Source organism: Bacillus sp. FSL W8-0183 (assembly GCF_038006825.1).
In the GTDB taxonomy this organism is placed as follows: Bacteria; Bacillota; Bacilli; order Bacillales; family Bacillaceae; genus Bacillus; species Bacillus altitudinis.
Genome location: NZ_JBBOVY010000001.1, coordinates 2,528,203 through 2,643,014, shown reverse-complemented (window position 1 = coordinate 2,643,014; position 114,812 = coordinate 2,528,203). Strand labels below are relative to the sequence as shown.

General features: G+C 40.4%; 129 protein-coding genes, 2 pseudogenes and 1 other annotated feature (2 of these 132 only partly in view). Of the genes and pseudogenes, 101 read left to right on the top strand and 30 right to left on the bottom strand.

What is annotated here, in order from left to right; genetic code table 11:
* From recD2 to NSQ64_RS14100, 4 genes are all read left to right on the top strand, one after another.
* Positions 1-1,518: the 3' portion of an SF1B family DNA helicase RecD2 gene (gene recD2, locus NSQ64_RS14115; protein WP_061419791.1), read on the top strand. The gene continues 867 nt to the left of window position 1, outside the view; only the last 1,518 of its 2,385 coding nucleotides appear in the window; its start codon lies off the left edge, out of view; the stop codon is at positions 1,516-1,518.
* 90 nt (positions 1,519-1,608) lie between these two features.
* Complete coding sequence (locus tag NSQ64_RS14110; RefSeq protein WP_341017031.1) at positions 1,609-2,067, top strand: PRC-barrel domain-containing protein; 459 nt, start codon at positions 1,609-1,611, stop codon at positions 2,065-2,067.
* Between the two features lie 13 nt (positions 2,068-2,080).
* Positions 2,081-2,272 carry a hypothetical protein gene (locus NSQ64_RS14105; protein WP_003216308.1) on the top strand — a complete coding sequence of 64 codons (192 nt, stop codon included), beginning with the start codon at positions 2,081-2,083 and terminating at the stop codon, positions 2,270-2,272.
* 20 nt (positions 2,273-2,292) lie between these two features.
* Positions 2,293-2,424, top strand: a complete 132-nt coding sequence (locus NSQ64_RS14100; RefSeq protein WP_008342695.1) for a YrzQ family protein — start codon at positions 2,293-2,295, stop codon at positions 2,422-2,424.
* Positions 2,425-2,462: 38 nt separating this feature from the next.
* Here NSQ64_RS14100 and NSQ64_RS14095 read toward each other — a convergent pair whose 3' ends face one another.
* The 4 genes from NSQ64_RS14095 to NSQ64_RS14080 form a co-directional block, all read right to left on the bottom strand.
* Positions 2,463-3,113, bottom strand: a complete 651-nt coding sequence (locus tag NSQ64_RS14095) for an amino acid ABC transporter permease (RefSeq protein WP_008342693.1) — start codon at positions 3,111-3,113, stop codon at positions 2,463-2,465.
* Positions 3,114-3,129: 16 nt separating this feature from the next.
* Entirely contained in the window at positions 3,130-3,783 is a 654-nt protein-coding gene (locus tag NSQ64_RS14090) for an amino acid ABC transporter permease (protein ID WP_007501460.1), read from the bottom strand.
* A gap of 80 nt (positions 3,784-3,863) precedes the next feature.
* A complete protein-coding gene (locus NSQ64_RS14085; protein WP_008342689.1) occupies positions 3,864-4,673 on the bottom strand; it encodes a transporter substrate-binding domain-containing protein in 810 nt (269 codons plus the stop codon).
* A gap of 14 nt (positions 4,674-4,687) precedes the next feature.
* Positions 4,688-5,416: an amino acid ABC transporter ATP-binding protein gene (locus NSQ64_RS14080; RefSeq protein WP_301231238.1), complete on the bottom strand. Its 729-nt coding sequence runs from the start codon at positions 5,414-5,416 to the stop codon at positions 4,688-4,690.
* Between the two features lie 251 nt (positions 5,417-5,667).
* Here NSQ64_RS14080 and NSQ64_RS14075 point away from each other — a divergent pair, with 251 nt between their 5' ends.
* The 5 genes from NSQ64_RS14075 to NSQ64_RS14055 all read left to right on the top strand — a co-directional run bounded on the left by NSQ64_RS14075 (position 5,668) and on the right by NSQ64_RS14055 (position 10,748).
* On the top strand, positions 5,668-6,705 hold the full coding sequence (locus NSQ64_RS14075) for an AI-2E family transporter (protein ID WP_375805735.1): 1,038 nt from the start codon (positions 5,668-5,670) through the stop codon (positions 6,703-6,705).
* A 43-nt stretch (positions 6,706-6,748) separates the two neighbouring features.
* Positions 6,749-6,956: a binding site (T-box leader), on the top strand.
* 79 nt (positions 6,957-7,035) lie between these two features.
* Complete coding sequence (gene alaS / locus NSQ64_RS14070; protein WP_039167093.1) at positions 7,036-9,672, top strand: alanine--tRNA ligase; 2,637 nt, start codon at positions 7,036-7,038, stop codon at positions 9,670-9,672.
* Between the two features lie 89 nt (positions 9,673-9,761).
* Positions 9,762-10,028, top strand: a complete 267-nt coding sequence (locus NSQ64_RS14065) for an IreB family regulatory phosphoprotein (RefSeq protein WP_024718370.1) — start codon at positions 9,762-9,764, stop codon at positions 10,026-10,028.
* Between the two features lie 3 nt (positions 10,029-10,031).
* On the top strand, positions 10,032-10,448 hold the full coding sequence (gene ruvX, locus NSQ64_RS14060; RefSeq protein WP_178897006.1) for a Holliday junction resolvase RuvX: 417 nt from the start codon (positions 10,032-10,034) through the stop codon (positions 10,446-10,448).
* 15 nt (positions 10,449-10,463) lie between these two features.
* The gene (locus NSQ64_RS14055) at positions 10,464-10,748 is read left to right on the top strand and encodes a DUF1292 domain-containing protein (RefSeq protein WP_017358102.1); all 285 of its coding nucleotides are present in this window, start codon (positions 10,464-10,466) and stop codon (positions 10,746-10,748) included.
* A 62-nt stretch (positions 10,749-10,810) separates the two neighbouring features.
* Here the strand turns inward: NSQ64_RS14055 and NSQ64_RS14050 are convergent, their stop codons facing one another.
* On the bottom strand, positions 10,811-11,899 hold the full coding sequence (locus NSQ64_RS14050) for a hypothetical protein (RefSeq protein WP_341017022.1): 1,089 nt from the start codon (positions 11,897-11,899) through the stop codon (positions 10,811-10,813).
* 276 nt (positions 11,900-12,175) lie between these two features.
* Between NSQ64_RS14050 and NSQ64_RS14045 the strand changes: the two genes are divergently transcribed.
* The 11 genes from NSQ64_RS14045 (at position 12,176) to NSQ64_RS13995 (ending at position 23,811) form a co-directional block, all read left to right on the top strand.
* Positions 12,176-12,742: a biotin transporter BioY gene (locus NSQ64_RS14045; protein WP_007501449.1), complete on the top strand. Its 567-nt coding sequence runs from the start codon at positions 12,176-12,178 to the stop codon at positions 12,740-12,742.
* On the top strand, positions 12,742-14,199 hold the full coding sequence (locus NSQ64_RS14040; protein WP_341017020.1) for an acyl-CoA synthetase: 1,458 nt from the start codon (positions 12,742-12,744) through the stop codon (positions 14,197-14,199). Before NSQ64_RS14045 ends, NSQ64_RS14040 begins: the two co-directional genes overlap by 1 nt.
* Positions 14,187-15,275: an acetyl-CoA C-acyltransferase gene (locus tag NSQ64_RS14035; protein ID WP_341017018.1), complete on the top strand. Its 1,089-nt coding sequence runs from the start codon at positions 14,187-14,189 to the stop codon at positions 15,273-15,275. Before NSQ64_RS14040 ends, NSQ64_RS14035 begins: the two co-directional genes overlap by 13 nt.
* A 73-nt stretch (positions 15,276-15,348) precedes the next feature.
* Positions 15,349-16,431: an endolytic transglycosylase MltG gene (gene mltG, locus NSQ64_RS14030; RefSeq protein ID WP_058336595.1), complete on the top strand. Its 1,083-nt coding sequence runs from the start codon at positions 15,349-15,351 to the stop codon at positions 16,429-16,431.
* 212 nt (positions 16,432-16,643) lie between these two features.
* Positions 16,644-17,309, top strand: coding sequence for an O-methyltransferase (locus NSQ64_RS14025; protein ID WP_008342672.1), 666 nt, complete (start codon positions 16,644-16,646; stop codon positions 17,307-17,309).
* A complete protein-coding gene (locus NSQ64_RS14020) occupies positions 17,306-18,235 on the top strand; it encodes a peptidase U32 family protein (protein ID WP_008342670.1) in 930 nt (309 codons plus the stop codon). The genes NSQ64_RS14025 and NSQ64_RS14020 overlap by 4 nt, the downstream gene beginning before the upstream one ends.
* A gap of 20 nt (positions 18,236-18,255) precedes the next feature.
* Positions 18,256-19,524, top strand: a complete 1,269-nt coding sequence (locus NSQ64_RS14015; RefSeq protein ID WP_341017015.1) for a peptidase U32 family protein — start codon at positions 18,256-18,258, stop codon at positions 19,522-19,524.
* Between the two features lie 7 nt (positions 19,525-19,531).
* Positions 19,532-20,164, top strand: coding sequence for a uridine kinase (gene udk / locus NSQ64_RS14010; RefSeq protein ID WP_007501435.1), 633 nt, complete (start codon positions 19,532-19,534; stop codon positions 20,162-20,164).
* A gap of 647 nt (positions 20,165-20,811) precedes the next feature.
* Positions 20,812-21,285, top strand: a complete 474-nt coding sequence (gene greA, locus NSQ64_RS14005) for a transcription elongation factor GreA (RefSeq protein WP_007501433.1) — start codon at positions 20,812-20,814, stop codon at positions 21,283-21,285.
* A gap of 50 nt (positions 21,286-21,335) precedes the next feature.
* Complete coding sequence (locus tag NSQ64_RS14000; RefSeq protein WP_341017013.1) at positions 21,336-23,078, top strand: peptidoglycan D,D-transpeptidase FtsI family protein; 1,743 nt, start codon at positions 21,336-21,338, stop codon at positions 23,076-23,078.
* A gap of 67 nt (positions 23,079-23,145) precedes the next feature.
* Positions 23,146-23,811 (top strand): YrrS family protein, encoded by a 666-nt coding sequence (locus NSQ64_RS13995; protein WP_017367687.1) that lies wholly within the window; start codon positions 23,146-23,148, stop codon positions 23,809-23,811.
* Positions 23,812-23,948: 137 nt separating this feature from the next.
* Here NSQ64_RS13995 and NSQ64_RS13990 read toward each other — a convergent pair whose 3' ends face one another.
* Positions 23,949-24,155, bottom strand: coding sequence for a DUF2536 family protein (locus NSQ64_RS13990; protein ID WP_341018329.1), 207 nt, complete (start codon positions 24,153-24,155; stop codon positions 23,949-23,951).
* A 187-nt stretch (positions 24,156-24,342) separates the two neighbouring features.
* On the opposite strand from NSQ64_RS13990, the gene NSQ64_RS13985 reads away from it, so the two are divergent.
* From NSQ64_RS13985 to NSQ64_RS13955, 7 genes are all read left to right on the top strand, one after another.
* Positions 24,343-24,984 (top strand): class I SAM-dependent DNA methyltransferase, encoded by a 642-nt coding sequence (locus NSQ64_RS13985; RefSeq protein WP_041506826.1) that lies wholly within the window; start codon positions 24,343-24,345, stop codon positions 24,982-24,984.
* 15 nt (positions 24,985-24,999) lie between these two features.
* Positions 25,000-25,695: a 5'-methylthioadenosine/S-adenosylhomocysteine nucleosidase gene (gene mtnN / locus NSQ64_RS13980; RefSeq protein WP_019743016.1), complete on the top strand. Its 696-nt coding sequence runs from the start codon at positions 25,000-25,002 to the stop codon at positions 25,693-25,695.
* A 45-nt stretch (positions 25,696-25,740) separates the two neighbouring features.
* On the top strand, positions 25,741-26,664 hold the full coding sequence (locus tag NSQ64_RS13975) for a PLP-dependent cysteine synthase family protein (RefSeq protein WP_024718360.1): 924 nt from the start codon (positions 25,741-25,743) through the stop codon (positions 26,662-26,664).
* Position 26,665: 1 nt separating this feature from the next.
* Positions 26,666-27,814 carry a bifunctional cystathionine gamma-lyase/homocysteine desulfhydrase gene (locus NSQ64_RS13970; protein WP_144679903.1) on the top strand — a complete coding sequence of 383 codons (1,149 nt, stop codon included), beginning with the start codon at positions 26,666-26,668 and terminating at the stop codon, positions 27,812-27,814.
* A gap of 72 nt (positions 27,815-27,886) precedes the next feature.
* The gene (locus tag NSQ64_RS13965; protein ID WP_148943687.1) at positions 27,887-28,117 is read left to right on the top strand and encodes a YrhC family protein; all 231 of its coding nucleotides are present in this window, start codon (positions 27,887-27,889) and stop codon (positions 28,115-28,117) included.
* 648 nt (positions 28,118-28,765) lie between these two features.
* Positions 28,766-28,900, top strand: a complete 135-nt coding sequence (locus NSQ64_RS13960; RefSeq protein WP_008342648.1) for a YrzI family small protein — start codon at positions 28,766-28,768, stop codon at positions 28,898-28,900.
* A 159-nt stretch (positions 28,901-29,059) separates the two neighbouring features.
* Positions 29,060-29,221 (top strand): hypothetical protein, encoded by a 162-nt coding sequence (locus NSQ64_RS13955; RefSeq protein WP_154666048.1) that lies wholly within the window; start codon positions 29,060-29,062, stop codon positions 29,219-29,221.
* 43 nt (positions 29,222-29,264) lie between these two features.
* On the opposite strand, the gene NSQ64_RS20990 is transcribed toward NSQ64_RS13955, so the two are convergent.
* Positions 29,265-29,390, bottom strand: coding sequence for a YjcZ family sporulation protein (locus tag NSQ64_RS20990; RefSeq protein ID WP_008342643.1), 126 nt, complete (start codon positions 29,388-29,390; stop codon positions 29,265-29,267).
* A gap of 267 nt (positions 29,391-29,657) precedes the next feature.
* On the opposite strand from NSQ64_RS20990, the gene NSQ64_RS13945 reads away from it, so the two are divergent.
* From NSQ64_RS13945 to NSQ64_RS13925, 5 genes are all read left to right on the top strand, one after another.
* Positions 29,658-30,260 (top strand): class I SAM-dependent methyltransferase, encoded by a 603-nt coding sequence (locus NSQ64_RS13945; RefSeq protein ID WP_017367683.1) that lies wholly within the window; start codon positions 29,658-29,660, stop codon positions 30,258-30,260.
* A 425-nt stretch (positions 30,261-30,685) separates the two neighbouring features.
* Positions 30,686-31,900 carry a formaldehyde dehydrogenase, glutathione-independent gene (gene fdhA / locus NSQ64_RS13940; protein WP_017367682.1) on the top strand — a complete coding sequence of 405 codons (1,215 nt, stop codon included), beginning with the start codon at positions 30,686-30,688 and terminating at the stop codon, positions 31,898-31,900.
* 205 nt (positions 31,901-32,105) lie between these two features.
* Positions 32,106-33,050: an ABC transporter ATP-binding protein gene (locus NSQ64_RS13935; protein WP_268381873.1), complete on the top strand. Its 945-nt coding sequence runs from the start codon at positions 32,106-32,108 to the stop codon at positions 33,048-33,050.
* 19 nt (positions 33,051-33,069) lie between these two features.
* Positions 33,070-34,236 carry an ABC transporter permease gene (locus tag NSQ64_RS13930; protein ID WP_335350379.1) on the top strand — a complete coding sequence of 389 codons (1,167 nt, stop codon included), beginning with the start codon at positions 33,070-33,072 and terminating at the stop codon, positions 34,234-34,236.
* Positions 34,229-35,350, top strand: coding sequence for an ABC transporter permease (locus NSQ64_RS13925; protein WP_286070138.1), 1,122 nt, complete (start codon positions 34,229-34,231; stop codon positions 35,348-35,350). The genes NSQ64_RS13930 and NSQ64_RS13925 overlap by 8 nt, the downstream gene beginning before the upstream one ends.
* A gap of 137 nt (positions 35,351-35,487) precedes the next feature.
* Here NSQ64_RS13925 and NSQ64_RS13920 read toward each other — a convergent pair whose 3' ends face one another.
* Both NSQ64_RS13920 and NSQ64_RS13915 read right to left on the bottom strand, forming a co-directional pair.
* Entirely contained in the window at positions 35,488-36,018 is a 531-nt protein-coding gene (locus NSQ64_RS13920; protein ID WP_286070180.1) for a LysR family transcriptional regulator substrate-binding protein, read from the bottom strand.
* Positions 36,019-36,028: 10 nt separating this feature from the next.
* Complete coding sequence (locus NSQ64_RS13915) at positions 36,029-36,355, bottom strand: LysR family transcriptional regulator (RefSeq protein WP_286070139.1); 327 nt, start codon at positions 36,353-36,355, stop codon at positions 36,029-36,031.
* 130 nt (positions 36,356-36,485) lie between these two features.
* Here NSQ64_RS13915 and NSQ64_RS13910 point away from each other — a divergent pair, with 130 nt between their 5' ends.
* The 5 genes from NSQ64_RS13910 (at position 36,486) to NSQ64_RS13890 (ending at position 42,767) form a co-directional block, all read left to right on the top strand.
* Positions 36,486-37,928 carry an alanine/glycine:cation symporter family protein gene (locus tag NSQ64_RS13910; RefSeq protein WP_341017003.1) on the top strand — a complete coding sequence of 481 codons (1,443 nt, stop codon included), beginning with the start codon at positions 36,486-36,488 and terminating at the stop codon, positions 37,926-37,928.
* A complete protein-coding gene (locus NSQ64_RS13905; RefSeq protein WP_341017001.1) occupies positions 37,925-39,082 on the top strand; it encodes an iron-containing alcohol dehydrogenase in 1,158 nt (385 codons plus the stop codon). The genes NSQ64_RS13910 and NSQ64_RS13905 overlap by 4 nt, the downstream gene beginning before the upstream one ends.
* 232 nt (positions 39,083-39,314) lie before the next feature.
* Positions 39,315-40,064 (top strand): glucose 1-dehydrogenase, encoded by a 750-nt coding sequence (locus tag NSQ64_RS13900; RefSeq protein ID WP_025207689.1) that lies wholly within the window; start codon positions 39,315-39,317, stop codon positions 40,062-40,064.
* A gap of 371 nt (positions 40,065-40,435) precedes the next feature.
* Positions 40,436-41,656, top strand: coding sequence for an MFS transporter (locus NSQ64_RS13895; RefSeq protein WP_286070142.1), 1,221 nt, complete (start codon positions 40,436-40,438; stop codon positions 41,654-41,656).
* 70 nt (positions 41,657-41,726) lie between these two features.
* Positions 41,727-42,767: a 2,3-butanediol dehydrogenase gene (locus NSQ64_RS13890; RefSeq protein WP_008342621.1), complete on the top strand. Its 1,041-nt coding sequence runs from the start codon at positions 41,727-41,729 to the stop codon at positions 42,765-42,767.
* Positions 42,768-42,807: 40 nt separating this feature from the next.
* Here the strand turns inward: NSQ64_RS13890 and NSQ64_RS13885 are convergent, their stop codons facing one another.
* The 4 genes from NSQ64_RS13885 to NSQ64_RS13870 are packed head-to-tail and all read right to left on the bottom strand — an operon-like array spanning position 42,808 to position 45,850.
* Complete coding sequence (locus tag NSQ64_RS13885; RefSeq protein WP_341016996.1) at positions 42,808-43,521, bottom strand: amino acid ABC transporter permease; 714 nt, start codon at positions 43,519-43,521, stop codon at positions 42,808-42,810.
* 12 nt (positions 43,522-43,533) lie between these two features.
* Positions 43,534-44,232 carry an amino acid ABC transporter permease gene (locus tag NSQ64_RS13880; protein WP_341016994.1) on the bottom strand — a complete coding sequence of 233 codons (699 nt, stop codon included), beginning with the start codon at positions 44,230-44,232 and terminating at the stop codon, positions 43,534-43,536.
* Positions 44,229-45,089, bottom strand: coding sequence for an amino acid ABC transporter substrate-binding protein (locus NSQ64_RS13875; RefSeq protein WP_056408529.1), 861 nt, complete (start codon positions 45,087-45,089; stop codon positions 44,229-44,231). The genes NSQ64_RS13880 and NSQ64_RS13875 overlap by 4 nt, the downstream gene beginning before the upstream one ends.
* Positions 45,086-45,850 carry an amino acid ABC transporter ATP-binding protein gene (locus NSQ64_RS13870; RefSeq protein ID WP_445684646.1) on the bottom strand — a complete coding sequence of 255 codons (765 nt, stop codon included), beginning with the start codon at positions 45,848-45,850 and terminating at the stop codon, positions 45,086-45,088. Before NSQ64_RS13870 ends, NSQ64_RS13875 begins: the two co-directional genes overlap by 4 nt.
* A 144-nt stretch (positions 45,851-45,994) precedes the next feature.
* Between NSQ64_RS13870 and NSQ64_RS13865 the strand changes: the two genes are divergently transcribed.
* Together NSQ64_RS13865 and blaBPU are read left to right on the top strand one after the other, a co-directional pair.
* The gene (locus tag NSQ64_RS13865) at positions 45,995-47,164 is read left to right on the top strand and encodes an acyl-CoA dehydrogenase family protein (protein WP_341016989.1); all 1,170 of its coding nucleotides are present in this window, start codon (positions 45,995-45,997) and stop codon (positions 47,162-47,164) included.
* A gap of 115 nt (positions 47,165-47,279) precedes the next feature.
* Positions 47,280-48,068 carry a BPU family class D beta-lactamase gene (gene blaBPU, locus NSQ64_RS13860; protein WP_268373617.1) on the top strand — a complete coding sequence of 263 codons (789 nt, stop codon included), beginning with the start codon at positions 47,280-47,282 and terminating at the stop codon, positions 48,066-48,068.
* A 43-nt stretch (positions 48,069-48,111) separates the two neighbouring features.
* Here blaBPU and cyoE read toward each other — a convergent pair whose 3' ends face one another.
* Positions 48,112-49,017 carry a heme o synthase gene (cyoE, locus tag NSQ64_RS13855; RefSeq protein WP_136944782.1) on the bottom strand — a complete coding sequence of 302 codons (906 nt, stop codon included), beginning with the start codon at positions 49,015-49,017 and terminating at the stop codon, positions 48,112-48,114.
* Positions 49,018-49,146: 129 nt separating this feature from the next.
* Here cyoE and NSQ64_RS13850 point away from each other — a divergent pair, with 129 nt between their 5' ends.
* The 18 genes from NSQ64_RS13850 to NSQ64_RS13765 all read left to right on the top strand — a co-directional run bounded on the left by NSQ64_RS13850 (position 49,147) and on the right by NSQ64_RS13765 (position 61,209).
* Complete coding sequence (locus NSQ64_RS13850; protein ID WP_056705362.1) at positions 49,147-49,755, top strand: TetR/AcrR family transcriptional regulator; 609 nt, start codon at positions 49,147-49,149, stop codon at positions 49,753-49,755.
* 56 nt (positions 49,756-49,811) lie between these two features.
* Positions 49,812-50,468 (top strand): hypothetical protein, encoded by a 657-nt coding sequence (locus tag NSQ64_RS13845; protein WP_341016980.1) that lies wholly within the window; start codon positions 49,812-49,814, stop codon positions 50,466-50,468.
* A 54-nt stretch (positions 50,469-50,522) separates the two neighbouring features.
* On the top strand, positions 50,523-51,281 hold the full coding sequence (locus tag NSQ64_RS13840; protein ID WP_326377806.1) for a hypothetical protein: 759 nt from the start codon (positions 50,523-50,525) through the stop codon (positions 51,279-51,281).
* Positions 51,282-51,363: 82 nt separating this feature from the next.
* A complete protein-coding gene (locus NSQ64_RS13835) occupies positions 51,364-51,570 on the top strand; it encodes a DNA-binding protein (RefSeq protein WP_326377822.1) in 207 nt (68 codons plus the stop codon).
* Positions 51,571-51,635: 65 nt separating this feature from the next.
* Positions 51,636-52,040: a DUF2750 domain-containing protein gene (locus NSQ64_RS13830; RefSeq protein ID WP_326377808.1), complete on the top strand. Its 405-nt coding sequence runs from the start codon at positions 51,636-51,638 to the stop codon at positions 52,038-52,040.
* A gap of 4 nt (positions 52,041-52,044) precedes the next feature.
* Positions 52,045-52,659, top strand: a complete 615-nt coding sequence (locus tag NSQ64_RS13825) for a hypothetical protein (protein WP_326377809.1) — start codon at positions 52,045-52,047, stop codon at positions 52,657-52,659.
* Positions 52,660-52,730: 71 nt separating this feature from the next.
* The gene (locus tag NSQ64_RS13820) at positions 52,731-53,351 is read left to right on the top strand and encodes a hypothetical protein (protein ID WP_341016975.1); all 621 of its coding nucleotides are present in this window, start codon (positions 52,731-52,733) and stop codon (positions 53,349-53,351) included.
* 10 nt (positions 53,352-53,361) lie between these two features.
* On the top strand, positions 53,362-54,045 hold the full coding sequence (locus NSQ64_RS13815; RefSeq protein WP_138278760.1) for a DUF7003 family protein: 684 nt from the start codon (positions 53,362-53,364) through the stop codon (positions 54,043-54,045).
* Positions 54,046-54,084: 39 nt separating this feature from the next.
* Positions 54,085-54,561, top strand: a complete 477-nt coding sequence (locus tag NSQ64_RS13810) for a hypothetical protein (RefSeq protein ID WP_341016973.1) — start codon at positions 54,085-54,087, stop codon at positions 54,559-54,561.
* Positions 54,562-54,621: 60 nt separating this feature from the next.
* A complete protein-coding gene (locus tag NSQ64_RS13805; protein WP_341016971.1) occupies positions 54,622-55,020 on the top strand; it encodes a YxiG family protein in 399 nt (132 codons plus the stop codon).
* A gap of 58 nt (positions 55,021-55,078) precedes the next feature.
* A complete protein-coding gene (locus NSQ64_RS13800) occupies positions 55,079-55,423 on the top strand; it encodes a YxiJ family protein (RefSeq protein ID WP_341016969.1) in 345 nt (114 codons plus the stop codon).
* A 452-nt stretch (positions 55,424-55,875) separates the two neighbouring features.
* Positions 55,876-56,745: an alpha/beta hydrolase gene (locus tag NSQ64_RS13795; RefSeq protein ID WP_035390910.1), complete on the top strand. Its 870-nt coding sequence runs from the start codon at positions 55,876-55,878 to the stop codon at positions 56,743-56,745.
* A 71-nt stretch (positions 56,746-56,816) separates the two neighbouring features.
* Complete coding sequence (locus NSQ64_RS13790; protein ID WP_029708013.1) at positions 56,817-57,173, top strand: winged helix-turn-helix transcriptional regulator; 357 nt, start codon at positions 56,817-56,819, stop codon at positions 57,171-57,173.
* 398 nt (positions 57,174-57,571) lie between these two features.
* Positions 57,572-58,204 carry a 3-hexulose-6-phosphate synthase gene (gene hxlA / locus NSQ64_RS13785; protein ID WP_341016965.1) on the top strand — a complete coding sequence of 211 codons (633 nt, stop codon included), beginning with the start codon at positions 57,572-57,574 and terminating at the stop codon, positions 58,202-58,204.
* Complete coding sequence (hxlB, locus tag NSQ64_RS13780) at positions 58,201-58,758, top strand: 6-phospho-3-hexuloisomerase (RefSeq protein WP_045034094.1); 558 nt, start codon at positions 58,201-58,203, stop codon at positions 58,756-58,758. Before hxlA ends, hxlB begins: the two co-directional genes overlap by 4 nt.
* A gap of 148 nt (positions 58,759-58,906) precedes the next feature.
* Entirely contained in the window at positions 58,907-59,632 is a 726-nt protein-coding gene (locus tag NSQ64_RS13775) for a DsbA family oxidoreductase (protein ID WP_019743620.1), read from the top strand.
* 94 nt (positions 59,633-59,726) lie between these two features.
* Complete coding sequence (locus NSQ64_RS13770) at positions 59,727-60,182, top strand: MarR family winged helix-turn-helix transcriptional regulator (protein WP_341016957.1); 456 nt, start codon at positions 59,727-59,729, stop codon at positions 60,180-60,182.
* 10 nt (positions 60,183-60,192) lie between these two features.
* Positions 60,193-61,209 (top strand): serine hydrolase domain-containing protein, encoded by a 1,017-nt coding sequence (locus NSQ64_RS13765; protein WP_341018323.1) that lies wholly within the window; start codon positions 60,193-60,195, stop codon positions 61,207-61,209.
* Between the two features lie 5 nt (positions 61,210-61,214).
* On the opposite strand, the gene NSQ64_RS13760 is transcribed toward NSQ64_RS13765, so the two are convergent.
* Positions 61,215-62,327, bottom strand: a complete 1,113-nt coding sequence (locus NSQ64_RS13760; RefSeq protein WP_341016955.1) for a GntR family transcriptional regulator — start codon at positions 62,325-62,327, stop codon at positions 61,215-61,217.
* 272 nt (positions 62,328-62,599) lie between these two features.
* Between NSQ64_RS13760 and NSQ64_RS13755 the strand changes: the two genes are divergently transcribed.
* The 4 genes from NSQ64_RS13755 (at position 62,600) to NSQ64_RS13740 (ending at position 67,787) form a co-directional block, all read left to right on the top strand.
* Positions 62,600-64,225 (top strand): xylulokinase, encoded by a 1,626-nt coding sequence (locus tag NSQ64_RS13755; protein ID WP_341016952.1) that lies wholly within the window; start codon positions 62,600-62,602, stop codon positions 64,223-64,225.
* Positions 64,219-64,923, top strand: a complete 705-nt coding sequence (locus NSQ64_RS13750; RefSeq protein ID WP_007501382.1) for an L-ribulose-5-phosphate 4-epimerase — start codon at positions 64,219-64,221, stop codon at positions 64,921-64,923. Before NSQ64_RS13755 ends, NSQ64_RS13750 begins: the two co-directional genes overlap by 7 nt.
* Positions 64,924-64,940: 17 nt before the next feature.
* Positions 64,941-66,362, top strand: coding sequence for an L-arabinose isomerase (gene araA / locus NSQ64_RS13745; RefSeq protein WP_311754253.1), 1,422 nt, complete (start codon positions 64,941-64,943; stop codon positions 66,360-66,362).
* An 84-nt stretch (positions 66,363-66,446) separates the two neighbouring features.
* Positions 66,447-67,787, top strand: coding sequence for a sugar porter family MFS transporter (locus NSQ64_RS13740; RefSeq protein WP_007501378.1), 1,341 nt, complete (start codon positions 66,447-66,449; stop codon positions 67,785-67,787).
* Between the two features lie 241 nt (positions 67,788-68,028).
* On the opposite strand, the gene NSQ64_RS13735 is transcribed toward NSQ64_RS13740, so the two are convergent.
* Positions 68,029-68,250 carry a hypothetical protein gene (locus NSQ64_RS13735; RefSeq protein WP_224558471.1) on the bottom strand — a complete coding sequence of 74 codons (222 nt, stop codon included), beginning with the start codon at positions 68,248-68,250 and terminating at the stop codon, positions 68,029-68,031.
* A 27-nt stretch (positions 68,251-68,277) separates the two neighbouring features.
* Entirely contained in the window at positions 68,278-68,595 is a 318-nt protein-coding gene (locus NSQ64_RS13730; RefSeq protein WP_125589819.1) for a hypothetical protein, read from the bottom strand.
* Positions 68,596-68,779: 184 nt separating this feature from the next.
* On the opposite strand from NSQ64_RS13730, the gene NSQ64_RS13725 reads away from it, so the two are divergent.
* Entirely contained in the window at positions 68,780-69,073 is a 294-nt protein-coding gene (locus NSQ64_RS13725) for a CotD family spore coat protein (protein ID WP_008342559.1), read from the top strand.
* A gap of 52 nt (positions 69,074-69,125) precedes the next feature.
* On the opposite strand, the gene NSQ64_RS13720 is transcribed toward NSQ64_RS13725, so the two are convergent.
* The 5 genes from NSQ64_RS13720 to NSQ64_RS13700 all read right to left on the bottom strand — a co-directional run bounded on the left by NSQ64_RS13720 (position 69,126) and on the right by NSQ64_RS13700 (position 73,020).
* Complete coding sequence (locus NSQ64_RS13720; RefSeq protein WP_144668578.1) at positions 69,126-69,794, bottom strand: ABC transporter ATP-binding protein; 669 nt, start codon at positions 69,792-69,794, stop codon at positions 69,126-69,128.
* On the bottom strand, positions 69,787-70,332 hold the full coding sequence (locus NSQ64_RS13715; RefSeq protein WP_045034088.1) for a hypothetical protein: 546 nt from the start codon (positions 70,330-70,332) through the stop codon (positions 69,787-69,789). Before NSQ64_RS13715 ends, NSQ64_RS13720 begins: the two co-directional genes overlap by 8 nt.
* Positions 70,333-70,353: 21 nt before the next feature.
* Positions 70,354-70,854 carry a stage II sporulation protein M gene (locus NSQ64_RS13710; protein WP_039167181.1) on the bottom strand — a complete coding sequence of 167 codons (501 nt, stop codon included), beginning with the start codon at positions 70,852-70,854 and terminating at the stop codon, positions 70,354-70,356.
* Position 70,855: 1 nt separating this feature from the next.
* Positions 70,856-72,394 carry a hypothetical protein gene (locus NSQ64_RS13705; protein WP_341016944.1) on the bottom strand — a complete coding sequence of 513 codons (1,539 nt, stop codon included), beginning with the start codon at positions 72,392-72,394 and terminating at the stop codon, positions 70,856-70,858.
* Between the two features lie 299 nt (positions 72,395-72,693).
* Positions 72,694-73,020, bottom strand: a complete 327-nt coding sequence (locus NSQ64_RS13700) for an uberolysin/carnocyclin family circular bacteriocin (RefSeq protein ID WP_017358050.1) — start codon at positions 73,018-73,020, stop codon at positions 72,694-72,696.
* Between the two features lie 287 nt (positions 73,021-73,307).
* Here NSQ64_RS13700 and NSQ64_RS13695 point away from each other — a divergent pair, with 287 nt between their 5' ends.
* The 11 genes and pseudogenes from NSQ64_RS13695 to NSQ64_RS13645 all read left to right on the top strand — a co-directional run bounded on the left by NSQ64_RS13695 (position 73,308) and on the right by NSQ64_RS13645 (position 82,318).
* Complete coding sequence (locus NSQ64_RS13695) at positions 73,308-73,910, top strand: GNAT family N-acetyltransferase (RefSeq protein ID WP_205407411.1); 603 nt, start codon at positions 73,308-73,310, stop codon at positions 73,908-73,910.
* Positions 73,864-74,418, top strand: coding sequence for a hypothetical protein (locus NSQ64_RS13690; protein ID WP_047946460.1), 555 nt, complete (start codon positions 73,864-73,866; stop codon positions 74,416-74,418). The genes NSQ64_RS13695 and NSQ64_RS13690 overlap by 47 nt, the downstream gene beginning before the upstream one ends.
* 154 nt (positions 74,419-74,572) lie before the next feature.
* Positions 74,573-75,985 (top strand): annotated as a pseudogene (locus NSQ64_RS13685) (polysaccharide deacetylase family protein).
* A 558-nt stretch (positions 75,986-76,543) separates the two neighbouring features.
* Positions 76,544-76,972, top strand: coding sequence for an NUDIX hydrolase (locus NSQ64_RS13680; RefSeq protein ID WP_259253315.1), 429 nt, complete (start codon positions 76,544-76,546; stop codon positions 76,970-76,972).
* 20 nt (positions 76,973-76,992) lie between these two features.
* On the top strand, positions 76,993-77,403 hold the full coding sequence (locus NSQ64_RS13675) for an Imm1 family immunity protein (protein WP_341016940.1): 411 nt from the start codon (positions 76,993-76,995) through the stop codon (positions 77,401-77,403).
* A 30-nt stretch (positions 77,404-77,433) separates the two neighbouring features.
* Positions 77,434-77,706, top strand: coding sequence for a DUF3986 family protein (locus NSQ64_RS13670; protein ID WP_024718793.1), 273 nt, complete (start codon positions 77,434-77,436; stop codon positions 77,704-77,706).
* Positions 77,707-77,964: 258 nt separating this feature from the next.
* Positions 77,965-78,801: a transketolase gene (locus NSQ64_RS13665; RefSeq protein ID WP_017358041.1), complete on the top strand. Its 837-nt coding sequence runs from the start codon at positions 77,965-77,967 to the stop codon at positions 78,799-78,801.
* Entirely contained in the window at positions 78,798-79,757 is a 960-nt protein-coding gene (locus tag NSQ64_RS13660) for a transketolase family protein (protein ID WP_341016937.1), read from the top strand. Before NSQ64_RS13665 ends, NSQ64_RS13660 begins: the two co-directional genes overlap by 4 nt.
* Before the next feature lie 16 nt (positions 79,758-79,773).
* The gene (locus NSQ64_RS13655; RefSeq protein ID WP_008342528.1) at positions 79,774-80,532 is read left to right on the top strand and encodes an SDR family NAD(P)-dependent oxidoreductase; all 759 of its coding nucleotides are present in this window, start codon (positions 79,774-79,776) and stop codon (positions 80,530-80,532) included.
* Between the two features lie 177 nt (positions 80,533-80,709).
* Positions 80,710-82,050, top strand: coding sequence for an MFS transporter (locus NSQ64_RS13650; protein WP_017358038.1), 1,341 nt, complete (start codon positions 80,710-80,712; stop codon positions 82,048-82,050).
* Positions 82,051-82,177: 127 nt separating this feature from the next.
* Positions 82,178-82,318, top strand: coding sequence for a GapA-binding peptide SR1P (locus NSQ64_RS13645; RefSeq protein ID WP_017358037.1), 141 nt, complete (start codon positions 82,178-82,180; stop codon positions 82,316-82,318).
* Positions 82,319-82,428: 110 nt separating this feature from the next.
* Here NSQ64_RS13645 and NSQ64_RS13640 read toward each other — a convergent pair whose 3' ends face one another.
* From NSQ64_RS13640 to sigK, 3 genes and pseudogenes are all read right to left on the bottom strand, one after another.
* Positions 82,429-83,130 carry a FadR/GntR family transcriptional regulator gene (locus tag NSQ64_RS13640; RefSeq protein WP_008342522.1) on the bottom strand — a complete coding sequence of 234 codons (702 nt, stop codon included), beginning with the start codon at positions 83,128-83,130 and terminating at the stop codon, positions 82,429-82,431.
* Between the two features lie 224 nt (positions 83,131-83,354).
* Positions 83,355-83,456: pseudogene (locus NSQ64_RS13635) on the bottom strand (RNA polymerase subunit sigma-70); the annotation flags it as partial.
* Positions 83,457-83,663: 207 nt separating this feature from the next.
* On the bottom strand, positions 83,664-84,392 hold the full coding sequence (gene sigK / locus NSQ64_RS13630; RefSeq protein ID WP_034738387.1) for an RNA polymerase sporulation sigma factor SigK: 729 nt from the start codon (positions 84,390-84,392) through the stop codon (positions 83,664-83,666).
* Between the two features lie 231 nt (positions 84,393-84,623).
* Between sigK and NSQ64_RS13625 the strand changes: the two genes are divergently transcribed.
* The 4 genes from NSQ64_RS13625 (at position 84,624) to NSQ64_RS13610 (ending at position 87,680) form a co-directional block, all read left to right on the top strand.
* Positions 84,624-85,745 carry a response regulator aspartate phosphatase gene (locus NSQ64_RS13625; RefSeq protein WP_007501361.1) on the top strand — a complete coding sequence of 374 codons (1,122 nt, stop codon included), beginning with the start codon at positions 84,624-84,626 and terminating at the stop codon, positions 85,743-85,745.
* A 166-nt stretch (positions 85,746-85,911) separates the two neighbouring features.
* Positions 85,912-86,652: a polysaccharide deacetylase family protein gene (locus NSQ64_RS13620; RefSeq protein WP_017358034.1), complete on the top strand. Its 741-nt coding sequence runs from the start codon at positions 85,912-85,914 to the stop codon at positions 86,650-86,652.
* 71 nt (positions 86,653-86,723) lie between these two features.
* Complete coding sequence (locus NSQ64_RS13615) at positions 86,724-87,452, top strand: SGNH/GDSL hydrolase family protein (protein WP_225310445.1); 729 nt, start codon at positions 86,724-86,726, stop codon at positions 87,450-87,452.
* A 78-nt stretch (positions 87,453-87,530) separates the two neighbouring features.
* Complete coding sequence (locus NSQ64_RS13610; protein WP_003217499.1) at positions 87,531-87,680, top strand: hypothetical protein; 150 nt, start codon at positions 87,531-87,533, stop codon at positions 87,678-87,680.
* Between the two features lie 136 nt (positions 87,681-87,816).
* Here the strand turns inward: NSQ64_RS13610 and NSQ64_RS13605 are convergent, their stop codons facing one another.
* Complete coding sequence (locus tag NSQ64_RS13605) at positions 87,817-87,957, bottom strand: sporulation histidine kinase inhibitor Sda (RefSeq protein ID WP_003217327.1); 141 nt, start codon at positions 87,955-87,957, stop codon at positions 87,817-87,819.
* Positions 87,958-88,319: 362 nt separating this feature from the next.
* Here NSQ64_RS13605 and NSQ64_RS13600 point away from each other — a divergent pair, with 362 nt between their 5' ends.
* From NSQ64_RS13600 to NSQ64_RS13565, 8 genes are read left to right on the top strand one after another with little or no spacing between them, the layout of a single operon-like run.
* Positions 88,320-88,841, top strand: a complete 522-nt coding sequence (locus tag NSQ64_RS13600; RefSeq protein ID WP_008356191.1) for a YqeG family HAD IIIA-type phosphatase — start codon at positions 88,320-88,322, stop codon at positions 88,839-88,841.
* A gap of 2 nt (positions 88,842-88,843) precedes the next feature.
* Positions 88,844-89,944, top strand: coding sequence for a ribosome biogenesis GTPase YqeH (yqeH, locus tag NSQ64_RS13595; RefSeq protein ID WP_041091339.1), 1,101 nt, complete (start codon positions 88,844-88,846; stop codon positions 89,942-89,944).
* A gap of 21 nt (positions 89,945-89,965) precedes the next feature.
* Positions 89,966-90,808: a shikimate dehydrogenase gene (gene aroE, locus NSQ64_RS13590; protein WP_061419622.1), complete on the top strand. Its 843-nt coding sequence runs from the start codon at positions 89,966-89,968 to the stop codon at positions 90,806-90,808.
* Positions 90,802-91,092 (top strand): ribosome assembly RNA-binding protein YhbY, encoded by a 291-nt coding sequence (gene yhbY, locus NSQ64_RS13585; protein WP_008342507.1) that lies wholly within the window; start codon positions 90,802-90,804, stop codon positions 91,090-91,092. The genes aroE and yhbY overlap by 7 nt, the downstream gene beginning before the upstream one ends.
* Positions 91,093-91,105: 13 nt before the next feature.
* On the top strand, positions 91,106-91,675 hold the full coding sequence (locus tag NSQ64_RS13580) for a nicotinate-nucleotide adenylyltransferase (protein ID WP_058336621.1): 570 nt from the start codon (positions 91,106-91,108) through the stop codon (positions 91,673-91,675).
* A complete protein-coding gene (gene yqeK / locus NSQ64_RS13575) occupies positions 91,665-92,228 on the top strand; it encodes a bis(5'-nucleosyl)-tetraphosphatase (symmetrical) YqeK (protein WP_341016925.1) in 564 nt (187 codons plus the stop codon). Before NSQ64_RS13580 ends, yqeK begins: the two co-directional genes overlap by 11 nt.
* A gap of 12 nt (positions 92,229-92,240) precedes the next feature.
* On the top strand, positions 92,241-92,597 hold the full coding sequence (gene rsfS / locus NSQ64_RS13570; protein WP_008342502.1) for a ribosome silencing factor: 357 nt from the start codon (positions 92,241-92,243) through the stop codon (positions 92,595-92,597).
* Positions 92,594-93,337: a class I SAM-dependent DNA methyltransferase gene (locus NSQ64_RS13565; protein ID WP_341016922.1), complete on the top strand. Its 744-nt coding sequence runs from the start codon at positions 92,594-92,596 to the stop codon at positions 93,335-93,337. Before rsfS ends, NSQ64_RS13565 begins: the two co-directional genes overlap by 4 nt.
* A gap of 48 nt (positions 93,338-93,385) precedes the next feature.
* Here NSQ64_RS13565 and comER read toward each other — a convergent pair whose 3' ends face one another.
* Positions 93,386-94,234: a late competence protein ComER gene (gene comER, locus NSQ64_RS13560; protein ID WP_008342498.1), complete on the bottom strand. Its 849-nt coding sequence runs from the start codon at positions 94,232-94,234 to the stop codon at positions 93,386-93,388.
* Positions 94,235-94,324: 90 nt separating this feature from the next.
* Here comER and NSQ64_RS13555 point away from each other — a divergent pair, with 90 nt between their 5' ends.
* The 3 genes from NSQ64_RS13555 to NSQ64_RS13545 all read left to right on the top strand — a co-directional run bounded on the left by NSQ64_RS13555 (position 94,325) and on the right by NSQ64_RS13545 (position 97,905).
* Positions 94,325-94,951, top strand: coding sequence for a helix-hairpin-helix domain-containing protein (locus tag NSQ64_RS13555; RefSeq protein ID WP_341016920.1), 627 nt, complete (start codon positions 94,325-94,327; stop codon positions 94,949-94,951).
* A 64-nt stretch (positions 94,952-95,015) separates the two neighbouring features.
* Complete coding sequence (locus NSQ64_RS13550; RefSeq protein WP_008342495.1) at positions 95,016-95,585, top strand: ComE operon protein 2; 570 nt, start codon at positions 95,016-95,018, stop codon at positions 95,583-95,585.
* A complete protein-coding gene (locus NSQ64_RS13545; protein ID WP_341018320.1) occupies positions 95,578-97,905 on the top strand; it encodes a DNA internalization-related competence protein ComEC/Rec2 in 2,328 nt (775 codons plus the stop codon). The genes NSQ64_RS13550 and NSQ64_RS13545 overlap by 8 nt, the downstream gene beginning before the upstream one ends.
* A gap of 39 nt (positions 97,906-97,944) precedes the next feature.
* Here the strand turns inward: NSQ64_RS13545 and NSQ64_RS13540 are convergent, their stop codons facing one another.
* A complete protein-coding gene (locus tag NSQ64_RS13540; RefSeq protein WP_008342491.1) occupies positions 97,945-98,079 on the bottom strand; it encodes a YqzM family protein in 135 nt (44 codons plus the stop codon).
* Positions 98,080-98,317: 238 nt separating this feature from the next.
* Here NSQ64_RS13540 and holA point away from each other — a divergent pair, with 238 nt between their 5' ends.
* On the top strand, positions 98,318-99,337 hold the full coding sequence (gene holA / locus NSQ64_RS13535; RefSeq protein WP_341016917.1) for a DNA polymerase III subunit delta: 1,020 nt from the start codon (positions 98,318-98,320) through the stop codon (positions 99,335-99,337).
* A gap of 134 nt (positions 99,338-99,471) precedes the next feature.
* Here holA and rpsT read toward each other — a convergent pair whose 3' ends face one another.
* Positions 99,472-99,738 carry a 30S ribosomal protein S20 gene (gene rpsT, locus NSQ64_RS13530; RefSeq protein ID WP_008342485.1) on the bottom strand — a complete coding sequence of 89 codons (267 nt, stop codon included), beginning with the start codon at positions 99,736-99,738 and terminating at the stop codon, positions 99,472-99,474.
* A 198-nt stretch (positions 99,739-99,936) separates the two neighbouring features.
* Between rpsT and gpr the strand changes: the two genes are divergently transcribed.
* From gpr to mtaB, 12 genes are all read left to right on the top strand, one after another.
* Entirely contained in the window at positions 99,937-101,052 is a 1,116-nt protein-coding gene (gene gpr / locus NSQ64_RS13525; RefSeq protein ID WP_341016915.1) for a GPR endopeptidase, read from the top strand.
* 66 nt (positions 101,053-101,118) lie between these two features.
* The gene (locus NSQ64_RS13520) at positions 101,119-102,327 is read left to right on the top strand and encodes a stage II sporulation protein P (RefSeq protein ID WP_007501337.1); all 1,209 of its coding nucleotides are present in this window, start codon (positions 101,119-101,121) and stop codon (positions 102,325-102,327) included.
* A gap of 13 nt (positions 102,328-102,340) precedes the next feature.
* Positions 102,341-102,673 carry a YqxA family protein gene (locus tag NSQ64_RS13515; RefSeq protein WP_017358024.1) on the top strand — a complete coding sequence of 111 codons (333 nt, stop codon included), beginning with the start codon at positions 102,341-102,343 and terminating at the stop codon, positions 102,671-102,673.
* A gap of 165 nt (positions 102,674-102,838) precedes the next feature.
* Entirely contained in the window at positions 102,839-104,677 is a 1,839-nt protein-coding gene (lepA, locus tag NSQ64_RS13510) for a translation elongation factor 4 (RefSeq protein WP_008342476.1), read from the top strand.
* A 114-nt stretch (positions 104,678-104,791) separates the two neighbouring features.
* The gene (gene hemW / locus NSQ64_RS13505) at positions 104,792-105,931 is read left to right on the top strand and encodes a radical SAM family heme chaperone HemW (protein WP_341016913.1); all 1,140 of its coding nucleotides are present in this window, start codon (positions 104,792-104,794) and stop codon (positions 105,929-105,931) included.
* 81 nt (positions 105,932-106,012) lie between these two features.
* Positions 106,013-107,044 carry a heat-inducible transcriptional repressor HrcA gene (gene hrcA / locus NSQ64_RS13500; RefSeq protein WP_008342473.1) on the top strand — a complete coding sequence of 344 codons (1,032 nt, stop codon included), beginning with the start codon at positions 106,013-106,015 and terminating at the stop codon, positions 107,042-107,044.
* Between the two features lie 64 nt (positions 107,045-107,108).
* The gene (gene grpE, locus NSQ64_RS13495; protein WP_008342471.1) at positions 107,109-107,666 is read left to right on the top strand and encodes a nucleotide exchange factor GrpE; all 558 of its coding nucleotides are present in this window, start codon (positions 107,109-107,111) and stop codon (positions 107,664-107,666) included.
* Between the two features lie 24 nt (positions 107,667-107,690).
* Positions 107,691-109,532 carry a molecular chaperone DnaK gene (dnaK, locus tag NSQ64_RS13490; RefSeq protein ID WP_007501326.1) on the top strand — a complete coding sequence of 614 codons (1,842 nt, stop codon included), beginning with the start codon at positions 107,691-107,693 and terminating at the stop codon, positions 109,530-109,532.
* Positions 109,533-109,697: 165 nt separating this feature from the next.
* Positions 109,698-110,831 (top strand): molecular chaperone DnaJ, encoded by a 1,134-nt coding sequence (gene dnaJ / locus NSQ64_RS13485; RefSeq protein WP_017367628.1) that lies wholly within the window; start codon positions 109,698-109,700, stop codon positions 110,829-110,831.
* A gap of 22 nt (positions 110,832-110,853) precedes the next feature.
* Complete coding sequence (gene prmA, locus NSQ64_RS13480; protein WP_017358022.1) at positions 110,854-111,789, top strand: 50S ribosomal protein L11 methyltransferase; 936 nt, start codon at positions 110,854-110,856, stop codon at positions 111,787-111,789.
* Between the two features lie 23 nt (positions 111,790-111,812).
* A complete protein-coding gene (locus tag NSQ64_RS13475) occupies positions 111,813-112,583 on the top strand; it encodes a 16S rRNA (uracil(1498)-N(3))-methyltransferase (protein ID WP_035390848.1) in 771 nt (256 codons plus the stop codon).
* Positions 112,583-113,941, top strand: a complete 1,359-nt coding sequence (gene mtaB / locus NSQ64_RS13470) for a tRNA (N(6)-L-threonylcarbamoyladenosine(37)-C(2))-methylthiotransferase MtaB (protein WP_017367626.1) — start codon at positions 112,583-112,585, stop codon at positions 113,939-113,941. The genes NSQ64_RS13475 and mtaB overlap by 1 nt, the downstream gene beginning before the upstream one ends.
* Positions 113,942-113,981: 40 nt before the next feature.
* Here the strand turns inward: mtaB and NSQ64_RS13465 are convergent, their stop codons facing one another.
* On the bottom strand, positions 113,982-114,812 hold the 3' portion of the coding sequence (locus NSQ64_RS13465) for a Na/Pi symporter (protein ID WP_326241880.1). It continues 99 nt past the right edge of the window; only the last 831 of its 930 coding nucleotides appear in the window; its start codon lies off the right edge, out of view — the gene reads right to left on this strand; its stop codon occupies positions 113,982-113,984.

Genomic DNA, 114,812 nt, shown 5'->3' with positions numbered 1-114,812 from the left:
ATTATTGAAGATGAGCGCTGTTATCATCCGTCGCTCTTTTATGCGGAGCAAAGTGTGGCAAAACGCATTCAAAAAATTGTCGCTCAAACGGAATATGCAGATCAATTTCCTGAATCAGAATTTCTGCTTGCACTCGGTGAACTGGAGGAACGGCTTGGTGTCCAGTATGCACCAACCCAAAAAGAAGCCATTCAAAAGGCACTCATGTCTCCAATGCTGCTTTTAACAGGCGGACCGGGGACAGGGAAAACGACGGTCATTAAAGGGATTGTCGAGCTTTACAGCGATCTTCACGGCGTATCTCTTGACCCGGGTGATTATAAAAAAGATGAAGCATTTCCGTTCGTGCTTGCCGCACCAACTGGACGTGCTGCGAAACGAATGACAGAATCCACTGGACTTCCTGCTGTGACCATTCACCGGTTGCTAGGCTGGAATGGATCAGAAGGCTTCTCACATGATGAAGACCAGCCGATTGAAGGGAAGCTTGTCATCATTGATGAATCGAGTATGCTGGATATTTGGCTGGCGAACCATTTGTTTAAGGCGATCCCAGATCATATTCAAGTCATTATGGTTGGAGACGAACATCAACTTCCATCTGTCGGACCTGGTCAAGTGTTAAGAGACCTGCTTGCGTCACAAGCTATACCGGCAGTTACACTAACTGATATTTACCGGCAGGCAGACGGTTCAACAATTGTTGAGCTTGCGCATGATATGAAAAATGGTGTATTGCCAAAGGATATTACTGCACGCTCGAAGGATCGATCCTTTATTCAATGCTCTAGTGACCAAATGAAAGAAGTCATCGAGAAAGTGGTCAGCAATGCTGCGCAAAAGGGTTATTCAGCAAAGGACATTCAAGTGCTTGCCCCGATGTATAAAGGAAAAGCAGGCATTAATGAACTGAATAAAATGCTCCAGCAAATTTTGAATCCTAAAAAGCCAAAAGGAAGAGAGATTCCATTTGGTGATGTCGTCTACCGGACAGGTGATAAGGTACTTCAGCTTGTCAATCAGCCGGAGAATAACATTTTTAATGGAGATATTGGCGAAATTGTCTCGATCTTTTATGCGAAAGAAAACACGGAAAAAGAAGATATGGCGGTCATCTCCTTTGATGGAAACGAAATCACGTTTACGAAAAAAGATTTTCATCAATTTACACACGCTTATTGTTGCTCGATTCATAAATCTCAGGGCAGTGAATTCCCAATCGTGGTGCTGCCAGTCGTGAGAAGTTATTATCGAATGCTTCGAAGAAATTTGCTTTACACGGCCATTACACGAAGTAAAAAGTTTTTAATTTTGTGCGGCGAGGAATCAGCATTAGAGTGGGGCGTGAAAAATAATGAAGACTCCCTCAGACAAACGTCTTTAACCATGCGTCTTACTGAAACGGAAGAAATCATGGACGCTGAGCTAGCAGCCCTCCAAAAAGAACTTCCTTTCAGCGTACACGATGCCAATATTGGCATGGAGGGAATCACCCCGTTTGATTTTATGCAAGAGTAAATGGCTTCCTTCATGGAAGCCATTTCTTCGTATGAGTCATAGAGGAAACGCACACGATAAGACTGTTCCGAAAAGGTGGTTGATCACATTTTGAGAACATGTCGAGAGCTTGAAGGACAGACGATCTATACAGACGAGCTGTCTCATTCACTTGGGGCGATCAAAGATATTTGCTTTTTAGCCGGCGGCAGCTGCGGGGGATATGTTTTAGATGGGAAAAAGAAAGACTGTGCTTTCATTCCATTCTCAGCTGGCGACAAACTGACAGACAAAGGTCTATATGTGAGCTGCCAGAAGGGCATCGAGATAGATACCTCCGCCCCACCCTTCTTCTTTTCGAAATTAAAAAAGAAAATGATCCGTACGCCAGATGGTGAAACATTAGGTGTTTTGGAAGATGTATACTTTTGTACAAATTCGGGCACAATCGTAGCATATGAACTCTCGGACGGCTTCTTTACAGAGCTATCAGGGATTCGAAAGCAGCTGCATGCTGCCGGAACCTTGATGGATGTTCAAAAGGAAGCACTTGTTCTAAACCGAACGTAAAGAGGTGCTGAGTATGCTCATTTGCCCAAATTGCAAATGTAAAGACATCGGAAAAATTGGGGTCAATCAATATTATTGCTGGGGCTGTTTTATTGAATTGACACTGTCAAAAGGCAAAATATCTACTCACCAAGTGGAGGAAGACGGTACACTAAGCAGTTTAGACGACCTGTTTAGTGATGATGAACGTTCAATTCAACTATAAGTGTTAAGGGGGAATTTCGAATGGGCAAAATGACTTCTTCACTATTAACGCTTGGTGCAGGTGCACTCGCATATCACTTTGCAAGTCGATATGATATGCCATCTAAGCGGGATATGAAAAAGATGAGAAAACGAGTTATGCGAATGCTTTAAACAAAAAGGGACATCCACCATGAGTGGATGTCCTTTTTTTATGCCTGCCTGTACTCTAATCTCCGTGCAAGTATAGACAAGCTGAAGTTCACAACAAAATACATCATGGCGGCCAAGAGGAAAATAGGAAGTAAATAAGATTGGCTTTGACCATTTAAAATCTGCGCGTGATGCAATAGTTCTGGAAGGGCAATCACAACGGCAAGCGATGTATCTTTTAAAAGAGAAATAAATTGACTGACAATCGGCGGGACCATTCGGCGTAATGCCTGTGGCATGATAATCATTTTTAACGTTTGAATATAGGTTAAACCAGAGGATCTGGCCGCTTCGATTTGTCCTTTATCAATTGATTTTAATCCGCTGCGAATAATTTCTGACAGCATGGCAGATTCAAACACGGTTAAAGCCGCAATGGCAGAGGCTGTAATGCTCAGCTTAATGCCGATTTCAGGCAGGGCGAAATACGTAAAAAAGATGATCAGCAAAAGCGGCAGGTTCCGAACGGTTTCCACAATGACCGCAAGCACCTTTGATAAAATAGGGATTTGTGCGAACCTCAATGTGCCAACGACTAATCCGATGATAAAGCTTAAAATGATGGAGATAAAAGCCACTTTTAAGGTGACAGCAAATCCTTCAAGTAAAAAGGCGAGATGATCGGGCTGGTAGGCACCTATAAAATCCATTGTGTTTTCCTCCTTTCTAGTGGCTTCGGGCTAATCTTTTTTCTAAATAACCAACGCCTAGACTAAGCGGAATGGTCAATAGAAGATAGAACATGGCAACAAAGATGTATACATCAAATGTCACAAACGTTCTCGAAGCGATAAGGTCTCCTTGGTACATCAGATCAAACCCTGCAATGACACCTAAAATAGACGAGTTTTTCACAAGGTTGATAAATTGATTCCCAAGTGGTGGAATGACAATTTTGATTGCCTGCGGCAGAATAATATATCGCATCGTTCCGCCATATGACAGACCAGAAGCTCTAGCTGCTTCCATTTGTCCAAGCGGTACAGCTTGTATACCTGCACGAATGGCTTCAGCGATAAAAGCAGACGTATAAATGGAGAGGGCAATGGTTCCTGCTGTAAAGCCATCTGCCACAATGCCAAGTACCGGTAAACCAAAAAAGAACACAAAGGTGATCAATAATAACGGAATATTCCGAATAAATTCCACGTAAGCCGTCCCTAACCAGTTGAGCGGCCTTAGTGGCGCAATTCTCATAATGGCAATGAGTGTACCGATGAAAAAGCTTCCAATCAACGCAATGACACTTGCACCAATCGTATATTTAAACCCTTCTAAATAAAGATGGAAGTTCTCAGTTAAAATGGAAAACCGCAGCAATCAGTTCACTTCCTTCCTAATCAACAGAGGAGCCGGCAAGCGGCTCTCCTGAGGGTGTTGAGGTTGATCGAGTCAATTAATTATTCTTTGATCCATTTTTTATGAATCTTGTCATACTCTCCATTATCTTTTAATGCCTTTAACGCTTTATTAATGGCTTCTGTCAATTCTTCATCGCCTTTTTTCACAGCGATGCCATAAGGCTCATCGGTAAATGTTCCGCCAACGACTTCATAATTTGAATCTTCGTCTGCCATGCCAAATAAAATTGCATTATCAGTTGTCAGAACTTGCCCTTGATTTGATTTTAAGGCTGTAAAGGCTTCTTGGTAATTTTCAAATTCTAAAACGGATGCTTCTGGTGCTTTTTCGCGAATGTTTTGAGAAGAAGTCGACCCTTTCACTGCAAGCACCTTCGTACCTTTTTTAAGATCATCAATCGATTGAATGTCGCTGCCTTTTTTCACAAGCAGTGATTGTCCTGCTTCAAAGTAAACATCTGAGAAATTGACCTCTTTTTTACGCTCTTCTGTGATCGTCATTGTGGCAACAATGGCATGAATATCTCCTTTTTGCAGTAAAGGAATTCTTGTTTTAGATGTCACTTCTTTGAATTCTGCTTTTCCTTCATCACCGAGCATTTCTTTAGTGATCGCTTTTGCGATATCAATATCAAACCCTTCAATATCCCCGCTACTAGGATTTTTTAGACCGAATAAACGAGTATCGTTTTTCACACCGAAAACGATTTTTTTGTCTTTCTTAATGGCTTCTAATGAGCTGCCTTGTTTTGCATCGGTTGAGCCTTTCTCGGCAGAGCCGCAAGCAGCGAGAGCGATCATACAGCAAGTCATCAACAGTAATAGGCCAAAGCGTTTCATTTTTTTCATCAAATTCATTCCCCCTAGTGATTTAAAATACGGCTTAAAAAGAGCTGAGCGCGTTTCTCGCGCGGTTTTTCATAAAAGGCAGCTGGTGTAGATTCTTCAAGAATTCTTCCTTCATCAATAAACACAATACGGTCTGCGACTTCACGGGCAAACCCCATCTCGTGCGTGACAACGACCATTGTCATTCCTTCCCTTGCCAGCTGTTTCATCACATCTAGCACCTCACCGATCATCTCTGGATCAAGAGCTGATGTTGGTTCATCGAAAAGCATGACCTCAGGTTTCATTGCAAGTCCCCTTGCGATTGCCACACGCTGCTGCTGTCCTCCTGAGAGTCTAGAAGGGTAGGTGTCTGCTTTTTCAGGAATGCCAACTTTATTTAAATAAAATTCAGCTGTTTCCTTTGCTTCTTCTTTGCTCACTTTTTTAACCTTCATCGGCGCAAGCATAATGTTTTCAAGCACCGTCTTATGCGGATAAAGATGGAAGTGCTGAAACACCATCCCGATATTTTGCCTGATGAGATTGATGTTGGTTTTCGGATGCTGAACAGACACTTGATTGACAAGGACTTTTCCTTCATCAATGCTTTCAAGACGATTGATACATCTGAGCATCGTGCTTTTTCCAGACCCTGAAGGACCGATGATCACAACAACCTCACCTTTTTGAATATGTAGGTTAATGTTCTTAAGTACATGGAACTGGCCGTAATGCTTGTTGACTTCTTCGAATGTGATCATGAAGAACCTCCTCTTCTAATGATTGAGTTAAAGCGGATTCTAGCATAAACGAGGTAAAAATAAGAAAATAATGGAATATTTTCTAACGAGATTTTACAGCAAACAGTGACTTTGGATGGAGCCGTATGTTTCATGTGTATTCATTTTTAACAAAGTTAGGACAAATTTTATTTACATGGATAATTGCAGAAGTTGGTTAAACAATAAGAAGAGAGGTGAAAAAGGTGAAGAAACGTCCGATCGAGTTTCTAATGTATGCTGCAGGTGTACTGCTTGTCCTTGCGTCTTTACTCATTTTGGTTCAGCTCGACGAGTTATGGATGCCTATTTTTTTATTGCTCAAAGCGGTTTTGATCCCGCTTCTTATCGCTATTTTTATTTCTTATCTTCTTTATCCCATTGTTGAAAGACTACATAAGCGAGGTTTGCCAAGGACGGTCAGTCTCTTATTGATATATGTGCTGTTTTTTGGAGGCATTGGTTTGGCTGTGTATAAAGGGGCACCGGTTTTAATCGCTCAGTTAAATGAATTGTCGGAGCAAATTCCCATGCTTGCCGAAACGTATAATGGTGCTTTATCGCATGTTCATCGTCATACAAGCCACTGGCCTGATGGACTACATGAACGACTGGATCGTTTTATTGTCCAATCTGAGACGTATGCCGCAAATGGGGCAGAGCGGATGATTCTTAGCTGTAAAGTACTGCTTGATTACGCCTTAGTTGCTGCACTTATTCCTTTTCTTGTCTTTTATATGGTGAAAGATATGAACACGATGAAGCGGGCAGCATGGTATTTAACCCCGCCAAGCTTCCGAAAAAGGGGACATGCCTTTGTGAAAGCAGTGGATGACTCACTTGGGGATTATATTAGAGGGCAATTGCTTGTCTGTTCTTTAATTGGGGGAGCTGCTGCCATTGTTCTTTGGCTGTTTCATATTCCATATCCGCTTGTACTAGGTATGTTAATCGGCGCAACGAATGTCATTCCGTATTTTGGCCCGATTATTGGAGCGATTCCAGCTGTTTTTATCGCTTTTACCATCTCAGTGAAGTCAGTGATCATTGTGCTAATTACAGTAGCCGTGCTTCAATTTTTAGAAAGCAATGTACTGAGTCCGATCATTGTCGGGAGAAGCCTGCATATGCATCCTGTCGTAATCATGCTGGTGTTACTCGCTGGAGGTGAGCTGTTTGGCTTGATTGGAATGATTTTAGCCGTGCCGTCCGCAGCCATTATGAGGGTCATCATTGTGCAATATATTCACATGAGACGAAGCGTTCATTGACAAGACGAGCCGAGTTGTCTATAATAATTTCGATTCATACATATTGAATTCAATGACGGACCCGAGTACGTTAAAAAGCTGTTGCAGAGAGAGGCTTTGTTTGCTGAGAAAAGCCTTATCAGACCTTTAACGGAAGCTAGTCCCGAGTGCAGATAAACACTGCCGCTCTCTTCCGGCGTTATCGGATGTGAAGGTGATAGACGCATATGTCTATAATCAGGGTGGTACCGCGAGAGCATCTCGTCCCTGTGTAAGTAGTTTTTTGCTTGCATAGGGCGGGATGTTTTTTCGTTTGTGTGAAGATTGAGAATAAAAAAGGGAGGATTTATGATGAAAACTTTAACTTCAGCTCAAGTACGTCAAATGTTTTTAGATTTTTTTAAAGAAAAAGGACATGCTGTCGAACCGAGTGCGTCTCTCGTACCGCATGACGATCCAACACTTTTATGGATTAACAGCGGGGTGGCAACATTAAAAAAATACTTCGATGGCCGCGTCGTGCCTGAGAATCCGCGTATTTGCAACGCACAAAAATCAATTCGTACAAATGACATTGAAAATGTAGGGAAAACAGCACGCCATCATACGTTTTTTGAAATGCTGGGCAACTTCTCTATTGGAGACTATTTCAAAGAAGAGGCAATCGAATGGGCTTGGGAATTCCTCACAAGTGACGAGTGGATTGGTTTTGATCCGAATCTGTTATCTGTAACGGTACATCCAGAGGATGAAGAAGCGTATGTTCTTTGGAGAGATAAAATTGGTGTCCCTGAAGAACGAATTATTCGTCTAGAGGGCAATTTCTGGGATATTGGCGAGGGGCCAAGTGGTCCGAATACAGAAATTTTCTATGATCGCGGAGAAGCATATGGCAACGACATGAACGACCCTGAATTATATCCAGGCGGAGAAAATGAACGTTATCTAGAAGTATGGAATCTTGTTTTTTCTGAATTTAACCATAATCCAGATGGTACATACACACCGCTTCCGAAGAAAAACATTGATACAGGAATGGGTCTTGAGCGTATGGTCTCTGTGATTCAAAACGTACCGACGAACTTTGATACAGACCTGTTCATGCCGATTATTCGTGCAGTAGAAACGATTTCTGGAGAAAGCTATGGGGAGTCAAAAGAAAAAGACACAGCATTTAAAGTCATTGCTGACCATATTCGTACTGTTGCCTTTGCCGTCAGTGACGGAGCACTTCCTTCTAATGAAGGCCGAGGTTATGTGTTAAGACGTTTGCTGCGCCGTGCTGTGCGTTATGCAAAAACGATCCATATCCACCGTCCATTTATGTATGACCTAGTTCCAGTTGTTGCGGAGATCATGAAGGATTTCTATCCAGATGTTCAAGCAAAAGAAGAATTTATTGCAAAAGTGATCAAAAATGAAGAAGAGCGTTTCCATGAGACACTGAATGAAGGGTTAGCCATTTTATCAGAAGTGATCAAAAAAGAACGAGACAATGGCAGCTCACAAATTTCCGGTAAAGATGTGTTTAAGCTTTATGACACATATGGATTCCCGGTCGAACTTACAGAAGAATATGCAGAAGATGAGAACATGACAGTCGATCGTGAAGGCTTCCAGCTAGAAATGGAGAAGCAGCGTGAACGTGCAAGAAATGCCAGACAAGATGTAGGTAGTATGCAGGTTCAAGGCGGGGCTTTAGGCGATATTAAAGCAGAAAGTACGTTTGTTGGCTACGAAAATTTAACTGCAGATGCTCGTATTATCGAATTGCTTCAAAACGGTGAAATTGTCACAGAAGCTCACGAAGGGGAAACGGTGCAAATTTTATTAGATGAAACACCTTTCTATGCAGAAAGCGGCGGACAAGTGGCGGATAAAGGAACGTTAAAAAGTGCCGAAGCGATCATTGATATCAAAGATGTGAAAAAGGCACCAAACGGCCAGCATGTCCACGAAGGAGTCGTCGTAAGTGGTACGGTTCAAAAAGGCATTGAAGTCACTGCAGAAGTCGAATCAGCGCTTCGAAAAGGCATTGTGAAAAATCACACAGCGACACATCTTTTGCACCAAGCGCTAAAAGATGTATTGGGTAGCCACGTTAACCAAGCGGGTTCACTTGTGAATGAAAACAGACTTCGCTTTGACTTTTCTCACTTTGGACAAGTAACAAAAGAAGAATTGTCACAAATTGAAAAAATCGTCAACGAAAAGATTTGGGAAGGCATTTCGGTTGCCATTGACCTGAAACCAATTGCAGAAGCAAAAGAAATGGGAGCAATGGCGCTGTTTGGCGAGAAGTATGGCGATATTGTCCGTGTGGTGCAAGTGGGTGATTACAGCATCGAGTTATGCGGAGGCTGTCACGTTCAAAACACTGCGGAGATCGGATTGTTTAAAATTGCATCTGAATCGGGTATTGGTGCTGGAACACGCCGTATTGAGGCTGTAACAGGTAAAGGTGCTTATGAAGAATTAAATGATCAGCTTGCGATTTTAGAAAAGGCAGCTAATGAACTGAAATCAAATACAAAAGATGTACCAAAACGCATCGCTTCCTTGCAGGCTGATTTAAAAGAAGTTCAAAGAGAAAACGAATCACTTCTTGCGAAATTAAGTCAAGCAGAAGCTGGCTCTATTTTAGAAAAAGTCATCGAAGTTGGCGGAGTGAACGTGTTAACTGAAAAAGTAAACGCCAAAGACATGAACCATTTAAGAACGATGGTTGATGACTTAAAAGCGAAATTAGGTTCAGCTGTCATCGTACTTGGTGCCGTTCAAAATGGAAAAGTCAACATTTCAGCCGGTGTGACGAAAGACGTCATTGAAAAAGGTCTTCATGCAGGAAAACTTGTGAAGCAGGCAGCTGAAATCTGCGGCGGAGGCGGAGGCGGACGCCCAGATATGGCACAAGCAGGCGGGAAACAGCCAGAAAAGCTTGAAGAAGCACTGGCAACTGTCGAAGAATCTGTCAAATCCGTTTTATAATCAGTCAATGTAGTGTAGAATAATGGTATTAGATGAGCGGTTAGAAAAAAGCTTGCTAGTAGAATGTTGGAAGAGAGGTGCAAGAAGCAGTGAGTTCATTTGATAAGACAATGAAGTTTAACTTCTCTGATGATTCAGCTGAAACCAATGTGAATGAAGTGCTCATAACAGTTTATGACGCACTCCAAGAAAAAGGATACAACCCGATCAATCAAATTGTCGGATACTTGCTGTCAGGCGACCCTGCTTATATTCCAAGACATCAGGATGCACGCAACCTAATTCGTAAACTAGAACGAGACGAATTAATTGAGGAATTGGTTAAATCGTACTTAGAGACACATAAAGAGGCGTAAAACATGAGAATTTTAGGCTTAGATTTAGGCACGAAAACCCTTGGTGTGGCAATCAGTGATGAAATGGGATGGACAGCTCAAGGGATTGAAACCATTAAAATTGATGAATCAGGCGGAGACTTTGGTCTCAGCCGCCTGTCTGAGATCGTCTCGCAATATGGAACGGATAAAATTGTACTTGGTTTTCCAAAAAATATGAACGGTACGGTCGGTCCAAGAGGCGAGGCCAGCCAATCATTTGCGAAAGTGTTAGAAAACACGTACAATGTTCCTGTTGTGCTTTGGGACGAGCGTCTGTCAACGATGGCAGCAGAAAAAATGCTCATCTCTGCAGATGTGAGCAGACAAAAGCGTAAAAAAGTCATTGATAAAATGGCGGCTGTTATGATCCTTCAAGGGTACTTAGACAGCTTAAATTAAAATGAGGTGAATCAAATGGAACACGGAGAAAAGCAAATTACAATCGTTGATGATAATGGAAATGAGCAGCTTTGCGAAGTACTATTTACTTTTGAAAGCGACCATTTTAACAAATCATATGTTCTTTACTACCCAATTTCTGAACAAGATAACGAGGAAATTGAAATTCATGCATCAAGCTTCACACCAAACGAAGACGGTGAAGATGGCGAATTAGAGCCAATTGAAACGGATGAAGAGTGGGACATGATTGAAGAAACGTTAAATACGTTCTTAGATCAAGAAGACGAAGAAGAATAGAATGAATAAAAGGCCTGTGAAGCAGATGAGAGTTATCTGCATGATCACAGGCCTTTTATTATTTATGGAAGCTTTGAAGTGATGGTTAACTTTTGATTATTTCGTTGTGCATTTTGAAAGTTAAGTAAATAAAGACCATGATCAAATGTTAAATGAAAATAATTTTCTTTCTTTAGGGAACCAATTTTTTTGATGGAATCGTTCTTCTCTTTAAGTATCGTGTAACCACTCTTTTTAGGTTCATCTGTTTCGACGAAAAATCGATTATGATCATCAATCACGATTGATCCGATACCCGAGTCAGTGTTCTTAATTAGTTTAGATTGTTTTGTGTTTATGTCATAAAAGATTAATTGGCTTTTATTGATTGTTCCTTCCGAGTCAGTAAAAGCCTTCTCGTAAACAAATTGATGGTCGTTAATAAGTTGACCGTTATTGATTAAACTTTGATTCAATGGAATTTTTTTAAGTGACTCAGTAGTAAGATTGTAAATGTATGCTTGCTGCTTTCCATTGTCTTTATTAAAAAAGAGAAGCTTATCATTGTGAACAGAGAGATGGGCGTTATTCATTGAGTCTAGTTTAAAGAGCTTTTTTGTCTGCTTTTTTTTGAGATCTTTCATATAAATATGAGTAGCATCCTTTTCTTCATCGTGAGATATCCACACTGCACGATGACCTGTTAATTCAAGAGTGTCACTTAATGTCTCCGAAGTGTTATTCTTTTTAATCGACTCTATCTCTTGTGTGCTCAAATTCATGACGTAATAATTCATCTGTCCGCCTAATTCATCACTGTCAATCCAAACGACCCAGTCTTTATTAGCTTTTAAACCTTGAATGGAAGAACGCTCGAAAGTTGTTGTAAATAGTATGTTGCTTTTCAGTGTCTTTCTATTAAATTCAACTACTTTATTTGCCATCTTTGAAGGACTATGGTCATCTACACTTAAAAATAAATGATCTCCAACGGCTGAAACAGAGTTTGTCACAAGATAGTTGAGCATAGTTGTATGACCAAATTCTTTGTCCTCAATTTTAAACTCTATTTTATGATCTTCTGAAACGGTCTTTTTTTGACTACATCCGCCTAGATATAAAAGAGTTACTGAACCAATTAGTATCATTAAAATATAAAAGATTTTACGCAAAATGTGTTTCCTCCAGTATGTACTTTCACTAAGATATAGGTATTAATGAAATATATCCTTATCAAGAAAATAATAGCATTTAGTTAATCAGGAAATAAATAGATCTACAGTTAATTTAAGTTTAATTTAAAGACATGATCTAGAGGAATTAAAATTTTATATTAAGTTAATTCTTTTTTACATCCATTATGTCAACTTTAAATTATTTTAAGTTGACATAATGAACTGTACCTTTTACTCTATTTTTAACAATGAATCGAGTGAGGGGTATGAAAATTGAAAATTCACGATATGATGCAAATGGCGTTAATGACAGCAGTTATTGGGATGTTAGGATTGATTCCGCCTATTTTTCTTGCGTTTACACCTGTACCAATCACCTTACAAACCGCAGGTCTTTTGCTTGCTGGAGGGCTGTTAAAACCAAAGCAAGCGCTGATTAGTTTACTTCTGTTTCTTCTAATAGTGGCAGCAGGCGCACCTCTTTTATCTGGAGGGAGAGGCGGAATAGGGGTCTTTTTTGGGCCAAGCGGTGGTTTTTTACTTGCTTATCCAGTGGCTGCCTTTATGATCAGCCTGTGGCTGAACCGGCTGAAGAAAGTGACGGCCTTACGCCTATTTTTAATCTATGCGGTATGCAGTATCGGGATATTATATATAGGCGGAATTCCCTTTCAAGCCATGATGATGCATATAAAGATCACCCAAGCAGCTCTGTTCAGCGTCATTTATTTACCGGGTGATCTGATCAAAGCAGGGATATGTGCCGTCTTCACGGTGAAAATCATTCAAGCGATGTCATATCGAAAAAGGGACTTACATAGAGGGAGGCGAGCAGTTTGATGAGAATAACGGAAAACTATGCAGCTCATGCAAAAGTGAAGCCAGATCAGATGGCGATCAGAGATGAAAAAGAGAAGATCACTTATGAAGAATGGCATGAGCGTGTGCAGTCATCTGCACAATGGTTAAAAGAAACGCCTCATCAGCAAAAAAGAGTCGCTTTTTTAGTATCAAATGGTGTTCCGTTTCTCCAACTATTTGCTGGTGCAGCTTCTGCAGGATGGACAGCGGTGCCTCTTGATCCGCGGTGGAGTGATAAGGAATGCGCGGAAAAGCTCTTATTAAGCGAGGCAGACCTTGTCATTGTGGAAGATCGATATATCAAAAGAATTGAAAAGTACAAGCTGGATATGCCAGTGCTCTCTTTATCTGAATGGAAAGAAAGAATCAGCCTCAGCATAAACGTTCAATCGAACAAAAGTGATACGGAGGAAGATCCTGCTTTTTATATGGGATTTACTTCAGGATCAACGGGATCGCCCAAAGCCTTTATAAGACGCCAGCAGTCATGGATCGAGAGCTTTCAAATGACAACATCCGTCTTTGGGATCACACATAAAGATCATGTACTGATTCTGGGCACACTTTTATCCTCTCATTTTTTATACGGTGCCATCAGCACACTTTATTTCGGGGGCACCGTGACATTGTTAGAAAAATTTGTGCCAGAGAAAGCAAAGAAAACCTTAGAGAAAGGAGACATCACGGCTATTTATACGGTTCCGACCATGACAGAAGCGTTACTGCAAATGGATGCTTTCGAAAAAAATCCGTTCCTTGTCCTGTCGTCTGGTGCAGATTGGGGAAACTCTTCAAAAAAACAGCTCGTCAACCGCAATCCCCACATCACATTTTTTGATTTTTATGGAACATCAGAATTGAGTTTTGTCTCCTATTTATCTTCAGATGACTTTTTGCAAAAACCTACTTCTGTCGGAAAGCCTTTTCCTTCTATTCAGGTTGAAGTCAGGAGGGCAGATCAAACCGTTTGCAAGCCAAATGAAATAGGGAGAATTTATGTGAAAAGCCCAATGTCTTTTTCAGGCTATTTACAAGATGAAAAGCCGCCCGAAGAGTGGCTGACCGTATATGACATGGGGTGGCTCGACGAAGATGGTTACTTGTATATGAGCGGCCGCGAGAATGGCATGATTGTCTATGGGGGACTGAATATTTTTCCAGAGGAAATTGAGCGTGTGCTGAATGAACAGCCAGAGGTGAATCGGTCAATCGTGATTGGACTTCCTGATCCATATTGGGGCGAAATCCCTGTTGCCATTATTGAGAATGTACAGCAAACAAAAACCATTCGGCAAGCTGTAAAAGAAACATTAGCGGCATACAAAGTACCAAAAAAATGGCTCGTCACGGACAAAATGATCGAAACATCAGGAGGGAAAATCGCTCGTGCCAGTATGAAAAAGTGGGCGGAGGAACAATTATCATGCAAGCCGTGATCGTACAAGCGAAGCGGACGCCCTTCGGTGAGAAAAATGGAATGTTGAAGGATTACCGCCCAGAGCATCTAGCTGCGCCCTTGATCCAGCATTTTTCAAACGTGACCAAGCCAGATGACATCATTTTAGGCAATGTCGTCGGGGGTGGTGGCAACATTGCCCGTCTGTCCTCGTTAGAAGCAGGGCTTTCATTACATATTCCGGGTATGACCATTGATAGGCAATGTGCTTCCGGTCTTGAAGCCATTAGAACGGCGTGCATCATGATTCAGTCGGGGGAGGGATCAATGTATATCGCTGGTGGAACGGAAAGCATTTCTCGGTCACCAATGAAAGAAAGGGCCCGCTTTTCTTCAGAGTGGATAGGGGACCCTCATATGGGGGAAGCGGCAGAGCTGACGGCGTCGAGATTTTCAGTTGCGAGACAAGAGCAAGATGACTATGCACTTTTAAGCTGGGAACGAAGTATAACCGCATTCAAGCAAGGAACGTATTCAGAAGAAATTGTTCCGATTAGCGGGATGAGCACAGATGAAGCGGCAGCTAAAATAAGACCGATTGCAAGCTTGATAAAGCGAGCAAAACCTGTCTTTTTACCAGGCAAAGGTACTGTGACTGTGACCAATAGTTGTAAAGAAGCAGATGGTGCAGCTGCCGTCGTTGTGATGGAAAGAGCGGAAGCGGAGGCAAAAGGCTTCAGCCCTATGCTGCGGTATATCGGGAGTGCCGTGACCGCTATGGACCCGCATTATCCTGCTGCTTCACCAATTGATGCAATCAAGAAACTTTTACATAAAGAACAGGTGAAGATAGAAGATGTTGCACTTTTTGAAATCAATGAAGCGTTTGCGCTCAAAGTAGTACTCATTGCCCGGACACTAGGTATTCCTTATGACCGTATCAATAAAAGAGGCGGTGCGCTTTGTCTTGGTCATCCATATAGCGCCTCGGGAGCTGCTATGATGGTGAGACTGTTTTACGAAGCCCGCGCCTTACCGAATGGAAGTTATGTCATGGCTGCAATTGGCAGTGGAGGCGGTGTCGGTTTAGCCACACTATGGCAAGTTCTGTCATGACATGCATGAGCAAGTAATTGCCGAACTCCGTCGAATCATGTACTATAAAAGCTAGATGTGAGGAGGGCCATGCATGTTTTCAGAACAAAAGAAACGACCATTTTTTAAACGAAAAATGGGGATCGTCCTGTTATCTGTACTTGCTGTGATCATCATTGCAGCATTATCAGGTTTTTTATATGTAAAATCAGCACTCGGGCCGGTCGATCAAAAAAGCAAACAAACCATTAATATTCATATTCCAAATGGGACATCTGTCAGTGGAATTGCGAGCATTTTAAAAGAAAATGAGCTGATTTCAAATGACACGATTTTCACTTACTATGCAAAGTACAAAAAAGCGTCAGGCTTTAAAGCGGGCTATTTTCATCTCAAACAAACAATGGATGCGGATCAGCTAATTCAAAAGCTGACATCTGGCGGGACAGATTACGCATTTCAGCTTGTGATACCTGAAGGGAAACAGTTGTCTGATATTGCAACTATTATCGCAAACCAGACGAATTTTTCAGCGAAGGAAGTTGAAGCGAAGCTGGATGATCCAGCCTTTATTAAAAAATTGATGAAAAAATACCCGAAAACGGTGACATCACAAGTGAACGGGAAACAGGTCAAGCATCCGTTAGAGGGATATTTATTCCCGGCGACGTATCCGTTTTATCGTGAGGATGAATCACTTGAAACCATCATTGACACGATGATTAAACAAACAGATCAATATGTGAAAACGTATGAAAAGGACATGAAAAAGAGAAAGATGTCCATCCATGATGTCCTAACGATGGCATCCCTGATAGAAATGGAAGCAACCGAAAAAACAGACCGGGCAAAAATCTCAAGTGTGTTTTATAACCGGTTGAAAAAGGACATGCCGCTTCAAACAGATCCAACCGTTCTTTATGCGCTTGGCGAGCATAAGTCCCGTGTTTATTACAAAGATTTAAAAGTGAAATCACCTTATAATACGTATACCAACAAAGGACTGCCGCCTGGACCTATTGCCAATGCTGGAGAATCTTCTTGGAAAGCAGCACTCCATCCAGAGAAAACAGATTTTGTTTACTTCCTAGCAAAGAAAAATGGGGAAGTCGTCTTTACGAAAACGTTAAATGAGCACAACAAAGCGAAAGCGAAATACATCACAGGCAGCAACTAGCGCTCATGTGAGAGGAAAAAGACTGTAGACAATGGTGAAATTGCCTGCAGTTTTTTTCGTTGTTATATCCATTTTATAGGTTCGCAATTACCACATCTTTGTGGTAAAATATATCGGGTTGTTTTTACTTAGATGAACGAAAGATTGACGAGAAAGAGAGCTGCAGCAGGCAGGACTCTTCTTTTTCAGGTCATGAAGGAGCTAGACATATAATGACAATCGAAGATGATCAAATAAATGATTATATTGAAGATTTAATTGAGCCGAGTCCTGATGCCATCGCTCAATTAGAGGAGTATGCCAAAGAGCATCATGTGCCAATCATGGAAAAGGTGAGCATTGAACTGTTATTGCAGCTGCTTTCTTTGAAAAAACCGAAGAAGATTCTTGAGGTTGGGACAGCGATTGGCTATTCAGCGATTCGAATGGCAGAAGCTCTGCCAGATGCTGAAATCTATACGATTGAGCGAAATGCGAAACGTTATGAGGAAGCGACACGAAATATTGAAGAATTGCATTTCAAAGATAGAATTCACGTGTTTTTTGGCGATGCGATCGAATCAGCTAAAACGGTTCAGACGATGGCGCCCTATGATGTGATCTTCATTGATGCGGCAAAAGGTCAGTATCAACGCTTTTTTGAGCTGTTTGAACCGATGCTGTCCGATGACGGAATGATTATTACAGACAACGTATTATTTAAAGGCTTAGTTGCGACAAATTATGAAGAAGAAATTGAAGATAAACGAAAAAAACAATTAATAGGCAAAATTGATCGATACAATCAATGGCTGATGTCAAATCCTGACTACCAAACGTGTATCATTCCGGTTGGAGATGGGATCGCTATTAGTACAAAAAGAGGTGACCAATCATGAAAAAACCAGAATTGCTTGTGACGCCAAGCAAGGTGTCGGATGTACTGCCGCTCATTGAAGCGGGTGCTGACGCATTTTTAATAGGTGAACAAACATATGGAATCCGTCTTGCAGGTGAGTTTTCAAGAGAAGATGTGAAACAAACGGTTCAACTCGCACATGCACATCACAAAAAAGTATATGTCGCCATGAATGCGATTTTTCATAATGACCGTGTGGCACTGCTTGGAGATTATTTAACCTTTCTCGATGGGTTAAACGTGGATGGTGTCGTTTTTGGAGATCCGGCAGTGATCATGGCCGCAAAAGAAACAGGTGTCAACTTGAATCTGCACTGGAGTACAGAAACAACTGGGACAAACTATTACACTTGTAACTACTGGGGCAGAAAAGGCGCAACACGTGCGGTTCTTGCCAAAGAACTCAATATGGATAGCGTGATTGATATCAAAGAAAACGCCGAAGTGGAGATTGAAATTCAAGTCCACGGCATGACCTGTATGTTCCAATCCAAACGGACACTTGTTGGCAACTATTTTGAATATCAAGGCAAACAAATGGACGTGGAAGGCAGAAATATGGAAGAAGGTCTATTCCTTCACGACCAGGAGCGTCAAAACAAATATCCTATTTTTGAGGATGAAAATGGCACACACATTATGAGTCCAAATGATGTATGTATGATTGATGAATTAGAAGAATTTGTCGACGCAGGCATTGACTCATTTAAAATTGACGGAATTTTAAAGTCACTTTCTTATATGACAGAGGTGACATCCCTCTATCGAAAAGCCATTGATTTACTAGTGACTGATAAGGAAGCCTATGAAGATCAGAAAGATGAATGGGTGGAGCGTATTGAAGAGATCCAGCCTGTCAACCGTTCAATCGATACAGGGTTCTTCTTTAAAGAAACGGTTTATTAAGATAAAAGGAGGCTGAGGAAATGGCACTTTTAAAAGATGGAATTTCTGAAGTGATCGATGGAAAACGTGTCATTACAAAAAAACCAGAACTGCTAGCGCCAGCAGGTAACTTAGAAAAACTAAAAATTGCTGTGCATTATGGAGCAGATGCTGTTTTTATTGGCGGGAAAGAATTTGGACTTCGTTCAAATGCAGATAACTTTTCAATCGAAGAAATGGCAGAAGGTGTCGCATTTGCGAACAAATACGATGCTCGTATTTATGTGACAACGAATATTTTCGCCCACAACGAAAACATGGACGGGCTGGAAGAATATCTTCAAGGGATTGAAGGAGCCGGTGTAGCGGGAATTATTGTCGCTGATCCACTCATTATTGAAACATGCAAACGAGTAGCTCCAAAGCTTGAAGTTCACTTAAGCACACAGCAGTCACTTTCAAATTGGAAAGCGGTGCAGTTTTGGAAGGAAGAGGGGCTTGAGCGTGTGGTCCTTGCTCGTGAAACAAGCGCCCTAGAGATTAAAGAAATGAAAGAAAAAGTGGATATTGAAATCGAAACGTTCATTCACGGGGCCATGTGTATTGCTTATTCTGGCCGCTGCGTGCTCAGTAACCATATGACAGCGAGAGATTCAAACCGCGGGGGCTGCTGCCAATCTTGTCGCTGGGATTATGATCTTTATAAACTAGAAGGCTCTGAGGAAGTGCCTTTATTCAGTGAAGAAGACGCACCATTTGCGATGAGTCCAAAAGATTTAAAACTCATCGAATCCATACCGCAAATGATCGAAATGGGAATTGATAGCTTAAAGATCGAAGGACGAATGAAGTCCATTCATTATGTAGCAACAGTTGTCAGTGTCTATCGTAAAGTCATTGATGCTTACTGTGCGGATCCAGACAATTTCGTCATTCAACAAGAATGGCTCGATGAATTAGACAAATGTGCCAACCGTGACACGGCTCCTGCCTTTTTTGAAGGTGTACCAGGAACGGATGAACAAATGTTTGGCATTCACGGAAAGAAAACGACCTTTGATTTCGTCGGACTTGTACTTCATTATGATGAACAAGAACAAATTGTCACATTACAGCAGCGTAATTTCTTTAAAGCTGGCGACGAAGTTGAATTTTTCGGTCCAGAAATCGAAAATTTCACATGCAAGATTGAGACGATTTGGGACGAAAAAGGGAACGAACTCGATGCCGCTCGTCATCCACTGCAAATTGTGAAATTTAAGCTTGATCAAAAAGTATACCCTAGCAACATGATGAGAAAGGGGAAATAACCGGCACATGGGGAAAAAACCAGTGGTGATTGGAATCGCTGGCGGCTCGGGTTCAGGTAAAACGAGCGTCACCAATTCCATTTACGAAAAATTTAAAGGACATTCAATCCTCATGCTTCAGCAAGATTTATATTATAAAAATCAAAGTCATATGCCTTTTGAAGAGCGCCTGCTGACCAATTATGATCATCCGCTTGCATTTGACAATGACCTGATGATTGAGCATGTAGAAGCGCTGCTAAAGTACGAGTCCATTGAAAAACCGATTTATGATTTTAAACTAAACACACGTTCAGAAGAGACGGTACATGTTGAACCCAAAGATGTCATCATCGTTGAAGGAATCTTTGCTCTTGAAAACGAACGTCTAAGAAACTTAATGGATATTAAACTGTATGTGGATACAGATGCAGATCTTCGGATCATTCGCCGTATTTTACGTGATACGAAAGAAAGAGGCAGATCGATTGATTCCGTGATTGAACAATATGTATCTGTCGTCAGACCGATGCACAATCAATTCATTGAACCGTCAAAACGATACGCCGATATCATCATCCCAGAAGGCGGTCAAAATCATGTGGCTATTGACCTCATGGTGACAAAAATTCAAACGATTCTTCAAAACCGCGGAGAGTAAATGGTGGAGAAGAACAAAGACCTTTACGACGTAAAGGTCTTTTCAACATCCTGCTCTTGTAGTCAATACTTTAGTAATGGCTAGTCCGAAATCATCGGTGAGCATTGTAAGAAGTAGTCCCTGAGTAAAAGATTTGATATGATAGGAAAACAATGCTGCGAAATGAAGACAGGAAAATCACGATGGGATGCTGAAAGTTTCAGTTATTCCTGCTTTGTAAAAGTATATTAAAAAAACGACAAACAAATCATCACAAATTTTCAAACAATTCTTGATCAAAATGCAATTTTGTAATAATATAGCATAGACATATCGTACACTGACCATATTATGTATTGGAAGATGGAGAATGGATAAGCTATTCTTCTACATATGATCGAAATGGCCGAACGAGGTACAGGAGCTTCCTGTGCCTTTCCACAGTTTGTGCGATGAAGATAATACATCATCATGAGAACGCTGCTGTTCCTGCCTAATAAAAAGGCATAATAGTTGCATCTAAAAGGGACGCCATGTAAGATGGACTTTTACGAATATGGGACAGAAGGAATGAGGGCCGGAATATGTCCTCATTCTTGTATATTTCAGTCGTCACTCACATGCAGAAAGCTTGTATGATGAGGATTAATAGAAGGAGTGAATGATTCATGGCACAAGAGAAAGTATTTCCAATGACAGAAGAAGGAAAGCGCAAATTAGAAGAAGAGCTTGAATATTTGAAAACGGTTAAACGTAAAGAGGTTGTAGAGCGTATTAAAATCGCTAGAAGTTTTGGAGACCTCTCTGAAAACTCGGAATATGATTCTGCTAAAGAAGAGCAAGCGTTTGTAGAAGGTCGTATTACAACGCTTGATAATATGATTCGTAATGCCAAAATTATTGAAGATGAAGGTAACTCAAATATTGTTTCACTCGGTAAAACGGTGACATTCGTTGAATTACCGGACGGTGAAGAAGAGTCTTATACGATTGTAGGAAGTGCAGAAGCTGATCCGTTTGAAGGCAAAATTTCAAACGATTCTCCAATTGCAAAAAGCCTTTTAGGCAAACAAGTAGACGACAAAGTCACGGTTCAAACACCTGGCGGAGAAATGTTCGTCCAAATTGTAAAAATTTCATAATTACGTTTATACGATAAACACCTCGTCCACAATAGGGACGAGGTGTTTTTATGCTGAAAACAAGAAGAATCCAATGGACAGGTGTCATTATTTTTATCTTATTGCTCGGTCTCCTATTTAGACTAGCGGAAATTCAGTTGTTTTTCACAGAATCTTTTTCAAAGCTGGATATTAATTTGATCCAAGAAAGTGTCAGGCAGCGGACAGAAGAAGTAGTCATTTCAGACGGACGCGGCGAATTTTTAGATCGAAACGGCGAGGCACTTCTCACAAAAGAAGAGCCTGCGGTCATCATATTTCCTTTCCTGCAATATGACCTCCCTCACTTAAAGCAAACCGCTTCTATACTTGAGATGGAAGAAGATGAATTGAAGAGCCAGCTGATAGAAACGAAGAAACCACTCATTTTAAAAGATGATATCACGAAAAAAAAGCTAAAAGACATCAATGATATGAAATATTCAGGTGTTTACGGCGTATATATGAAAGAGAAGGACAAAAAAAGACTTGCCCTCCACACATTAGGTTTCACAAGCGAGAATCCAGAACTCTTGAGAAAACGTTATCCGGACAAAAAAGAGCTTTCAATCCGCACTGAGATCGGTACATTCGGTTTGGAAAGTACATTTGACGAATTTCTATTACCAGAGCAAGACACAAAATTGTTATACCATGTGGACGGAAGGGGAAACCCTTTGTTTGGGATGGACGTCAAATATACAGCAGAAGCTCATTCGTTTTATCCGCTGCAAGTGCAGACAACCATGGACGAAGACATGCAGAGGGAAATGGAGAATGTTCTCAAAGCACAAGGTGTTGAAAAAGGCGGAGCGGTTCTGCTCGACATTCAAAATAGCAGTGTGCTAGCGATGGCGAGTGTTCCAAATGTGACCAGCAAAAACCGGCATGAGGCAAGAAATTACATGCTGACCGCAATGGCTCCTGGTTCTGTATTTAAAACGGTCGTACTTGCCGCAGCGATTGAAAAAAACTTGAACCAGCCACAAACGATGTATGATTGTCGAAAGAATTTATATGGAGAGCCAGAAGGAAAGCAGGAAGTACTGAATCTGTCTGAAAGCTTTGCGCAAAGCTGTAATTATACATTTGCGACACTCGCTGAGCAGCTCATCCAAACAGATGATCAAATCCTTGAAAAGACAGCTTCAAAGCTTGGGCTTGTGGATCGAGCCGGCTGGGAAGGGGATGTATACCATAAGCAACAATTCAAACAGTTTGATCGTGAAGAAACAGGCAGTGTGTGGGGAGATAAAAGAGACAAGCATGTCAAAAAAGCCATTGCGCAAACGGCGATTGGTCAAAAAAATGTCAAAACAACCCCCTTACAAATTGCCAATATGATGGCAACGATTGCAAGGGGCGGAGAACGAAAAGAAGTGAGGATTGCAGATAAAGTGATGTATCAAAACGGAACAACGATGCTATCCTTCCAAAACAAACGACCTGATGGTGACAGTATTGACCGCTATACAGCTCAAACCTTGCAAAAGTACTTAAGGCAGGTGGTGACGTCTGACAAAGGAACAGGAAGAAGATTTCAAGACCTGCCGTTCCATATAGCAGGGAAATCAGGCACTGCCCAAACCGGCAGCAAAGATAAACAGGGGAATCCACTTTATCACAAGTGGTTTGCCGGATACTTTCCGGCAGAAAAACCAAAATACGCTCTCGTCGTTGTTCACCTTGATGAGGCAAGTGGCCGGGCTAAGACAAATGAAGCGTTTTATGATATTGTAAAAAAGGTCAATGAAATTGAAAAGAAACAGACATAGAACATCCCTTCATGTCATGTTAGAATAGTAACGACTTAGGGAACAGAGGCAAAGGAGTGCAGAGATTTTGAGTAGAAATTCTCGATTTGAACATCGTGATAAGCGCAGAAAGGCGAATATGGTGCTTAACATATTAATTGGTATCGTTGTGGTGCTTATTTTGGTTGTCGCATCGAGTTTGTTAATTTTTAATAAACCGAAAGATACAAATGTAGCAGACGAACCATCCAAAACAGCACCGGCATCGAGTGAAAATAAACAAAACTCAGAAGAAGATGTGAAAGATCAAAAGAAAGATACATCCGATGATGCGGATGCGAAAAAAGACGATTCATCTGACAAAAAAGACGATACAAAGAAAACAGATGATGAAGAAGAGCCAAACAAAGATGCGTTAAAAGATGCCACAGAAACAGATGGTGGTAAAACAAGTGACGTAGACAAAACATATGAAAACGATAACTGGGAGCCTGTAGGAACAGAGCAATCGGGATCACATACAGCAACCTATGATGCTAACTCAAAAGACTGGAAAGAAATGATCAAAGCCATGTCCTATGCGACAGGAATCTCAGAAGATCAAATGACTGTTATTTGGTTAGGAAATAACGGAGGACCTCAAGATGCAAAAGGAACCATCCGTGATAAATCAACAGGTGAACGCTACCGTGTAGAAATTACGTGGGTGGACGAAAAAGGCTGGAAACCTGTGAAGGTTGAAAAATTAAAATAAAAAAGATGCATGCAAAAAGGCTAAAATGAACTTCATTTTAGCCTTTTTCTTCTTTTCAGCGTGATAGAAAACCTTTGCAGTCTAGGAAGGACTAGCACCGGCGCACAGACCTGACTGCCTATACGCTGATCTTTTTTTTATGAGACATTCGCTTTAAAATGAACAACTGCTGTATACAAAATCTTATCATCAATGACAGTCGTTTGATGACTTACAGAATGAACAGTCAGCAAGATCGCCTGATTATGTTCAATTTGTTTTTGGATCTTTTGTTCAAGTTCTTTTAAAGACGTTGCTTTAAAAAATTCAATTTTGTCCTTTAAAAAATCCAGTTGAAAATCCATTTCATTCATCCCTCCATGCTCTAGATTCATCATAATCTCTCCCATTCAAAAGGGCAAATATTTTTCTACCCCACTCAGTATTTTTTAGTAGGAAAGAATCAGAAGATGTGGTAGGATAGGAACTGTTCGACGGAATAAAACATACTATACGGATAGGAATAAATAGATAAAGTGGAGGGAAAGAAAAATGGGACGTGAGTTTCTTTCTTTATTTGATCATTGGGCTGAATCTTATGATGACACTGTAAGTGGTCATGACGAGCAGTATAAAGAAGTGTTTCGCCGGTATCCGGCCATTCTAAAAGAGATTACTCGCCGTGCAGGTCAACATGTCATTGAGTTTGGAAGCGGCACAGGAAACCTAACGGCGGCGCTGCTTCAAGCAGATAAGAAAGTGTTTGGCGTTGAACCTTCAGAGGCCATGAAGAAAGCGGCTCTTCAAAAAGGAATACCAAATGTATTTCATGACGGAGATTTTTTATCGTTTCCAGCTCCACCTTTTGAGCCTGATACGATCGTCAGTTCATATGCTTTCCATCATTTAACGGACGAAGAAAAAAAACAAGCCATCCACACCTATGGCAACATCCTTCCCTCAGGTGGTAAAATAGTCTTTGCTGATACAATGTTTCAAAATCAAGCAGCACATCAAGCTGCAACGAACAAAGCGAAAGCCGCTGGGTTCGATCAGCTTGCAGAGGATTTAGAAACGGAATATTATCCATCCATAGGTGTGTTAAAGCAAATCTTTGAAGAAGAAGGTTTTAGCACATCTTTTCATCAAATGAATGATTTTGTGTGGATCGTAGAAGCGAAGAAAAGGGAATGAAAGGATGTTTTTGATTTGAAAATCGCAGTGATAGGTGCAATGGAAGAAGAAGTGACGATTTTAAGAGACCAACTAAAGAATGCCACACAAGAAAACATCGCTGGGTGTGAATTTACAACAGGTGTTTATGAAGATAAAGAAGTGATTTTATTAAAATCAGGGATTGGAAAAGTAAATGCAGCGGTCAGCACAACACTTCTGCTTGACCGCTTTCAGCCAGATTATGTGATCAATACAGGATCAGCTGGCGGTTTCCATCACTCATTAAATGTAGGTGATATTGTCATCTCTACAGATGTTAGACATCATGATGTGGACGTGACGATCTTTAATTACGAATATGGACAAGTGCCAGGATTACCAGCTGCTTTCATCGCAGATGATCAGCTTGTGAAGCTGGCAGAGGAATCTGCTTCAGAAATCGATCATATTCAAGTGGCAAAAGGAACGATTGCAACAGGAGATTCATTTATGGATGATCCTGGTCGTGTCGCGTTTGTGAGAGAGAAATTTCCAGAGCTGTATGCAGTGGAAATGGAGGCAGCAGCAGTTGCGCAAGTTTGCCATCTATTTGAAACGCCATTTGTGGTCGTTCGAGCGTTGTCAGATATTGCTGGGAAAGAATCCAATATCTCTTTTGATCAATTTCTAGAGCAAGCAGCGATTCACTCAACAGACCTTGTCCTGCGTATGATAAAGCAAACACAATAAAAGAAGGGGTTTCCCCTTCTTTTCCATACAAAGGAAGGGATTTATATGGCTGTCATACATGATATTACGGAATTAATCGGCCACACACCGCTTTTAAAACTGTCAGGGATGGGTGTGCCGGCAGGTGTTGATGTTTATGCAAAACTTGAAATGATGAACCCAGGCGGAAGTATTAAGGATCGCTTAGGTGATATGCTGATTAAAGAAGCGTTGGCATCGGGCAAACTGCGCCCAGGCGGAACCATTATTGAAGCAACTGCAGGAAACACAGGCATCGGGCTTGCGCTAAGTGCAAGAAAACATCAATTGCATCCGATCTTCTGTGTACCAGAACATTTTAGTCAAGAGAAACAACAGCTCATGAAGGCGCTTGGTGCAGAGATTATTCATACACCAAGAAAAGATGGGATGAAGGGTGCGATTGATCGAGCCCTTGAACTAGAGGCAAGCCTTGACAATGCGTATTGTGTCTTACAATTTAAAAACCAAGTAAATCCATTGACTTACTATAAAACGCTCGGGCCAGAAATATGGTCCGACCTCCAAGGGAACATAGACGTGTTTGTAGCAGGAGCGGGCTCTGGCGGAACGTTTCAAGGCTGTGCTGCCTATTTAAAAGAGCAAAAAGAAGCGCTAAAAACAGTGATCGTGGAACCAGAAGGATCTATTTTAAATGGCGGAAAGCCGGGACCGCATAGAACGGAAGGAATTGGCCTTGAATTTATTCCAGATTATATGGAATCGACTTTATTTGACGAGATTTATACCGTCAGTGACGATGATGCTTTCCGAATGGTGAAAGAAGCAGCTGAAAAGGAAGGTGTTCTGCTCGGAAGCTCGTCTGGAGCCGCTCTATTTGCCGCTTTAGAGGAAGCGAAAAAGGCATCACCTGGGACAGTGATCGTGACCATTTTTCCTGATAGCAGTGAACGTTATCTAAGTAAAGGTATTTATGAGGGAGGAAAATAAAATGAAGCCAAAAACAATGATGATTCATAGTGGAATCACTGGTGATGAAAAAACAGGAGCCGTGTCTGTTCCCATTTACCAAGTCAGCACCTATAAGCAGCCTAAAGCAGGCGAGCACACTGGATATGAATATTCCAGAACTGCGAATCCAACAAGAACAGCACTGGAAACAGTCATTCGTGATCTTGAAGGCGGGGCAAACGGCTATGCATTCGGTTCAGGGATGGCTGCAATTACAGCTGTGATGATGCTGTTTAACAGCGGAGATCATATCGTACTGACTGACGACGTGTACGGCGGAACCTATCGTGTGATGACAAAGGTGCTCAACCGAATTGGCATTAAAGCCACATTTGTAGACACAAGTGATCCTGAAGCGGTGAAAAAAGCGATTTTACCAGAAACAAAAGCCGTCTATATTGAATCACCAACCAATCCATTGCTGAAAATGACCGATCTACAAGACATGAGCCGGATCACAAAAGAAGCTGGCATCTTGATGATTGTCGATAATACGTTTTTTACCCCATATTTCCAAAAGCCGATTTCATATGGGGCTGACATTGTCTTGCACAGTGCCACAAAATATTTAGGCGGCCATAGTGATGTGGTGGGCGGACTTGTCGTGACAGCTACTGAAGAGCTTGGTGAAGAATTGCACTTTGTTCAAAACTCTACAGGCGGTATTCTTGGACCGCAAGATGCGTGGCTTCTAATGCGAGGAATGAAAACGCTAGGGCTAAGAATGGAAGCACATCAACAAAACGCGCAGAAAATCGCTGAGTTTTTAGAACAGCATCCTGCGATTACACGTGTCTATTACCCAGGTTTAAGCGCTCACCCAGGTCATGAGCTTGCAAAAACTCAAGCAACAGGCTTTGGCGGTATGATTTCTTTTGATATTGGAAAAGAAGAAAATGTCGACGTGTTTTTAAGCCAATTGAAATTGTTTACAATCGCAGAAAGCCTAGGGGCGGTTGAAAGTTTAATCTCTGTTCCTGCTCGCATGACCCATGCATCTATTCCAAAAGAGCGCAGAGAAGAGCTTGGTATCACAGATGGTTTAATCCGTATTTCTGTCGGTATTGAGGATATTGATGACTTATTACATGATATTGAACAAGGGCTCGACGCAGTAACGAATGGATAGATTTACATGCCCCTCGCTTTCTCTCACTATGGTAAGCTATCAATAGACATTGATAACGGGAAGGTGAAACAAGTGAAGAAAAAGTGGGATGGTTTAGTGACAGATTACAAGCAATACGCTTTTATTTTGCTTGCTGTTAGCACCTTTTTATATATTGGTACGATTTTACCGAATCAGCACCTAGAAGCATCACCAAAAATGCTGATGCTGGCAGTTGATTGTGTTTTCCTATTGGCTGCTTTTCTTTGCGTGAAACGTGCGATCTTTTTTCAAAAAAAGCTACAAGAACTAGATGAAGATTAAGCAAAAAGTCTCCTCATATGATGAGGAGACTTTCAGCGTGTAGACAAACCCTCGCATTCTTTGTCAGTCCTGCGTGCCGGTGCTCACGAATGTCAAATTCGCTCCGCGCCGGTACTCGTCCTTCCTAGAATTCAAAGGTTTTCTATCACGCTGAAAAGAAGACAAAGGGCTAAAATCAAGTTCATTTTAGCCCTTTGTCAACATTCTGAAGTTTCCTCATGTGATGAGGAAACTTTTTTTTAATTGCACTGGATAATCGGACAAGAATCACTGTAGAAATTTAGTCAAACACACAAAAATCATCTAATTTACTAAAAACAGGTTTACAAAATGGTGCTCGCTGGATATACTTACAAAGTAATTAAAAACGTAAAGGAGGCTGAAGAATATGTTATTCGTATCTACTTGTGATCAATTCAACAACCAATTTCATCATGTCATCAGCCTGTGGAAGAGCTCGTGTCCTTCCTTTACCTTTTACGGTTCACGCTACAAAACTGTTTAAGTAAACGAGGATTTCACGTATCATCCATCGCAGGTTAGAAGACACTGTCTTTTGATCTGCATTTTTGTGTGCCCGCAGGTCAACTGATAAAGAAGATCTGCGGGCTATTTCGCGTGCTGCGAACTGAAGGGAGGTGAGCGTATATGACAATCCATTTATTTTTTATTACTTTGACGATCCAACGTAAATACAAGGACATTGAAACCGTTCTTTATGAACAACAAGTCGAAACGTTTTATGAAGAAATGAAGCAGAAACAACTAAAGTACATGAACTAAAAAGGACAATAAAAACATGAAAAGGAGGAGATTGACATGTTTATGATGCTTGCAATGCTTGATTGTTATACAAGGGAGAAGGACCAGGTTTAGACACGCTCCACATTGATCACCTGCACATATGATAACCGTAAAAGGAGATTGTGAGGTGATCAATGAATGTCGATGTCACCATATATGAGGTTTCCGTCAGTGGGGCACGGGTATGCGTCTATTCCGCATTCTTTAAAGCACGGATACGGCAATCCATACAGAATGCAAAGAGAGCAAGAAGAAATGCTCAGACGCTATATGTACAATTATCCAACCTATTGGTATTAAAGAAAAGGAGCAGGAAACGTTATCGTTTCCTGCTCCTTTTACATTAGCAAATCCAGCTTGCACCGATGATGATTAACAAAATGAACAGTACAACAAGCAATGCGAATCCGCCTGCAAAACCGCCACCGTAGCCACCGCAGTAGCCTCCAGAATAACCGCCAAAGCCCATAATCTAGCACCACCTTTATCTAATCAAGATACATTCATAAAATATGCAGCTCATGCAGAAAACGAAATCAATCTGAGCACAATTAATGAAAATGCCTATTTGTTTAAATATTTTTCATTACGTGCGAAACATTTTCAGAAAAGGTGCCGTCTAATAAAAGACAAAGAAATTAGGACTAGGTCTTAACTTTTGTTAGGCGAGAGCCGATATGAAAAGTAAGAAAATTCGTAAATAGTTTTATTTACTGGTGCAAAGCAGGTGTTGACATTGATTCAAAGCTGGATTGGAAAACAAATGAGGGAACCAAAGGGCTTGTTCTCAAAATGGGTTGCCCGCTATATGGAAAAAAATCATCATAATATCAATCAATGGACGATTCAACTCTTAAATATACAAGAAAACGACCGGATTTTAGAAATTGGTACTGGAAGAGGTATGACATTATCTAAAGTAGCGGAAAAACTTGATCGAGGGAAAGTATATGGAATCGATGCTTCGCGTCATATGGTAAAATACGCGAAAAGAAAACATAAGAGGCTTGTCGAGCAGGAAAAAGCCGTTATCACACTTGGAAAAGCTGAGCAATTACCTTTTGAAGACAGATCATTCAATAAATTGTTCACAGTGCAGACCATCTATTACTTGCCAGATATCGAACAAGTCATGAAAGAGGTATATCGTGTTCTTCAAGTGGATGGAGAAGTATTCTTATCTTTTCAAAAGCAGGAACTGATGAAGGAACAAAAACGCTCTCAGTCTCTTTCAACGTACAGTGAAGAAGACATCAGCTGTCTTTTTTCAGCGTATCACTTTAGAGACGTCTCTGTTTACCATTATGATACATACATCTGTATCAAAGCCTTAAAATGATGAAAATATTTCCCAGGTAATGAACAAGCACTCAAAAAAAGGCTCTTCGCCAGAAGGGCCTTTTTTGCATGTGGGAATTGATCATTCATCAATAAAAAAGACTCTTCACAAGAAGAGTCTTTTGCATTCATTTCATATGTAGGGGCCAGCCAGGTGTGTAAGGAATGATAGTATATATAAGGAATTTGTTTGTCGATTAAGGATACCTGTCTGGCTTATTCCTTATATCGACAATGTTCTGCAAATGTTTAGCTTTTTTTTCAATATTTTCTTTTTTATTTGACTGGAAAATACATTTTTCTCTCCTAGATAGACATTTGTCACTTATTTTTTGAGTCAATGTGCGGTTAAAAGAAGGAAAAAGCCCGAGAAAGAGAGAATTTTGGAGAGACTTCATTTTTAAACAAAAAGGGAGGAATGAAAACATGTCGGGAAACAAAGGTGTCGTTTACAAAGGAGCAGGAAATGTAGCAGTTGAGGATATTGGATACCCTGATTTGGTTTTAAGGGATGGCCCTGGTGTACCTAAAGCCAATGTTGGACGTAAGTGTGAGCATGGCGTCATTTTAAAAGTGGTGACAACAAACATTTGCGGGAGCGACCAGCACATGGTAAGAGGGCGTACAACTGCGCCTGAAGGACTTGTCCTTGGTCATGAAATTACTGGTGAAGTCGTTGAAGTTGGACGAGATGTAGAGTTTATCCAAAAGGGTGATCTCGTATCAGTTCCGTTTAATATTGCCTGTGGTCGCTGCGTCATGTGTAAAGAACAAAAAACCCATGTGTGTTTAAATGTGAACCCCGATCGACCTGGCTCAGCTTATGGTTATGTAGATATGGGCGGATGGGTTGGCGGCCAATCAGAGTACGTCATGGTGCCATATGCTGATTTCCAGCTGCTTAAATTTCCGGACAAAGATCAGGCGATGGAGAAAATACTTGATTTGACAATGCTTTCCGATATTTTCCCGACAGGTTTTCATGGTGCGTATTCGGCTGGCGTAAAACCAGGCTCTACTGTCTATATTGCTGGTGCAGGGCCAGTAGGTCTTGCAGCAGCGCATTCCGCTCAGCTCCTTGGCGCTTCTGCTGTCATCGTCGGCGATCTCAATGAACAAAGGCTCGAGCAGGCGAGAAGCTTTGGCTGCGAAACGATTAATTTACGAAAACATGATCGAATCGGTGAACAAATGACAAACATCCTTGGAGAGCCAGAAGTCGACTGTGCGGTCGATTGTGTCGGCTTTGAAGCTTCAGGTCATGGAGATCAAGGAGAAGCACCAGCCACCGTTTTAAATACAATTATGGATATTACCAAAGTTGGCGGTAAACTTGGAATTCCAGGACTTTACGTCACAGAAGATCCAGGTGCTGTGGATGAAGATGCAAAAGTTGGATCTCTGAAAGTGCGAATTGGACTTGGCTGGGCCAAAGCCCATACCTTTGTGACAGGCCAAACCCCTGTCATGCAATATCACCGCAGCTTGATGAAATCTATTTTAAGCGGAAGAGCACAAATCGCCAAAGCCGTTAATGCAACCGTCATTTCCCTTGATCAAGCCCCTAAAGGATATAGCGATTTTGATTCGGGTGTGGCGAAGAAATTTGTGATTGACCCGCATGGCATGATTTCTAAATAATGATCCATCGAAAAAAACTTACAGGATTTTTCCTGTAAGTTTTTTTGTTTATAAATATAAAAAGACCTATACTGTTCTTCTATATTTCATAACGTGGTAAAATGAGTAAATTGGAAAAAATGATCTTTAGTTGAAAGACATACCATAAAACAGTTGGCAATGATTGGACAGGATTATGATAGATAGAATAGAGGAGAGATTGCGATTGCTAAAAGTACAAAACATCATCAAAAATTATGAAGGTAAACAAGTATTAAAAGGGGTTAGCTTCCACTTAAAACAAGGTGAATCATTTGGACTGTTAGGCCCTAATGGTGCAGGGAAATCAACCTTAATCGGTATCATGACAGGACTTATACATGCAACGAGCGGGACTATTACGATTGGAGGCATTGATCTACATAAAGAAACAAAGCATGCACAGCAATTGATTGGCATTGTTCCGCAAGAGATCGCTTTATATTTAGATATGTCAGCAAAAGAAAATTTAACGTTTTGGGGGAAAATGTATGGACTTAAAGGAGAAGAATTAAAAAGCAGAGTACAAGAAATCCTTGAATTAATTGGTCTGGGCAATAGAGCGAATGATAAGGTGAAAGTATTCTCAGGAGGGATGAAAAGAAGAGTGAATATCGGATGTGCGATTTTGCATCGGCCAAAACTATTAATAATGGATGAGCCTACAGTGGGTATAGACCCGCAATCCAGAAATCATATATTAGAAACAGTTAAAACGCTAAATAGTGAAGGAATGACGATTATTTATACGAGTCATTACATGGAGGAAGTCGAATATCTATGTGAAAAAATAGCTATTATGGATCAAGGTTCTTTCATTAAGATAGGTGATTTAAGTGAATTGGCTGAGTTTGTTGGAGAAAAAAGAGAAATCATTTTTACGATTAAATGTGAACAAGGACAAAAGGATATGGAGCGAGTGTGCCAATATATAAATGAATACCACCCACTGAATGACTTTATGGTGCAGGAAAATCAAATCAAATTATTTGATGACAATCCTCAGCATTTACTAAGTCAACTTATTCAAGGTGTAACCGCATTAAATGTTCAATTAATTTCAGCAGAAGTTGTAGAACCAAATTTAGAAAATGTTTTCTTGTATTTAACAGGTAAGAAATTACGAGACTAGATCGAATAGAGGTGAGTATATGAGTATTTGGGTTGTACTGAAAGATCTATTATTGTTTTTTAGGGATAAGAAAAGCTTTTTTACACTTTTTTTTATGCCTATCATATTAATTGCTATATTAGGTGCAGCATTTGGAGATAACATGAAGAAAGATAGCGAAATTAGGATCAATTCATTTCGAGTAGGAATAACAGATCAAGATAAGTCCGCTACAAGTAAAATGTTTCTTTCAACATTGTCTAAGAGTGAACTCAGTGACATATTTGAAGTGAAGGTCACCTCGAAAAATCAGCTAGAGAAAGATTTAAATAGTAGAGACATTACAATGGGTATAATCATCAAGCCGAATTTTGAAAAAAGCATATTAAATCACGATCATGTGCAATTGAATATTTTGAAAGGACCTAATTCAAGCTTACAGGAAATGGTCCTAGAAAATGTGGTTTTGCAATTCTTTCAAAATTATCATATGAATCGTATTCTGATGCCGTTGAATCAAGGTAAAGAAGTGGAGATCGTGTCTGATCAACTGAAAAAAGAACTATTGAACGAAAGGAACATTCATATCAACAGCCAGCCGATTACATCCTTCCAATACTACGCAGGCGGGATGGGTGTGCTTTTTTTATTAATGACTGTTGTTTTCTTGGTTGGCAGTATGATAGAGGAAAAAGAAGAAGAAGTCTATAAAAGACTACTAGTATCAAAATTAAGCAATACTAGTTATATCATTGGAAAGTTATTGGGCATTTTTTTAATGAGTATGATTCAACTTGCGGTCATTATTTTATTTACTAGTTTTGTCTTTAAGGTGAATTGGGGAGAGCCTTTTACTGTTGTTATGATCGGATTTAGTTTTATATTAAATGCTGCGGGTTTAGGGGTGCTGATTGGTTCTTTTATCAATAGAGAAAAAACGTTTAACAGTGTGGGGATTTTAGGAACTCAAGTGTTAGCTGCTTTAGGTGGGAGTATGGTGCCCTTATACTTATTCCCACAATGGGTGATGAATATCAGCTATTTTTTACCTAATTCTCTTGCACTTCAAATGTTTTTGAAAAGTATGGCAGGTGCTGATTTTAGTGAAATTCAAAGCGGATTATTACTTAGCTGTGGGATGGGACTAGCTTTCTTCATCATTGCTTTATTAAGAATGTCTTTTGAAAGGAAGCATCGCTATGCATAAAATATTAGCCATTATCACGTTAAAGTTAAAAGAAACATTAAAGTCTCCATTGGCTCTCATTTTTTTATTTGTTATGCCAATCATATTTAGTTTTATCTTTGGCAGCACGGCATCAGATACAAAGAAACCCACAGTTGCTTTTGTTCAAAATCCTCAACAAGACGAACTCAATCAGGAAATATTAAAAATGCTCAAAAAGAACACGACATTTCTTTGGATAAAGGCGTCTGAAATTGAAGCGGAAGAATTAGTATCTGATGAAAAGGTAATTGCGTCGGTTAAAGTCTCTGATCAATTAGAGTCCCATTTAAAAGAAAATAAAGAGATTTTTGATGTGACAGTTTATAAGAAAACTGAGGAATATGCAGTCTTATCTCCCTATTTAAAAGAGGCAGCAGCGATCATTTATCAGATCAATTACGGTGTGAAAGATCAGAGAAGTGCTTCTCTCACCACTGCATTGAATAAGTTAAATGAATCTGGCACCATTTCGTTGGTTGAAAAAAAACAAAATGGTCAAGCAAACCAGCAACCAAATTTAATACCGCTTGGCTTTACCATTATGTTTATGATGTTTGCGATTTCAAGCTCTTTGTCATCTATACATTTGGAGTATAAAAATTATACATGGCAAAGATTGCTTTCGAGTCCAATCCATAAAATATATGTACTTCTGGGCTATTTAATAGCATATTTCCTTCTTGGATGGCTACAATTAGGTGTTCTTTTGACCATCTTATCTATTTTCTTTAATGTCTACTTAGGCAACCTATTTCTTATTTTATTGTTCGGATCATTTGTTATAGGCCTTGTCGTAAGTTTAGGATTTATGATAGCTACTTTATCTCAAACAAAAAAACAAGCTGAAATCTTTAGTGCAATTGTCATTGTAGGATCGTGCATGCTGGGTGGTATTTATTGGCCTCTAGATATCGTTCCAGACACTATGAAGAAGATTTCTTTGACTATACCGCAAACATGGATGATGTCTGGTTTTGGTGAGATCATGAGCGGCAATGTTAATCTTTCTATCTTATTATTAGATGCGACGGTTTTAATTGCTTTTACGGTGGTCTTTATGATCATTGGTTTGAAGAGTATCAGATCCTATTAATCCATTGTTCTTCTAAAAAGCCCTCTATAGCTATGTAGAGGGCTTTTGTATACATGTGATTTACTTTAAATGATTGGATAACTCGTTAATATTTAATGGTGAAAGAAATTGAAGGCTGCCCAAATAAATATTTCACATTACCCATTGAGAAGGATATATTCCTCTGTTAAATCAACAAACGCCTTCAAAGCAGGAGACATCCATTTATTTTTATGCCAGAATAGTTGGATTTTAGTTGTGAGACAGGGTCCCATCCAATTGATTTTAATCATATGGCCTTCTGTTATTTCTCTTTTTATAGAAATTTCGGGAAGTACAGCAATTCCTAGACCAGCCATTACACATTTTTTTATGGCTTCTACATCTGCTAGTTCTAGTTTACTTCTCGGTTTTGCTCCTGCCTGTGTCAAAGAGTGTTCGAAGGCGTAACGATAATCGCAGTCTTCAGTTAACAACAATCTTTGCTCGTCTAAATCGATAGGATATACTTTTTGTTTTTTGCTCAATGGATTTGTTGGACAGCATACAATGGCCATCGGTTCATCTTTTAATTCTTTTACAATTAAATGTGAGGATACGACAGGATTCATCGATAATAGGGCGACATCAATTTGTCCTTCCAGTAATAGATTTAAAACATCCTTTTCAGCTATTCCGGGACGGAAAATCAGTTCTACTTTAGGATACGTTGTTTGAAAGTCCGTTAAAATATGAGGAAGTCGATAGGTACATTATGCCGCTTGGCTCACTCATTCCGCCAACAGCCTCTAATGCTTCTCCTGTTAAACCTAAAATCTTATCCGTATAATCTTGAAACTTCATACCAGCTTCTGTTAAAATTACCCTTTTTCCAAGCCTTTCAAAAAGAGGGGTTCCTAACTCTTCTTCTAATGCAGCGATATTTGCCGTGATACTAGATTGAGCATAGCCAAGTATTTGTGCTGTTTTTGTAAAGTTTAATACTTTTGATGCTGTTTGGAACATCATCAGTTGCTTTATTTCCAACGTCAATCCCTCCTAAATCGGATGAGCCGATTGATGCAATCAGAAAACTTCTATAGATAGATCATAACATTTTTACTATGATAAAAGTAGGCGCTTTCATTATTTAGAATGTTCAGATTTTATAGGGGGGATGGCTTTGTTTGAAACGATTGTCAATTCAATAAATGACTTTTTATGGACATATATTTTAGTCGTTATGTTAATAGGGATTGGAATCTACTTTACGGTGAGAATGAAGTTTATGCAAATTGTCTTACTAAAAGAGGTCTTCCGTTCTATTTTTGAAAAAGCCCCAAAAATAAAAGGGAGTCAAGACATTTCTTCAATGCAAGCTTTCTTTATCGGAGCAGCGACGAGGATTGGAACTGGAAATATGGCAGGTGTTGCTATTGCCATCACAGTTGGTGGTCCTGGAGCTATTTTCTGGATGTGGTTTGCAGCAGTTTTAGGGGGAGCTTCTGCATTTGTCGAAAGCACACTCGCTCAAATATATAAAGTGAGAACAAGTGATGGTTTTAAAGGGGGGCCAGGCTATTATATACAAAAGCAATTTGGACTGAAATGGCCAAGTAGGATCTTTGCCTTTTCTGTTATTCTTAGTTTTGGCTTAATTTTTAATGCAGTACAAACGAACACCATCACAAATGCCTTTCGATATTCATTTGGTATCAGTCCAATTGGCATGGGGGTATTCGTAACCATTCTTACGGCACTCATCATTTTTGGTGGTGTAAAGAGAATTGCCCGCTTTACCCAAATCATTGTGCCAATCATGTCCTCGTTTTATATTATCTTAGCACTTTATGTGATAGTGACAAATATCGCTGATGTACCCGCAGCATTAGCAAGTATTATGAAAAGTGCGTTTGGATTAGAGCAAGTGGTTGGAGGCGGAATCGGCGCTGCAATAATGAACGGTGTCAAACGCGGTTTATTTTCCAATGAAGCAGGAATGGGAAGTGCACCAAATGCAGCAGCTGCTGCCCATGTTTCACACCCAGTAAAACAAGGGTTTGTTCAATTATTAGGTGTATTTTTTGATACATTAGTTGTTTGTAGTTGTACAGCATTTATTATTATGCTATCAACAGTAGAAACAGCAGGTGATTTGTCAGGTATTGAAATTACTCAAGCTGCAATGGCGCAACATTTTGGTTCTTGGGCTAGTATTTTCTTAGCATTTGCGATCTTTACTTTTGCATTTAGCTCCATTGTAGGTGGCTACTATTACGGTGAAGCCAATATCGGTTTTATTCATCACAGTGTAACCGCGCTATTCGTGTATCGAATCACTGTTTTAATGATGATCATGTTTGGTGCTCTCGCCAACTTACAAATCGTTTGGACGTTAGCGGACTTGTCGATGGCGATTATGGCTATTGTTAACTTGGTTGCCATTGCGATTTTAGGCAAATTTGCTTTTGCGGCTCTAAATGATTACATGGGACAAAGAAAGGTAGGAAAGAACCCTGTTTTTTACGCTTCTACCATTCCAGGTTTAAAAGGAATAGAATGGTGGGGAGCAGAAAAACAAGCGATTAAATCAACAAATGAAGGGGTAGAAAATCAATGATAAATTTTGAATATGATTGTCATACGAAAATGATCATGGGGGCGGGGAAATCTAAAGAAATTGCCTCTATTGTAGAGGACATTGTATTGCCTAGTGCTACAATTATGATTGTAACTGACTCTGGTGTAAAAAGCGCAGGATTGGTGACGCCTATTGAAGCATATTTGCAAGAAGCTGGTTATTCCGTTGTCGTCTTTGATCAAGTATCTCCAAACCCTAGAGATCATGAATGTCTAACGGGTGCAGAGCTCTTTAGAAAAGTACAAGCATCAGCGGTAATTGCGATTGGTGGAGGAAGCCCAATGGATACGGCAAAAGCCATTGCTTTATTAGGTCCAAATGGTGGTAATCGTGAAGAGTATATAGCAGGGAAGAAGGCGTACACAAATGTATCACCCTTAATTTGTATTCCAACCACGGCTGGAACTGGCTCTGAGGTGACCCGTTCATCTGTGATTACGTTAGCTGCTTCACATAAAAAAATCACCTTAAAACATGCCTTGCTTCGACCAACTATTGCGATTTTGGATCCTGCTCTTACTTCAACGGTGCCAAAAAGTATAACAGCGGCAACAGGTGTTGATGCACTGGTCCATGCGATTGAAGGCTATACATGTAAAGAAACAAACCCTATTTCTAAGGCGATGGGGGCAAGCGCAATGAAAACCATTGTGACCTATTTACCGAAGGCGTATGAAGACGGGTCTGATTTAGAAGCAAGATACAAAATGCAGGAAGGCAGTTTACTCGCTGGCTTATGCTTCGGTTCCGCTGATGTAGCAGCCGTGCATTGTTTAGCGGAAGCGCTCGGCAGTCTTTATGATACGCCTCATGGTATCGCAAATGCTGTGTTTTTACCTTATGTCATACAATTTAATGCAGCTGAAAACAAATCATTGCACATAGAGCTTGCAAACATCATGGGCTTTGCAGATAAAACGGATGCAGATGATGTGGCGATTCAAAAATTAATGGATGGTATGTATACATTCACAAAGAATTTAGGTATTCCATCACTAAAAGAATTATCTTATGTAAAAGTAGAAGATTTTGAAAAAATGGCTGAACTAGCAGAACAAAACAACTCTACAAAAAGCAATGTTCGTGCCGTTACGAAAGCGGACTACTTAGATATACTAAAGGCTGCTTTTTAAGTCATACAGAAAAAGAGCCGAATAGAATGACTGAATGATATACACAAACTTTCCCAGACTTTACACAAGAAGCAAACGACTATGTCGTCAATATGGAGAATTACAAATATACCACCCTCCTAATGTATGATTTAGGTGGTGGTTTTTCTATGTCCCATTTGACTAGGTATCATGTATACATGAGTGGTATGATAGACGACAACATCTCATGAGAGAAAGGATAGGATAAACGATGAACTTTCACAATAAAACAGTTGTCATCACTGGCGCAGCCAATGGAATTGGTGAGTCGATTGCGTATGGCTATGCGAAAGAAGGGGCGCGTGTTGTGCTTGCGGATATTGACGAAGAGAAGGGCAAGCGCTTGGAAGATCAGCTGAAAAAGGAGTCCTTTGAGGCTTTTTTTAAAAAGACGGATGTGAAACAAGAGAAGGATATTCAAGACATCATGTCGGCTGCTGTGGCTCGTTATCAAACGATCGATATTCTCATCAATAATGCAGGGGTTATGTGTACAAAATCGCCTTATGAGCTAACGGTTGATGAGTTTGATCATGTGCTGCATACAAACCTACGAGGTGCTTTTTTATGTGCAAGGGAAGCGGCACGTTATATCAAAGAGAATCCAAACGGCGGTTCCATTGTGAATATTTCATCTACCCGTGCGACCATGTCAGAGCCTCATACAGAAGCGTATGCTGCATCAAAAGGCGGGATATCAGCACTTACTCATGCGCTGGCTGCTTCTTTTAGTCAGGATCACATAACAGTAAACAGCATTTCCCCTGGATGGATTGAAACGAAGGATGAGAAAAGCCTGCGAGAAATTGACCATCAGCAGCATCTTTCCAATCGAGTAGGAACACCAAAGGATATTGTCAAAGCTTGTTTTTATTTAACAGACGAAGACAATCAATTTGTGACAGGAACCGATTTGGTTGTTGATGGCGGCATGACGAGAAAAATGATTTATGCGGATTAACATGAAAAAACATTGACGCCCTGACGGAGGCGCAGTACAATATAGAACAATTCAGCTGAAGATCGTGATGAAAAAAAGATAAAGCGCAAATAGAGAAGAGTATGTAATGGCTGCCTCACACAGAGAACTCCGTGAAGCTGAGAAGGAGCTGGGAAGCGTTACAGAACCAAGCCTCTTAGCTCTGCACCGGATTCATTGTGATGGTGGTGCAGCGGCATTCTCCCGTTATAGAGAAGGGTTAGCGATAACCTGCTAAGGTTCATCTGGTAACAGGTGAATGAACTGAGGTGGCAACGCGGAGTCAATCCCGTCCTCAAGACAGAAATGTCTTGGGGGCGGGATTTTTTTATGACAAAAAGGAGGGCACCACGATGAAAAAACATTGGCGGGATATGAGCATGTTACTTGGAGCGATTGGTATTGCGAACATAGGAGAATGGATTTATATGATTGCTCTCCATCTGCTGATTTTTCAGGAAACGGGCTCCGTTCTTGCTGTAACAGCCGTCTATATGTTAAGACCTGTCTCGGCTCTTTTAACAAATAGCTGGTCTGGTAGTTTAATAGATAGACTGAATCAGCGGAATGTCATGATCAGTCTAGATTTATGCCGGGCCATTCTGATTGCTTGTTTACCCTTTGCCTTATTTTCAGGCCACTTATTGATCGTATATGTGATGCTATTTCTCATTCATATGGCACAAGCCATGTTTCATCCAGCTTCGATGGTGTATATGACAGCACTAATCCCGGCGGATAAACGAAAACGGTTTAATGCCATTCGATCTTTGCTTCAGTCGGGTGGATTTTTACTCGGACCCGCCGTAGCAGGGTTGCTTTTTCTCATTGGTACACCAGTCCTTTCAATTTATGTAAATGCAATCTGCCTTTTGATATCTGCTGTTTTGACGATGTGTTTACCGACTTTGTCAAAAGCAGCCGGGGCACAAAAAGGCTTTTCTCTCTCAGTATTAAAGGAAGATGCAAAACTTGTACTTCATTTCAGTCTCACATCCCGTCAAGTGATGGCCGTGTATTTATTATTTAGTGCCGCCATCACGGTGCTACCGACTGCGATTGACTCACTTGAAGCAGCTTTTGCAAAGGAAGTGCTGATGTTGACCAATACCGAATATGGGTTTCTTGTCAGTGTAGCTGGAGCAGGGATTATCGCAGGGGCATGTCTTAATACGGTCATTGTCGAAAGGCTGCCTATTTCAGTGATGCTTGGTGCGGGGAGTTTGTTTGTGGCTTTTGGATACTTGATCTATGCTTTTTCAAGCACATTGACTGTCGCAGCAGCTGGCTTTTTTGTTCTCGCTTTCTTTTTAGCATTTGCAAACACCGGTTTTATGACTTTTTATCAAACGAATATCCCGGTAGAGGTTATGGGGAGAGTGGCAAGTTTTTATGCGTTATGTGAAGCTGTTCTGACGATGATGATGACAGGAATATGCGGCGCATTGGCGCATGTTTTATCGATACGTACTTCTGTCATGATTGGCTGCCTATGTATGCTTCTTATTTGTCTGTTGCTATGTTTTGTCATTTTTCGTCCATTGACTGTCAAAAAAATAGTGCATCTTACTTAGAAAATTAAAAAAATTATGTTATCATTATTTAAGTAAGTTAATTAAATTGATGAGAAAAGGAGTCTTACAAATGAAAGCACTACGCTGGCACGATCAAAAGGACATTCGACTAGAGGAAATTGACGAACCAACAGTTGCTCCAGGAAAAGTGAAACTGAAAGTAAAATGGTGCGGCATTTGTGGTAGTGATTTACATGAATATTTAGGCGGACCGATCTTCATTCCTGTGAACGAACCTCATCCACTTACAAAAGAAAAAGCACCCATTACACTGGGACACGAGTTCTCTGGTGAAATTGTAGAAGTTGGAGAAGGCGTGAGTAATTACAAAGTAGGCGATCGAGTGGTTGTTGAACCTATTTTTGCAACTCACGGGCACCAAGGTGCTTACAACTTAGATGAAAACATGGGCTTCTTAGGACTTGCTGGTGGCGGTGGAGGATTCTCTGAATATGTATCTGTCGATGAAGAATTACTTCATTTGTTACCAGACGAAATTTCATATGAGCAAGGTGCACTTGTTGAACCTTCTGCAGTTGCTTTATATGCGGTTCGTTCTAGTAAAGTGCAAGCTGGGGATACAGCAGCTGTGTTTGGCTGTGGACCAATCGGTTTACTTGTCATTGAAGCATTAAAAGCAGCTGGTGCTACTGACATTTATGCAGTGGAATTATCAAAAGAGCGCCAAGAAAAAGCAAAAGAACTTGGAGCGATCATTGTAGATCCTTCTCAGTATGAAGATGTTGTTCAAGAAATCGCACGCCGTACAAATGGTGGAGTCGATGTTTCTTTTGAAGTGACAGGGGTACCTGTTGTATTGAAGCAAGCAATCCAATCAACTAGAATTTCAGGTGAGACAGTCATTGTAAGCATTTGGGAAAAAGGCGCAGAAATTATGCCGAATGACATTGTCATTAAAGAACGTACAGTCAAAGGAATCATCGGCTACAGAGATGTTTTCCCATCTGTATTAAACTTAATGAGAAAAGGCTATTTCTCTGCAGATACACTCGTCACGAAGAAAATCAAGCTGGACGATGTGATCGAAGATGGCTTCCATGCATTAATCAATGAAAAAGATCAAGTGAAAATTTTAGTCAGTGCTGAATAAGTAGGACGATAAAGAGAATGGCAGATGCCGTTCTCTTTTTTTAACGTCCAAGAGATTTTCCGTACACGCTGACTCGTTTCTCTAACAAAGCAAAAGCGAGTTCAAAGAAAATACTAAGCATCCAATAGATCAAAGCAGAGACAAGATACGTTTCTAAAAATTTGTAGCCGTCATTTGCAATGATGCGAGAGATTCCCATGATTTCCAGTACACCAATTGTAAACGAAAGGGATGTGGCTTTTAACAGCTGAATGAGCTGATTCCCTAGGTTTGGCAGGGCAACCACAAACGCTTGCGGTAAAATAATGCGCATCATCGCCTGTCTGGTGGTCATGCCAACGATTTTCGCCGCTTCAAGCTGCCCTCTGTCTACCCCAAGGAGTGCGCTGCGGACCACTTCTGTTAAATGTGCGGCTGAATGCAGGCTGAAGGTGATAAGGGCGACGGTAAGTGGAGAGACCATATCCGGGTGAAAGGTCAACCCAAAAGTGCTATTCATTTTGGTCAGAACAAATGGAATGCCATAAAAGAAAGCAAACAACTGAACAATGAGAGGTGTTCCTCTAAAAAATGAGACATAGAGCGTGACCAGCTGGCGGAGCACAGGGATACGAAAGAGGCGAATGAAAGCAAAAACAGATCCAATCAAAAGGCTCACAGCCATAGAAACAAGTGCAATCAATAAGGTAAAGGGAACGCCTTTTAGAATATGTGGTATTTGGTCAATCGCAAATGATATATCAATGGTTTGCATCAAATCGCCTCCTTAGCGTGACAGGCTGGTGCGGCCTTTCACAAATTTTCTTTCCAGTAGCATCGTGATCAGTTCAATACTGATGCAAATGAGCCAATACACAATTGCAATGATGACGTACACTTCAAACATCCCTATCCCGTAGTTATTGCCTAGGATGATTTTGACCTGTCCCATCATATCAATGAGTCCGATTGTAAATGAAATGGCGGTATCTTTCACGAGATCAATGGTGTAATTTCCGAGGTTCGGAAGTGCAATGAGAAAGGCTTGCGGAATAATGATCCTCATTAATGCCTGCGTATCTGTCATCCCAACAATGTAAGCTGCTTCAAGCTGATCTTTCCCAACAGAGGAATATGCACTGCGAAAGACTTCAGATAAATAAGCGCCCGTATGTAACGAGAATGTGATCATCACAAATAACACACGATCCCAATGATTGATTTGAATTCCGGCCATGAGTAAAAGCTGAGGCAGGCCAAAATAAATCAGAAATAACTGAACAATGAGCGGCGTACTTCGTGTAAATGACAAATAAATGACCGCCAATTGTTTCAGCACTGGAATTTGTTTGATTCGAATGCAAGCAAACAGCAATCCGATGATGATGGCAAAAAACAATGACACCACAATCATAAGAAATGTGAGTGGCAGACGATCAACCACCTGTAAAAAGATTCTTAGCCAATCTCCAGCTGTAAACGTCATGGCGCTTCCTTCCTTTCTTCATATTGATAGCCTTGCTCTGATATATAGTCAATATCTTGAAAGAAATCAACGCCAAACCATTTCTTCGCAAGGTCAGGTAATGTTCCGTCTTCTATCATCTCTTGTGTCACTCGGTCCAATTGTGATGCTAGTTTCTTTTGACTAGGCTGCAAGACAAGATAAATAGGTTCCTTTGAGACAATGCCGCCCACTTTGACTTTCAGGTGAAGATGTTTTTGAATCGTATCAAAGGTCGAAATATTCATAAAAGCCGCATCGGACCGTCCACTTTCGACTCGTTTTAAATTGAGTTCGTTTGAAGGGCTTTCAATGGTCGTGAGCGGAATTTTCCGATCATTTTCTTCATTATATTGATTTAATATGGAACGAAGGCCGCCACTAGGACTGACGGGAGCGAGCTTTTTTGATGTCATATCGTCTAGAGATTGAATATCTTGCTCTGATTCATTCACAATTAAACCTGTCATCGAATAGCCGTATGGAACCTTAGGATAAAGAAAGCGTTTTTCACGTTCAGGATTACTAAAAAACCAATTAGCCGCCATTTCAAATTTCCCAGCGCCGATCCCAATTAAATTGGATTCTTCCTCGCCAAAGATATAATCAAAATGAATGTGTGGCAAACGTTTCTCGACTTCATTTAAATAATCGATGTTATAGCCAATCGGCTCGTTGCGGTCATTTGTGGCTAAAAAAGGCGGATTGACTTCTGCGCTTAGTGCGACTTTGACAATTTGTCTGCCATCATCTGTTGTCGTTTTCACACTGCTGCAGCCAATGAGAGAGAGGAGAAACAGAAGGATACTAGCGGCGGTGAATAAAGTCTTGCGCTTCATCTGTCTTCCTCCAATCCTTGCCACATCCCGCGATGAATTCTTGATAAAAATTGTTTCGTCCGTTCATGCTGAGGCTTCATCAGGACGTCTTCTGGTGAGCCTTTTTCAACGATTTCCCCATCTGCCATAAAGATCACTGTATCCGCTACATCTTTTGCAAACGAGATTTCATGCGTCACAATGACCATCGTCATTCCTTGGCTCGCAATATCTTTCATCATTTCAAGGATTTCTCCGACCATCTCTGGGTCCAGTGCGGACGTTGGTTCATCAAACAAAAGCACCGCAGGATTCATGGCAAGAGCACGAGCAATCCCAATCCGCTGCTGTTGACCGCCGGATAATTCACTTGGAAACGCATCTTTTTTATGAAGCAGCCCAATTCGTGTTAACAATTGCTCTCCGATTTTTTCCGCCTTTTTTTTAGACATGTTTTGAGACACAATCAATCCTTCTGTGATGTTTTCAAGTGCTCGTTTATTTTGAAACAAGTGATAATGCTGAAACACCATAGACGATTGCTGTCTGAGTTTTAGAAGATCTTTTTTTCGAAATTGTTCAAATTGAATCGTGGCTTCTCCAACTGTCAGCGTTCCTTTGTCTGGGATATCAAGGCTGTTTAAACTGCGGAGAAGAGTTGTTTTTCCTGATCCGCTCGGTCCAATAATGGCGACCACTTCACCTTCTTGTACGGTGAAATCAATTCCTTTTAACACATGAGTTGACCCATAGGATTTATGTAGATTAGTAGCAGAAATCATAAAAGCATCACGTTCCTTTGACATATGTACTTAATATTGATAAAATTTAACACATTAAATCCTATAAGTAAAGTATGCTTTAATAATACCTATTGGATAAATCGGATATGATAGATTGCGAGAAACAGAGGAGTTGGATACGTTTTGTCTAAAGCATTATTTGTCGATACAGATTTTCAAAAAAATTGGCTAGATCAACTAGAATCCCTTCGTGAAACGATCGAACAGTCTGCAAAAGAACATGATGAGGGTGCCTATTTTCCTAAACAGAATATCAAATCATTAGTAGAACTGGGCTATACAACGTTGTCTCTGCCTGTTGAGTACGGGGGCGGGGGTCAATCTGTAAAGGATATGGTCCTTTTTCAAGAAACACTAGGAAGTATGGATGGAGCAACTGCCTTATCGATCGGCTGGCACCAAGGAGTTGTTGGTGAAATTTATGAAAAGAAACTATGGAATGAGAAGCAGCTGCAATTTTTTGCTGAAGAAATCAAAAATGGGGCTCTTGTGAACCGGGCCGTCAGTGAAGCGCAAACAGGGAGTCCAACAAGAGGAGGCAAACCTGGAACAACTGCAACGAGATCAGGAGATCAATGGGTGATCAGCGGCAGGAAAACATTCACAACGATGTCACCAGCACTCACATATTTTCTCGTCGGTGTATGGATCGAAGAAAAAGAAGCGATGGGCTTCTTCTTAATTCACCGTGATACAAAAGGTGTTTCTATAGAAGAAACGTGGGATGTTGTTGGCATGAGAGGAACAGAGAGCCATGATTTAATTCTAGATCATGTGGAAGTTCCAGATGACATGTTGGTTGAAGTGCAAAAAGGACCTCGGGGCGGTACGTTAAACCCTTGGATCGCACATATTCCTTCCTGCTATTTAGGGATTGCACAAGCGGCAAGAGACTATGCTGTTCAGTATGCCATCACCCATTCACCGAACAGTATTAGCGGAACGATTAGCGAACTGCCAAATGTCCAAACACTGATTGGCGAAATTGATTTACTACTAAAGCAAGCACGCCATGTCATCTATTCAACGACAACATTGTATCAGCAGCCAGAGAAAAGAGAGCTGTTAATCAATGAATTCGGTGCTGTGAAGCATACAGTCGTTAATGATAGTCTGCAAGTGGTCGATAAAGCCATGCGTTTAGTCGGTGCAAAAAGCTTAAGCCTTAGCTGCCCGCTTCAACGTTACTATCGAGACATTCGTGCTGGCCTTCATAACCCACCAATGGACGATATGACGATTTCGAAAATTGCAAAGCAAGCGATAGAAGAGAAAAAATTGAACGTACAATAAACAGAAAGCCGGATAAAACCGGCTTTTTTTATTGAAAAAGAGGACGAGCGGCTCTTATTTCTGATCAGTCAGCATGCTACAATCGATTGCAATCATGAGCAAAGAGGGTGATTGTTTGCAAAAAAAGAAGATGAAATGGCTGATTGCTGGCGTGATGCTTGCAGTACTTTGTATGAGCAAGCCTGCATCAAGTGAAGGAACATCTCCAAAATGGTCCGTCGATGAATTCATGAAAGAGCAGGAAGGCACATTTGTGATTCAAGAAGTAAAAGAAAAATCACCATGGGTGTATAACAAAAAAAGAGCGAACAAGCGCTTTGCACCTCAATCAACGTTTAAAATAGCAAATGCCTTAATTGGACTTCAGACAGGTGCAGTTAAAGATGAATACGACATCAAATATTGGGACGGAGTAAAAAGAGAGATTGATAACTGGAATAAGGACCATACACTGGGCACTGGTATGAGAGATTCAGTCGTCTGGTATTATCAAGCCATGGCACGTGACATCGGGGAAGAACGCATGGGCCATTGGATAAAAGCCATTCATTATGGGAATCAAGACATATCTGGCGGAATTGATCAGTTTTGGCTAAGCAGTACGTTGCGCATTTCTCCAGTAGAACAAGTCCATTTCCTTAAACAGCTATATGAAGAAAGTCTCCCATTTGACCTATCTGTTATGAGAACCGTCAAACGAATGATGATACAAGAAGAAGAGAAACACGCCACGCTATACGGAAAAACAGGCTCCGGATCAGGCATCGGCTGGTACGCAGGCTTCATCAAACATGAAAACAAAACCTACATCTTCACCACAAATATCGAAGGCACCGGACTAGAAGCAAAAGAAATCACCTATCGTATTTTGAAAAAATATCATTTGGTAGAAGCATCCGTTTAGGATGCTTTTTTATGGTTATCTACAAAACTAAAGTTTGAATAAATCAAAAAATTTGACGAGTAAGAGTATAGATAATGACCGTCGAATAAAGAGTTGTCATATAAATTAGTGAATAGACAAACATAAATGATGCCCACTTCTCAGAATTCATTCGCTTGTAACCTAAAATACTTAAACAAATCCATATAAAACCTAGAAAAAAAGACACAAGCACAAGCCCTATGCTTAAAGAACGGAAAAGAAAACTGCTTAAGGTAATTGCTAAGATATAAAGATTCGTTTGCAAGTATGTTCTTTTCATTCCTTTTACAACAGGTAACATGGGAATGTTCGCAGCCTTGTATTCATTTTGCTTTCTAATAGCTATTGAATAAAAATGCGGCATCTGCCAAATAATTGTAATGAAAAACAACCCCTGAATAGCTGGGTGTGAGATGTCTGGTGAAATAGCCGTCCAACCAATGAGAGGCGGCATTGCCCCAGAAATGCTTCCAATTTCCGTGTTGTAAACGGTTTTTCTTTTACTCCACATTGTATAAGGGAAAATATAAAAAAGTAAACCAATCAATCCTATAATAGCTGCTAGATAGGTTGTAAATGCTAAAAAAATCAAACCTAAAATAGACATTAAGATACTAAGCCATAGAACTTTTTTAAGATTGACTTCTCCTGTTACAGTAGGTCTGTTTTTTGTTCTATTCATCACGGAATCTATGTCTCTGTCATACAAATTGTTTAATGCTCCAGCAGCACCAATTAATAAAATTGAACCGGCAAATGCAAATAGTATCTCAATAGATTTATGAAGGATGTCAATTTGATAAGTGTATAATGCCAAGGTTAAGCCAGCACACATTGGCATTAAATTTGATGTAATAATTCCTGATTTAACTGTTTGAGCTATTATGTCCCTTTTCGTTTTGTGAATTTTTTTCCCCACTTTTCGCATTGTTTTGCTCCTTTTCAATAGCTATTAATTGCTTATGCTGTTCACCAATATATATACCATATAGAATTAATATACTAATTGGTATATTAATTCTATATGGTATGATTGTCAAGATAAGGAGGTAAAGGAATGATTAGACAAAGAAAAACGCAAAATGAAAGGAAAGAGGAAACACGGAAATTACTCATAAATTCTGCAGTTGAGAATTTCGCCAAGTATGGTTTTCATGGGGTCTCTATTGATAAATTGGCGGAATATGCAGGCTTTAGCAAAGGGGCCTTTTATGCGCATTTTCATTCAAAGGAAGAGATCTTTTTAGCTCTATTGGAACAACAAATGCAATTACATGTAGAAAAAATCAATTCTTTTTTAGCAGAACAGCCTTCTCTTTTACACTTTCCAGAAAAAATGAATCAACAGTCTATTCAAAATCTTGAAGAAAATAGGACGTGGAGTCTGCTAAATATGGAATTTCTTTTGTATTCAATGAGAAATGAGGAAGTAAGGTGTCAGTGGTCAAATATGATCCTACAATCAGTAAAACAAATCTCTCAATCCATTGAGAATTTAATAGAAAAAGAGAACCTTACATGTACTCTTTCACCTGAAGAAATGGCATGGACAATTCTCTCATTGGAAAATGGTATAGCAATATTTCACTATATTAGTCAAGACCATGTACCAATTGATTTATTAGAAAAATCTCTAAAAAGAATATTTTCTTTAAATAAAAATTAAGGTCCCTCAGTTTGAATGTAGCGGAGATAGTAATTCTAGAAAGGAGGATATAAGAAGTGTATTTGAAAAATATACAATTAATGTCAGATGATGATCGTGGGAACTTAGCCAGCCAATCCCTTTGTATGACTGAAATGTTTTTATACGAATTAGAAAAGAAATTTCAAACGAAAGATTGTGAGGCTATTGTTTTGATATGTGGGTCTTTTAAAGACTACAAATTAATTAGTACTTCAAAAGATGAACCAGACATCTTATTTTTAAAAAATACGTACGAGCTGGAAGTACCCTTCCGTTACAGTGAATTTGAAAATGCAACAAATAAGAAAAAGACCTTAGCAGATACTTTGGAAAAAGCGATACTCTATCTGTGTGAACTGAAGAATTGGGACAGTCAGCTAGTCAAAGCAACATTTAAGAAAATGAAAGAGAAGGAATATAAAACGGAGATTAAAGGGAGAACAAAACTAAGTCCCGATAAAAAAAGAAAAGCTTACCCACTTATCGAATTAGATTTAAAACAGTTTACTCTTTATCTTGTAGTTGAAGACAATAAAAGAAATATCTTAGATAAAAAATTAATTGCTAAAACCGATACTTACTTAGAAGAAATTTCCTATCATATGAGAGAGCTTAAGTGGTTAACGGATCATGAAGTGGCACTTTTCAAACGTGCACATAAAACAGTTTATACAAGTATACGTTTATCGTGATAAAGCAAAATGAGAATAACATAAAGAACACAATATATAAAGGGGGTATTCTAAATGGGCTTTTGGGAAGAAGTACATAAGAAAAAGAACATCATAATTGGTGATGATGGATTAGATATTTTTGAAGAAGCGATTGAACAATTCTATGAAATGACTGAGGAACATTTGAAGAGAAAGCCAACGATTGATGAGATGCTTTTGACAATTATGATGGCTTTAAACAATGGAGGTAGTCACTATTTTGATGATTTAAACGACAAAGAAGTAACGGATATTAAAATAACAACTAAAAAAGTAAAAACTTTAAGTAAAGTAGAACCAGGAGCTATATTTGAACTCCCATTAAAAGAAGTTGGGAAATTGAGCTATGCTTTGATCATTTCGGGTGAGGGGAAAAATCAATATGATGATATTTTAATCCAATACTATGATTTGTTTGTTGATGAAAGAATAGAAAAAAATGAGTTAAAACAATTGATAAAAAAAGAGAAAGGACTATTCGTTGCAAATACAGGCCTGACAGGCTTTTTAAGTGGTTCATGGAAAGTCATCACAAAAATAAATCAAGATTTTATAAAAGAAGAGGATCTTCAAAATCTGAAATTCGTGGAATACCGAAATGGAAATTATTACATAAGCGAGGGTAAAGAAGGTTCCGATGCACCTGCTATGGACTTAGAGGTTGCTGATCCAAAAACGGCTAAGACTATATTTAACCCGATGGGTATACGTAGCGAATACACTATTAAAAACATTCTTACTTTATATTTTAAAGGTATGTCAATGGAGGATATTATTAAATATGAAATATAGGCAGTTTACAGCGTAAAATGAGTTTTGAGAAAGGAATGGTGTAATAAATGGCTGACCCAAAATGCTAGACTGTTAAAATAAAATACGAAATGTCTTAAAGGGGACGATCACAAGAGAACAAGTGTCTGATTGGGCTGAAATTTACGTTTCTGCAGACGATCCAGAAATAGACGATGATCAAGTTTGGGATATGCTGATTCTTTTAAGTGGAATTGATTTGAAAGATTCACCTAATTCTTACTTACATCCTGTAGATGATTTGAATGACTGGTTAGAAGAATACAAATAGTTCCTATATATGAGCTTGCTAAATTCTTATGGTTAAGCCCATTTATAAATAAAAGGAGTGACGCAATGTCCATGCATCCGAAAGAATTAGAAACCACCATGCAATTACCTGCGAAAAAGCGTTATGACTATTTCATCAAAAAGATTGTTGATTTTGAAGAGGTTTGGTCATTAAGAAACGAGAAGGGGTGGGTGATGTCAGAGGATGATTATCGTGTACCGCAGCTTCATTTTTGGCCGACAGAGGATCATGCCGCTTATTGTGCGATCGATCAATGGGAAAAAACAGTACCAGAAATGATTGATTTAGACGATTTTATAGAAGAGTGGCTGCCGGGAATGATAGCAGATGGAATCAATCCGTCCATTTTCTATAATCGAAATAATTCGGTGTCAATTGAAATTCATACATTAAAAGAAGATATAGAGGAAGAATTAAAAAAACTACTAGTTCGACAAGAGTGGAGGTAGTTGTTTGAAACGGCTTGAAGACTTATTTATTCGTTCAGAAAAAGAATTCAAATTCTATCAGAATTTAGTAGACCATGTGTTTGAAACAAATAAAGAGCTGCCACAACAAGTCTTTCGTAAGACATTTGATTGTTTTTTGTTTCAAGAGTTTGATTGGGCATTGAGTGATGATATTTTACCAACCATAAAAGAGTTATCAACTGTTACACAAGATAGAGAATTTTTGACTGCAGTCCTTCAACCAGATCCAACCGCATATTATTTGAAGGAATTTGGTTATTATCATTGGCTGAAAGCGAGTGTGAACATTTCAGGTGAGGATTATGTAAATGCACTATGGATGCACCCAAAAGGTTTCATAGCAGATAATATAATCACGAATTCGAATATAGTTGTCTGGTTATCTCATTCTTTGCAGTGGGCGATTTGGGCAGATAGAGATATGGAAATTTGTATCATAGGGATGGTATCAACAAAAGATTCTGCAAAAAATATGTTATTAAAAGAAGGATGGAAGCCACTGGATCACCCTGTTTTAGCAAAATGGCTACAACTATTATTAAAGGATCAAAAAACATTCGATGACTATTTCACTCAAATGCTTTCTAGTTATGCATAATGTTCCAAGCGGTGGAATTGAGAATCAATGACTGATAATAGCCTTACCCGAAGATGTGAAAGGAGCATAAAGTGAAACATTTGTTTATATCCGATCCAAAAGAATTTGAACATGTTCTATCGTTTGTTCATTCGCTCGTTCATAGTACGAAGACATTCCCTGATCAAGTGTTGAAAACGAAAACCCCTCATTATTTATTCGAAGAATTCCATTGGTTGTTATCAGATGATGGCTGGGAAATGTTAAAAGGTTTAGCTTTGAATCATCATGATGACTATATACTCATGGCTGTTTTAGATGAGCAGAAAAGTATGGATGATTATTATTATCATTTTGGTTATTATCCTTGGGTGAAAATCCCCTTAAACCTCACATCAAGCGATTACCTTGATCTCTTAACGGATTATCCGATAGAGAGTGTAAATGATAGCTTGATGAATATTGCTTCACGCGTGATATGGGTTTCCCCTTCTGCGAAATGGATCATTTATGGCGAAAGAGGTTATGAGATAGGAGTTTTAGCGATTCATCAATTAGAACATATGAATAAACAATTGCTAAAAACGTGGAGAACTTTAGATGAGATTGTATTAGGCTGGATTTCAGTTGTATTTCCGAATCAAAAACTTCCTGATGATTTTAAAAAAGAACTGATTCGAAATTATACTAACTTTGAAGAAATGACTTCATAAGGAGGAAGAAATGAAACAAATAGACCATGTATTAAACACATTAGATAAGTCTTTTCTAAATAAAGAGTTTCCGCTATTAGATAACGAGAACTTTGATTTTGCCAAAGGGAAGCTTTCTCTATTTACTAGAGATGGAAATTGGCTGATCACGATTCAATTATTCGGTTTATCGAAGTTAGGACCGGCTATTGATTTTTTTGCGTTTGGTCATGAGTTGAATAATGGATCCATCAATTTTCTATTGGATGAGCTCTTTGTTTTCGTGGATCAGCATTATGAAATAATAGATGATGATGAGATAGAACCTGGATTCACCAAACAACCATTACGAATTAAATTGAATGGTGGCTATTTTAATGTTCAAATACCAGAGTCATGCCAATCTGATGTAACAGAGGAAAATGAATGGATTACTCTGTTAAGAGAAATGGCCAAACATCGAGATTTGCTGGATAGTTTATGGATGACAGATCAAGAACAATTTGACATCGTTCAGCATGTATATGATAAACCGCTCTATACAACTGAATCATGGTTTCATCCAGAAACGCATAGCCAACTCCCTAGTCAATCTCCTTTTTTTCAATCGGTTGCGAAGAGTTTGATCTATCAAGATCCAACATGCATTGTAAATATAAACACGAACACTGACTGGAGATTATGGTCAGATTTTGATACTGTGGAATATTTTTAGTTTCGTCTGATGTTTTAAATCGGTGAGGTGGAGCAAGTAATGAGAATCGTATTAGCAAAAGAGAAAAATCTATTCGAAGTAAATGAATTAATAAAGAAAATCAATTTAAACGTAGAAGAGTATCATTGGGTCATAAGTGATGTGACACTCCCAATGCTTCATGATCGGAATAATCAATCTCATTCAGAAGTCATGCCGGATTATACGGATTTTTTATTTCTGAAGGGTGAACATTTCAAAAAATTCTTACATGACTATTCTTATTCTTTTATTTTCGCTGTTTTGACCGCATTGCCTCGTGATGTAGATCATTTGAATATTCATTCAATACCTCAAATTGAAGATAATGAACGATATTGGAACGTGAATTATACACCCGTTATCCCTCAAGCCGTGTTTGAAATCGGATTTTTTGATTCGACAGATGTTATTTTTACAGGAGATCAGAAAATCTTAAGCGAATTTCGAAAAAAAGCGGACTTTATTTCATTTGAAGAATATTTACAAACTCCGTGACACGATAAGAATAGAGTTCATTCTGAAAAAATAGGGGAATACGTTAGGGGAGTGAATGAGATGTTTAGCAGTATAGAGAAATGGATCGATTATTTAGATGGTGTCTGTGATGTACTGGCATTCTCATTTGATTTTTTTCGTAAAGAACTAGTCATAAACATTAGTATAAGTGAAATAAATGATGCTCGGTATCATGAATTGCGATTTATGAATGTGGCGAGTCTTTATTATAATGGGGGTGAAGGTAATGATAGATTTGAAGAATTGATACAAGAAGAGATAAATTGGCAAATTTTTGAATGCAGTTACCATCCTTATGGGATAGGGAACCTTAAAAATGTACTTCTTGAAGAATTTGATTCAAATGCAAATTTTCTATTTAACATCAATGGGATGTTACTCGCAATAGAATCGAAAAACGTATGTTTCGATTCACAAGAATTTATTTGCAGTGTATAGGAAGATCTCATTAGCGTCTAAATAAGAATTAAAAACAATGAGAGATTGGAGAAAATCCATGAGAATCAGCCGTGATAAACAAGGTTTATTCGATGATTTAAAACAACGTTATCAATACTTATTAGATTCTGCTTATCCAGATGATATCATCTCTTTTGAAGAAGAAACTGGGATATCCTCAGATGATTTTTATATGTTTTTTTCACTTGTTGCAGGTAGCTTAAGTCTTGTGATCGATCATAAACGAATACCGAAAAAACAGTTAAACGTGCTGCGTCAGTCATTTGAAGAGCAATATCCTCAAATCAAAACATATCAACATATCCTTGATTGTTATCCTTTATTGCATTCCTATGTTCAATACCATGAAGAAACAAGAAAACGAATCATTGCACTTATTTAATAACCTTCTGGAGGACAAACGATGACATGATTTTCAGATGAAAAAATCCAGAAACAAATCCCTGATTTCAATATCAAGCATCTAAAGCAAATCAATGAATTTCACTACTTTAAAGAGTATAATGAACATTACGACTTGATCAACTGTATTGTAATACACATCCCATATGATTCCCCGAATCTGCAAGCAGACATTCATCTGAAATTTACCAACGTCTCTTCTGTTCAAATCAAAGATTTGGAGTTAACAAACGATTCCTATCTTTTTTTGAACATTCAACTTTTGGATAGAGGCTGGGAATATTTGAATTACTTTGTCGAAGATTATGAAGAACAGTATTTTTCTTTTTACTGTCAAACGGTTCAAGTCATACAAGTCGTATCAAATGAATCGGGCTAGTCGCTCTACATATGTGCGAATCATACTTCCCCATCCCAACACAGAAAGGTGCAATGACATTGAATCGAATCATGAAATGGCTCTTATTTGCGGCGGTCATCGCTGGCTTATTGGTATGCGCATTCTTTGTGTTCCGTTTCAACCAGCCTAAGCCGACGACGAACATCCATTATGCAGACACACAAAATAAACAGCAAACACTGGATATATATATGCCAAAGGGAAAAGATGAAGACAAAAAGAAGAAGCATCCAGTCATGATCTATCTCCATGGCGGCGGCTGGACAGGCGGCGATAAGAATAGAGTCGCTTCAAAGGCTGATTATTTTACGGGTCAAGGGTATGTGTTTGTTTCAATGAATTACAGGCTTCACCCTGATGCCAACTTCGAGCAGATGGCAGATGATACGGCAAGCGCTATTAAATGGGTGAAGGATCATGCAGATGAATATCAAATCGATTCGTCAAAAATCAATGTCATGGGTCACTCAGCGGGTGGTCATTTGACAGCATTGGTTGCTACAGATTCGACTTACTTAAAACGTGTGGGGCTGTCGCCAAAAACGATCAATTCTATCGTGATTTTAGATGGACCGTTAAACATCAATCAATTTATACAAGCCATTCCATCGTACAAAAAAGTCTTTGGCAAACAAGAGGAAAACTGGACAAAGGCATCACCGGTCACTTATATGAATCAAACGAATGTACCGCCTGTTTATTTGGTCACAGGATGGGAAAATCCTGAGGTGTACCGATTTGCAGAAAAACTGAATCATGAGAAAGGCTCACGGTTTGTTTTTCGGGTTCATTCGCTGAGCCACAGTGATTTAAATAAATGGTTTGGATCTGACAGAGCGCCAAAAGAAGCGCAAGAGATGACAAAGGCTGTGATGGCTTTCGTCAAAAAACAAAATCAATAACAAAGACTGTATGCTAGGGCAATCCATTTTGCCGCAGTATATGATAAAGTGGTTTGAAATTAAAGGAGTGTATGTTGTTGTCATCACGTATGGAAAATAAAGTGTTCAATTGCGAAAAAGAGCTGACGCTGAATATTATCGGCGGTAAGTGGAAAATGTTGATCTTATGGCACCTTGGCAGAGAAGGGACAAAACGGTTTGGTGAGTTAAAGTCGTTAATGCCTGGGATTACGCAAAGAATGCTTGTCAATCAGCTAAGAGAATTAGAGGAAGATCACATTGTGCACCGAGAGGTTTATCCTGTCGTTCCGCCAAAGGTTGAGTATTCTCTCACAGAACTCGGAGAAAGCTTAATGCCAATTTTAGAGGCGATGTATGATTGGGGCAAACAATATCTCGACAGCAATTTTTTAAAGGACGATAAATAGAAATACCTACAAATAGATACTGAACGAGAGACAGTATCTCAGATTGTTGACAAAGGGCTAAAATGAATTGATTTTAGCCCTTTGTCTTCCTTTCAGCGTGATAGAAAACCTTTGCAGCCCTAGGAAGGACGAGTACTGGCGCGGAGAGAATGTCACATTCGTGAGCACCAGCACGCAGGACTGACACCGAATGCGAGGGTTTGTCTACACGCTGAGATACTGGTCGAAAGACAGTATCTTTTTTGTGCCCATATGCGAAAAAGTATAGTATGTAAAAAAAAAGTGCGTACTAGGATTGCGCCATTCCTGTTGTTATACTCGTTTCATGCAAGAAAGATTCAAGATGCATCATCCGCGGAGCTCTTGAAGATGACATGATGAAACAGGAGTGAATGTAGATGAAATTACAATTAGCGTTAGATTTAGTGAATATACCAGAAGCGATCGAGCTGATCAAAGAAGTAGAAGCGTCTATTGATGTGGTGGAAATTGGGACACCTGTTGTGATCAACGAAGGACTTCGTGCTGTAAAAGAAGTTAAACAGGCGTTTCCGAATTTACGTGTGCTGGCGGATCTCAAAATTATGGATGCTGCCGGTTATGAAGTGCAGCAGGCATCTGAGGCTGGAGCGGATATCGTGACCATTCTTGCGGCAGCGGAAGATATGTCTATCCAAGGAGCGGTGAAAGAAGCAAAAGCAAGAGGGAAACAAATTTTAGTCGATATGATTGGTATCAAAGATATCGCCGGCCGCGCGAAAGAGCTGGATGAGCTTGGGGTAGATTATATTTGTGTGCACACAGGTTATGACCTGCAAGCGGTTGGTCAAAACTCATTTGATGACCTCATGACCATTAAACAAGTGGTCAAACAGGCAAAAATAGCGATTGCAGGCGGTATTAAGCTTGATACGTTACCTGAAGTCGTCAAATTAAATCCAGATTTGATTATTGTCGGCGGCGGCATTGCGAGCCAAGACAATAAAGCAGAAGTGGCTGCGCAAATGAAGCAGTTGATTGCACAATCATGAAAACAAGTGACTATGTGAGAGCGATTCTAAGCGAGCTTTCTGAGCACTCGCCCGCGATTCAAGACGAACAAGCAGAGCAGCTTGTCAAAAGCATTTTAGCGGCTCGAAAGGTCTTCGTCGCAGGGGCTGGCAGGTCTGGTTTGATGGGGAAATCGTTTGCGATGAGACTCACGCATATTGGTGTCGAAGCTTATGTGATCGGTGAAACGAATACGCCTGCTTTTACATCTGAGGATTTATTGATTGTAGGGAGCGGTTCTGGCCGAACAGAGACGCTGCTTGTGCTCGCGAAAAAGGCAAGGGCGATTGGCGGAAGCGTGGCGTCGTTCACGCTTTCAGCTGAGTCACCTATAGCTGATCTATCGGATGAAGTCATCTTACTGTCAGGTGCGCCAAAGGATCAACATGAAGGAAACCATCATACGATTCAGCCGATGGGCTCATTATTTGAGCAAACTTTGCTTCTTATGTATGATGCGGTCATCTTGAGATTGATGGAAATGAAGAAGCTCGACACCCATAAAATGTACGGTCACCATGCGAATTTAGAATAGCCGTGATGAAAACCTTTCCTTTTTTGAAGGAAAGGTTTTTTTAATACATGGTACTTAAAAAGAAGGATCACTTGACATAAACGATAAGATGTAACTATAATAGTTACATCTTGAAAGAAAAAACGTAAGCAACGGAAGGAAGATGAAGATGAAAGTACAAATTTGGTCAGATATCGCCTGTCCTTTTTGTTATATAGGAAAAAAACAGTTGGAAACAGCGCTTGAGCAATTCCCTCATAAAGAACAGGTAGAAGTAGAGTTTAAAAGCTTTGAGCTTGATCCGAATGCACCTGTTGCAGTGGATTATGATGTGCATGATATGCTTGTCAAAAAATATGGCATGAGCCGTAGCCGGGCCATCGCGATGAATGAACAGGTGAAACAGGCGGGCAAGGAGAAAGGAATCGATTTTCAATTCGATCCACTCGTTTTGACAAACACCTTTGATGCCCACCAGCTCGCACAATATGCTGGAAAAATGGGAAAAGGCGATCTCGTCATGGGTGAGCTGTTTCAAGCGTATTTTACAGATGGAAAGCATGTTGGTGATCGTCAAACCCTTTTAGATATCGCAGAAAAAGCAGGCCTTGATCAGAACGAAGTACAAAAGGTTCTAGACGGGCAAGAATTTGCAGACGATGTACGAGAAGATGAAAAAGAAGCAAGACAGCTCGGGATTTCTGCTGTGCCTTTTTTCTTGATCAATGATCAATATTCGGTTGCTGGTGCACAGCCAGCAGATACGTTCCTTCGTGCCCTTGAAACGGCTTGGACAGAAGAGGCAGCACAAACGGAAAAAGCGGCTGATGCTTCATTTGAAGAAGCATGTGCAGATGGCGTATGTGCAGTACCTTCACCTAAAGAAGAAGTATAATCGGCATTTTCCCTATCTTTGATAAAAGATAGGGATTTTTGTTGATTAATAATTAACATACCTTTATACTTAAGCTATCTTAATTATGAAGGTGATGACAGTGACATCCAAAACAACGATGATCCAAGAATTAAACCAAATCGAAGCGCGCATCCATCAAAAGCTCCGATTAGAGTTTGAAGAGTTATTTGTAGATGAGTTAACTGATAAGCAGCACATTGTCCTTGATTTCGTAGAGCAAAAAGGGGGAAGCTCACCTATTCAAATTGCTCAGCAACTAGGCATCACCCAAAGTGCTGTGAGCCAGTTGTTAAACACGCTTGAAAAAAAAGAATGGGTTCGCCGCAGCATCAACCCGCAAAATCGTCGGGAATTGCAAGTTGAACTTTCTGAAAAGGCAAAGACGTACTTGGAGAATATGAGAAAGATAGAACTTGCGATCATTGAAAAATACTATTCAAAATTAAGCCTCGAAGAGATCAACACATTGACATCCATTTATACAAAGCTTGATCAATTGATTGTAAATCAAAATGAAGGGGAAGGATGATGATCCATTGATGATGCTCAAACAAGAAGTACAGCGAATTGCCTTTTCTTATACGGAGAAAAAGAAACAGGCACTGCTCGTGATCGGCCTGATTCATCAAGGAGAAAGACACGTTTTTCATTTCGGAGATCACCCCATACAGCAGCGCGTGCAGCCTGAGGAGGTCATTTTTGAAATCGGCTCTATTTCAAAAGTCTTTACGACAAGTATATTGGCAAGCATGATTCAAAAAGGGCAGATGAAGCTAGACGATTCCATTTCACTGTATTGTCCCGAAATAAGAAAGAATCACCCCATCCAATTGGAACAGCTGGCAACCCATACGTCTGGACTTCCTTCACATCGTTTTCTCAGAGATTTACAACTAAGGTTCCTTCCAAAAGTGAGAAGAGATATGTACTGTCAATACTCCCTTGATGAATTAATGAAACTGTTACACTCGAAAAAATGGAATGAGCGAAAAGAATACCCATCTCGTTACTCCAATGTAGGGATGGGACTCCTCGGGTTGATTATGGGGTGGTCTCTTCACAAAACATATGAAGAGTTGCTGACTGAATATATCGTGGATGAGCTGAAACTATCGAACACCTTGATTACGATCAAGGAGGACGTCAAAGAGAAGATGATCCTCGGTCATCAAGAGAATGGAAAAGAGGTTCCTCCGCTTCAGATGCATGACTATCAAGGGGCTGGTGCGATTCGTTCGACGATCACTGATTTGCTTTCATTTCTCTCTGCACATATGAATGCAGACGTCGTTTCTCCATGGAAAATGACCCACGAGCCAAAGGTGAAGATAGGGAAAAACATGTCAATGGGACTTGGGTGGGTCATAGATGATACGGGATTGATTTGCCATAATGGTGCAACTTCTGGTTTCTCCAGCTTCATGGGTTTCCGCCCGCATTCAAAAACAGGAGTGATCGTCTTGTCTAACTATCGCAATCGTATCACGCAAGATTCTCCTGACCGAATTGCCTATGACGTGATGAATATGCTTGAACAAGAGCCTAAAGCCAAATGAGCCTCCTATGAAGAGGGCTCATTTTTTCTTGCGTTCAGCGCTTTAATCGTTTCACCAGGAACGAGTTCAGGCTCATAAAATGTTTGATCAGGGAGATTCTTTTTCCCTTGTACTTTTTTAATCATCCAGTCTGCCGCATCTCGTCCCATTTGCTCTTGAGGGTGTGTCAGCGTTGTCAGTTTCACATGGGCATTTTTTTGGGCAATATACGAGTTATCCTGTCCAATAATGGAAAGATCATCTGGAATAGATAAACCCATTTCACTACATACATTTGCTACTTCTAACCCGACTTCATCGTTATAGCAAACAAGGGCGGTCAGCTCATGCTGGTGTGCTTGTAAAAAGGTTTTGATATGATCCCCTAAATACTGCTTCGATTCTGTATCGAAAAAAAGGACATGCTCTGGTAGGAAGTTGAGCTTCGCTTCACCAAGTGCCTGAATATAGCCCTTCATTCGATATTTCCCTTGTAAATCATCTGTTTTTGAAATCAGTCCAATGTGCTGATGTCCAGAGGTGATCAGCTCCTTTGTCGCTAAATAGCTGGACTTCACATCATCCAAACAAAGGAAGGGAACCTCTAACTGCTCATAGTAGGCATTGATCATAATAAGCGGGACATCCTGCTCTTTAAAGGATAGGTAGTACGAAATGTTTGGATTATATAAATTGCTTTTTGTCGGTTCGACAATTAATCCGTCCACACCAAAGGACAGCATCATTTCAAGCGCTTTTTTCTCCTGCTCCACATCGTTATTTGTACTCGCCAGTAACAAAGAATAGTTCTCTTCATTTAATCGGCTTTCGATGCCCCGAATGATCGACGGGAAAATGTAATCGGATATGTATGTGGTGATGACGCCAATCGTTTTCATATGAGCATGTCCAGCAGGTTTTGTTTGATATTGATTGGTGACAAATGTGCCCGAGCCTTTTTCGCTTCGTAAAAAACCTTCACTCGATAATTCTAAGATTGCTTTTCGCACCGTATGCCGGCTTACTTGATACAACTCTTGTAAGCTTGATTCGGTTGGAATACGCTCCCCGATCCGGTAATCCCCTGTCAGTATTTTGCTTTTTATATCATCCATAATGATCTGGTACTTCTTTTTCATCGTTTCACTTCTTTCACAGTTGATCCTCTACTCGGATTGAGAAGAACTTGTATGGACATATTTTAACATGGTTGCTTAATCAAAAACAGGCGCTTGCAGTGTCTACCGTCTAATCCTTAGAGAATATGAAAGTTTTTGTCTGATTATGTATGCACAAATATATTTATTATTGACATATGTACGGACAAATATTATATTGTTTTTGTGCACAGGTAAAGATGGATCAAACGAAATAGATATTTGAAACCGCTATCATCATGGGGGTGAACAAAATGAATCGTGAAGAGACGGCCAAAGCCATTAGAGAAGGCAGGACATCTTTGGGCATTGAATTTGGTTCGACACGAATTAAAGCCATTTTAATAGATGAAGAGTTTCAGCCAATTGCGCAAGGTGCATTTGAATGGGAAAGTTCTCTTCAAGAAGGAATATGGACGTACAACTTAATTGAGATCATTACAGGTCTTCAAGTGGCATACCGTCAGATGAAAGAACAGGCTGCACAATTGTATGGGGTGACGATTCAAACCATTGGCTCCATCGGGATATCTGCGATGATGCATGGCTATGTCGCCTGTCATCATACAGGAGAGCTCCTCGTCCCGTTTCGAACGTGGCGGAATGGAACAACGACCGAGGCGAGTCAAAAGCTAACAGATGTATTCCAATTTCATATTCCAGAAAGATGGAGTATCGCTCACTTATACCAAGCGATACTAGGAGAGGAAAAACATCTGTCCCGGTTAGAGTATGTGACCACTTTGTCCGGCTACATTCACTGGCTGTTAACAGGGAAGCAGGCCATCGGAATTGGCGATGCGTCGGGAATGTTCCCCATTGATGAAAAAACGAAGGATTACAACGAAGTGATGCTTCATCAATTTGAAGCATTGATTGCAGAAAAAGGCTACCCGTGGAAGCTTCGTCATCTTTTGCCGCGCATCTATTTAGCAGGCGAAGAAGCTGGTGTGTTAACAGCAGCTGGAGCATCGATTTTAGACCAAGGCAAACAGTTGCAGCCAGGTATCCCTTTTTGCCCGCCAGAGGGTGATGCAGGAACAGGAATGATCGCAACAAACAGTGTGGAAAAGAGAACTGGGAATATTTCAGTTGGGACATCTGTATTTGCAATGATTGTGTTAGAACATCATCTAAAAGGTGTGTACCCAGAAGTGGATCTTGTCACGACACCAGATGGCCTGCCAGTCGCGATGGTTCATGCCAACAATTGTACAAGTGACCTCAACGCTTGGATGAATGTATTCAAAGAAGCGTTTGAAGCAATGGGTCAGCCAGTTGAAACAGAAAGATTGTACGAAACCCTATTAAATCAAGCTTTAGAAGCAGATCATGATGGGGGTGGGCTTTTAAGCTATGGCTATTATTCTGGTGAAAATATTACGAGACTAAAAGAAGGAAGACCCCTTTTTGTTAGATCTCCTCAAAGCCGGTTTACCCTTGCTAATTTCATTCGGACACATCTCTTCTCTGCATTTGGCGCAATGAAAATCGGGATGGATCGGTTAAAAGCACATGAACAAGTCAAGATTGATCGCTTACTAGGACATGGCGGTTTATTTAAAACACCGATAGTTGGGCAAAAAATGGTCGCTGCTGCACTCGGGACACCTGTATCCGTCGTATCAACGGCGGGAGAAGGCGGTGCGTTTGGGATGGCGGTCCTTGCTTCATATATGATCAATCACCAGCAGCAAACACTGAGCCATTTTCTCAAGCATCAAGTATTTGTCCATACATTAGAAGAGCTTATTGATCCTGATCCACTGGATGTTAAAGGTTTTGAGGAATTTATAAAGCGCTATCAAGAAGGACTCCCGATAGAAAAAGCGGCAGTAGAACATTTGACGCCACAGAAAGGAGCGGCACCTGTATGTTAGAGCGGTTAAAAGAAGAAGTGTTTCAAGCGAATCTAGATCTACCAAAGTACGGACTTGTGAAATTTACATGGGGCAATGTCAGTGCGTGCGATCGTGACAGTGGACTGTTTGTCATTAAGCCAAGCGGCATAGCGTATGACAAATTATCAGCAAAAGACATGGTGGTGGTCGATTTTGACGGTCAAGTGGTCGAGGGGGAATTCAATCCTTCTTCCGATACTGCCACACATGCTGTTCTTTACAAACACTTTGAGGAAATTGGCGGCATTTCACATAGCCATTCAATGTGGGCAACGGTATGGGCGCAAGCTGGACTTGATTTACCAGCAATGGGCACAACACATGCAGATACATTTTACGGACCTGTTCCGTGCGCTCGATTTCTCACAGAAGAAGAGGTGAATCGCGGGTATGAGGTGGAAACAGGACACTTGATCATTGAAACGTTTGAGAAAAGACAAATAGATGTCATGGCGGTTCCTGGTATTTTGCTACAAGGTCATGGTCCCTTTACGTGGGGAAAAGATGCAAAAAGTGCGGTAACGAACAGTGTCATTTTAGATGAAGTAGCGAAAATGAACCTGTTTGCAAAGCAATTGAACGAATATGCGGAGCCTCTTCCGCAGGTGATTTTAGATAAACATTATTTAAGAAAACATGGAACACATGCGTATTACGGACAAAAACCTTCAAGATAAAGAAAAGAGGGATTTCTATGTTAACAAGTCAGAAGAAAGAATGTTGGTTTGTCGTCGGGTCACAGCACTTATATGGGGACGAGGCACTGAAGCAAGTGAAGGCAGATGCGCAAAAGATAACAGATGCCTTAAATGAGAGCGGTTTGCTGCCTTATCCAATTATTCTGCAGGAACTGGCGGTCAGTGCGGATCAAATCACACAGCTGATGAAAGAGGTCAACTATCGTGATGAGGTCATCGGTGTGATGACTTGGATGCATACGTTTTCTCCAGCAAAAATGTGGATACGTGGTACGTCTCTTTTGCAAAAGCCTCTTTTGCATCTCGTCACGCAATACTATGAAAACATTCCGTGGGACACGATTGATATGGACTATATGAATCTCCATCAATCGGCACATGGAGACAGAGAGTACGGTTATATCAATGCACGTTTAAATAAGCAAAACCAAATCGTTGCAGGTCATTGGTCGAAGCAGGAGGTGAAGCAGCAAATCGCTGATTGGATGGACGTTGCGGCTGCCTATCATGAGAGCTTCCACATTAAAGTGGCTCGGTTTGGTGACAATATGCGCCACGTTGCGGTGACAGAAGGAGATAAAATTGAAGCGCAGATCCAGCTGGGATGGACCGTTGATTACTTTGGAATTGGCGATCTTGTGAACTATGTAAATGCTGTGGAAGAAGCAGAAGTTGATGCTCTGTTTGCTGAGTACTTAACATTATATGACGTGGATTATGGGAGCTATTCGGCGGAAGAATGGGAACAAAGTGTGAAAGTGCAGGCACGATATGAAATTGCCATCAAGCGTTTTTTAGATGAAGGCGGCTACAATGCCTTTACGACAAACTTTGAAGATTTACATGGCATGAAGCAGCTTCCGGGTTTAGCCGTTCAGCGCCTCATGGCAAAGGGGTATGGCTTTGCAGGTGAAGGGGATTGGAAAACCGCCGCACTGGATCGTTTATTAAAGGTGATGAGCCATCATCAATCGACTGGTTTTATGGAAGATTACACATATGAAATGACTGCTGGTCAGGAAGCAGTGCTGCAATCTCATATGCTAGAAGTAGATCCTGCGCTTGCACATACAAAACCTGTCATTGTCGTGTCTCCGCTAGGCATTGGAAACCGGGAAGACCCAGCACGTCTTGTGTTTGATGGAAAAGCAGGCGAGGGCGTTGTTGTCTCCATTGCTGATTTTGGAACACATTTCAAATGGTTGATTCAAGAAGTGGAAGCCTTTGAGCCGCAGGAAGCAGCACCTCAATTACCGGTAGCACGAGTCCTCTGGAAAATCAAACCGAACTTTCAAGATGGAATCAAAGCATGGATTAAGCACGGCGGAGGTCATCATACAGTCGTATCTCTCAATTTAACGGTTGATCAAATTGTTCATTTTGCAAAGCTTGTGAATGCAGAATATGTGGTTTTATAAAGAAGGGTGAAATGCATTCTACTGTGAACGGTAGAATGGCAGGGAGAAATGAAAGCGGTTTATTAAGTGAGGGGGGTCATCCACTTGGAGAAAAAAGTATCAAGTAAATTTATCTTCTTTTTCGGGTCCTTTGCAGGTATCTTATTTGGATATGATATTGGTATTATCGCAGGGGCAGAAGGGCACATTCAGGAAGAATTTCAACTCAGCCCGTTATGGCTTGGCATCGTCGTTTCTTCATTAATGGGCGGGGCGATCATTGGTTCCATTTTAAGCGGTCTGATGGGGGATAAGTTTGGCCGCAGAAAGCTCATTTTGGTGTCATCGATTATCTTTTTTGTCGGTGCGCTTGGCTCAGCCATTGCACCAGAAGAAATCTCATTAACCATTGCCCGGATTTTCTTAGGAACAGCTGTAGGGACAGCCTCATCGCTCGTGCCTGCTTACATGTCTGAAATCGCTCCGGCCAAAATTCGCGGGAAATTGTCCGGCCTGAATCAGCTGATGATTGTGAGTGGATTATTGCTTAGCTATATCGTCGCATTTGTGTTTGAACCAATTCCAGACAGCTGGCGCTGGATGCTGGGAAGTGCTGCTTTATTTGCGATCGTGCTTTATATTGGCATGCTGAAACTTCCTGAATCTCCAAGGTATTTAATTAAACACGGAATGGCTCATAAGGCACGTGAAGTATTAGGATCACTTCGTTCATCACGTGAAGAGATTGAAGCAGAAATGCAAGAAATTTTAGAAGTGGCAAAAGAAGAACGCTCAGGCATTCGTGAATTATTTCAAAAGAAATTCCGAATGGCTCTCTTTATTGGGGTCGGAATGGCGACACTCCAGCAAATACAGGGGGCGAACTCCATTGTGTATTATGCAACGAGTATCGCAAGAAATGTAGGTCTTGCTCCGCAAGTTGCCGCAGGTTTTACCGTCATTGTGGGTGTCATATTTGTTGTGACGACCGTGATCTTTTTACAATTCGTCGACCGGTTCGACCGCCGAACGATTCTCACAGTTGGGGGAACGGGGATGGCCCTGTCTTTCTTTGCACCAGCGGCATTAGGTGCGCTCGGAGTGAGTGAAGGCATATTAAACTGGGTCACATTGATTTCACTTTGCTGCTTTATTTTGTGCTATGCCTTCTCATGGGCACCGATCACATGGATTATCATCGGTGAAATTTTCCCACTTTCTGTCAGGGGTATTGGAGCGGGCATTTCCTCTGCCTTTAACTGGACGGGATCATTAGCAGTTGGCCTTGTGTTCCCTATCTTGGCTGACCAATTCAGCTTTGGCGTCATTTTCTCTTCATTTGGGGTCATCTGCTTAATTGGCCTGTTGTTCACGCGCTTTGTATTAGTTGAAACAAAAGGAAGAAGCTTAGAACAAATCGAAACCGATATGGCTGCACGTGTCTAAAGGAAACCATCTATCCACACAGGATAGATGGTTTCAGCGTGTAGACAAACCCTCGCATTCGGTGTCAGTCCTGCGTGCCAGTGCTCACGAATGTCAAATTCGCTCCGCGCCGGTACTCGTCCTTCCTAGAATTCAAAGGTTTTCTATCACGCTGAAAAGAAGACAAAGGGCTAAAATCAAGTTCATTTTAGCCCTTTGTCAACAATCTGAACCATCTATCCTGTGCGGATAGATGGCTTTTTTAATCAAGTATTTGTTTCAGTTCATCTGGCAGTAAATCCATTAATTGATCAGATGAGGATACGTCCAGCACTTCAAGAAGCGCATAATATTTCGCATAAATTTCACTCAGCTGATCAGGATGATTTGCTTCATATCGATTCAAATGCAATTGCGTCAGTTCAAGTGCAATGTCCAGTTTGTTTCGTTCGATGGTTTGTGTTGTGTTGATCAAATCGTTCACCTCTAATTTTAAAGTTATTGAAAAATGTTATGGTGCAGTTCCGCAGCTGACCTTATATTCATGGTCTTCTATCTTTTTTGAATAACAGACGGAAGGTGTCATTCCTGTCTCGCTTTTCCAAGCCTGCCAATACACATCATACAGCTGACCATATTGAGGGTCTACATCGTCCTTTTTTTGCAAAATAGCAAAATAGCTTTGGTAAGGGTAGCCTTCTTGATAAATGGCCTGCCGTATCGCTCCTCTTTCAGTCGCATTTGTAAAAACCATAGGCGACAGCAGTGGAAGAGTGATGATCACGACGAGCAGGATGAAAAATGAAAAAAGTTTATGTCTTGTCTTCATCAATGAATGTCCTTTCCTTCACAAGAGATCATTTGTATAATATGTTAAAATTGTCCTAATGTAAAGAAAGAGACTACTAGATCACAAGCGGATTTTTTCAAAAATAGACAAGCATCTAATCACTAATCGTGCCTCTGACATACGATAGAGTGTAAGTGAAAGACAACTTGAAGGGGTGTTGAGAATGAGCCGGAATCGATTAGACAATTTTTTCTTTGGGCCTCGCAGAGGGAATCATGGAGAAGTTGAAACGGTTGTATCCCCTACACGTCAAATTGTCAACACGACAACAAATGAACAAACGATCAGAAAGATTCATCCAACTCATATCACAAACGTCAATAAAAACATTAAAAGAATTGAAAACTACTACCCTGTGACGCAATCTACTCGAAATGAGTATATTGTGGAAGAATATGACTGTGGTAGTGATATCAAGAATCCTTGCTGCCGCCCGGTCAAACGCTGTAAGTGGTAGTTTAATTGTGAAAAGAAGTGAGGCATCCTGTGATGGGATGTCTTTTGTATGTTTAACGCTCTATTTCATTTAGTTGTCCGTGATCAAGCTCGAAAAAACGATTTCCTAATTCTGAATAAAGGTAGCGCTGATGGCTTGTAAATAAAACACATTGATCAGAGAATTCTTCTTTTAATAAAGAAATAGACTGCATTTGAGATGCCTCATCAAGAGATGTAAAAGGTTCATCAAGAATGATTAGCTCTGGTGATCTGGCCGCCATACAATTAAAGAAAAGCTTATATCTCATACCTAGTGAATATTGTTTGACAGGCATCTTAAGTGCATGAGTTAAATCAAATGCATCACAAAGCGAGAGAAAGGTCTTTTTGTATACCTCTTTTTCTGACTGATTCATTTTCCATAGCGACTGTATAAGAGTCATATGCTCCATACCAGTCAGCGCATCATAAACCAAAGGCTTATCTGGGATGTACGCGACCAACCCTTTATAAAGAGCTGACCCAGGATGATGCTGTTCATTGAGTAAAACCGTTTCGGATACTGAAGGAAGCAGACCTGCGATGATCTTTAAAAGTGTCGATTTACCGCTGCCGTTTTTTCCGATAATACAAGCACGATCACCTTCTTTCAGATGAAAGGATACTTGATCAAGGAGGGGAGAGCTTTCTTCAGTTGTTTCATAACGAAAAGATAGCTGAGACACTTGCAAACTAGCCATTGATAAATCCTCCAATAACAAAAACAGTGGTCACCAGCATATACAAGATGACGGTCGCAAGGGCGGCTTTTTTTGATCCTTTAGCATAATAAATGATCCCATCATATAGGATGCGTAAAAGGTACAAGTTGATCAAAAACGAAACCGCTTGGATGAAGATAAAATAATGATCTAAATCGAGTACCATCACACAATAGATTGCTGCGCTATTTACTAATAGAAGAAACGCATTATAAAGCAAGATGACAAAATACATTTTGCGCAAAATAAACGTTTTATGAAAAAAGTACATATAAATTGAAGTCACGACAGTACCGAGAAAATTCAATATGAAATAAAGTGGGATTGTCAGTAAAAAGATAAACACAATGCTGGCTAATTGTTTTCCCGCAGATAATGGTTCCTCTACTAACAAATCAATAATGAAAAAGGTTAAAAAAACAGTTGAAACAAATAAAGATAGTAAGACTAAGCCTATAACGGTTTTGGTCGATTGATGTTGGTTGAAAAATTGCTTAGGGCGTAGAAGTAGCTCCATAGAACCACATTCTCCTTTCTTCTAAGATAGATGTACATGGCTGACATATTCCTCTAAAAGAGAGGCAATCAACAAGAGCACTACAGCGGCAAAGATTAACTGAATCACAGTCCGAGTCAGCTTTCTTACATCAATGGCCTTACCTTTCATAAACCGGTAAAGATAAATAAATGGAAAAGCACTGACGATTGAAAATAGGATCAAACCAAGAACCTCAACAAAAGCATGTGGCATGAGGCCAGTGAATAACTGCTGCACTTCATGCTGAGCTATCAAAAACTGAATGAGTTTTCCAATGATATAGCCATTATAAAAAAGAATGCCAGCAGACATAATGCCGCCAGTAAAAGCCCCGATACCTAGAATGGCAAGCCCAACCTGTAAATTGTTTGAAAAAATAGAGAGAAAAAACATGTCTTCATCCTTTTTTAAATAAGGAATCTGATCATAAGGTAGGAGACTTCCAATGAGCAAAGCTACAATAAATACACCGGCGTAAAGATAGCCGAGGCGTAGAATCAATCTATTCTCCGATAGAAAATATCTTATTTTTTTCAACATACTCAATTCCTTTATAAATGGTCTTGCGGCATAATATCCAGCAAATCACTGAAACGATCACAAAATATATAGCGAACAGCACGTTTACGAGCCCTGAGGATTGCTGCAATATAGGGAGAAAAGAGGTCAAAATCAAATAGTACATAAAAGGCAGAACAAGAAAGTTTCTTGCAAATGCCTGACCTTTATCGATGATCTCTAGTTCCTCATTTGTTGTCCCAATTTCATGCTCATGAATAAAATTGAATTTCGTTGTGAATGGAAACAAGTAAAGCTGAATCAAAGGAAAAATGAAAAAGCCAACCCCTAATACCACCAGTTGAATGAGCATCTGAACATGAAACAGTTGATACACAGTCATAATAGATAGATTAATGAATAGTAAAAAGAGCGCTGGTATGGAAAATAAACAATAAAATAACTGGATTTTTGATAAGAAAAATTGCAAAAGAGATATTTGAGAAAGCTCGTAAAGCCAAATGTTCTTTTTTTCAGCACTTAAAGCAAAAATAGAAGGTGTCAGCATTCTCATCTCATAAGATTGATTCGCTAGTATCATAATATTGAGTGTGAATAGCAGCTGAATTTGCAAGGCTTGATGATCGATGATCGAGATCAATCCGGTAAAAACACCAATATAAAAGAAGGCTTCATATGACATGAACATATAATTAAAAAATTCTTTAGATAAGAGCCACCTTTTTTCTTTCAGCAGCTTGATGTCTTTTTGAATCAACACATTTTGTCTAAACAGCGAACCCTGAATTTTATGCAGTACTTGAAAGTACCAATAAAATAAATCCCGAAAATGCTTTGAGCTTTGGTCTTGATCTTTTTCCGTTGGAATCCATCGAACAGGACTTCTCATGACAAGCGCACTACCTAATAGCACAACAATCAATGTAATAGGTGAATGGAACAGAGCTTGAAATTGTAGAAAAACAGAGCCATCTGAAAATAAAGTATGATGCATTTGCTGAAGATCATGTTGATATAAAGAGATCAGCTTGTTTGAAAGAGTGATCCAAAACGAATCCTCTGCAAGCGATGAGATCGATTGAAAAAGTTTTTGGAAGGTGTGATAAAAAGGGAACATGATGTTTAATATGAGAACCCTTCCGAATAAGAAAAAAAGCAAAGCGATGCTTGCAAAAAAGAGGACACGAATAGCCCCGATTTTTTTCACGACGATGTTATAGATATAAGCACCGAATATCTTATTGCTGATGATAAATAGGAAGATACTTGTCAGCATCACATTGACATGTTTTAACCAGAATGCCAGATCGTGTGTTTGAACAATATCATATTGGAATAAAAAATAGATCAAATAAGTGCTCAAACTCGTAAACACAAGCCAAATCAATTCTGAAAACAGAAGCGTTTGAAAAAGTTGTCTAGAGGAAATAGGTGCTAGCTGTATCAATTCTTTAAAAGGAAGAAGATGAGTTCTTCTATAAGATTCAATTCCTTTGACGATAGAAAATAGAAATAAAAACATCACAAAAGCACTTTCCCATTCTATTTGATAGACGGGGGAGTAAAGAAATGAAGATATAACGAATACAATCATGCATCCGAATATGATATCAAGAATACAAGAAAAAAATATGTACTGTTTTGAAGAAAACGACTTGAGAAATGGAATTTTTCGTATAACGAACTGAGCGATATTAGAATACTGTTGCTCCAGTCTAATGGATAGAAGTAGTGATAATAATGGATATAACATCTTCTCACCTGCACTAAAATTTAAATAGAAGGAGAACAGAGTCTCCTTCTATTGAGTCGTTAAATAAATTACCAAGCGATAACGGCTTTACGGCCTTTTTTCTTAATTTCGTTTTTAAGGTATTGACGAATTGTCTCTTTACCAGCCGCAGCAATAAGAGAAAGACCGCCTGAACCTACAGCAGTTAAAATGGAGACAATTGTAGTGACAGCTCCACCCGCTTCAACCACATTAAGAACTACAGCGGCAACACTGCCTGGAATACCAAATTCTTTTGCTAGATCAGCAACTGGGAGTACTTGTAGCGAGAAGGAAAAAAGAGCTAGCATAAGAAATCCTACTGCTAAAGCACCAAAAAGAACATGTAATTTGATTTCATTTCTTGTTTCTGTCATATCAAATTCCTCCCTTTTTTGTCTTTTTATTACTATTCTATCTTATGATATGTTTTTGTTCATATCAATCCTTTTTTTTCTTTTTTTTATGAATTAGTTATAGGTTAATATAAAAAAAGTGAAAAGATAAGTGAGAAAAGAATCGTTTTGGATAGGAAATATCGAGTGAACATGATCAAAATGACCTTGTTTTCACAAAAACGAAAGAGAGCCTAAAAGTCTATAAGAAATGTGTTATATGTAAATGAACCAATATTCTTTGATCTAAAGCGCCTTTCAAGATAAAATTGGAAGTATCAATTCATTCTGATGGAGGCGATTTTCTGAATATTCGATTGTTAACACCAGAAGATGCTCAAGAATATGCGAACTTGAGATTAGAAGCACTCCGATTAAATCCAGAGAGTTTTGCTATGAGTTACGAGGAAGAGAAGCTAGATACGAAGAATAAATATAAGGCTCGTTTTGCCTCTACACAATCTATGTGGACATTCGGTGCCTTTCATCAAGGTCAGCTGGTCGGCTCGGTTACACTCATACAAGAAACCTTGCAGAAATTAAAGCACCGTGCCAATGTGGCAGCGATGTATGTAACGGCTAATGGACGCGGAAAAGGAATGGGGAAGGCACTCCTGACAAAAGTTCTTTCTTTTGCACGCGAAAAAAAAGACATCGAACAAATATATTTAACAGTGGTCACAACAAATGACCCAGCCAAACATCTTTACAAGTCTGTTGGATTTAAGTCGTATGCGGTAGAAGAAAAAGCACTAAAAATAAATGGTGCTTATGTAGATGAGGAAAAAATGGTGCTATGTTTATCATCGTTTGGAGGGGATATAAATGAGCCAGCCAGTCATGCGCATCACATTGGCAGCCGGACCAAATAGTGAGCTGGAATCCTTTGCGCTTCGTGCAGCACTTGAAAACTTTGGCGCAAAAGTCGATATGCATTGGATAGGCAGACCGAATGACCTGATTGATGTATTATCCGGGAGGAATAGAGGCGAGACGGATTTCATTCTTTTATCCTTTCACGGAGAAGAAGGAGCGTTTCTCATGCCGGAGTTAGGAGAAGATGTATACGAAGAGGGTGAGCCGAGAGGTGCTACTTTTGATGCGGATGACATAAAGCGGTATGCTTCGTTAAATGGAGTTCACATTATATGTACAGGCTGTACACTAGGCGAAAAAAAGGTGGCAGAAGCTTTTTTAGAAACAGGAGCGATATCCTATACAGCGCCCGATGACTACATCGATGGAAATGCGTCATTTATTTTTGTTCTCACCATGCTGTATGAGCTGGTGAACAACTCAAAAACAGTCAGAGCAGCTTTTGACCAGGCACGCTCTATTGATGAAGAAACAAAGTTATTCCAACTGTATATGCAAAAATAAGGGCTGAGCGATCAAGCCCTTTTTATATGTCTCTCGTGAAATATGTCGAAAATGTGACAAATGTGTTTTTTGCAAACTAAAAAGGGGCTGCGAAAAGTCTATCCTACAAACACACGTCATCCAGACAGGACGGCATCACGAGAGGAGAATCATTGTGCCAACGAAAGGGAAGATCAGCCTCGTCCTATGTGGACTTGCAATCGTCATCGGTATCGCTGCGTTTTATCATAACCAGCAGGCAAGCGGGACAGAGAGAAAAAAAGTAGAACAAGATGCGAGCTACAAACAAGTTGAAATAGTCACACTTGTGAATGACGGGAAATTCATGAGATATGCTGTCAACTATCCGCTGTTTCATCAAGAAAAACTAGATCAGGAGATCAAAAGATTTGCAGAGACAGCGTTAGAAAAGTTTAAAACATCATTTAGTCAAGCGAGTGATGTCAATGAAGAAAAACGATACGAATTAAACATCGATTATGAGATCATTCATTATGCCAAGCAAACAGTCGCAATCAAATTCAATACATATGAAGTGAAGGGCGGAAAGCAAGGCGTCAATCAAACGAAGGTGATGAACTTTGATTTCAAGAAACAGACATTTTTATCAATCAACGATATCTTTCTATCAAAGAAGGACAATCTTCAAAAATTATCTCATATGACTTTTGAGGAATTAAAAAAAGATGGAACGCTAGCTGAAAATCAGCCGCTGCTTAAACAGGGAACGTCTCCTGCGGCGAAGAACTATCAGTATTTTGCCATCAAAGATCGTTTTATTGAATTCTACTTTCTAGCAGGGCAAATTGCACCAGACAATAAAGGCCCTCAAGTGCTGGCGATTAAGAAAACACTGCTTAAAGGAATATTAAAACCTGAATATATGAAGAAAGAAATGAACAAAAACGAGAAAAAAGAACCGATTCCAACAAGAAAGATTGTGAAACTGCCGAAAACATCCACATTTCATCCGAATCAAAAAGCCATTGCACTCACATTTGATGATGGGCCCAATCCATCAACGACCTCAAAAATTTTAACAGCATTAAAAGAGAACAAAGGACATGCCACATTTTTTGTATTAGGCAGCAGGGTTCAGTATTATCCCGATATGTTAAGTTAAATCAGAAAGGGTGGAAATGAAATTGGAAACCATTCCTATAACCACCCTTTGCTCACAAGACTTCCTTTAAAACAAGCGGTCAAACAAGTAGAAGACACGCAGCAAATCATTGAAAAAGCGAGCGGGTTCACACCGACTCATTTTAGACCACCATATGGCGGGACAAACGGGCAAATCAACGAAGCTCTTCACATGAAAGTGACCCTTTGGGATGTGGATCCTGAAGACTGGAAATATCGAAATAGCCAATACGTCGCGAACTACATTCTAGCCCATGCATCTAGCGGTGAAACGGTCTTAATGCACGACATCTATGACACCTCAGCCAACGCAGCCGTCACGATTATCAAAGAACTCACTAAACAGGGATATCAATTATTGACGGTGTCTGAGCTTGAGCAGTGGAAGGAAGCGCGTGAGAAGAGAAGTGAGTCGAATAGGTAATACCCCTTTTGGTGTGAATCTTAGCGGATTCGCATCTTTTTTTAGGCAGGTCATGAAAATAAAGGGAAAATCTGTTATGGTGAATATGAAGGGGGACTTCAAGTGGTATTGATAAGATTTATAAGTCTCGTTATGCTGACAGTGGTTGGTTTGGCTTTTGTCATAAACAATGTACCTAGTTTGATGCTGCCCATCTATATACTTTCAATGATCGGGCTTATGTTCTGTCTCGTTCACATTGCGCTCCATTATCTACAGCGGATCAGATATTTGTTATACGATGAGAAACAATTGAAAGAGAATCAAATAAACAAACCTCCCGCTAAATGAAGGAGGTTTTTTACTTGTCTGTTTTTCAATGATTTTCTCGTTTGACTTCTTGAATTGTCTCAAAAGAGAGACGATGTTCCTCGTAAATCTGATTTGGACAATCAGTAAGAGCATAATGATCCACGAGCTAAGCCCTCCAATCTTTCGTAACAAGGATACAGTATAATGAGAAAAGATTGATATGAACAGCTCGTTTTATATTTTCGACAATGGGTGAGGAGGATTCAGTTGAAGAGAGTAGACGTGGTGTCAGCTTTGATTTATGACATGGATGAACATATTCTCATGGTGAAAAATGTGAAAGGTTATTGGGAGTTTCCCGGTGGTGCAGTGGAAAAAGGAGAACATCTGCAGCAAGCTGTGATCCGTGAGGTGAGAGAAGAAACAGGATATGTGATCAAAGTAAATGAACTTCATTCTGTTAGAGAAATACTTTTTCAAGATAACATGCATCATGCACTTATTTTTACGTTTTTTGCGGAAATCATTGGGGGAGAGATGAACATTTTAGATCCTGATCATGATATTGAAGAAGTAAAATGGGTAAGCATCCAGGATGCTGAAAAATTAAATCCACAGTTATTCAGCATGCTAAAATTAAATAAACAGACGTGTGCATTTTACACATTTGAAGGAAAGAGAACAAGGGATCAATAAATGAATAAGGAGAGAATGGAATGTTTTTGTATTATGGACCAATCGGTGCTCCAGTGGAAAATCCAGGAGAAGAATGGATGAAAGAAATCTTCTTCCATAAGGGTGAAGACTATTGGAAACAAGGGAATGGAGAATCTTCTATTGAAGTGGATGAAGATTGGGAAACGGAAAGTCTTGTTTTCTTTTATCATGAACCTTATGGCTTTTTTCTCATGAGACATCCAGATTTTTTGGTTCCTTTTAAAAAAGTAGAGAAGATAGAAACGATCAAGCATGTCGTTGCAGGCGCACCATTGTATGTACCTTCATGCAGCTACGTCGATCGACATCAAGCTTATGAAATCGTTCAACATTTTCTAAAAACAAAATCGATACCTGATAGTGTTGAATGGGTGGAGTTGAGGACGATTGAATTTCAGCAAGGTCTATAAATTCTTACGAGGAACGAGAAGGAGAATAAAATGTGTCGTTTAGATGATACCATGCATGTACATGTTGGCTATTACGAACAGGGTCTTGATGTTGAAGGGGTGTTTTTTAAGAGTTTAGAAACAGGAAAGTGGCAATTATTCTTTGACCATACATGGTATCAGATAACGCTTTTAAAACATTATGAAAAATATGAAGATTTAGGGCTGTTGATTGGCGAGTATTCTATTGAAGATGACAAAATTGAAGGTGAAGGAAATCAGCTGTTTGAGCGTTTTTTAAAAGAAAACGGGGTAGTGAGATAAATACAGAATGTGAAACATCACTCAATGAAAATGACGAGTGATGTTTTTTTATGTTGGATACTGATTTTATAAAATTTTGCTCTATGTAATCTAAAGAACATCTAATACAAATCCGCATTGATTGTTTAAAAATTCAAAAAATAGATAGACAAATGCTTGCAAGAATTGTATAGTGTTCTCATAAATTACTTGTCATACAAGTTAACAAGTAACTAAGAATATAAGATTGGATTTCAAATAATAAAATGAGGTGATCCAGTGAAAGATGTAAGTTTGGCGAATTTAAAAGCAAAAGCGATTGAACTTAGACAAACGGCGATTACGATGATTTATGAAGCGCAATCGGGGCATCCTGGCGGCTCTTTATCAGCTGCTGATATCATCACGGCCCTTTATTTCAAAGAGATGAATATCGATCCCCAAAATCCTAACTGGGAAGATCGTGATCGTTTTGTTTTATCGAAAGGCCATGTTGCACCTATTCAATATGCTGCCTTAGCGCTAAAAGGTTATGTCCCTTTTGAAAACGTATACAAATTGAGACAGTACGGTTCACCGTTCCAAGGTCATCCTGATATGAAGAAATGCCCTGGAATTGATATTTCAACAGGTTCATTAGGCCAAGGACTTTCTTGTGGGGTTGGTATGGCGCTTGCGGGTAAACGGGATGAAAAAGATTATCGGGTATTTGCGATGGTAGGCGATGGCGAATGTCAAGAAGGACAAATTTGGGAAGCGGTTCAAACCGCAGTCAAATATCGTCTTGATAATTTAATTGTTTTTGTTGACAATAACCGTCTGCAAATTGATGGTTTCTGCGAGGAAATCATGCCGCTGCAAGACATAGAAATGAAGTTTGAAGTATTCGGGTTTGAAACAAAGCGAATTGACGGACATTCGATGGAAGAGATAGTCGAAACATTGAATCAAGTGAAAAACATGAAAAATGGAAAGCCGAAATGTATTGTAGCAGACACGATTAAAGGCAAAGGCGTTTCCTACATGGAAAATATCTGCTCATGGCACGGTGTTGCGCCAAATGAGAAAGAGTATGAACAGGCATTAGAAGAATTAGCAGGAGGTTTGAGATCATGAGCCAAACTGAAAAAGCGGTCATTAAGAAAAAAGCGACACGTGAAGCCTTCGGTGATGAAATTGTTAAGTTAGGAAAAGAGAATCAACATATTTACGTGATTGATATTGATATCGGAAAATCATGCAAAACAGGAGAATTCATAAAACAGCTTCCCAATCAGCATGTGAACGTTGGAATTGCCGAACAAAATGGTGCCGGGCTGGCAGCTGGTCTTGCGACAACTGGAAAAATTCCATTTGTAAGCACTTACGCAGTTTTTGGTTCGCTGCGCATGGCAGAGCAAATCCGCCAAGAAATATGCTATCCGAATTTGAATGTAAAGATTGCCTGCTCGCACGGAGGATTGACACCGGGAAATGACGGTGGAAGTCATCAAGCGATAGAAGATATGGGCGTTTTAAGAGCATTTCCCAACATGACGGTCATCATGGGCTCTGATTACTATTCGACGAGAAAATTGATCAAAGAGGCAGCGAATACGTATGGCCCCATGTATTTGCGTTTTACCCGAGATGCTGTGCCGATGATTTATGATGAACATGAGGAGTTTGTGATTGGAAAAGCCAAAAAATTAAGGTCTGGCAAAGATATTGCGATCATTGCAAATGGTGATACAGTATACCTTGCTTTGGAAGCGGTTAAAAAACTAGAAGAACAAGGGATTGAAGCATCACTTTTAGATATGCATACGATCAAACCTCTAGATCGAGAGGCGGTTGTGGAGTGTCTCGATATTGGACGTATGATCACTGTAGAGGATCATAACATTTTGAACGGATTAGGCAGTGCTGTATGTGAAGTAGCAGCAGAAGAAGGTCGAGGAAAAGTCAAACGGATCGGAGTGCAAGACCGTTTTGGAGAATCTGCACCTTACGAAAAACTTTTAGAAATAAATGGAATAACAATCGAAAACATCATAAATACAGCAAAAGACATGCTGAACAATCACATTTGAAAGTAGGTTATTTACAATGTTTACATTAAACAATCAAGTAGCTATTGTAACAGGGAGCGGTTCTGAAAAAGGAATTGGCCGAACAATCGCTCTAACACTTGCTAAACAGGGTGCTGCTGTCGTGGTAGCAGATATCAATGAAGAAGGGATTCGCTTCACAGTAGAAGCCATTCAAAAAGCCGGAGGAAAAGCGTTAGGCGTAGTAGTAAATGTAACAAATAAGGAATCAATTGACCAAATGGTGGCTGTAACGCTTGAGGCGTTTGGCCGCATTGACATATTGGTGAATAATGCAGGTATTTCTCAAAAAGTAACCGTTCAGAACATGACACTTGAAGATATGACAAGAGTCTTTAATGTAAATATGTTTGGTTTGTTTTTGTGTACACAAGCCGTGCTAGAACCAATGATCAAGCAGCAATATGGGCGTATTATCAACCTGTCTTCTGTATCGGCTAAAAGGGGAGGAGGCGTATTTGGAGGAGCACATTATTCAGCTTCCAAAGCAGCAGTATTAGGTTTTTCTAAAAACCTTGCCCGTGAAGTAGGGAAAGATGGTATCACAGTGAATTGTGTGGCACCAGGCCTTGTGAATACGGATATTTGGAAGTCACTTCCTATCGATGAAGCCGAAAAAGTAATTGATAATATACCACTTGGCCGACCAGGTGAAACGAAAGAAATCGCAGCCGCTATTACATTTTTGGCTACTAAAGAAGCATCCTACATCACAGGAGAAGAAATCGATATCAATGGTGGTTCACATATGGACTAGTAGAAAGAAATGGAGCAGGCACATGAATATGCCTGACTCTATTTTAAATAAAAAGGAAGTAGAGTCACAGTCAAAATGATTGATGAAATGATATTTTGTAAGCGCTTAATAAAAATATGTTATGCCATTTAGACATCTTCACGCAGTTGGCCAAAGCAACTTGAAGGGGGAATCATGTTGAATCAACAAGCATTAGAAAAGTCGACGACTCGTAAAGTTACACTTCGCCTTATCCCATTTTTATCCTTATGTTTTGTTATCGCTATTTTAGATCGTGTGAATATTGGATTTGCTGCTCTTCAAATGAATGAAGATTTAGGGTTTTCAAATGCTGTATTTGGACTTGGGGCTGGAATATTCTTTTTAGGGTATTTTTTATTAGAAGTTCCGGGAAGTGCCATTATGGCAAAGATCGGTGCGAGTAAATGGATCAGCCGAATTATGGTGACATGGGCAATTATTGCGATTTTAATGGCTTTTGTCCAAGAACCATGGCAGTTTTATACAGCACGTTTCTTATTGGGTGCGGCAGAAGCTAGCTTTTATCCATGTATGGTGTTTTATTTGAGCGGTTTTTATCAAACCAAACATCATGCCAAAGCCATTGCTGGATTTATGCTGGCGATTCCGGGAGCGAATGCCCTAGGTGCACCACTTTCTACATTTCTATTAGGTGTTGATTGGCTGGATATGTCTGGATGGCAGTGGCTGTTTATTTTAGAAGCGATTCCAGCACTCATTCTTGGAGTAATTGCATTCTTTTATTTGGATGACAAACTTGAAGATGTAAAATGGCTGAATCAAGATGAAAAAGAGTGGCTGATTCATGTCACAACAAAAGAAAAGCTTGAGAAAGAACAGGTCAAGCGATATACATTCACTCAAGCTTTAAAAGATCGAGATGTACTCATTTTATCGGCAGGCTATTTCTGCTGGATGGTTGGGTTTTACGGCATCAATATGTTTTTGCCGACAATCTCTAAAGGATTATCAGACACCATTTCCTTAAGTACGCAGGGAATGGGCTGGCTGTTAGGTTTCATGTATACCGTCGCTATCATTGTAATGGTGCTGGTCGGGAATCATTCTGACAAGAAAAACGAGAGGCGATGGCATGTATCTGCCTGCTTAACTGTCAGTGCGATGGCCATGATCATTAGCAGTTATATAGCAAATTCCAGTGTGATCTTATCCTTTGTGTTTTTAACCATTGCCTTGTGCGGAGCCTTTGGTGCTTATTCTCCATTTTGGGCCATTCCCCCTTCTTTTCTAACAGGAGCAGCCGCCGGTGGAGCGATCGCACTAATCAACAGTATTGGCAATCTTGGCGGTTTCTTTGGGCCATATATAGTCGGGTACATTAAGGATGTCACAGGTTCTTTTCACATTAGTATGATTTTTTTAGGTGTTAGTATGATACTGGCTTCTTTTATTATTGTATTTTTAGTTAAACAGTCAGGAAAAGCACTAGTTGTAAAAGCAAGTACAGAAAAATCCAGTATAGAAAAGTCTATTTAAACGAGGGTCATAAAAAACTATGATGGAAGTAGTAAGGGGAAATATTGTGGTGATTTAGCTGTCAGGAGAAGTTCTGAAAGAAAACGAGACAATACATGAGAATAAAACGATTGGAGCTGAAATTTTCATGGAAAAAGAGACAAATGTACCACAAAATACGATCGTTTGCCGGGAATGTGGAGAAATCATTGACATCGCTTATGGCTCTGAAGGGGTTAAAGTCTTATACGGAATATGTGAAGGGTGCCGAGCATCGGAAAATAAATGAACTTAAAAAGACAAAGACGCATAACAGCAAGGCTTCTACTTGTTGTATGCGTCTTATTTTTCGATTAAATAAAAAGAAGCTTCTCATATCGTATTTGGAAGTGGAAGATCCTAGCTTTTCCAATATCGATCATATAGGTTTTGCATGTGGGCAGTCATACGTTTCACAGCTTCTGCTGCGTTCCGTTCTTCGAGTGCTTCTATAATCAGTTTATGCTCCTGAAAGTTGACCTCACGATAGTCAGAACGGGTAACGGTTCGATCACGTATAAACCTCCACATTTCCTGCTGCTTCATAGCGTTCGTAATGGAAGACATAAAGGTAATGAATAAATCATTATGTGACGCTTTTGCAATTCCCATATGTAGCTGCTCGTCAGTTGCCGGGACGTATACACCTGAATGTGTTTCTTCTTCCATTTTTTTGATGGTTTGTTTCAGTTCTAAAATATCTTCGTCAGTCGCTCTCAAAGCCGCAAAATGAATAATTAAAGGCTCAATATGCATTCTAGCTTCCACGATATCCTCAGGTGATGCCGATTTCATAGAGATGGACCCTTCATTGTGTATGGTCGTACTCTTAACGAAGACACCTTCTCCTTGACGTGAATAAATAATACCATTCATTTCTAGTGCACTGAGGGCTTGTCTAACAGGTGCGCGGCTGACACCAAATTGTTCGCATAATTCCCTTTCTGAAGGAAGTTTATCTCCTATTTGAAAAGAGCCTAACTGTATTTCAGAAAGGATCTGATTATAAATTTGTATGTATAATTTTTTATTGGAAACAGGATTGAATGTAATAGAAATCACCCCTCTTTATTTGTCATACAAGTATATTAATTATATACTTTTCAGATTTGAAGGGCAAAAAAATATACTGAAACCATATTTAAAATTAAAAGATAATCCATAAATGGTAAGAGCCTAAACAAATAAAAACAGACCTTATAAGGCCTGTTCTGTTGCAAAATGTTTTCTATTAAAATTCCCTGCTCATTTCGCCTTCTCTTTCTTTAACTTCAAACCGGACCGGTCATGTAGAGCTGAATGGTATCAGTCACATCTTCATTTTCAGATGTTAAGAAGGCAATTAATGAAATTTCGTTGCCTTCTTTAGCCTGACTGATGTCATGCAATGGAGATTGTCATAAATGTACAACACAAATATGGCTGATAGTCAGTTTTAGATGCAGTTTCTTATACAGCGTATCAACGGGAAGCTTGAATAGAGGCTTAAAAAGCAATGCAGAGAGACAGTAGTATAGAGCTAAAATAAAACAACAGACCTCATACGGTCTGTTGTTTATCACACAAAATGAAGTGGTTCTTTTACATCTTTCAAATCACTTCCCCTTCTCTCGCTTCCGTTTCTCCTTCTCCGCCCGGTAAAACTCATGAAACATCTTCATCAGTGCGCGTTTCTCTATCCGAGACACATAGCTTCGCGATATTCCGAGCTCCTTGGCTATTTCCCGCTGTGTTTTTTCTTTCTTTAAATCAAGGCCGAACCGGCCGACGATCACTTCTTTTTCTCGGCCGTCGAGAATGTCGATATACTCCTTTACTTTTTCAAGCTCCATGTTGAGCTGAATGGTATCGATCACATCTTCATTTTCGGATTTTAAGACGTCAATTAATGAAATTTCGTTGCCTTCTTTATCCTGACCAATGGGGTCATGCAGAGAGACGTCCTTTTTTGTTTTTTTGAGTGCGCGTAAATGCATGAGGATTTCGTTCTCGATACACCGCGCCGCATATGTCGCCAGCTTTGTTCCTTTTCCAGAGGAATAGCTTTCGATGGCTTTAATGAGTCCGATCGTCCCGATGGAGATGAGGTCTTCAGCGTCTTCCCCGGTATTTTCAAATTTCTTGACAATATGGGCGACGAGCCGTAGGTTATGTTCAATCAGCATGTTTCTTGCGTGTTCATCGCCCTGAGCCATGAGGGCTAAGTATTTTTTCTCATCATCTCCCGAAAGGGGTTGTGGAAAGGCATTGTTTTTGACATAGGACACTAAAAACACCAATTCTTTGACCATCAATCCCATCGCTGTAAATACTCCTGCCACGATTTTCACCTCCACCATGTTTAGGCCGTTGCCTATATCCTCAAATGTATGTGAAGGAAGGATTGTCTGTGTCTGTACGATGAAAAAATCATCTTATTTGAAAGAAACGTGCTTCTGTGCGTATGTTTTTGCTGCCCCTCTCATATGTTTGCGGTTTCTTTGCGGTGCTTGGCGGTCTAGAAGCGTGCTAAAATATGTAATATTAGACCGAAAAGGAAGGGGTTTTTTCGGAACATGGGGAAGGTTCTTTCTTCACATGTCGGTATGAAAATTAATGAATGGTATCGAATGATACGGCAGTTCAGTGTTCCAGATGCGGAAATCTTGAAAGCGGAAGTAGAAGCGGAAATTGAACGTATGGAAGAGGACCAGCATTTACTGATTTATTATCAGCTCATGTGTTTTCGGCACCAAATTATGCTCGACTATATACACCCTTCAAAATATCAACCTTTCTCAGTATCTAACCTTGTCGATAAAATCGAAAATTCCAATCATGAGTTATCTGATATGCTGCATTATTACCATGCATTTTTTCGTGGCATGCATGAGTTTAGTCAAAAAGAATATTTGGAGGCCGTCAAATATTATCGCATGGCAGAAAAACAGCTGTCTATGGTATTTGATGATATTGAGCAGGCCGAGTTTCATTTTAAAGTAGCAGAAGCCTACTATATAATGAAACAAACGCATGTCTCCATGCACCATATTTTAAAAGCGCTTGAAATATACGATCAGCATGATGCATATTCCATTCGCATTATTCAGTGCCTCTTTGTCATCTCGGGAAATTATCAAGATTTAAAACGTAAAGATCGAGCACTGCCTCACTTGAAAAAGGCGAAACAACTCGCATCCGAAATTGACCACCCGCGCATCTATAGCTCAGCACTCTATAATTTAGGGAAATGTTACGGGGAGTTAGGTTATCGAGAAGAAGCAGAACGATATTTAACCGAATCGGCTGACCTCGCCAAAAAAGAACTGCTTCCCACGCTGCCTCATACACTTTATACACTGGCCAAGCTGCTTTTTAGACAAAATGAGCAGACTGAAGCAAGGCGCATATTAGAGGATGGGAAATTGGCCGCAAAGAAGCATGAAGACCAGCTGTTCTGTCATATGTTTGAGTATCTGGATGCTTTATATGTTCAGGAAATCAATGAAGAACAACTGCAAAAAACCATTGATTATTTGGAAAAACTTAGCCTATACTCTTATATAGAGGATATCTCACTAGAAATTGCGACAGCCTTAGAAACCTCTCAACAATACCAGAAGTCCAACCAGTATTATCAAAAATTGCTATGGGCTCAAAATCAAATCCAAGAAGGAGAGTGTCTGTATGAATTCTAAGCAACGTTCGACAGTTGAAGAGAGAAACCAAACGTGAGACAAAAAGCGGGCCTGATGGGCCGGCTTTTTTTATGTGAAAAAGAAGCGTAGACGTTCACGAAACTTGAATGAATTCATCAGAAAGCGGGCAATTTAATGTGTAATGATGTTCTGTGGAGGCGGTCTGATGAAAGGGTTGCATATCTTGTTATGTATATTGGTAATATGCGCTTTTGTTCCTGGTAACATAGAGGCGCGTACATTAAAAAGAATCGACCTAGAAAAAACGGGACGAGCCTTTTGGGACATGAGAGAGGAACGGAAAAAGATTGCGTTAACCTTTGATGATGGGCCTCATCCGGTATACACAAATCAAATACTAGATGTACTGAGAGAGCATGAAGTGAATGCCAGCTTTTTTGTCATCGGAAGCCGTATTCATGCATATCCCCTGCTCGCAGAGCGGATTGTGAGCGAAGGAAATGAGCTTGGCAATCACACGATGAACCATACGTATTTTGACCTTTTGTCATCGAAAGAAATCAAGCAAGAATTAAAAGAATCAGCGGCTCATATCGCTTCTCTCCAGCCTGGCGGACCCTTATTATTTCGTCCCCCGGGCGGGCGCTTGACGATGAAGTCATTCCGCATTCTTTCAAAGCAAGGATACGATGTCGTGATGTGGTCCTTTACGCAAGATCCGAAGGACTGGTCAAGGCCAGGTGCACACAAAATTGCCAGCCGTATTATTGAGAATATTCAGGGCGGTGATATCATCCTTTTACATGATGGCGGAGGAAATCGTAAGCAGACAGTAGAAGCGCTGAAACAAGTCGTACCTGAACTAAAGAAAAGGGGCTATGAGTTTGTGAAAGTAAGCGAACTACTGCACCATGACAGAGATTATCTGCCGGTTCAATTACAATAAGAAACAGTCATTCATTGAAACCAAAAGTCTTGTCGTTTACTATATGAAGAGGGCTTTTGGAGGTGAATGTTGTGAAGAAATTTGTTTTCCTTTTCATCCTGTTATGTGTTGCTGCTGGGTGCTCGAAGCAGGCGCAGGAAAGCGTGATTGCATTTGGTGACAGTAACACAAGAGGATCGAACTGGGATTTTCGAGATTATCCCACATCTGAAAAATGGGTGAATCTCATGAAAAACGTCGAACGTGGCCAAATCAAGGTACAGAATGCCGGGATTGGCGGGCAGACAACAGAAGATGCGAAGCTGCGCTTTGAGCAGGATATTTTAAAACAAAAACCAACTTACGTCCTCATCATGTTCGGTACAAATGATGCGGCGATTCTAGACGGGAAACATCCCCGTGTGACCAAAAAACGATTTAAAGAAAACTTATCCTACTTCATTTCTGAAAGTAGGAAAGAGGGAATTACCCCGATCCTCATGACGTGCGTGCCTGTGGTGGAAGGAGGCAAAAAGGGCTTGTATTATTATTCTAGATATAAGTCATCTTATTTTGCTGAGAGAGGCGGGGCGAGAGCTTGGCAAAACTCATACAATGACATCACAAGACAAGTAGCTGAAAAACAGCAAGTGCCGCTTGTCGACAATTGGAAAGCGTTCATCCGAGAAGCGGGTGAAGATAGTGACAACGCCTTGATTCAGTCTGGCCTCATTGACCCTTCTGGCAATCATATGACACCAAAAGGGGCAAGAATCATTTATAACGAAATCAAAGAGCGTGATGTCATTAAACATTTTTAAATGCAGGCCATCTGCCTAAACAAGACGATCCATCCAGCATAGTCTAACAGTATATCTTCTTAGAAGGAGGTAACTGATATGTGGGGATGTCCTTATCCTTACCCTGCGTGTTCGCCTTATCCAGCTCAAGGAGCAGGAATCGGTTACGCTTTTCTTGTTGTGTTCCTTGTCGTCATTTTGGTCGTAGGTGGAGGGTTATGGTTTTGGAATGAACAGCCTTGCAAATAAGACACCTCTTCTTTGATCAGAAGGGGTGTTTTTTACGGAAAATAGTAGTAAGCCTATAGCGCAAGTGATATAATATCAGTCACCTGAGTTTAAAAAAGGAGAGTGCTCGGGAGGCATGGTTCCTGGATATATGGAATTAAGAGGAAACAGAGAGCATATGCCCGAGCGAACGTCTTTTCATTTCTGTCTCAATTAATTCAATGAAGTCGCGATTTAAGTTCATTTCATTTGCTTTATAATACGATTCTATAAGTAAATCATCTGACAGCTTTTTCATACTAGAAACCCATATGATGGGAAAAACACCTCCCCTGAAAAAGTTGGCATAAAACTTGAGGAAAAGACATATCATCATAGGTTGATCGAATGTCTTTGAAGTACCTTTAATCTACCATGAATGGGAAACAAGAACAATCGTTCTGTTATCCACATGGTTAAGTGGATAACTTGTGGGTAGAGTGTTTATAATTGAATGAAAGCATGATGAAATATAGGTGGATAATGTGTGTAAAATTATCCACACCTGTTGAAGGTCCTCATCATATGTCGAAAACTTTTTCATTGTATTCGATAGACAGACAAATTGTGATTTGATTCGACACAATCGCTGAAAAACCAATGGAAGAAAGGGTGCAAATTGTGCTAAAGAAGTATTTCTTACCGGATGAATTTGTGAAAAGTATTTTCCACATTTCGCCGCAAAAACTAAAAGAACGAAATGTAAAAGGAATTATTACGGATTTAGATAACACACTAGTAGAATGGGATCGTCCAAGTGCGACCCCGCGTTTAATTGAATGGTTTCAAGAGATGAAAGATCACGGGATACAGGTGACGATTGTATCGAACAATAATGAAAAAAGGGTCAAGCTTTTTTCTGAGCCGGTTCATATCCCGTTTATTTATAAAGCGAGAAAACCGATGGGAAGAGCCTTTAATAAGGCCGTCGCTGATATGCAATTGAAGAAAGAAGATGTGGTTGTCATTGGCGATCAGCTTATGACAGATGTGCTTGGCGGAAACAGGCATGGCTTCCATACCATTTTGGTTGTACCTGTTGCGGCATCGGACGGATTTTTCACGAAGTTTAACAGGCAGATTGAACGCAGAATTTTAGGAGCCTTAAAGCGTAAGGGCCACATTCAGTGGGAGGAAGAGTAATAATGGAAAAGGTTGTTTGTATTGGCTGCGGTGTAGCCATTCAGACGGAAGATAAAGATCAATTAGGATATGCGCCGGCAGCATCTCTATTGAAAGAAGATGTGATCTGTCAGCGCTGTTTTAGGTTAAAGAACTACAATGAAATTCAGGATGTGTCTTTAACAGAAGACGACTTTTTAAATATTTTACACAGCATTGGCGAGACTGATTCTCTGATCGTCAAGGTCGTTGATATTTTTGACTTTAACGGAAGCTGGATTAATGGACTGAGCCGTATTGTTGGGGGTAATCCCATTTTACTTGTCGGCAACAAGGTAGATATTTTACCGAAATCCGTGAAAAAAGACCGTCTTGTTCAATGGATGAAGCGGGAAGCAAAAGAAAATGGGCTCAATCCGATCGATGTGTTTTTAATCAGTGCGAGCAGAGGACAAGGTGTGCCTGAGGTCATGGAGGCCATTGATCATTACCGTGAGGGCAGAAATGTCTATGTTGTCGGCTGTACAAATGTTGGGAAATCAACATTTATTAACCGCATTATCAAAGAGGTGTCTGGAGAAGAGAATGTGATCACCACATCCCAATACCCAGGGACAACACTTGATGCGATTGAAATCCCGCTTGATGACGGGTCTGCTTTATTCGATACACCGGGGATCATCAACCGCCATCAAATGGCGCACTATGTCGGCAAAAATGACTTAAAGATTTTAACGCCGAAAAAAGAATTGAAACCGAGAACGTTCCAGTTAAATGAAGCTCAAACGCTTTACTTTGGCGGACTGGCTCGATTTGATTATGTAAAAGGCGGAAGAACATCCTTTGTCTGCTATATGCCAAATGAACTCAACATTCATAGAACGAAGATGGAGAATGCAGATGAGTTATATGAAAAGCATGCAGGTGAGCTGCTTTCACCGCCATCAAAAGAGGGAATGGAAGATTTTCCGCCGCTCGTTCCGCACACTTTCACCATCGATCAGCCAAAAATGGACATTGTCTTTTCAGGATTAGGCTGGGTGACGGCGAATGATGCTGGGAAACAAATCAAAGTATATGCGCCAAAAGGCGTGCACGTGTTTATGAGACGTTCGTTAATTTAAATGTTCAGAGGGGGAGAGACCTTGAAACCTTTATACGGAGTAATCGGTAACCCTGTTGGCCATTCAATGTCTCCAGATATTCATAATGCAGCATTAAAGGATGCTGGAATTGATGGACATTATCATGGCTTTCAAGTAGAAGAAAACGACCTGAAAGATGCCATTAACGGTATGAAAGCCTTAGGAATCAGCGGCTTTAACGTCACTGTTCCGCACAAGGTAGACATCATGCAGTACCTTGACAAAATTGATGTGACAGCTGAACGCCTGCGTGCCGTCAATACAGTTCGCCTCGAAAATGGTCAGCTCGTTGGGTACAATACAGATGGAGAGGGTTTTCTTCATTCATTGCTTGAAGCGTTGGATCAGCCGTTATCAGAGCTGTCATTTCTCCTGCTTGGTGCTGGTGGAGCAGCAAGAGCGATTTACACGACGATTGCTGAGTATGCACCGAAACAATTTGATATCGCCAACCGCACCATTGAAAAAGCTGAGGCTTTAATTGAAAGTGCCGATGGGAAAATCACATCTCGTGCCATTGCATTAAATACAGCAGAAGAGGGGCTTGGGGAATATGATGTCATCATCCATACGACCTCAATTGGTATGTATCCGAATGTTGAAGAAACCCCAATTTCTTTAGCGAACGCAAAAAAAACAGCGGTCGTTTGTGATATTGTGTATAATCCAATAGAAACAAAGCTGCTAAGCGAAGCAGCCGGGTTAGGTTTGAAAACAGTCGATGGCGTCGGCATGTTTGTTGGTCAGGCGGTAAGAGCCTTTGAACTATGGACGGGCATTACACCTGACGCCCGAAAAATGAAGTCAATTGTCATAGAGAAATTAGGAGGAACACCATGTTAAAAGGTAAGCAAAAACGTTTTTTACGTGCGCAAGCACATCATTTATCACCTATTTTTCAAGTTGGAAAAGGCGGGGTAAATGACAATATGGTCAAGCAAATTTCCGAGGCGCTTGAAGCAAGAGAACTTTTGAAAGTCAGCGTATTGCAAAACTGCGACGAGGACAAAACAGAGGTTGCAAAAGCACTTGTAAAAGGTGCAAAAGCTGAACTCGTTCAAACGATCGGAAATGTGATTGTCCTTTATAAGGAATCAAAGGAAAATAAACAAATTAAGCTGCCGTAAAGGTGGATATGATATGAAAAAAATAGGATTGTTCGGTGGTACGTTTGATCCCCCGCATAATGGGCATTTGCTGATGGCAAGTGAGGTGCGTTTCCAAGTAGGGCTTGATGAAATTTGGTTTATCCCAAATCACAAGCCCCCTCATAAAACGGGCCGAAAACGAGCAGAGAGTCATCACCGCGTAAAAATGGTGGAAAAAGCGATTCAGACAAATCCTCATTTTCGAGTTGAGCTTATTGAAATGGAGCGGGAGGGCCCATCTTATACAGTAGATACGGTTGAGCTGTTAAAGAAGCGCCATCCTGAAGATGAGTTCTTTTTTATGATTGGAGCGGACATGGTCGAGTATTTGCCGAAATGGCACAGAATCGATGATTTGCTTCAGATGATCACCTTTATTGGGATGAAAAGACCAGGTTATGAAGGAAGTACGGCGTATCCTCTTTTGTTTGCAGATGTTCCGGCTTTTGATGTATCATCGACATTGATTAGGCAGCGAATGAAGCAGGGGCAACCTGTTGATTATTTGATTCCGAAAGCGGTTGAGTGTTATATAAAGGAGCATCATTTATATGAATCGTGAAGAAGCTTTAAACTGTGTCAAACAGCAGTTAACAGAGCATAGATATACACATACAATTGGGGTAATGGAGACGGCCATTTCATTAGCTGAACGTTTTGGTGCAGATGTGAAAAAAGCAGAGGTCGCGGCTATTTTCCACGATTATGCTAAATTTAGACCGAAAGAAGAAATGAAGGGCATCATCCAGCAAGAACAGATGAATCCTCTATTGCTTAAATATTCACCTGAGCTTTGGCATGCCCCAGTTGGTGCCTATTTGGTCAAAAAAGAAGTTGGAATTGACGACAAAGATATTTTAACAGCCATTGAATTCCATACATCCGGCAGACCGAACATGACATTGCTTGAAAAAGTGATTTATGTCGCCGACTATATAGAGCCAGGACGCCATTTTCCTGGTGTAGAGGAAGTAAGAGAGTTAGCAGAGCAGGATTTGGACCTTGCCTTGATTCAATCTTTAAAAAACACCGTTAGCTTTTTAATGAAAAAGAATCAGCCAGTTTTCCCAGATACACTTGCTACTTATAACTCACTTGTGCAAAAGAACAACTAAGGAGGAATTTTGATGGATGCATCATCAATTTTAAACATCGCAGCAGGAGCGTGCGATGATAAACGGGCAGAGGACATTATTGCCCTGAATATGCAAGGAATCTCACTTGTTGCAGATTATTTTCTCATTTGTCACGGGAATTCTGACAAACAAGTACAGGCCATTGCAAGAGAAGTGAAACACCTTGCAGAAGAAGGCGGCATCGAAGTTAAAAAGATGGAAGGCTTCGACGAAGCAAGATGGGTATTGATTGATTTAGGAGATGTCATTGCTCATGTGTTCCACAAAGAGGAAAGAGGATACTATAACTTAGAGAAGCTTTGGGGAGATGCGCCGAGAGAAACGCTTTCACTTGGCATTAACTCATGATTTATCAAGGGTTTGCAGGTGTGTATGATGAGCTCATGACACATGCCCCTTATGATGAATGGGTTCAGTGGATACAGCGGTATATCAAGCCAAATAGTGCGATTATCGATGTAGGTTGTGGAACTGGAGAGATCTCTCTTCGGTTAGCTGCAAAAGGCCACATGGTCACAGGAATTGACCTAAGTGAAGAGATGCTGGCATTTGCGCAGCAAAAAGCACAGGCTCATAAGCAGTCTATTCAATTTTTACATCAAGATATGAGAGAGCTTGAGGGGTTTGAACAAACTTTTCAAGCAGCGGTTATTTGCTGTGATTCTTTGAATTATATAAAAAACGAAAATGACGTCAAAAAAACCTTTAAAAACATGTTTCAGCTTTTAGAGACAGGTGGGGTTTTATTGTTTGATGTTCATACCCCTTATAAAATGGAAGAGGTATTTCCTGGCTCTACTTATGCCGATCAAGATGAAGAAATCAGCTACATTTGGCAGAGTGATAAAGGGGATGACCCATATTCGGTTATTCATGATTTAAGCTTTTTTGTAAAAGACGGAGACGTGTATGAGCGTTATGATGAAACGCACGAACAACGTACATTTCCTTTTGAGACATATGCAGCGTTCCTTGAGTCCGCTGGCTTTGAACAGATTGAAGTGACCGCTGATTTTACAAATGAAGCACCTCAAGAATGTGCAGAAAGATATTTTATTTCAGCGAAGAAACCAAAAACCATCGTTTAATGGACGATGGTTTTTTTAAAACCCTTTTTTCGCTTGTTGCGAACATGTTTAATTTCTGAGATCATCAGTAAACACACTCGGTGGGTATTGATGCGCAACCGCTTCTACATCCTCATCGAACTTGTCATGAGTGTTCTGAAAAAGCTGATGGAACATATCTTGAACACCTGCTTCAAGTGCTTTAATGCCCTCGCCGGTGACGCCGCCTTTTACACACACCTTCTCTTGCAGTGTGGGCAGGGTATACACCCTTTTTTCAATCAAACGGCCAAGTCCTACAAGCATATCTTCTGATAAGGTGGTGGCTTCTTCTTTTGAAATATCCGTTTCTTCAACAGCGGCTTCAATCATTTTCTGAACAAGAAAGCTAATAAAGGCAGGACCGCAGCTGACAATATCTGAGGCTGCTCGTGTGATTGAATGATGAATTTCTATTGGTGTTGAAATGCGGGAAGCGAGTTGTCTGAGCGCTGCTTTTGTCGTGACATTGCATGATGAACCAAATGTTAAAAGTGATGCGCCTGATAATGCGCGGTTGGTGATGCTTGGGATCAGTCTGGCTGTTTGACAAGGAACAATGTCTTGAAGCTGTTCAGGATGAACCGGACTTGTAATGATGACAATGGTTTGCTGTTCTTTTAAAAGTGGGCTCAGCTCTTTTAAAAGCGGATAAATATCAAGTGGTTTGACACAAACAAAGATGAAATCTTTATCTGTTACAGCTCCTGAAAGCTGTTTCGTCACTTCGACCTCTGGGTGATTCTTTTTTATATTGAACGCTTTTTCGATGGTCCGATTTGTAATGGTGATGGATGAGGGATTGACTGCTTTTGATTCAATAAATGCCTCAGTAAGTATGGTACCCATGTTTCCTGTACCGATTAACCCTATATTCAAACGTTCTCCCTCCTTAGACGCATAGGATCTGTTATCTTCTAAACAGTATGTGAAGCAGCGTTAAAATATGATTGAAAGAAGCGTGAACAAGTGAAGCAGCTCATTTCGTTGAAAAAATACAGACTTTATCTGATAGCGGGCATCATCATCCTCATCATCTGTTTCTGCTTTTTAGTAGGAAAAGAGAAAGGCAGCGCCGAGCCAAGTGTATTGAAAGAACAACATGAAACGCGGGTCACATTAGAAGAAAAACAAGAGAGTGCAGAAAAAGAGCCAACATCCATCGTAGTAGAGGTCAAAGGAGCTGTACGGAAGCCTGGCGTTTATGCATTTATGGCTGAGGACAGAGTTGAAGAAGCCATTAAAAGAGCAGGTGGTTTTACGAGCAAGGCAGATACAGTTGACATCAATCAAGCAGTAAAATTAGAGGACAGTATGATGATTTATGTACGAAAGAAGGGGGAAGCTGACAAGCAGGGACAAACAGCAGCGGCTAATACGCCGCCGGGAAATGAACAGAGTCAAGGGGTGAATGTCAATCAAGCTGATGCAGCGGAATTGCAGACCATTAACGGAATAGGCCCAGCCAAAGCGGAAGCCATCATTGCGTATAGAGAAGAACATGGAGAATTTCAGCAAATTGAAGATTTGCGGAATATTTCGGGTTTTGGAGAGAAGACCATTGAACGGCTGAAAAATCAACTGACGGTTAAGTAGATTGACGGTATAGAAGAAAGGCATGTACACTTAATACCATACATCATTCTGGAGGGATCAGCTCGTGGAGAGAATTTCATGGAATCAATATTTTATGGCTCAAAGCCATCTGCTTGCTTTGCGAAGCACCTGTGAGCGGCTAGCTGTTGGGGCAACGATCGTAAGAGACAAGCGCATCATTGCAGGTGGATATAATGGATCCATTGCCGGCGACGTACATTGTGCAGATGTAGGATGCTATGTCATAGATCATCACTGCGTTCGTACAATCCATGCGGAGATGAACGCTATTTTACAATGTGCCAAATTTGGTGCACCAACAGCTGATGCTGAAATATATGTGACGCATTTTCCTTGCTTGCAGTGCTGTAAAGCGATTATTCAAGCAGGTATTCGAACAGTGTATTATGCGAAGGATTATAAAAATCATCCATATGCTGTTGATTTATTTGAACAGGCCGGAGTTCAAACAGAACAGGTTGAACTAGATGAGATGATTATTGACTTAAAAAACCAAGAAAAATTAGCCTTTGTTGCGGATTTAATAGGCAAACTAAGTGAATCAGGACGTAGCGAAACAGAAATTCGTCAAATGCATGAAAAGGCGAATCAATTATTTACTTCCTATGTTTAAGTATTTGCCGTTCGGGGCGATTTCAGCAGCTGTTGGAATTGCTCTGGCCGCATATCATCTTCATTTGTATTTTCTCCTTTTTCTTCTTGTATGTCTTCTTTTCAGTCTGCTGAAAAAAACACCCCAGCTCTTTCTAATGGTCAGTTTGTGTGGAATGATCTATATGCTCATTTTTATGGTGCATCAGTCTTTTGAAACGGATCATCCTGTACAAGAAAAAGCATTTTCTGATTCGGTTGTGATTGAAACGATTCCGAAAATAGATGGCAATCGCTTTTCAGCGACTGTTTCATCAGAGAATCGTCGACTAGCGGCATTTTATACGATTCAAACGGAGCGTGAAAAAGAAGCGCTAAAAGATGTTGGGCCAGGTATGAGCTGTCATATGACAGGTGAGATGCGGTTGCCCAAACATGCAACCATACCGAATGGCTTTCAATATGATCAATTTCTAAAAACAAAAGGCATTGATGCTATTTTCCTAACGCAGTCTATGAAAAGCTGCACGAAACATGACAGCCCTTCACATTACCTTTCATCTATTAGGCAGAAGGGGTTGAAATTTCTAGAAGATCACGTTCCGAAGAGTTCTGTTGGGATTGTGCAGGCACTTATTTTTGGCGATCGTGATTTAATAGACCCTGATACATTAAGAGATTATCAAATGCTTGGCATCATTCATTTATTAGCCATTTCAGGACTTCATGTTCAAACATTGCTCGCTTGTCTATTTTGGTGTCTACTCCGCGCTGGCGTGACAAGAGAGACAGCGCGTATTCTTTTATTATCCTTTTTGCCGGTTTATGCTTGTTTAACAGGTGCTGCACCGTCTGTGTTAAGAGCCTGTCTCATGGCTGGAATTTATTTAGTCATCACAAGCCTGCCAAAAGAAATGAAACAGCCTTCTGCGGTCGTGTTAAGTGCAGCGTTCTTGCTTTTATTAGCCATTCAACCACTTTATATATTTGATGTCGGTTTTCAACTGTCATTTGTGGTGACCTTATTTATTTTGCTATCCACTAGTATTTTATCAAAAGCAAAAAGTTCGGTGATGCAGTTATTCCTCATTTCCTTGATTGCACAGCTTGCTTCGCTTCCTGTTCTTTTATATTATTTTCAGCAATTTTCCTTGCTGAGTGTTCCTTTAAATATGATGTTTGTTCCTTTTTATACAATGGTTGTCCTGCCTCTGTCCTTATTCTTTTTTCTTTTATCTATCATTTATCTTCCGCTTGGACAAACACTGTTTCAGCTGCTTGATTGGGTGATCCAGTTTAGTCATCAATTGTCTGCACACATGGCTGCTTACGATAGTCTTACTCTCATTTTTATGAAATCGACATGGTGGCATGTGCTCCTAGAGGTTTCCTCCATTGTTTTTCTATTCATTGTGATGGAATGTAAAACTTCTATCAAATCTTATCTTGTGCCTATTTTGATTCTCGTTTGTGTGCTGGCTGTACACTATTTCACGCCGAATTTTCTTCAAAGAGGAGAGGTCACAATGTTAGATGTAGGACAAGGGGATAGTTTGTTTATTCAGCTACCTTATCGAACTGGGCATATATTAGTCGATACAGGAGGCAGACTTTCTTTTGAAGAAGAGCCATGGAAAAAAAGACGTAAAGTATCTACAATTGGGGATCAAACGCTTATTCCATTTCTGCATTCTAAAGGCATAGCAAAACTTGATGTCCTCATCCTTACCCATGCAGATCAAGATCATATGGGAGAAGCGATGCGGTTAATAAAGCGAAATAAAGTCAAACGCGTTGCAATCCCAAAAGGCTTTGCTCGAAATCCAGAGGATGCGCAGCTTTTAAAGGAAGCGGCTGATCAACGGATTCCTGTAGATGAGTTGGAAAGAGGAGATCAGCTGAGAATTGGAGGACAAAAATTCGACGTTCTGCATCCCGCACGTGACCAGGTGACGAGTAAAAATAATGATTCACTGGTCCTCACCTTTACGCTTGGCGGCAAGCGTTTTATGCTGACTGGGGATCTTGAACAAGAAGGGGAACGAGACATCATTCAAGCTTACCCCAAGCTACGAGCGGATGTCTTGAAGGTTGGGCATCACGGGAGTAAAGGATCAACAAGTGAAGAATGGCTTCAGCATTTGAACCCGTCATATGCACTGATTTCAGCAGGTGAACGAAATCGGTATCACCATCCTCATCAAGAAGTTTTGAAAAAATTAAATGAGCATCAAACAAAGGTGTATCGTACAGATATCAATGGAAGTGTGACCTATGAATTTCTTGAAGAGGATGGAACATTTTACGCTCATCCTCCATATGATATCTTACAAAATCAATAAAAAAACTGCCAAAACGGCAGTCATCTTGCATTCATGTAGTTAAGATCCAACGAGGTGTATCACTGTTGCCAAAATAAACATTGAGGCGAAAAATCCGAATGTGACGATAAAACCAACAGCTGAGTCGGTCACATCATTCCGCTTGCTTTGAACATTCTTTTCAAATTCATTCATTTTCATCCCTCCTGGCTATTTTTAGTATACTTGAACTCATTTGGAATTGCTAGAAGGTAAAGTAACCGTTTTCCATTTTCATGATCATTTTGTGAATATCGTCTGACTGTAAGCTGACCCGGGAGCTTACGTGAGACGTTTACTATAAATGAGGAGGCGGCACTTTCAGCTTCCTCTTTACTAATGTCTCTACACGCTTTAGGATAGAGGAGGAAGTGAAAGAGAGGGATTTAAGCGAATGGTCTTTGAAGTATGGAACAATTTAAAAAAAGGGGATATCCATCCCGTTTATTGCTTATATGGAAAAGAAACGTATTTACTTCAAGAGACAGCTGCAAAATTGAGACAAGCTGTCGTCGACGAAGAAACAAAGGATTTTAATTACTCTGTCTTCGATATGGAAGAGGTGCCGCTTGAGCAGGCTGTGACGGACGCAGAAACATTTCCGTTTATGGGAGAGCGGCGTCTCGTTGTGATCAAAAACCCTTATTTCCTCACTGCAGAAAAGAAAAAAGAAAAGATCGAGCATCAGCTTTCTGTGTTAGAAGCTTATTTAGAAAAGCCAGCACCCTACACGATTCTCGTGTTATTAGCACCATATGAAAAACTGGACGAACGTAAGAAAATCACCAAATTGTTAAAAAAGAAAGCGGCTGTGGTTGAGGCGAAAGAGTTAAATCCGAAAGAAACAACAGATTTCACCATTACATTAGTGAAAACAGAAGGAAAAACAATCTCGGCTGAAGCGGCAGAACAGTTTGTCATGTTATGTGGTGGGAGCCTGTCCTCACTTTTTCAAGAGGTTCGAAAGCTAAGTACATATATTGGGCAGCGAGAGGAAATTGAGCTGGCGGATGTCAATCAGCTCGTTGCACGAAGTTTGGAGCAGAATATTTTCGAACTGATTAACCAAATCGTGAACAGGCGCCGGTCTGAAGCGATGCAAATGTTTTATGACCTCCTAAAGCAAAATGAGGAACCCATTAAAATATTGGCACTCATTTCAAATCAATTTCGGTTGATATTGCAGACAAAGTACTTTGCTCAACAGGGATACGGGCAAAAACAAATTGCGTCAAACCTGAAAGTCCACCCATTTCGGGTCAAACTCGCGATGGATCAGGCAAGACTGTTTTCAGAAGAAGAGCTAAAGTACATCGTCAAAGAGCTCTCCACGATTGATTATGAAATGAAAACGGGTAAAAAGGACAAGCAGCTATTATTAGAATTGTTCCTGCTTCGGTTATTAGGGGCTTGAACATAAAAAAACGACCTTCTCAAAAGAGGGTCGTTTTTGTTTAGATGTATAATTGCCAGTCTGTCCTTATGGCTGAGCCGTTCAGGACGGACGTACAGTTAAACAGGTGCCTCATCACTGAGGCGTTGCAAACATTATGCAGAAAGTCCGTTTACTTGTTTCGCAAGTCTTGATTTGTAACGCGCAGCTGCGTTTTTGTGTACAAGACCAGTTTTAACGGCTTTGTCAATGCGTTTTGCAGCAGAAGAAAGAGCAGCTTTTGCTTGCTCAGCATCGTTGTTAGCTACAGAAACTTCAACTTGTTTAATCGCAGTACGCATCGCAGACTTGATTGTTGCGTTGTGTGCACGGCGTTCGTTATTCGTTTTTGTACGTTTGATCGCTGATTTAATATTTGGCATGTGTTTCACCTCCTAAGATACAACCTAAACACAATTGTCTTAAGGTTAAATCTTCACAATAGAACAAATTGTATTCTATCAAACACACCTTTAGAATGCAATATAAATGTAAAGTATTTTTCATTGATGAAGCGCTCGAATGTTTCTTGAAAGAGATGGAAAGACTACTGTTAATTACTTGATGGAAGGAGCCTTTTCATGAAGAAACAGAAACTCGATTTAAGCGCTTATCAAATCCGGACCGATTTGGCCGTTGAAACAAAAGAGATACTAGAACAAGAGAACGATCCGAATGTGGTCAAAAAGGACGGTATTCAAGGAATTGTTGAGAAGGAGAAGGAAGAGCACGGCATCCGCATCCGCACTGTGGAGATTACGACAGAAGGAGAAGAGTTGACCGGAAAAAAGGCAGGGACATACTTGACGCTTGAGGCGCAAGGAATTCGGGAGAAAGACTCTGAGATGCAAGAAAAAGTGGTCGAAGTTTTTGCTCATCATTTTGCTCAGTTTTTAAAAGATCACGGCATTCAGGCAGACGCGAGCTGTCTTGTCGTAGGACTCGGAAACTGGAATGTCACGCCGGATGCTTTAGGGCCGCTCACAGTTGAAAATTTGCTGGTGACACGCCATTTATTTGAATTACAGCCTGAGAATGTGCAGGAAGGCTATCGCCCGGTGTCTTCACTATCGCCTGGAGTCATGGGACTGACTGGTATAGAAACAAGTGACATTATACAAGGTGTCATTGAACGATCTAAACCAGATTTTGTGATCGCCATCGATGCACTAGCTGCACGTGCAGTAGAACGGGTGAATACAACGATTCAAATTTCTGATACAGGTATACATCCAGGATCGGGTGTCGGAAATAAACGAAAAGAATTAAGCAAAGAGACCTTGGGGATTCCAGTCATTGCCATTGGTGTACCGACAGTGGTCGATGCAGTGACGATCGCAAGTGACACGATTGATTACGTGTTAAAGCATTTTGGTAGAGAACTGAAAGATGATAGACCTTCCCGATCTTTAGTACCAGCGGGTCTGACATTTGGTAAGAAAAAAGTGCTGAATGAACAAGATTTGCCAGATGATGAAACGCGTCAATCCTTTTTAGGAATCGTCGGAACGCTTCCTGAAGAAGAAAAAAGACAGTTGATCCATGAAGTACTTGCGCCGCTTGGACAAAATCTAATGGTCACACCGAAGGAAGTGGATACATTCATTGATGACATGGCGAACGTACTCGCCAATGGGTTAAATACAGCACTTCATCAAAAAATCTCTCAAGACAACATGGGTTCCTATAATCATTAATCAGTTCTACTTTCTCTAGCTCGCTCATAGTTTAATTACTAGAAAGCGTGCTGGAGGGAGTAAATCATGAAAAAAAGACCTCGCCGTCCTCGACAGTTGGTCGTTGCGATTAATGGAACAAAAGTAGTGAAGAGTATTTTTTTGTTTATTGTCTCTCTGGTGGTTGTGTTTGTCATGTCAGGGGCTTTGACGTCTTTAAAACCTGAGCTTAGGCCTCAAGCATCATTATATGGTGTGGCAGATGAGCTGTCAGGGGCATTCTTTGCAACTCTAATGGGGATGGAAAATCAATATTTTGCCTCAGCAGTCCCTGAAGATCAAAAAGGATTTCATTTCTCCGGGCTGTCACTCAAACTTGCCACAAGTATCAATTTAGAAGACCCCCGCAGTTTTCTAGGAAGAGAGCTGCCAGGCTTTGAACATTTTGATACAAAAATCATCCTAGCAGGTGAAGGTACAGACTATACGAATATGCCAATGGAATCGCCGCCTCCAAGTGAAGTCATCAAAGATGAAAAAGAAGCAAATCTAGCTGAGCTGGACAAGCTTGATGAAGATGAACCGAAAACGCCTGCAAAAGAGCCGGACCAGTCGACAGGAAAACGAAAAGCTGTGTACATTTATCACACACATAATACGGAATCATATTTACCATTTTTAAAAGGGGAAACAAACCCAAACAATGCGCGCCACTCAAAAGTGAACGTCACCCTTGTCGGGGAGATGTTTGGTAAAGCGCTCGATCAGCAAGGAATCGGCAACACAGTGGATAAAACAGAAATTGAAAAAAGACTGCTGAAAAAAGGGTTGAAGTACCCGCAATCGTATAATGAATCCAGATTGGTTGTAAAAGAAGCTCTCGCTAAAAATGATGACTTAGATTACTTAATCGATATTCACCGGGATTCAAGAAGAAAGAAAGATACGACAGTAGAAATCAAAGGCAAGAAATATGCGAGAATCGCGTTTGTTGTAGGGAAGAAGAATCAAAGCTATGAGAAAAACTTAAAGCTGGCGACAGAGTTCCATCATTTGATGGAGAAAAAATATAAAGGACTTAGTGTCGGTGTGTTTGCCAAAGGAGAAATTGGTGATAATGGAATCTATAATCAAGATTTATCTGACAAAGCCCTCCTATTAGAATTTGGCGGTGTGGATAATAATATGGAAGAACTGAAAAACGCATCCAATGCAGCAGCTGATGTGTTCAGTGAAATTTTCTGGGACGCAGAAAAGGTAGACGGCAAAGCAAAGGATGAGAAAAAACGGTCTTAAGGTGGTGGAGGACATGGGCTCATTTATTGGAAAAACCATTATTTTATCGCTCGTATTGCTATTCGGTGTCTTTTTAGGAATGCAGCAAGCCAATAATGGCATGCTGCAAATGAAAGGGTATCATGATCCGCAATTAAAAGGGGCCTTCACTGTCCAAACGAATGATGATCAAGAAAAAGAAGCTTCTATCCTCGGAACAGCTGTCACACAAAAAGACTTAGCAGAAAAGCAAAAGCAGCTAGAAGAAATGGAGAGCTTTAATGCCTTCTCTAAGGCCGGAAAAGCATTATCAGATGGTATGACGCATGCAGCCCGTACACTTTATGATTGGGTGAATGGTAAATAAACTGTTGTAAGCATCATGTTGGATGTTATTTCATAAGATATCACACCTTTTCATGAAAGCCGCTAACCGATGAGCGGCTTTTCTTGATTTCGATTGAATCTTTACAGCCCTATTGATATAATCTAACCTAGCGCAACCCGCGTTTTATAGTAGGAGTGATAGATTGTGACAGATAAAGAAAAACGATTAGAACGGCAATCAAGAATTCGAAATTTCTCCATTATCGCCCATATTGACCATGGGAAATCCACATTGGCTGACCGTATTTTGGAAAAAACAGCGGCGATTACGCAACGAGAAATGAAAGAACAATTACTTGATTCCATGGACTTAGAGCGTGAACGCGGCATTACGATCAAATTAAACTCTGTCCAGCTGAAATATCAGGCGAAGGATGGAGAAGAATATATAATGCACCTGATTGATACACCAGGGCATGTCGACTTCACCTATGAGGTATCTCGAAGCCTAGCTGCCTGTGAAGGTGCAATTCTTGTGGTGGATGCAGCACAAGGCATTGAAGCGCAGACACTTGCGAACGTTTATTTAGCTCTTGATAACAACTTAGAAATCCTGCCGATCATTAACAAAATTGATCTGCCGAGTGCAGAACCTGAACGTGTAAGACAAGAAATTGAAGATGTCATCGGGTTGGATGCATCTGAAGCTGTTCTTACCTCTGCTAAGGCGGGCATCGGGATCGAGGATATTTTAGAACAAATCGTCGAAAAGGTGCCGGCACCAGCTGGAGATCCAGAAGCACCACTTCAAGCCCTCATTTTTGATTCTCTCTACGATGCGTATCGTGGCGTCATTGCTTACATACGAATTGTCGAAGGAACCGTCAAACCGGGTCAAAAAATCAAGATGATGGCGACAGGCAAAGAATTTGAAGTGCTTGAAGTCGGCGTATTTACACCGAAAGCAATGCCAACAGACGAACTCACTGTTGGAGATGTTGGCTATTTAACAGCTGCTATTAAAAATGTTGGCGATACACGTGTAGGGGATACGATCACAAGTGCGGTAAACCCTGCGAAAGAAGCTCTACCTGGATATAGAAAGCTGAACCCAATGGTGTACTGCGGCCTTTATCCAATTGACACAGCGAAATATAACGACTTGCGTGAAGCGTTAGAAAAGCTTGAATTAAACGATTCTTCACTTCAATATGAGGCAGAGACATCCCAAGCACTGGGCTTCGGTTTCCGCTGCGGCTTCCTTGGCATGCTTCATATGGAAATCATCCAAGAACGGATTGAACGTGAATTTAAAATCGACCTTATTACGACAGCGCCAAGTGTTATTTACGATGTGTATATGACAGACGGAGAAAAAATCGTCGTAGATAACCCGTCCAATTTGCCTGATCCGCAAAAGATTGAGCGAATTGAAGAGCCATACGTGAAGGCAACAATGATGGTGCCAAATGATTATGTTGGTTCTGTGATGGAGCTTTGCCAAGGAAAGCGCGGCAATTTCATTGATATGCAATATCTTGATGCAAACCGCGTGAGCATTGTGTACGAAATTCCTCTGGCAGAGATCGTATACGAATTCTTTGATCAATTAAAGTCCAATACAAAAGGGTATGCATCCTTTGATTACGAGCTGATCGGCTATCGCCCATCCACTCTAGTGAAAATGGATATCATGCTTAATGGCGAAAAAATCGATGCGCTATCCTTTATTGTTCACCGCGACTATGCATATGAACGCGGAAAGATCATTGTAGAAAAGCTGAAAGAACTGATTCCGCGCCAGCACTTTGAAGTACCAGTTCAGGCAGCGATCGGTCAAAAGATTGTTGCTCGGTCTACCATTAAAGCAATGCGCAAGAACGTACTAGCGAAGTGTTATGGTGGAGATATTTCCCGGAAAAGAAAGCTTCTTGAGAAGCAAAAAGAAGGGAAAAAGCGCATGAAGCAAGTGGGTTCTGTAGAAGTCCCACAAGAAGCATTTATGGCCGTGCTGAAAATGGACGACAGCACACCGAAAAAATAACATCCTCAAGGCAACCTGCTTTACAATGCTCGCCTTGACGTTTATAGTCGAAAACAAACGAAGAGGCCGCAGCGATAAACTGCGGCTCTTTACCTGTAAAGAAGGTGTCAACAAATGAAAGCAGCATACATTCACATTCCATTTTGTGAGCACATTTGTCACTATTGTGATTTTAATAAATTTTTCATTAAAACCCAGCCGGTCGATGAATACTTAGTCGCTCTTGAAAAAGAAATGCAGCACACGATCGATCAAAAAGGGGAGCAAGAACTAAAGACGATCTTTATTGGCGGAGGAACCCCGACATCACTGACAACCAGCCAGTTAGATCAGCTTATGGACAGCATTCACCGCGTATTAAAACCAACCAAAAACTTAATCGAGTTTGCAGTAGAAGCAAACCCAGACGAACTATCGCTTGAGAAATTGAATGTCTTAAAATCAGCAGGCGTTAATCGGCTGAGCTTTGGTGTTCAAACATTTGAAGATGACCTGCTCAAAAAAATCGGACGGGTTCATCAAAAGAAAGATGTTCTCACATCTTTCGAGCGAGCAAGAGCAGTTGGGTTTGACAACATTAGTCTTGATCTTATGTTTGGTTTGCCTCATCAAGAGAAGCATCATGTCATGCATTCACTAGAGACCGCTTTTTCATTAGGTGCAGAACATTATTCGGTTTATTCGCTGATTGTCGAGCCAAAGACGGTCTTTTACAATTTGATGCAAAAAGGGAAACTGCATTTACCACCGCAAGAACGTGAGGCTGAAATGTATGAGCTCGTCATGGATGAAATGAAGCGGCACGGACTCAAACAATATGAGATTAGCAATTACGCCAAACCAGGTTTTGAAAGCCAGCATAACCTCACCTATTGGAGCAACGAAGATTACTTTGGTTTTGGCGCAGGAGCGCACGGGTATGTAGATGGCGTCCGCAATGTGAACGCTGGACCAGTGAGGCATTACTTAGAGCTCATTGAACAAACAGGGTTTCCATATAAGGAAACGCATCAGGTGACAAAAGCAGAACAGATCGAAGAAGAAATGTTCTTAGGTTTGCGGAAAATTGAAGGCGTGAAAAGTGCTCACTTTCAAACGAAATTTGGAGCATCACCAGAAGCACTCTTTCCCGCCGTTCTTGAAGAATTAGCAGAAAAAGGTCTCATTGAACAGGATGAGATTGGCATTCGTTTAACAAGAAAAGGAAAATTGTTAGGGAATGAAGTATTTCAAGCGTTTCTCGGTGAGTTATAATTGACATTTTAATTTGAGTTTGGTAATTTTGTTTATACAATTAGCACTCGTTGAAAGAGAGTGCTAACAGGGGTGATGATGATGTTAACAAATCGTCAGCTTTTGATTCTACAAGTCATTATTAATGACTTTATTCGTTCGGCGCAGCCAGTTGGATCAAGGACTCTTTCCAAAAAAGAAGACATTACATTCAGCTCTGCGACGATTAGAAACGAAATGGCTGATTTGGAGGAACTCGGTTTTATTGAAAAGACCCATTCTTCATCAGGAAGAATTCCTTCCGAAAAAGGATATCGTTATTATGTAGATCATTTGCTCTCTCCGCGAAAACTGTCATCTAAAGAGCTTGTGCTCATCCAGTCAGTATTTCAGGAGAAAATTTTTGAGCTGGAAAAAACAGTTCAAAAATCGGCGGAAATTTTATCAGATCTCACAAACTACACATCGATTGTCCTTGGTCCAAAGCTAAGTGAAAATCGATTGAAGCAAATTCAGCTTGTCCCTGTCCAGCCTAATAAAGCAGTAGCGATTATGATTACAGACAGCGGGCATGTTGAAAACAAAACCATTACCTTCTCTGAGCATCTTGATGTCTCCGATATTGAGAAGCTGATGAATATTTTAAACAGCCGCTTAGCTGGAGTCCCGATGGATCAGCTGAAGGATAGGATGTATAAAGAAGTAGTGATGCTCCTTCGCACGCATTTAAAAGACTATGATCATATTTTAGATGCGCTTGGTAACACATTCACTTCAACACAAAATGAATCAAAACTTTTCTTTGGCGGGAAGATTAATATGTTGAACCAGCCAGAGTTTCATGACATTGACCGCATTCGTTCACTCATGATGCTGATTGAACAAAAGAATGATGTCATGCAGCTGTTTCATCCAAATCAGCAAGGAATCACCATTAAAATCGGTTCAGAAAACAATTTGGAAGCAATGGAGAACTGCAGTTTAATCACAGCAACTTATGCGATTGATCAAAAATCACTCGGCTCCATCGCTGTCATTGGTCCAACCCGTATGGATTACGGGCGAGTCGTTAGTCTTTTGCATCATGTATCAAAAGACTTGTCAAACGCACTTTCCAATTTGTATGATGAGTAGGGTGATAAAAGGTGGGGGCACAGCCCCTTCGTATAATTGAATCTTTTTGAGGGAGGTGAACACAATGTCAGAAGAAAAACAGACACCTGAGCAAGCAGCAGAGGTTGAAGCACAAGAAGAAGCAGTTCAAGCAGAAACTGAGGAAGTAAAGCACGATGAACAGTCTGCCTTCCAAGAGAAGATTGATGAATTGCAGCAGCTTCTAGATGAAAAAGAAAACAAAATTCTGCGTGTTCAAGCAGATTTTGAAAACTATAAACGCCGTGCTCGAACTGAAGTGGAGACCGTGCAAAAATATCGTTCTCAACATGTTGTCAGCGACCTTCTCCCAGCTCTCGACAACTTTGAAAGAGCGCTTGGAATCGATCCAGACAATGAGCAGACGAAAAGTTTGTTAGAAGGGATGCAAATGGTTTACCGCCAGCTGGTAGAAGCGTTGAAAAATGAAGGCGTTGAACCAATTGAAGCTGTCGGCAAAGAGTTCGATCCAAACCTTCATCAAGCCGTCATGCAAGTTGAAGATGAAAACTACGATTCAAACATCGTTGTAGAAGAATTGCAAAAGGGCTATAAACTCAAAGACCGAGTTATTCGTCCATCAATGGTAAAAGTAAATCAATAACTACATAATGGGAGGTCATCGAATATGAGTAAAATCATTGGTATTGACTTAGGAACAACAAACTCATGTGTTGCAGTACTCGAAGGCGGCGAGCCAAAAGTTATTGCAAACGCTGAAGGAGCACGTACAACACCATCTGTTGTCGCTTTTAAAAATGGAGAGCGCCAAGTAGGTGAAGTAGCAAAACGTCAATCAATTACAAACCCAAACACTATCATGTCTGTTAAAAGACATATGGGTACAGATTATAAAGTAGAAGTTGAGGGCAAGAACTACACGCCGCAGGAAATCTCTGCAATCATCCTTCAACACCTTAAATCTTACGCTGAAGCTTATCTTGGTGAAGAAGTAACAAAAGCGGTTATTACAGTTCCTGCTTACTTCAACGATGCAGAGCGCCAAGCAACAAAAGATGCTGGTAAAATTGCTGGTCTTGAAGTAGAACGTATCATCAACGAACCAACAGCAGCTGCACTTGCTTATGGTTTAGATAAAACAGATGAAGATCAAACGATCCTTGTATATGACCTTGGTGGCGGTACATTTGACGTATCAGTCCTTGAGCTTGGAGACGGCGTCTTTGAAGTACGCTCAACTGCTGGGGACAACCGTCTAGGTGGAGACGATTTTGACCAAGTCATCATCGATCATCTAGTGGCTGAGTTCAAAAAAGAAAACGGCATTGATCTTTCTAAAGATAAAATGGCGCTTCAGCGTTTAAAAGATGCTGCTGAAAAAGCGAAAAAAGATCTTTCTGGTGTATCTTCTACACAAATCTCACTGCCATTTATCACAGCTGGAGATGCAGGTCCTCTTCACCTAGAATTAACGCTAACGCGTGCTAAATTCGAAGAGCTTTCTGCAGACCTTGTAGAGCGTACAATGACACCTGTACGTCAATCACTGAAAGATGCTGGTCTATCTGCTAGCGAGATTGATAAAGTTATCCTTGTTGGTGGATCAACTCGTATTCCTGCAGTACAAGAAGCAATCAAAAAAGAAACAGGTAAAGAGCCTCATAAAGGCGTAAACCCTGATGAAGTGGTTGCACTTGGTGCGGCAATTCAAGGTGGAGTTATCACGGGAGATGTCAAAGACGTTGTTCTTCTTGACGTCACACCACTTTCTTTAGGAATTGAAACAATGGGCGGCGTATTCACAAAGCTGATTGAACGTAATACAACCATTCCAACAAGTAAATCTCAAGTATTCTCAACGGCTGCTGACAACCAAACTGCTGTAGACATTCACGTCTTACAAGGTGAGCGTCCAATGGCAGCAGACAACAAAACATTAGGTCGTTTCCAATTGACTGACATTCCACCAGCACCACGCGGCGTACCACAAATCGAAGTATCTTTTGATATCGATAAAAACGGTATCGTCAACGTACGTGCGAAAGATATGGGTACTGGAAAAGAACAAAACATCACAATCAAATCTTCTTCAGGTCTTTCTGATGATGAGATCGAAAAAATGGTCAAAGAAGCAGAAGAAAATGCTGAAGCAGATGCGAAGAAAAAAGAAGAAATCGAAGTGCGCAATGAAGCAGATCAATTAGTGTTTACAACAGAAAAAACATTAAAAGATCTTGAAGGCAAAATCGATGAAGAGCAAGTGAAAAAAGCAAACGACGCGAAAGATGCACTAAAAGCTGCGATCGAAAAAGGCGAGCTTGAAGACATCAAAGCGAAAAAAGATGAGCTGCAAACAATCGTTCAAGAACTAACGACAAAGCTCTATGAAGAAGCTGCAAAACAAGCACAAGCTCAGCAAGAAGGCGGCGCTGAAGGTGCTCAAAAAGCAGATGACAATGTAGTGGATGCAGAATACGAAGAAGTAAACGACGATCAAGAGAAAAAATAATCACCTTTACTTTTGAAAAAGACTGCTGAAACGTACTCGTCAGAAAGTCAAAGTCAGGATCTCTTGGCTTTGACTTTTTTCTTTTCAGCGATGAAAAGGAATTGAAAAAGATCAATTTAAAATGATACAATCGTATTTATGTGAGAAAATCGGGAGTGTGAAGAGATGAGTAAGCGTGATTACTATGAAGTGCTTGGCGTGAGTAAGAGCGCCTCAAAGGACGAAATCAAAAAGGCATACCGCAAGCTTTCAAAAAAGTATCACCCTGATATTAATAAAGAAGCTGGCTCAGATGAGAAATTCAAAGAAGTAAAAGAAGCTTATGAAACCCTTTCTGACGATCAAAAACGTTCACATTATGACCAGTTCGGTCACACTGATCCAAACCAAGGATTTGGTGGCGGCGGATTTGGCGGTGGAGGAGACTTTGGCGGCTTCGGCGGCTTTGATGACATCTTCTCTAGTATTTTTGGCGGCGGAGCCAGAAGAAGAGATCCAAATGCACCGCGTCAAGGAGCGGACCTACAATATACAATGACCCTTTCATTTGAAGAAGCGGCATTTGGGAAAGAAGCAACGATCGAGATTCCCCGCGAGGAATCATGTGAAACGTGTCATGGATCAGGTGCAAAACCTGGAACACAGGCGAAGACATGCTCACATTGCGGCGGATCAGGTCAACTAAATGTCGAGCAATCCACGCCATTTGGTAAAGTAGTCAACCGCAGAGTATGTAACTACTGTAGCGGAACTGGTAAACAAATTGAACACAAGTGTTCAACATGTGGTGGATCTGGTAAAGTGCGTAAGCGTAAGAAAATCAATGTGACGATCCCAGCAGGTGTGGACGATGGTCAGCAGCTTAGAGTATCTGGTCAAGGTGAACCAGGTGTAAATGGAGGACCTCCAGGCGATCTATTTGTTGTTTTCCATGTGAGGGCACATGAATTCTTCGAACGAGATGGAGATGACATCTACTGCGAAATGCCGCTTACCTTTGCGCAGGCTGCACTAGGTGATGAAATTGAAGTGCCGACATTACATGGGAAAGTCAAATTAAAAGTTCCTGCGGGCACACAAACGGGTACGAAGTTTAGACTCAAAGGAAAAGGTGTAAAAAATGTACGCGGTTATGGTCAAGGCGATCAGCATATCGTTGTACGCGTCGTAACACCGACGAATTTAACTGAAAATCAAAAAGATATCATTAGAAAATTTGCTGAAGTGAGCGGAAATAAACCGGACGAACAAGAAATGAGCTTTTTCGATAAGGTGAAACGCGCATTTAAAGGCGAGTAAGACGGATAAGGAGTTGGTAGTATTGAAGTGGTCAGAAATAAGCGTCCATACAACAAATGAAGCGGTGGAACCGATCACCAATATTTTGCATGAAGCAGGTGCAAGTGGTGTCGTGATTGAGGACCCGCTTGATTTAGTCAAGGAACGTGAAAATGTATACGGTGAGATCTACCAGCTCGATCCGAATGATTATCCTGAGGAAGGGGTCATCGTCAAAGCCTACCTTCCGATGAATAGCTTTTTGATGGAAACGGTAGATGAGATCAAAGAAGCCATCAATAATCTTCTTCTATACGATATTGACCTTGGACGAAATACACTGTCAATTTGTGAAGTAAACGAAGAAGAATGGGCGACTGCATGGAAGAAATACTATCATCCTGTGAAAATCTCTGAGAAATTTACCATCGTCCCAACATGGGAAGAGTACACACCCGTTCATTCTGATGAATTGATCATCGAAATGGACCCTGGAATGGCATTTGGAACCGGTACACATCCAACAACGGTTCTTTGCATTCAGGCGCTTGAGCGCTATGTGAAGGAAAACGACACGGTGATTGACGTTGGAACAGGATCTGGCATTTTAAGTGTTGCCGCTGCAATGCTCGGTGCAAAAGACATTCATGCATTTGATCTCGACACCGTTGCAGTGGAAAGTGCAAAGCAGAACATCGAATTAAATGGTGTGAGCGAGCAAGTAACGGTAAAACAAAATAATTTACTTGATGGGATTTCAGGTGAACGCGATGTGATTGTGGCCAACATCCTCGCAGAGGTCATCATGCGCTTTACAGATCAAGCGTATGATCTATTGAAGAAAGACGGTTACTTTATTACATCAGGCATTATCGGACAAAAGAAATTACAAGTCAAAACTGCTTTAGAAGAAGCCGGTTTTGAGATTGTTGAAGTGCTGTCAATGGAAGATTGGGTCAGCATAATAGCGAAAAAATAAAGCGAGTAGGTGTCAGGACACGTATGCAACGATATTTTATCGACCTCACAAAAGAAGAAGTGACGGAAAAGGGAAACATCGTCATAAAGGGTGAAGATGTTCATCACCTTGCAAACGTCATGCGGATGAAAGCAGGGGAGGACATCCTTTGCTTAACGACAGACGGCTTTGAAGCGCTCAGTAAAATTGATACAATAACAAAGGAAGAAGTGATTTGTCACTTGGAAGGCTGGACGAATCAGAATCGAGAACTTCCGATCAAGGTGACGATTGCAAGCGGTCTGCCAAAAGGGGATAAGCTTGAATGGATTATCCAAAAAGGCACCGAGCTTGGCGCAAGTGCTTTTATTCCGTTTCAAGCGACTCGTTCGATTACAAAACTTGACCAAAAAAAGTCATTGAAAAAACGAGATCGCTGGGAAAAAATTGCGAAAGAAGCTGCCGAGCAGTCTTACCGGAATATCATTCCGCGCGTTCATCCAGTATCAACATTTAAAGAGCTGATTCAACTGGCCGGTGAATTCGATAAATGTGTCGTTGCATACGAAGAATCATCGAAAGAAGGCGAGCAAAGCCGGTTTCAAACGGTGCTCCAACAGATGAAGGGCGGACAAACCTTATTAGTGGTTTTTGGTCCAGAAGGCGGTTTAGCAGAAAAGGAGATTGAAGAACTTGAAGCGCATGGTGCAGTCATTTGCGGGCTTGGACCACGCATTTTAAGAACAGAAACAGCTCCTCTTTACGCGCTTTCTGCTATATCTTATCAAACAGAGTTATTAAGAGGTGAATCATGATGGGAACAGTAGCGTTCCATACACTTGGCTGTAAGGTCAATCACTACGAAACAGAAGCCATCTGGCAGCTGTTTAAAGAAGCTGGCTATGAAAGAAAAGATTATGAATCAAAAGCAGACGTATATGTCATTAATACATGTACCGTCACCAATACAGGCGATAAAAAAAGCCGCCAAGTCATTAGAAGAGCCATTCGTCATAATCCGGATGGTGTCATTTGTGTAACAGGCTGTTACGCACAAACGTCTCCGGCAGAAATCATGGCGATTCCTGGTGTTGATATTGTGGTTGGCACACAAGACAGACATAAACTGCTTGGTTATATTGAAGAATACAGAAGAGAAAGACAGCCGATCAACGGAGTTGGCAATATCATGAAAGCACGGGTCTTTGAAGAACTAGATGTTCCTGCGTTTACTGACAGAACACGTGCTTCATTAAAAATCCAAGAAGGCTGTAACAATTTCTGTACATTCTGCATTATCCCTTGGGCTCGCGGATTACTGCGTTCTCGCGATCCAGAAGAAGTCATCAATCAAGCGCAGCAGCTTGTCGATGCTGGCTACAAAGAAATTGTATTAACAGGTATTCATACAGGTGGATACGGTGAAGATTTAAAGGATTATAACTTTGCTAAGCTTCTGAAAGAATTAGATGAACGTGTGGCGGGATTAAAACGAATCCGCATTTCATCCATTGAAGCAAGTCAAATTACAGACGAAGTGATTGAAGTGCTCGATCAGTCAGATAAAATTGTGAGACACTTACATATTCCGCTTCAATCTGGCTCTAATACTGTACTGAAAAGAATGCGCCGTAAATACACAATGGAATTCTTTGCAGAGCGTTTAACGAAGCTCAAAAAAGCATTGCCAGGTCTTGCTGTCACTTCAGATGTGATCGTTGGATTCCCAGGAGAAACAGAAGAAGAATTTATGGAAACATACAATTTTGTCAAAGACCATCAATTCTCTGAGCTCCATGTGTTCCCTTACAGCAAACGGACAGGTACGCCTGCTGCAAGAATGGAAGATCAAGTAGATGAGAATGTGAAAAACGAACGCGTTCACCGCCTCATTGCTCTTTCTGATCAGCTTGCGAAAGAATATGCATCGGCATATGAAGGCGACGTCTTAGAGATTATTCCAGAAGAATCCTTCAAAGAACAAGACGGAACGCACAATCTGTATGTAGGATATACTGATAACTACATGAAGGTCGTATTTGAAGGAACAGAGGACATGATCGGCCGTTTGGTAAAAGTGAAGATTACGAAAGCAGGCTATCCTTATAACGAAGGACAATTCGTCCGTATAAGTGATGACGTGCAGACGGATCAAGTGAGAATGACCTCATAATGAATGAAAAACCGGCAGCCATTAGGCAAGCCGGTTTCTTTTATGTTGACTGATTTGGAAGAAGGAACAAAATCAAGGCGTGAAAAGGGCGGATGAACGGGAAAAAGAGGAGAGAACTTGCAACATTAAACAGCAGACTAAAGTGCGCAATCTGCTGGGCAGGAGAGCTTGCTAAAAGCGCAACAAACTCTGTAATAAAGGCGAGAAAAGGAAGACATAAAAGTACACCTAGAACATTAAACACGACGTGTGCATACGCGGTTTGGCGGGCTGCATAACCACCAGAGATAGCAGCCATCACGGCAGTAATACATGTTCCGATATTGGACCCTAAAACAAAGCTGATGCCTTCTTTTAGAGCGACAGTCCCTTCATTCATAAATCCCATCAAAATACCGATACATACAGAGCTTGAATGAACAATGGCCGTGAACACTGTACCAGAGAGAAGAGCTGTCCAATCGGAATGCTGCATCATTTCAAGGAAACGCAGTGTCTCTGGCTGACTGGTCATCATACCTGCAATTTTTGAAAAACCTTGAATACAAAAAAAGATCATGCCAAGCCCAAATAAACTTTTTCCTGCATATCGAAAAGACTTCCTGCCCAAAATGATACATAAAAGACCAGTTGCAATCAGAACCCACATAAACACGTCCATCTTAATGGCAATAAATTCTGTCGTAAATGTTGAGCCGATATTCGTTCCAAGAATCATGGGTATGGATTTTTTAAACGTGAGAATGCCTGTACTCACAAAGCCGATAACGATGACCATAAACGCCGAACTGCTTTGAAGAACCCCTGTAAACACAATACTGACCAAGAATGCTTTGACTGGATGATCTGTAAAGAGAAGAAGTGATTTCTC

Excerpts from the sequence above, each read along its gene's own strand:
- NSQ64_RS14105 (WP_003216308.1), top strand. The coding sequence starts at position 2,081 with ATGCTCATTTGCCCAAATTGCAAATGTAAAGACATCGGAAAAATTGGG.
- NSQ64_RS14100 (WP_008342695.1), top strand. The coding sequence starts at position 2,293 with ATGGGCAAAATGACTTCTTCACTATTAACGCTTGGTGCAGGTGCACTC.
- NSQ64_RS14095 (WP_008342693.1), bottom strand. The coding sequence starts at position 3,113 with ATGGATTTTATAGGTGCCTACCAGCCCGATCATCTCGCCTTTTTACTT.
- NSQ64_RS14085 (WP_008342689.1), bottom strand. The coding sequence starts at position 4,673 with ATGAAAAAAATGAAACGCTTTGGCCTATTACTGTTGATGACTTGCTGT.
- NSQ64_RS14080 (WP_301231238.1), bottom strand. The coding sequence starts at position 5,416 with ATGATCACATTCGAAGAAGTCAACAAGCATTACGGCCAGTTCCATGTA.
- NSQ64_RS14075 (WP_375805735.1), top strand. The coding sequence starts at position 5,668 with ATGTATGCTGCAGGTGTACTGCTTGTCCTTGCGTCTTTACTCATTTTG.
- alaS (WP_039167093.1), top strand. The coding sequence starts at position 7,036 with ATGAAAACTTTAACTTCAGCTCAAGTACGTCAAATGTTTTTAGATTTT.
- ruvX (WP_178897006.1), top strand. The coding sequence starts at position 10,032 with ATGAGAATTTTAGGCTTAGATTTAGGCACGAAAACCCTTGGTGTGGCA.
- NSQ64_RS14055 (WP_017358102.1), top strand. The coding sequence starts at position 10,464 with ATGGAACACGGAGAAAAGCAAATTACAATCGTTGATGATAATGGAAAT.
- NSQ64_RS14040 (WP_341017020.1), top strand. The coding sequence starts at position 12,742 with ATGAGAATAACGGAAAACTATGCAGCTCATGCAAAAGTGAAGCCAGAT.
- NSQ64_RS14035 (WP_341017018.1), top strand. The coding sequence starts at position 14,187 with ATGCAAGCCGTGATCGTACAAGCGAAGCGGACGCCCTTCGGTGAGAAA.
- mltG (WP_058336595.1), top strand. The coding sequence starts at position 15,349 with ATGTTTTCAGAACAAAAGAAACGACCATTTTTTAAACGAAAAATGGGG.
- NSQ64_RS14025 (WP_008342672.1), top strand. The coding sequence starts at position 16,644 with ATGACAATCGAAGATGATCAAATAAATGATTATATTGAAGATTTAATT.
- NSQ64_RS14020 (WP_008342670.1), top strand. The coding sequence starts at position 17,306 with ATGAAAAAACCAGAATTGCTTGTGACGCCAAGCAAGGTGTCGGATGTA.
- NSQ64_RS14015 (WP_341017015.1), top strand. The coding sequence starts at position 18,256 with ATGGCACTTTTAAAAGATGGAATTTCTGAAGTGATCGATGGAAAACGT.
- udk (WP_007501435.1), top strand. The coding sequence starts at position 19,532 with ATGGGGAAAAAACCAGTGGTGATTGGAATCGCTGGCGGCTCGGGTTCA.
- greA (WP_007501433.1), top strand. The coding sequence starts at position 20,812 with ATGGCACAAGAGAAAGTATTTCCAATGACAGAAGAAGGAAAGCGCAAA.
- NSQ64_RS14000 (WP_341017013.1), top strand. The coding sequence starts at position 21,336 with ATGCTGAAAACAAGAAGAATCCAATGGACAGGTGTCATTATTTTTATC.
- NSQ64_RS13990 (WP_341018329.1), bottom strand. The coding sequence starts at position 24,155 with ATGGATTTTCAACTGGATTTTTTAAAGGACAAAATTGAATTTTTTAAA.
- NSQ64_RS13985 (WP_041506826.1), top strand. The coding sequence starts at position 24,343 with ATGGGACGTGAGTTTCTTTCTTTATTTGATCATTGGGCTGAATCTTAT.
- NSQ64_RS13975 (WP_024718360.1), top strand. The coding sequence starts at position 25,741 with ATGGCTGTCATACATGATATTACGGAATTAATCGGCCACACACCGCTT.
- NSQ64_RS13970 (WP_144679903.1), top strand. The coding sequence starts at position 26,666 with ATGAAGCCAAAAACAATGATGATTCATAGTGGAATCACTGGTGATGAA.
- NSQ64_RS13960 (WP_008342648.1), top strand. The coding sequence starts at position 28,766 with ATGACAATCCATTTATTTTTTATTACTTTGACGATCCAACGTAAATAC.
- NSQ64_RS13955 (WP_154666048.1), top strand. The coding sequence starts at position 29,060 with ATGTCGATGTCACCATATATGAGGTTTCCGTCAGTGGGGCACGGGTAT.
- NSQ64_RS20990 (WP_008342643.1), bottom strand. The coding sequence starts at position 29,390 with ATGGGCTTTGGCGGTTATTCTGGAGGCTACTGCGGTGGCTACGGTGGC.
- fdhA (WP_017367682.1), top strand. The coding sequence starts at position 30,686 with ATGTCGGGAAACAAAGGTGTCGTTTACAAAGGAGCAGGAAATGTAGCA.
- NSQ64_RS13930 (WP_335350379.1), top strand. The coding sequence starts at position 33,070 with ATGAGTATTTGGGTTGTACTGAAAGATCTATTATTGTTTTTTAGGGAT.
- NSQ64_RS13925 (WP_286070138.1), top strand. The coding sequence starts at position 34,229 with ATGCATAAAATATTAGCCATTATCACGTTAAAGTTAAAAGAAACATTA.
- NSQ64_RS13910 (WP_341017003.1), top strand. The coding sequence starts at position 36,486 with ATGGCTTTGTTTGAAACGATTGTCAATTCAATAAATGACTTTTTATGG.
- NSQ64_RS13905 (WP_341017001.1), top strand. The coding sequence starts at position 37,925 with ATGATAAATTTTGAATATGATTGTCATACGAAAATGATCATGGGGGCG.
- NSQ64_RS13900 (WP_025207689.1), top strand. The coding sequence starts at position 39,315 with ATGAACTTTCACAATAAAACAGTTGTCATCACTGGCGCAGCCAATGGA.
- NSQ64_RS13895 (WP_286070142.1), top strand. The coding sequence starts at position 40,436 with ATGAAAAAACATTGGCGGGATATGAGCATGTTACTTGGAGCGATTGGT.
- NSQ64_RS13890 (WP_008342621.1), top strand. The coding sequence starts at position 41,727 with ATGAAAGCACTACGCTGGCACGATCAAAAGGACATTCGACTAGAGGAA.
- NSQ64_RS13885 (WP_341016996.1), bottom strand. The coding sequence starts at position 43,521 with ATGCAAACCATTGATATATCATTTGCGATTGACCAAATACCACATATT.
- NSQ64_RS13880 (WP_341016994.1), bottom strand. The coding sequence starts at position 44,232 with ATGACGTTTACAGCTGGAGATTGGCTAAGAATCTTTTTACAGGTGGTT.
- NSQ64_RS13875 (WP_056408529.1), bottom strand. The coding sequence starts at position 45,089 with ATGAAGCGCAAGACTTTATTCACCGCCGCTAGTATCCTTCTGTTTCTC.
- NSQ64_RS13870 (WP_445684646.1), bottom strand. The coding sequence starts at position 45,850 with ATGATTTCTGCTACTAATCTACATAAATCCTATGGGTCAACTCATGTG.
- cyoE (WP_136944782.1), bottom strand. The coding sequence starts at position 49,017 with ATGCGAAAAGTGGGGAAAAAAATTCACAAAACGAAAAGGGACATAATA.
- NSQ64_RS13850 (WP_056705362.1), top strand. The coding sequence starts at position 49,147 with ATGATTAGACAAAGAAAAACGCAAAATGAAAGGAAAGAGGAAACACGG.
- NSQ64_RS13840 (WP_326377806.1), top strand. The coding sequence starts at position 50,523 with ATGGGCTTTTGGGAAGAAGTACATAAGAAAAAGAACATCATAATTGGT.
- NSQ64_RS13830 (WP_326377808.1), top strand. The coding sequence starts at position 51,636 with ATGTCCATGCATCCGAAAGAATTAGAAACCACCATGCAATTACCTGCG.
- NSQ64_RS13815 (WP_138278760.1), top strand. The coding sequence starts at position 53,362 with ATGAAACAAATAGACCATGTATTAAACACATTAGATAAGTCTTTTCTA.
- NSQ64_RS13810 (WP_341016973.1), top strand. The coding sequence starts at position 54,085 with ATGAGAATCGTATTAGCAAAAGAGAAAAATCTATTCGAAGTAAATGAA.
- NSQ64_RS13805 (WP_341016971.1), top strand. The coding sequence starts at position 54,622 with ATGTTTAGCAGTATAGAGAAATGGATCGATTATTTAGATGGTGTCTGT.
- NSQ64_RS13800 (WP_341016969.1), top strand. The coding sequence starts at position 55,079 with ATGAGAATCAGCCGTGATAAACAAGGTTTATTCGATGATTTAAAACAA.
- NSQ64_RS13795 (WP_035390910.1), top strand. The coding sequence starts at position 55,876 with ATGACATTGAATCGAATCATGAAATGGCTCTTATTTGCGGCGGTCATC.
- NSQ64_RS13790 (WP_029708013.1), top strand. The coding sequence starts at position 56,817 with ATGTTGTTGTCATCACGTATGGAAAATAAAGTGTTCAATTGCGAAAAA.
- hxlA (WP_341016965.1), top strand. The coding sequence starts at position 57,572 with ATGAAATTACAATTAGCGTTAGATTTAGTGAATATACCAGAAGCGATC.
- hxlB (WP_045034094.1), top strand. The coding sequence starts at position 58,201 with ATGAAAACAAGTGACTATGTGAGAGCGATTCTAAGCGAGCTTTCTGAG.
- NSQ64_RS13775 (WP_019743620.1), top strand. The coding sequence starts at position 58,907 with ATGAAAGTACAAATTTGGTCAGATATCGCCTGTCCTTTTTGTTATATA.
- NSQ64_RS13770 (WP_341016957.1), top strand. The coding sequence starts at position 59,727 with ATGACAGTGACATCCAAAACAACGATGATCCAAGAATTAAACCAAATC.
- NSQ64_RS13765 (WP_341018323.1), top strand. The coding sequence starts at position 60,193 with ATGATGCTCAAACAAGAAGTACAGCGAATTGCCTTTTCTTATACGGAG.
- NSQ64_RS13760 (WP_341016955.1), bottom strand. The coding sequence starts at position 62,327 with ATGAAAAAGAAGTACCAGATCATTATGGATGATATAAAAAGCAAAATA.
- NSQ64_RS13755 (WP_341016952.1), top strand. The coding sequence starts at position 62,600 with ATGAATCGTGAAGAGACGGCCAAAGCCATTAGAGAAGGCAGGACATCT.
- NSQ64_RS13750 (WP_007501382.1), top strand. The coding sequence starts at position 64,219 with ATGTTAGAGCGGTTAAAAGAAGAAGTGTTTCAAGCGAATCTAGATCTA.
- araA (WP_311754253.1), top strand. The coding sequence starts at position 64,941 with ATGTTAACAAGTCAGAAGAAAGAATGTTGGTTTGTCGTCGGGTCACAG.
- NSQ64_RS13730 (WP_125589819.1), bottom strand. The coding sequence starts at position 68,595 with ATGAAGACAAGACATAAACTTTTTTCATTTTTCATCCTGCTCGTCGTG.
- NSQ64_RS13725 (WP_008342559.1), top strand. The coding sequence starts at position 68,780 with ATGAGCCGGAATCGATTAGACAATTTTTTCTTTGGGCCTCGCAGAGGG.
- NSQ64_RS13720 (WP_144668578.1), bottom strand. The coding sequence starts at position 69,794 with ATGGCTAGTTTGCAAGTGTCTCAGCTATCTTTTCGTTATGAAACAACT.
- NSQ64_RS13715 (WP_045034088.1), bottom strand. The coding sequence starts at position 70,332 with ATGGAGCTACTTCTACGCCCTAAGCAATTTTTCAACCAACATCAATCG.
- NSQ64_RS13705 (WP_341016944.1), bottom strand. The coding sequence starts at position 72,394 with ATGTTTTTATTTCTATTTTCTATCGTCAAAGGAATTGAATCTTATAGA.
- NSQ64_RS13700 (WP_017358050.1), bottom strand. The coding sequence starts at position 73,020 with ATGACAGAAACAAGAAATGAAATCAAATTACATGTTCTTTTTGGTGCT.
- NSQ64_RS13690 (WP_047946460.1), top strand. The coding sequence starts at position 73,864 with ATGAGCCAGCCAGTCATGCGCATCACATTGGCAGCCGGACCAAATAGT.
- NSQ64_RS13675 (WP_341016940.1), top strand. The coding sequence starts at position 76,993 with ATGTTTTTGTATTATGGACCAATCGGTGCTCCAGTGGAAAATCCAGGA.
- NSQ64_RS13670 (WP_024718793.1), top strand. The coding sequence starts at position 77,434 with ATGTGTCGTTTAGATGATACCATGCATGTACATGTTGGCTATTACGAA.
- NSQ64_RS13660 (WP_341016937.1), top strand. The coding sequence starts at position 78,798 with ATGAGCCAAACTGAAAAAGCGGTCATTAAGAAAAAAGCGACACGTGAA.
- NSQ64_RS13655 (WP_008342528.1), top strand. The coding sequence starts at position 79,774 with ATGTTTACATTAAACAATCAAGTAGCTATTGTAACAGGGAGCGGTTCT.
- NSQ64_RS13645 (WP_017358037.1), top strand. The coding sequence starts at position 82,178 with ATGGAAAAAGAGACAAATGTACCACAAAATACGATCGTTTGCCGGGAA.
- NSQ64_RS13625 (WP_007501361.1), top strand. The coding sequence starts at position 84,624 with ATGGGGAAGGTTCTTTCTTCACATGTCGGTATGAAAATTAATGAATGG.
- NSQ64_RS13620 (WP_017358034.1), top strand. The coding sequence starts at position 85,912 with ATGAAAGGGTTGCATATCTTGTTATGTATATTGGTAATATGCGCTTTT.
- NSQ64_RS13610 (WP_003217499.1), top strand. The coding sequence starts at position 87,531 with ATGTGGGGATGTCCTTATCCTTACCCTGCGTGTTCGCCTTATCCAGCT.
- NSQ64_RS13605 (WP_003217327.1), bottom strand. The coding sequence starts at position 87,957 with ATGAAAAAGCTGTCAGATGATTTACTTATAGAATCGTATTATAAAGCA.
- yqeH (WP_041091339.1), top strand. The coding sequence starts at position 88,844 with ATGGAAAAGGTTGTTTGTATTGGCTGCGGTGTAGCCATTCAGACGGAA.
- yhbY (WP_008342507.1), top strand. The coding sequence starts at position 90,802 with ATGTTAAAAGGTAAGCAAAAACGTTTTTTACGTGCGCAAGCACATCAT.
- NSQ64_RS13580 (WP_058336621.1), top strand. The coding sequence starts at position 91,106 with ATGAAAAAAATAGGATTGTTCGGTGGTACGTTTGATCCCCCGCATAAT.
- yqeK (WP_341016925.1), top strand. The coding sequence starts at position 91,665 with ATGAATCGTGAAGAAGCTTTAAACTGTGTCAAACAGCAGTTAACAGAG.
- rsfS (WP_008342502.1), top strand. The coding sequence starts at position 92,241 with ATGGATGCATCATCAATTTTAAACATCGCAGCAGGAGCGTGCGATGAT.
- NSQ64_RS13565 (WP_341016922.1), top strand. The coding sequence starts at position 92,594 with ATGATTTATCAAGGGTTTGCAGGTGTGTATGATGAGCTCATGACACAT.
- NSQ64_RS13545 (WP_341018320.1), top strand. The coding sequence starts at position 95,578 with ATGTTTAAGTATTTGCCGTTCGGGGCGATTTCAGCAGCTGTTGGAATT.
- NSQ64_RS13540 (WP_008342491.1), bottom strand. The coding sequence starts at position 98,079 with ATGAATGAATTTGAAAAGAATGTTCAAAGCAAGCGGAATGATGTGACC.
- holA (WP_341016917.1), top strand. The coding sequence starts at position 98,318 with ATGGTCTTTGAAGTATGGAACAATTTAAAAAAAGGGGATATCCATCCC.
- rpsT (WP_008342485.1), bottom strand. The coding sequence starts at position 99,738 with ATGCCAAATATTAAATCAGCGATCAAACGTACAAAAACGAATAACGAA.
- gpr (WP_341016915.1), top strand. The coding sequence starts at position 99,937 with ATGAAGAAACAGAAACTCGATTTAAGCGCTTATCAAATCCGGACCGAT.
- NSQ64_RS13520 (WP_007501337.1), top strand. The coding sequence starts at position 101,119 with ATGAAAAAAAGACCTCGCCGTCCTCGACAGTTGGTCGTTGCGATTAAT.
- NSQ64_RS13515 (WP_017358024.1), top strand. The coding sequence starts at position 102,341 with ATGGGCTCATTTATTGGAAAAACCATTATTTTATCGCTCGTATTGCTA.
- hemW (WP_341016913.1), top strand. The coding sequence starts at position 104,792 with ATGAAAGCAGCATACATTCACATTCCATTTTGTGAGCACATTTGTCAC.
- hrcA (WP_008342473.1), top strand. The coding sequence starts at position 106,013 with ATGTTAACAAATCGTCAGCTTTTGATTCTACAAGTCATTATTAATGAC.
- grpE (WP_008342471.1), top strand. The coding sequence starts at position 107,109 with ATGTCAGAAGAAAAACAGACACCTGAGCAAGCAGCAGAGGTTGAAGCA.
- dnaK (WP_007501326.1), top strand. The coding sequence starts at position 107,691 with ATGAGTAAAATCATTGGTATTGACTTAGGAACAACAAACTCATGTGTT.
- dnaJ (WP_017367628.1), top strand. The coding sequence starts at position 109,698 with ATGAGTAAGCGTGATTACTATGAAGTGCTTGGCGTGAGTAAGAGCGCC.
- NSQ64_RS13475 (WP_035390848.1), top strand. The coding sequence starts at position 111,813 with ATGCAACGATATTTTATCGACCTCACAAAAGAAGAAGTGACGGAAAAG.
- mtaB (WP_017367626.1), top strand. The coding sequence starts at position 112,583 with ATGGGAACAGTAGCGTTCCATACACTTGGCTGTAAGGTCAATCACTAC.